Genomic DNA, 115,343 nt, shown 5'->3' with positions numbered 1-115,343 from the left:
CCTTTGATTCATCGATATTTCCAGCTTTATCTTTCAATTTTTTCAAATCCAACTGGAAATTTTTCGCTAAGAAATCATACAATGCCATGCGTTTACTCTTTCCGTAGTCATGTCCTTCTGTTGGAAAATGCACATTTTTCACGGCATCTTTTTCGCCATAAAACCCATATATTTTTTGTAGAAAAGGAAATTCTGTTTCAGGCACATGCTGTGTCCAGTCTTTGCCATCCGATAAAATTAACTGTGGTCTTGGTGCCGCCATTGAGGCTATTTCAACATTATTTGTGCCATTACCACATACATGTACGCCCATACCGCTTTCGCAAGGACAACCCCCACTATGATAAGACGATAACATCACCACAGGCACGCTTAACGTAATTCTATCATCTAAAGCGGTTATCAACATCGTTTGGCTACCCCCACCAGAACCACCCGTAATGGCTACACGACTAGCATCTGCATTACTAAAAGAAAGTAACCAGTCTAAAATTCTAATGCTATTTAAAGCCTGAACAGACATGGCTATGCTTTTTCTGTGAAACTCTGATTTGAATTGTAATGTAGATTCTCCCCAAGCAAAAAGGTCGTAACTGAAAGCAATCGCTCCCATTTTAGCTTGCATCGCACAACGATACTGGCAATCTGCCCGATAACGTCCATCTCCAAAATGTCCATCTGGATTTAAAATCACAGGGATTTTACCTTTACTTTCTAAAGGCATATACAAAGAACCGCATACATATACCCCAGGGAGCGTCTCGATTGCTACATTTTCTATGGTATAGCCGTCCATTTTACGCTTATTACTGGTGATTACCTTACTCTGTGGTTTAGCTGGCAGTGGCGAAAGCTTCAAGGCGTCCCACATACAAGCTTTTAATTCTTCTTTGCGTTTTTCCCAACTTGCTTCATCATTATACAAAGTAGATAAATAGGCTAATTGTTGTTCACCTTCCTCAGGTGTTTTCAGATGATACTGATAGCTTTGAAGTTTATATTTTTTTTCGCCTTCTTTGGCAAACGTAATATCTTGCGACGACAATACATTGTTCATCGTTTTCTCAAAATCTGGTCTGAAACGCCAATCTGCATACGTCACCCATTTATCTTTTACCAACTCTTCGGGATAACGAATTTTTACTTTGAAACGAATTTCAATCTGAGCAATCACTTCTTTCAATGGTTTTTTGAAAGAATTATCTGCTGTTTGCGCCAAAGAAAAGTAGGTCAAACAGAGCAAGCAGAGTGTTTTTAGATATTTCATGAGATTAGTCTTTAGTAATTTCTCCTCCTTTTGGTGCTTCGTATCCTTTTAGTTGTGGCCATTCTCCATTGCTGATTTTCTTCAATTTTAGCTTTGAAGGGTCAATAACAGTATGTTTTATTTTCTTGCGTCGCCAAGTATAAATTACATGCACTAAGCCATCCGACGTTTGAATAATAGATGGATATGAATATTGACTAATAGGTGAATCTTCAATAATCAAAGCTGCGTACCATTGCTTGCCATCTTTGGTTAATGATACATTCAGTGGTGTTCTCGGACCTTTGGCTAAATCTCCTGGAGGTAACACATGATTATATACCAATAAATGACGACCATCTTTCAAGGTCACAGCATCTGTTCCTGAATTATTATTAGGCAAATTGGTTTTAGCCAATGGCGTCCAAGTTTCACCATTATCGTATGACCACGATTCAATAATTGCTCTGTCTCTGCTTCTTGCTAAAATTTGTAATTTGCCTTTGCCATAGTCTAAAATACTTGGCTGGATAGCATTGAAGGTTTTTCCATCACTGATGGGGCCAACGATTCTCCATGTTTTTCCAAAATCTGGTGTTACTTCAAAATGGAGTTTCCATCCTGAGCCTTCTGTACTAGTTGGACAAAACAAATTGCCATTACTTAACAACACTGGTTTATTTTTAACAGGTCCGATATAATTTTCTGGTAAAGCTCTTGCTGCTGACCAAGTAATACCATTATCTGAAGATGTTTTTAACCACCCTTTCCATTTTGCAGGACTAGGACCAATTTTATAAAAAAGCATTAAATCGCCATTTGGGATTTGATATAATACTGGATTCCAGCACGCATAGCGTAGGGTATCATTCACAATACCATTAGCCACGTTTTGTGGGGCTAACCATTTTCCATTTTCGTTTCTGCTTACCCAAATACATACATCAGGGTTTCGCTCTTTAGTACCACCAAACCATGCTGACACTAGCCCTTTGGGTGTTTCGGCAATGGTGGCTGCATGGCTTTCAGGGAACGGAGGATTTTCTACGACAAACTCATCTAATAATATTCCCGATTTCCATTTTTGAGCATTCGTTTGCATGGTGAAAAACACACAAACTGCCATTAATACCGTAAATAAGCTTTTTCTTAACATGATAATGCGTATTGAATTTTAATATTTTTAATGCCTGCTGTCAAAACAATTAATTAACATTGAAGGAATAATTACCAGAACTTACTTCCAATATCAACTTATTGCCTTCTGCTTTTATAAACTTCACTCCTTCTACTGATGCAATTGCTTTCCCACTTTCTGTGACTTGATTAAGTGAATTAGTAGGCAGATAAACTAAAGATTTAGTATTTACTGGGACACTGATATTCCATTGAAATTTATTCCCCTCTTTTTTCCAATCAGATTTGATGATGCCATACATACAGTGATATGAAGCCTTAGCAGATGTTAACCCTGCAATCATTTCAGGTTTCATTACGATTCTCTTGAAAGCAACTGATTCTTTGGAAGATTTGATTCCCGCTACATTTTCATAGTACCAGATAATCAAATCCCCTAATAACATTACATGGTTTCCAGAATTCATTTCTGGGTTTGCCTTATCACCATTCCAAAGCTCCCAAATAGTAGTAGCACCATTTTCTGCCATATATCCCCAACTTGGATAATCTCGATTAGAAGCAATCGTATAGGCTATATCTGGACGTCCGTTGTCACTTAATCCACGCATTAGCCATTGTGTACCAATCACGCCTGTACTGATATGTCCTTTGTTTTCGATTAAAACTTTATCAACAATACTCTTCCAAACTTTTGCTTTTTCATTGGCAGGAATCATATTATACATCAAAGGCAACAGGTTTGCCGTAACCGTTCCATTACTATATTGTCCATTTTTACTATCTAAAAACTTCTTGTTAAATGCTTTGATAATTGCTTGCTTGCTTTGCTCAAATGCTTTGATATCATCAGATTTGTGGAGTAAGCGAGCAAAATTTTGTATCACATCCAACAGCTTTACATAAGTGGCTGAAGCCAATAATTCTCCATCTGTTTGACGAGCAGGGTCTTTAGCATGAATCAATTCTAAAGACTCAGGTGGCACACACCAATCACCATACTTATCTTTTGTAATTAATCCATTTACCAAGTACTTATCTTGCATATAATCTATCCATTTTTTCATAGATGGATAATGACTTTTTATCGTTTCTTGATCACCAAACTGATGATACATCATATCTGCAATAGTAATGTAAGTGCCAGGCCAAGTAACATTATCACCATAATATCGCCAAAAAGCAGGGGCTACATCAGGGATACTCCCATCTGGTTTTTGTGCTTGCTCAATATCATTCAACCACTTCGAATACAGGCGAACGTTATCAAAAATAAAGCTTTCGCCATAAGCTCCTGTGGTTCTATCTCCTAACCAAGGTTGGCGTTCATTTCTTTGTGGACAGTCAACAGGCATTCCTTTATAGTTACTTCTGATACCCCAATAGGCATTTTTATAAATTTGGTTAATGGTTTTATCTGATGTTTCGAAATCTCCAATCGTTGCCATGTCATCATAAACAACTCTTCCATCAAAGTTTTCGACAGTTGGCACAGTCGGGAAACCCGTTATTTCTACATACCTAAAGCCATGATATACAAATGAAGGCTCCCACGTTTCTTGTCTTTCTCCTTTTAACGTATACACATCTGTTACTTTGGCGTCTCTTAAATTCCTCACAAACAATTCTCCATTACTTTGCAACGTTTCAGCAAAACGAAGACCTATTTTATCTCCTTTCTTACCAGTAACACGCATTCTTAACCAACCTGCCATATTTTGCCCCATGTCCAAAATATAAGTATTGGCATTGAAGCTTTTGATAGATATAGGTTTGATGGTTTCCATTACTTTCATGTTGTCCGTCATCTGCGCTTCAAACATTCCTCCTGCTTCTTGTACTAATTGTACTTTTAGCCAATTTTTATCTTCAAATCCTACCTTGTTCCAGTTAGGCATTTCTTTGGTAGCATCATACTCTTCGCCGTCATACTCATTATTTGTTCTGATAGGACCATCCGCAGTCACTTTCCAGCTTTCATCGGTTGATATTGTCTCCTTTGTGCCATCTGTATATTCTATATCCAAATTCAACAGCATTTTAGGATACCCAAATGTCTTGATTTTGTATGGTTTATAATCTTGACGCATGGTGTAAAAACGTCCATTTCCCAACACTGTTCCAATAACATTTTTATCTGCTTGTAAGAGTTTGGTTACATCAAAGGTATTGTACTTTATCCCTTTGGTATAGTCAGTAGGAACTGGGGCTAACACTTGGTCACCTACCTTTTGCCCATTCATATACAATTCATAAAGCCCCAAGCCTACTATATAAACAGTAGCTTGCTTGATACTTTTTTGGGCTACAAATTCTTTCCTAAAATACCTTGCTGAGAGTCTGGCAAATTGGCTTTCATTATCCCATTCAAAAGAACGGTCGAGACCAATCCATCGCCCTTTCCAATCTACATAATTCAATAAGCCTATGCTCCAAAATGCTGTTTTAGACCAAGCTGATTCCCCCTTATTTGTCCAAGTTTTTATTTTCCAAAAACATCTTTTCTTGCTCTTTAATGCTATTCCTGCGTATTTTACATGAATAGATTCATCAGATAATACCTTCCCTGAGTTCCATAAATCGCCTTCGTCAGCAGCTAGTTTTTCAAGTGTAGAAGCTACCAAAATTTGATAGGCAACTTGCTGTATATTTCTTTGGGAAGCCGTAATTTCCCAACTTAATCTAGGTTTTACTACATCTATTCCTTCAGGATTTACTAGCATTTCGCAACGTAAATTTTGCACTTGGATGCCTGCATCTTGTTTATTAAAAGAAGTAAACAATACGATAGCGACAAAAAGGAAGATGTGTTTTGTAATTTTCATTCTTTTATTATCAATTGATATAAATCTTGTGGTTTTATTGACTGATTAAACTTCCTCCCCAAACAAAATCTTTGAAATCATTAGGAGATTGATGCCGTCCAACTAAATAATAAGTGTCCAATCCCAAGCTTTTAGCTCTGTTTTTTAATATTTGTTCGTCGTGTGGCGTCGGTGTTTCTTTTACTTCTATTGCTTTTTTACCCTCTAAAATAAAATCTATCTCTAACCCTGTTTTCTTCTGATAATACTGAATTGAACCTAGATGACTTAACTGTAAAGCAATTGCATTTTCAAAAACTTGTCCGCTACTTACTTGTGCCAATGCTTGTAATAAGCCCGTATCTGCTAAGTATATTTTCTCTTGTTTTGAAAACTCCTTATCCAAACTTTGCGTAAATGCTCCTACTGATTTTATAAAATATGTATGTTCCAACAAACTTATATATTCTTTTACTTTCGCACGATTTATACCCAGCACAGCACCTAATTTGCTAAAATCTAATCTACTACCTGTTCTTACAGCCAATAATCTTACTAATCGATAAAGGTCATCTGATGCCGAAAAATCTGACAATAACCTTATGTCTAACTCAATGTAGGCATTAATTACATCTCGTAAATAAGCTTTTTTATCCTCTTCGGTTTCAGCTAAAACAACTTCAGGAAATCCTCCAAAACTTAGAAAATTTTCATATAATGCCTTCCATTTAAGGTAAATACTAAGATGGAAGGGAGCTTCAGCAAACTGTTTTAAAAGTGTTGGACTTTCTCCTTGGAAAGCGACAAATTCCGCAAAATCCAAAGGATACATCTCAAAAATTCTCTTTCTGCCAGCCAAACTTTCTGAAAAATGGTTCTTCAAATAGAATGAACTAGATCCCGTAACAATGAATTTTGTACCATAAGTGTCATATAGGAATTTTATCACACTTGTACTTTGGTTTACCAACTGAATTTCATCTAGTGCAATTACAGCTGGTTTTGAAAGGTCAATCCCTTCTATTGCCAAGCCAATTTCAATATCTTTCGTATTTGTTTGATTGAGCAAATAACGGTTTTCAACCCTTTCCAAATCCAAATAAACCTTATTATTATGTGGTACTTGTGTCAATAGATATTTCAAAGCGGTTGACTTTCCAACCCTTCTCATTCCAGTTATTACTGTGGCTTGAGGCTTTGACAAATGCTCTAATAATGATGGAAATATATTTCTGCGTATCATAAATGCAACTTTTTGCTTCTAAAATTTACAAATAATCATACTTTTTGTCGAATTTCCAATCAAATTTGCATATTTAATGGTTTATTTTACAATAGACAATGCTATTATTCTACTTATTTCCCGAAAAGTCAAAGTATAAAATCAATTCTTTGGCTCTAGCTGGTTCTTTTTCGTAATCGTAATAAATATTTTTCATGCCCATCGGACCAGAATTTTCCGTTTTGTTGGTTTTTGAACCAATTCCTGCAATACCCTGTAAAAATGAAATATCCCCGTTTGGAAAATTGATTTGATAATTTTTATAAGGGTCTTGTTTGAAAGCTGGTGTGAACAAACGGAAGAAAATATCTTCATTTTCGGTAACAACAGTAAAATTTTGTTCTTTGCCTATAAATTTACACCAATACATATTTGAGTGATATCCCTTAAATTCTGGATAGATAAAAGGAATTTCTCCTGTTTCGGTAGTATTATATTCTTTTTGCCAAACCCCAAATTGATTTCCCTTCATCCTATTTTTCCACACCCTGAAAGGGCCATTTCCCATGTATTCTACTCCTTTAATGGCTGTTTCAAGAAAGGAGAAATTCACACCAAAAAAGTTAGTAAAGTAATCCCCTGGAAAATAATTGACTTTCATTTTTATCCAGCCAGATGGATAAATTGTCCACTGCAAAGTATTATAACTATTTTTCCTATCGAAAGTGGATGTAATGACTAAATTATTGTTTTCAAATTGGTAAGCGAAGTTTCTAAAATTAGTAGCCCCTTCTTGCACAATGGGACCATTATTAAAAGGAATAATGCCTTGTTTATTCTGTACTTTCTGTAAAATTCCTGTAAACTTATTAATCGATACTGCTAAATCTTTTACTGAAATGGTGTAAAGAGAATCTATTTCTACAAGCTTCGCTTTTTCATTTCCATCAGTCTTTATTATAGTTTTGGCTATTTTTTCTGGCAAAGAAATCTTGAAACTCCAAGTAAAAATTTCTTGGTTATTAAAATCCTTGGCTGTTACATACAGCACATCATAAGCTTGCCAATCTGTCGGAAGGGATAATTTAATGCTTCCTTTTTCAGATGGTTTAATATTAGAAGGAACAATAGACCCCGATTTTTCTATTAGATTTTTATTATCAAATTGTTTTAACTTCCAAGTGAAAGTACATTCATTGATATTAGAAAATGAATAGCGATTTTCAATATTCAATACACCATCAAAAGCAGGTGTAATTTCTTTAGCTTCAAACTTTATGGGACTCCATACTTCTTTGATGGTAAAATAGCTTCCTTCCTTTTCACGATAAGGTCCTACTATTCCATCTGCTGCATGATTACCGTCGGTATCCAATATGCCATTTTTGTCAGTTCTTACAATACCTTGGTCTACAAAATCCCAAAGGAAACCGCCTGCTGACAAAGGACTTACCCACATTTTTTCCCAGTAATCTTCCAAGCCTGCTCCATGACCACCATCGTACATTCCATGCAAAAACTCTGTTGGCATTACAATGTTATGCCCATTATCGTAATTCCCAATGCCATAATTATATTCACGGTAATGCTGGGTATCAAACCCTGCAAAAGCTTCCCACGCATGAATCACTGGACGCTTTTGAATATCTTCTTGTGGAAAAATTACATCTAATTCATAATTATGTCCGCCTTCATTACCATTAATCCAAAAAATAACAGCAGGATGGTTTTCATCATGCACCATTAATTCTTTCAATAATTTGGTTCCTGTTGGCGTATCATAATTGCCATGCCAACCTGCCAATTCATCCATCACATATAACCCTAAGGAATCACAAACATCTAAAAAATGGTCATCTGGTGGATAATGTGACATCCTAACGGCATTCATATTCATGTCTTTCATCAGCTTCACATCCAGTACACTGATGTCCTTGCTAGTAGTCCTACCAGAAGTAGGCCAAAAAGAGTGACGATTTACTCCTTTAAACTTAATTTTTTTTCCATTTACGTATACACCGTCTCTTTGCTTTACTAAAACTGAACGAAATCCAAATTTCTTTTCTACAGTATGAACAACTTTGTTCTGGTCAAGCAGGCTTACAATTACTTTATAACGATTCGGTTTTTCAGATGACCATACAAGAGGATTATTTACAAACGTTTTTAAGACTACTGTACCATCTCCTTTCGTAGTTTTCGCTGTTATTGGCAAGCTTACTTTCTTACCGTCGAGTGTATAAATTTGTGCTGAAACGGTTTGATTGAGCTGACTATTTTTCAAGTAAACATTTGCCTTAAAATTCCCTTGTGCATCAGCATCCAACGCTACTCTTTCGATGTGTTGTACTGGCAAAGCCTCTAAATACACTGGTCGAAAAATACCTCCAAAAATCCAAAAATCACCTTTTCTTTCCGCTTCATTGACAGAAGCATTGTTTGAGTGTTTTGATACTGTTACTTCTAAAAGATTTTCTGTTCCAACGTTTACCAACGTACTAATATCGTAGCGAAAAGCATAATAAGAACCTTCGTGAATCGCACCCGCAGATTTACCATTAATTTTCACTTCTGTATCTGTCATTGCTCCTTCAAAAACAATGTTGATACTTTTTCCCTTCCAAGTAGTAGGGACAGTAAAAGTATGTTTATAAAGCCCCTTTTCTTTTCCTCTTGAACTGTCTTTGGCAAAACCATAATTATATTTTCCAAAACCTTGCAATTCCCAGTTAGAAGGTACAGGAATAGTCGTCCATTTTCCTGAATTTCTCCCTGCCGTGCAGAAAAAATCCCAGTTAACAGTTTTATCATTTCCTGTTCCAGATAAATACAATTTCTGTGTTTCTTGTGCTTGAACAAGCCAAGAAGTCAAGCAAAAAAATATGGTTAAAAAGGTAATCTTCATTATTACTTTGTTCTAAAAGGACGGGCAGGTAAGCCTTCTTGATTAAATAAATTGGGTTGAGCAGCTTCATCCCAAGCAAAACGTACATCTACTGGCTTTGAAATACTTGATGAGGAAACCAATACTTTATTATCCTTGATGATAGCTTGTGCATCTACAAAATTTCCATCTTCACCAGCAATTTGAAAATTAGTTAAAGCTTTTCCATCTTTACTGATTAAGCCACTTCCTATTTCTTCAAAATCTAACCGAATTACGCCGTCCTTGATTTTCATTTTCTTAAATACTGGACCTGAGGCTACTATGCTTTTCATGCCATAGTCGTTATGCAAAGCGACAAGGGCTAAACGTCTTCCAATTTCCCATTTATAAGGAGGATGAATGTCTTTGATACTATCGACCAAATCTGTGGTAATAATCATTCCAGTATTGGGAACTTTCAACACATTGGTCTGAGCCTCTCTGAATTCTGGCAAAGTTTCTCTGGTTAATACCAATTTCCCTTTTGACTCCGAATAAGTATGAGGGGCAATTTGAACATAGTTAAAAGGCATTTTTTTATCTCCCCAAGCTTCCCTCCAACTATTGATTAATGTTGTTAATTTTTGAGTATATTCTGTCGTTTCCGTTAAAAAACAATTCGTTTCGCCTTGATACCACAAAAAGCCTTTTAAGGCAAATGGGATTAATGGGCGAATCATCGGTTCAAAAAATTTAGCAGGCTCGCCTTCTACTTTCTGCCCTTTAAAATACTCAGATTCAGCAAATGCTTCTTCCGAAATCCAAGGCTCTATCCTACTGCCAGGAATAGCCGAAGATATCATCCCGATTGGGACATTTAGGTTCTTATGTAATTCTTTGGCAAAGAAATAGGCAGCCGCTGAAAATGAACGTAGTGCAGAATCTTTAGCAATACTCCAACCACGATGCAATGAATCTGGCTTAATTAATTCTTTACGATTGACTGAAAAAATACGGATGAGAGGGTTTTTAGCAAAATCTAGTTCATCTACAGGATTCTCAATTGCTATGTTTGACCTTTTTACTTTGCTATTTTTTCGCATAGTATATTCCATGTTCGATTGCCCCGAACATAGCCACACTTCACCTACCAAAATATTTTGAAGTTTGATAGTATTCTTTCCAGTGATAATGAGTTCAGCAGGAGTACTTGATGCCTTCAAGGGTTTCAATACCACTGCCCACTTTCCATTTTCATCTGCAAAAGCTGTTTTATCTTGTCCTGCAAACTGAACATTTACTCTTTCTCCTACAGAAGCCTTCCCCCAGATTGTCAAGGGTTTATTTTGTTGCAAAACCATGTTATGTCCCAAAATGCGGGGCAACACAATTTGTGCTTGAGCATTGATGGTTAGCAGACAAAAAATAAAATATATAAGAATGTTTTTGAACATAACTAATAAGCACTTGTTTTGAATGATTTGATGATGAAAACTGCTTCTTTGTCTAATTCTCCTGCATTTTTCAAATCATAACTTTGGTCTGTTGGAGTATCTGAATCAGGGAAACGACGAATTTCACCCGTTCTGAATATGACTCTTTTAAATGATGCTACTGGCGCAAAAAAGAGTTTAGTTCCTTTGCTTTGTCCGTTTACAAACACGTTAAACATTCGTTTGTGTCTATCCAACTCTATTCTAATAGCATATTCTTGCCCAGCTTCATACTTCATGATACCAGAATTTCGGTAACCCACTTTGGCTTTAAAAGCACTATCAGCATCAAATATTAATCTTACTGCTGGTGTGCCTTTGGCATCTACAAAGTCTATGTGCAATAGTCCTTTATCTGATTGTTGAGGAATAATGGTAAACTCTACAGCTACTTTCTTAGATTCTGGAATGACTCTTTCAGCTTTGGCAAAATCAAATTTATCTTTATCTCTTAAAACCAATGCTTTTGAACCATCACCAATTTTTTCGATAGCCACAGGGGCATAAATAGGGCTGAAAATATTCCAATACTTTAGCTCCTCGCCATTTTTCATGGTAGCGAAAATTTCGTTAACATGGTTTTTTACTTCGTCGGTTACAGGCACTGGTACTTTACTAACCCAAAGGTCTTCTTTATTCATACTGTAGGTAAGCCACATATTTCCATCAGGCACTACGCCATCACCTTCAATGATTCCACGCACATATTGCGGTCCATAAGACTTAAAGTTTCCGCCATAACGCATCGAAGAAATCTCACCATTGACCAACAATAAATTAGTATAATTTAAGCCATCCTTGCTAGTAGAAACAGCCAAAGGCCAGCGAAATTCAGAAGGATTATACACGGTAGCATATTTACCATCCGATGTTTTTTGTCCCCAAATTTTGGCATTACTATTTACAAACCCTGGCGCTCTTAATGGATTATACTGCCAAGTTTTGCCTTCGTCCGTACTAATTGAAGTAAGGGCATGTTTCCATAACCCTACTACCCTATTATCAGGCAAATGATAATAACTAAATGCTTTGGCTTCTCTTTTCAGAGGAATCAAAGGGTCATCTCTATCGGCTTCTTCTACCCATTGTTGCATCATTAAAGGGGTAGCCAATAATTCGTCACAAGCTTCTATGAATCCTTTGTCTTTACTGGCTGTATATAAAGGATAAATAGATTTACTTTTATCCCATGAAGCATTGTTTCTAATAAAATATATTTCTCCAAATTTACCGTCTCCCAAAACCTCTCTCACTACCCTTCCAATACCTTTCCCATCATTAGGGTCATCTTTTGCATCCATCGTTATGCCATAGTAAGCTAACGTCAATAAACGTTTTTTCTTGGATACAAAAAAGCCCATTCGTTGGTGCATGACGGCATATAAATCTTTGGCAACCCCTTTATATCCTGCTTTTGTCCAACCGTCTGGGATTTTATAAGGTGGAAAAATAACCGTTGGGGTCGACCAATGATAGCCATCTTTTGAGGTTAACAATAGGGTTTGTCCCGGTGGAATGTGTTCTCCTGACGGATTGCTCAAGTATTGTAAATAAAAAGTGTTGTTCCAATATGCTAACATTGGTGCATGATTGTACGTCCAATTATTACCTCCTGCTAATACAGGATTTTCTCTATTCGCATGAAATACCTGAATATTGTGTACGCCAACCGCAGGACTTAGTTGTCCGTGATGATAATCTACATTTGAAAGTGTTTCTCCAGTATAACGCACTGTATCCTGAGCCTTCGCAATTGTAAAGCTCAAGACGATAGACAAACAACTTAGTATATATTTTAATTGATTCATATTTATCTGGCTATTGTTTGGTTGGCTGAACCTCTTTTTGTAATGATTTAAAAATGCTTTTTTTAACTTTAAAAATGGTTCCATGTTTATGTCCTTCAGGAATAGCAGTTTGTGCTGATACTTCTGTAAAATTTTTAAAGTCACTCGTTTTCATCGAACCATAGTTTTTATCGTGATACGAATCGTAATAAATTAACCAATCATTCCCTACTTTCTCTACGCTTGGTCCTTCTGTAAAATTTTTCGTAAAGGGTGCTGAAACATTGGTATAAGGTCCAATGGCACTTTCGCCAAAAGCTACTTTAATGTTTCTATTTGGACGAGTGTTGTCTTTTAAAACTAATACATAATCTTTTGCCTTCCGTTTTACAATCACCGCATCTATCACACTAAACTTTGGGTCAATTAATAATTTAGTCGGCGAGAAGTTTTTAAAATCTGTCGTAGTCGTATAATACATTCTATGATTATTATCTTCTGCTTCTTGGTCTTTTGGAAAACGAAACGGAATACACGAAGCCCAGATGATAATAAACTGTTTGGTTTCGTCATCATAAAATAATTCAGGAGCCCATACATTTACAGTAGTAGGTTCATGTTCCATGACTGGTATCATTTTTTGTTCAGACCAATGGATTAAATCCTTTGAACTAGCATAACCAAAGCCTTTATCCCCTTTCCAGCTACTCGTCCAAACTAAATGAAAAGTGCCATCTGGCCCTTGAACGATGGATGGGTCACGCATTACTTTTTGATTTCCAATAGTTGGTTTCAAAAAGACATGATTCATATCTGTCCATTTGTAACCATCTTCGCTATATAGAAATCGTAATCCATCAGTTGCTGGCTCATGAAATGAACTAAACATATATACCTCTTTCGAGCATGACCCCAAGCAAAGACTGAGCAATAATATTCCAACTATTTTTTTCATGAAAGGCCTATTTTGAATCTAATACCAATACCCAGTCATTTCCGTCTTTTGGTTCCGCTGGTGGATTAAAAGTTTGTTCTCCTTTGTTTTCGAGTACTCCTATTTCAATACTTTTCCCATCTCGTGGACTATACCAAGATGCCTTCACTTGATCGCCTGCTATTTTACCCATGCTTACTTTGAAATTTCTGCCTGTATACGTATATACTAATACCGTATTTTTCGACTTTGTGGCCAATAGATAATTATACCTTACTCCTTGATCAAGTATCAAACTTTGGTCTGGAACAAAATCAAAAAAATCTTTAGAAAGCATCAGGTTTTTTAAATGAATCATCTGGCTTGAACCTAATGCTTTCATCCCAACCGACCATTTTTCTCTTGGTCCAAAAGAAGTAGATGCTGAAAATCCTTTATGCATTTGCATCACTTCATTTTGTCCATAAGTGTATCCAAAAGCCCCCGCCAAAACTGACCAATAGCCATATCTACGTACATCGTCGGCTGTCCATCTTGTAGCCAACGAGTCGTGTAATCCGTGTGGAATACCTTCGTAAGATGGCTCACCATCAATCGTAGGTTTGGTAGGTTTTAAACGATAATCATCATTGATAAATTTCCAATTATCTTCCCCAAAATGACGTGTTTCATTCGCAGAAGTATCTTGTTCATAAGATTTATGCCCCGACTGCACCATGTTGAAGTCTAGCCATTTTTCATTATGAAACCAGTCAGACGAAGATGTTCTTCCTCTTGGGTGAAAAGTAATTAAATGTTTATCATCAATCTCATTAATAGTTTTTCCAATGGTTTTCCACACAGCCAAAGAGTCACTTCCTTTAATATCACCCCCATTCAACCAAATAATATTTGATTGATTCTTATAACGATTTGCCAAAAATGCAGCATATTTTTCGCCCTGCTTTTGTGAAACATGACCTGCTTTTACATTACCACCCCAAACAGGTACTAATGCCATATAGATACCTTTTTCCTCAGCTTTTTTGATTACAAAATCTATATGGTCCCAAAAATCATATTGTTCAGCATTCGCAAAATCATTGCCCTCTGTCACTTTAGGATTAGCTACATCTTTTTTTACCAAGGCAGAATCACCATATACATTCACAGCCTCAACAGTATGTAAAACCATTACTTGAATAACATTAAAGCCTTTTTGCTTTCTGTCTTCAAGGTACGTTTCGGTTTCTTCACGAGTCAATTTATTGAATAATAACCAGCCTGTATCTCCCAACCAAAAAAATGGTTTTTCATCTTTTGTGGCAATAAATCTTCCATTTGTAGATACTTTCAAGTCTGGCAATTGCCCCACTTCTTTCACTGGCTTGCATGAAGCCATAGCTATCAAACAACAAAAAACGATGATTAAACCTTTATGCATAGCATTGTATTTCATGATATTTTTCTGAGCCAAATCACCTCTGTTTCTGATGATTTATTTTTTAGTTGAATAAGTTTCCCTCCTTTTACTTTATCTTCTTGCTTGTTAATTTGTCCCGTTTTCGGATTAATATAACTTACTTTGAAGGTTGATTTTTGTTGAGTCAAGTCAAGTTTAATAACATTTTGTGGGTCATTATAAATGATAAAGCCTTTCTCTGGATTTCCTAATGCCCATTGACTCGCTGTTTTGTCCATTAATTCAAAAGGCTTCATTGAGCTAACATCTTGTAAAAATTGTGGATTCTCAACTACAGGGATATTTGCCAAAGAACCTCCTGCCATCAACACTGCCCAACCCATCGCATCAAAACTATCTGCTGAATATATTACAGCTTTCTCTGGAAATTTTTGTCGGTATTCATCTACAGCACGGTATACTTGTTCAAATGAGCTCTTTTTAGGATTTAGTAGTCGAGCATGTTGACGAGGTGCTAAATTTTGTCCTCCCAAGGGTGCATAAGCATTTCCATTCGCTTGAAAATGCCAATAACGTATATCTATTAAATCAACTACAGGCGCTCTTTCAACATCAGCTAGAATCGCATCTTGCACATCTTTTGTCGTACTTAACCCAACAATTACCTTTTTACCCGTCTCCTTTTCCCATTCTTTGATAACATCAATCCAGAACTGAACAAAATGTAGTGGTCCCGTATATTCAGCACCGATTAATTGAATGACACCAGTATTATCTTTGAAATTATCGAGACACTTACGTATATATGCTCTATGGATTTCTCGACGAATAGGATTTGAAACATCATAAAACTGTTCTGCCATAAAAATTCGTTTGTCGCCTGCATAAGGCACTGGTTCAGGAAAACCAGTATTATTAATATTATTAGCAGGACGCCAAGGGAAATCGGCATAATGCGCTCCTGCTTCGATGATATTGTGTTGGAAATAATTATGATGAATTAGCAACAATCCTTTCTGGTCTGCTAAATCAGCATATTGTTTTAATCTGTTCCAATACCATTTATTATATTTCGTCAAGTCATATTTGCTCAACCCATCATAAGCTGTTTCCTTTCCACTTCTAGCAAAAGGTAATTCATAAAATGGAGGCCAAACATCGCCATCAATTCTACGGATTCTCTCATGATCATCACGACGACGCTCATACCAAAGACCGTAGTTATGGTCAATAGCTTTTATGTTATTGGTTTTCATCCAATCTGTTAACTCTTCCAGATTATCCGTCAAACCTTTTCCTGTTTGTCCTGGTACAAAACGAGTAATATGGGCTTTCGCATTTTCTAATCCATAAGGTCTAGCACTCCCGGACCACCAAGGCACTTCTTGTTTTCTTCCAGTTACTACTTCTTTTCCACGCACCAGCCAACCATTGGTAATTTGTAAGGCCTCTGCTTTAGTAATTGACGTAGCTTTTTTAATACCAAGTTGGTCAATCGTTGGCACATTTGCTTGAGTAGGAATCTCCTCTCTGTCTTTTGCTTGTGTAATAAATTCTTGTAATGTTTGGGCAGGTTTCTTTGCCTGTTCGGTCAAAGACATGGCTACTTCAACTTTTGGACTACTAGATGCCTCAGATGGTATTGGTAGCAAAATAGCTCTATTGCCTAATTTGCTACCGATACGGTCTTTTAGTTGTGCATAATATAAACTTCGGGGGTTAATATGTTCGTTAGACATATCCCAATAGCCATTTCCAGTAAATTGTGACCATGTACCAAAAGCCCAGTTTTGTGCAGTAGGAGCTTGAAAACAATCGACTCTTGAAGCCGAACACTGCCATAAAACAGAATTGGCGGCAGTCCACCCTGCTCCTTGTCCATCTTGCCCACGATTAGTATAGCTTAATGCTTGTCCATCGATATTTACTACATCAAACAAAACTCCCGAAGCCCAACTATCAATTGTTCCGCTAAAACTAAAAGGTAAATGCGCTTCGCATTGTACGAAAGCATTTGGTCCTGCAGCACAAAAACCAAGGGCATAATCATGATACCCAAATTCTGAATATAATCTTTGAAAGAGCGTCTGTTGACCTGTAGTAAAAAAAGTGAAACGACGCTGCCCACCGATTTCTGAAATCGGCGCTAGTGACTGACAATCTTCAACAGTAATGCGTTTACCCGTTTCTAAAATATTCACAGCCGAACCTGCAAAATGTTTGAATACAATTTGTCTAGCCCAAGCATCAGTAACATTTTCAAATGAAATTGCCCCCCAGCGATGGTCTTCATCTTTTGGATTATTTAAATCATAGGTAGATGCTAACCTTAGATTTTCTACGCCAACCTGTGCAATTCTGCCATTCCAACTATATTTTGAAAGATAAGCACCACCATAATTAGCATCCAAGGCAGTAGTGATGGGTGCGTCTAATATAATTTCATTCTCATTAACAGCAACGATTGTTCTATCCCAGAAAATATCTCTTTGTCCAGCTTTCCATCCTAAGGCTGTTACTCCACCACCAAAATGCTCTGTTCCTAATTTTTCAATCCATTCTTTGGTAGAAGGTCTATGAACAATTACTTTATCTCCTATTTTGAAATGACCATTTGCCTCAACCTTTACTTTCGATGAATTTACAGGAACATAAGTATCTATAACTTTTACAGCGGCCTCTAATACTTTATCGTTTTTCCCTGCAACAGTAATCAACGTTTCACGAATGTCTCCTTTTCCTAGTATAGTTGTTCCCCCCTCTCCCATTCCACTTCCACGCAATACAATTCCAGAGGTATTGATTTTTAAATTACCTGCTACTTCATAAATGCCTTTTTCTAATAAAACTACTCCTCTAAAACCATCTTTATTTGGCGTTAAAGTAGCCACGTAATCAATAGCAGATTGTATCCTAACCGTCGCATTACCAGTTTTTACAGGAACAATAACTTTTATAGCTACATTGGGAATGGCTTCTTCTCCTGCCATATAACCACAATATGAAAAATCTGGAATACGATTTCCCTGTTCGTCTAGCGTGTAACCTAACTTCGCATTTGCTTCAAGGTAAACAGGTGGAAGAGGTTTAACAACTTTAGCTTTCTGAGCAGAAAGCTGGATACTGTTCAATAAAACAGTAAGGCATACAAATGTTATTTTCTTTATTAAACTCACCATATTCATTTGGTAATTTCTACCAATCAATCCTTTTAAAATTCAACTACAATTAAGCACTTAAAGTCAAGAATAATCATTTCATCCTTAAAGAATATCATTTATTTTATTTATTCTTTTGCTATTTCCATACCTCAACACAAAATTAGAAAGAATCAATCTCATGTATTTATATCATTTTCTCAAGCTATTATACAATATTATCAAATCCTTTCTTGTACAAGAACCCTATAAATCAGGTCAAAACTAAGTGTTATTACTTTCCAAGTTCATCTTATATTCACTATAATTTCTTTAAATATTTCAATATATACTGATAATCAGTGTTTTATTACGGATTTATCAATATATAGTAAGAAGCGAAAAAACATCATCTGTATACTGTATTTTTGGGTAATTTCTTATAGGATTATTAAAAAACATGAGTCATCCTGAATTTTCTAATAGAATAGTGAGTTTCATAAGATTTCAAAGATTTTTGGAGTTATACCCGTCCTTACTTTTTGCCTTGATGCAAAAAGTAACAAAAAAATCAAGAATTCCTAAACTCGCTCCGCTCAAACAGTAGGAATTCGGTGTCCATCAATCAAAAAAAGCGGTCTAAAAACTAATTTAGACCGCTTTTTTGTGATTTTAACATTCGGGATGACTCATGTTTAAAGCTTTTTTAATATTATGGTTTTACCGTTTTTAACGTAACCACGCTATTTAAATATTCTTCAATGTTTGTGTAACCATCTTTGTTTCTATCTTTGGCTGCATCAGATGCATCTTTAGGGTTTAATCCATTTTTTAGCTCCCAAGCATCTGGCATACCATCATTATCTGAATCCTTGTATGCTACTCCTTTATACTCAGGGTATCCACCCACTTGACTGATTTCAGTAATAATACCTTGCTTGTATGAGTCAATTGGTAAACGACGGTGCTTAAATTGAGTTTCTGGTAATTTAACCCCTTCAGTATACTTAATTTTTCCTGTACGAACTTGTTCAATTACACGAGTATCTACAGCATCTCTGATAGGTAGTATTGCTCCTGCATTGGCTAATACATAATCACGTGCTTGTGTTGCAGGTAAGATTGTTAGCTTAGGCATTGGTAATGGACTATTCCATTTTATATCTGGTGTATATTTGTCTGCATTCGCAAAATTCTCTACTTGAACTCCGCCGTCCCAGTTATCCTTGGTTACGCGTTCATTGCCTTCCATAATGTTACCATGCACATAAGCACGCCCGAACGTTAAATAGCCTAATTTACTTCTACCAGACTCAGGCTTTAAGATACGATATCCAATCGGCGAATCCTTTGGCGTAAGCGGTCCTGGCTTATAATAGTTATTGATAATATTATACATGGCACGATAGTCTCCTCCATCTGTCGAACGGTGTACCCAGTTGAACATTACATTGTTTACAAAATTGAAAATACCAAACCATCCGATTGAAGGATTACGACCAGCATTATCTGCCCAAAGGTTTCTCATAAACGTACAGTTTTCACCACCTAATGTACTTCCAAAAGCGTGATTCCAAGTGTCTAATGCTTCCGAGAAAATTGAGTTTTGAATGGTAATATTGACAGTAGGCAATTTGTCTTCAATTTTACCAGTACTATCATTATACATGTGACGATACATCGACATATTTTCATCCAAGCCCCAACTTGCTGAAACGTGGTCAATCATGATGTTACCAATTGGATTTCCTCCGATTGAATCATCTCTACGGCCAACATTGGTTTCTCCTCTTCTAAAACGCATAAAACGAATTACTACGTCGTGTGTATTAATCCAAACAGACTCACCCGCCACACACACACCGTCGCCCGGAGCTGTTTGACCTGCGATTGTGATGTAAGGAGCACGAATGATAAGCGGTGTTTTTAAACGAATAATACCTGACACATTGAAAACAACTGTTCTTGCACCACCTTGCTCACACGCTTCACGCAAAGAACCTGGACCATTATCTTCAAGACTTGTTACGACATATACTTTTCCGCCACGACCACCAAAAGAGTAAGCGCCACCACCTTCAGCACCTGGAAACGCAGGAATACTTGCTTGCGGTAAATCAATAGGACGAGCAGCCCAAGGAATATACGGTTTACCTTCACGCGATTCTTTCTGAATAATAGGCAAAGCCTTTTGCCAAGCAATATCAGATTGTTTTCTACTTGCATTAAGTAACGAGTCGCTTTGTTTTTGGATATCGGCTGGAATTTGAGGATACTGCGCCAAAACCGATTGCTGTAATGTTAGCATAACCAATACTACTCGGAGTATTGTTGAGAAAGAAATCTTTTTCATCTGTGATTGTTAATAAATTTAGTATTGATTATCAGCTACAAACCTCTTCATATGACTATCAAAACCAAGCATGTTGAGTTTATGAAAACTTTCGCTAAACCAATAATTATAATTAGCTAAAAAAGTATATTATTTCCAAAATTAGTACTAATTAATGATAATTATCTATAAAAAATTTTCAATTTAATGTATGATATTATCTCAATTTTATCCTGTTTTTTTATGAAATAATCAAGACAGAGCAGGACAAATATAACAAAAAATAAAGGCTTCGAATGAAGCCTTTATTTTAATATCAACAAGATTTAACCATAATTATTGTAGAGGGTCAAACGATCCTCCCCAAGTATTATTTTGAATAATCAATGGATTATTATTGATAGCTGCTTGTGGAATAGCAAAATAATAGTATTCTGGTTTCCAAGCAATCGCATTTCTAGTCATTAATGCATTTGGCGTTATTGTAACGGTAAAATAGTTGGTATAAATATCATCTAATTTTAAACCATCACGAATGGCAGCAAAATCAGCTGGTACACCTGTCGTTTTCAATGCTATCACCACTTTTGTTCCTTTAGTACCGTTCAATGTTTTTTCGATAAGTTTCCAACGTCTCAAATCCCAAAAACGTTTTCCTTCAAATGCAAATTCAATTTGTCTTTCATCTAAAATAGCTGTAAACATTTCTGCACGAGTCATATTTGCTTTCAAACCATACAAACCATCAGTACCTGCTTCAATGCCCGCTCTGGCACGAATAGCTTTCAATTGCGTATAAGCTTCATCTATTTTTCCCACGCCATTCGCAGCTTCTGCTAAGTTTAATAATACTTCTGCAAAACGAATTTCCATCCAATCTGTCCCTGAATAAATAGTGTTTGAAGCATCAAGCGTTGAACCTGCTACATCTGATGTTTGAAGGGCTTTTTTGCAATAGAAACCTGTATTACTACCGTTTGTTCCACCATTTTCGATACTCTTACCAGCTACTTGGTATGTCCATAATCTATTATTAGTTACGTTAGTCATTGGCCAAGTTGAGCCGTTATAAGCGATTGTTTTCTCAAAACGTGGGTCACGGTCTTTATAGAATAGCTGGTCTGAATAAGTATATTTTGTAGAAGCACCTGCTTTCTTACCATCTTTCATTGGGTAAGCTTTCACTAAATCCCATGAAGGAATGTTTGACCCCCCTCCTGAACCAGTAGAATATTTTGGTCTTGTACTTGCTTCCCATCCGCTATTTCTTTTTTGTTGATCTCCGTTCGACGTATTATAACCAGTTAAAAAAACTGCCTCTGTATTACCCACCTCTGTGAACCACATTTTAGCATAGTCTGCAAAAAGTTTTGAGCCACTCGCAGTTAATACATCATAAGCTTGTTTATTAACATCATAAGCTGTTTGCCATTTAGATACCACGTCGTTTGGATTAAACTGAGGGCTAGCAGCATACAATAATACTCTACCTTTCAAGGCTACTGCTGCTCCTTTAGTAACTCTACCCCAGTTAGCACTTGGTGAAGGCCAAACTGTTGGTAAATATTTCGTTGCTGAATCTAAATCTGCCGCTATTCTATTATAGCACTGTGTTGTTGTATTTCTAGGAATAAATGATGCATCACGTGCTTCTTGTCCTACGGCATCTTGAGGGGTTAATACCAAAGGCACACCACCATACAATTTAACTAGTTCAAAATAACGCCAAGCACGGAAAAAATATGCTTGAGCCAACAATCTGTTTTTGGCACCATTATCCATCAATTTATCATTTCCTAAATCGAAAAGAAAAGAATTGATTGTTCTGATTTTTCCATAGTTGTTGGTTGCATTCAATGCCGTTCCAAAATCCGAAACGTCTGCTTGTGTAAGCGTTCCTTCTAAATATTTATTTTCAGAACTTCCTTGGTTATAAGACTCTTCTGAATAAACGCTGCCCCCAAGACTACTGACTGCTGTTACTCCACCCCAGTCAGGTAAATTTTGGTTATAGACATAGTTCAATGCAATGTTGGCTAACACAGAGTCTCCTGCAATTAAATCTGGAGAGGCAGCGCCTAAATCGGTTTTATCTAACACACTTTCGCAACTCGCTAGAGCAAGCATTGAACAAAGTGCTGTATATAAAATATATTTCTTTTTCATTTTTCTGTAATAATTAAGTTTTCAATATCATTGATAAAAAATATATCAATTGTATAAGAAAAAAGGGGTAATTAATTATAGATTCAAATTTAAACCTACTGAGAATGAACGTAATACAGGGTATACATCATAAGAACCTGAATACTGCTTATAAGTATAAGGATTGTATAGGTTCAATGGGTTTGTTGATGTTAAGTATACTCTTGCTCCGTTAACATTCAATTTTCTAAGCAAGTTAGCTGGCAACTCATATGATACATTCAATGTTCTAATTGACATTTGGAATGAGCTAACAAACCAGAAATCTGAATCTAAGCTATTTTGACCTCTATAGTTTGGTGCAGGATATTTAGCATTAGGATTCTCTGGCGTCCAGTGGTCTGTTAAAATTGATGGCAAATTAGTAATTGCTGTTACTTGTGCTGAAGTTCCCCATCCTCTTGCACCAGATTCAAGAACATCTTGTCCACCAAACGAGCCACCCATTGCTAACGAGAATGAAAGACGTTTATAACTCGTTGTGAAGTTCATTCCAAAACCATAGTGGTTATCCTTTTTATTGGTTAAGTATTGTCTATCACTATCATCAATTTTTCCATCTGGTTCAGCATAAGAGTACGTACCGTCAGGATTAGCTGTTGCACTTTTTGCACCACGAACATCTTCATAATAAATCATACCAACGGCTGGTTTTGTGCCATAAATAGTATAATTAGGATATTTAGCTAAAAGTGCATCTAAATCTGCCTGAGTTCTTAACATCCCTGCACTACGAAGACCAAGGAAGCCCATGTCTGTAGATTTTCCTGTTGGGTCAAGGTATGTACCAGTAAGCCCTTTGTCATAATCCACTTTAATTTGCTTGTTATCACTCCATGAGAAGAAGCCTCTTACTTTATATGACCAATCTTTATTGATTTTACTAGCCCATCCTAATGAAATCTCTGTACCGAAACCATCAATTGTAGCGAAGTTTTCAGAAGGAAGAACCGCACCAACCGTCAAAGGAACAGACGATGCTAGCGTAACTAGCATATTGTAACGGTGATCATAAAATGCATCTAATCCTAACGAAAGTCTATTGTTCAAGAAATTAGCATCAATACCTGCATTCAATTTAGTATCGCTATCCCACTGTACATCTGGGTTAGGAATAGCATTTTTCAAACGGAAGATACCAGCACGGTCAAGGTTTCCACCAAATACAGGACCATTACCTGTCTGGATTAGGTTATAACTTTTCAACCAGTTATAAGCTTTTGTGTTATCCATACCAGTAAGACCACCTGACAAACGTAATTTCAAGAAATCAACAAAGCGTACATTGTTTTTAAAGAATGGTTCTTCTGAAATAACCCAACCTACTGAAAGAGAAGGGAAAGTACCCCAACGATTCCCTGGAGCAAAGTTGGTAGAGGCATCTCTACGAATTGCAAATTCAGCTAAATACTTACCAGCATAGGTGTAATTAACACGACCTGCAAATGATAATCTTCCTGATTCAGATTCAGATTCAGAAATAGTTCCTACACCAGCACCTGAAGCTGTTCCTCCTAAAGCATATCCAGCATTATCTTGTGCACCATCTACTAAGTTGTCTAAGTATGAAGTGATACCATCTGAATAAGTCTCTGCTTGTTCAAATAATGCTATTGCGGAAATCGTGTGTTTACCAAATGTACGGTCGTAGTTTAAATAACCATTCAACTGATATACATCAGAATAGTTTGGTGCAAAATAAATACGGTTACTGTTGCTAATTGAGGTAGTACTTTTTACACCCCCACCATAAATATGTTTGTTTGTTCCCAACATATTAAAGTTATAAAGGGTATATTTTGTACCAAATTCTTTTCCGAAGTTATTATCAAATGTTCTATTGTAAGTAGCTTTTGCTTTTAATCCTTTGATGAATGGAATGTCATATTCGATATAAGCATTGATGTTTAATCCATTATTTTTTGCTAACAAATAGTTGTTTGATTTCTGAGCTTCAAAGAAGTGAAAGTTTTCACTCGTTGAACCCCCACCCGTAGTATTCAATGGTAGGCCGTCTACATACGCAGGTCTGAAAGGTGCTGCATAAATTAAAGATTTAAAATCTTTTTCATTATCGGAACCCCCTTGTTTCAATAAATATCTTTTCTTTTCAGATAAATCACCTGATAAGCCCAAGCCAACTCTTACATTGGAAGATACTTTAACGTCTGTACTTGCTCTGAAAGTCCATCTGTTAAAATCAATTTTATCAAAATTACCATTTTGGTTGTTATATGTAATCCCCGCAAAATAGGTTGCTTTTTCTGTACCCCCACTCACATTCATTACATGACGGCTCACTGTTGAAGCTTTCCATGCATCGCTTAACCAATCTTGGCTGTGCGTTTTGAAATAATCTAATTCATCTTGTGTATAAATTACAGAGTTATTATCTGTAGCTTTTTTCCCAGCCAGTAAGTTATAGTCATTTGTGTAGGTTGCAAGCTCATAACCATTCATCATGGTAGGTAAGTTAGCATCCGATGTTCCATAAGAAGTGCTATATGAAAATCTTGGTGTACCAGTCTTTCCTCTTTTAGTCGTCACTACAACAACACCGTAAGCACCACGTGCTCCATAAATGGCTGCGGCAGCATCTTTCAAAATAGAAATGTTTTCTACTTCGGATACATCTAATACGTTAAAATCGTCTTCCGTACGAATTACGTTGTCAATAACGTATAATGGACGTAACGACCCTCCATCTTTAGACAATAATATTGGGTTTCGAATAGTAATAGAAGCATTATCTCCTGGACGACTCGTTCCTCCTGATACCCCTACTCCTGGCTGTTGACTTACTAAAGCAGCTGATAAACTTCCTACAGGTAAATCTTCAATCGCCTTCATATCAATTACTGCCACAGCTCCTGTTAAGTTTATTTTCTTTTGCTGTGCATAACCTACTACAACCACTTCATTCAATGATGAAACATCCTCTTCCATCGTTAAATTTATTTCTGAACGGCCCTTCACTTCTATTTCTTGAGGTTTAAGACCCACCGAAGTAAATACTAAAGTTTCATCCCCTTTAGGTAAATCTAAACGGTAAGCACCTGTAGCATCAGTTACTGCACCTGTTTTACTTCCTTTCACTCTTACACTTACTCCCGGAATCGCTACTCCAGAAATATCTTTCACAACTCCCTTAACAGGAGTAGTTGCTTTAGAAATTACTGAAATTGATTGTGTCGAAGAAACGACCTCTCTATGTTTTGTTGCAAAGGATGTTCCTGAGAACAAAAGTAAAGCCAAAATTGGTGAGTAAGTCATCAATGACCTCTTTACCAAATTAGGCTGTGGTTGTAAAAATAATTCCATAATTACGTTGGGATCTTAATTTTTTTAAAATGATAAGAATCACTTGATTGCTACTAAAGCGAGTGACAAACTAAATTTTATGTGGTTTTTTCACAAAATATTTATATTCAAAAAAAGGCAAAATTATAGCGCTCATGAATAAAAATATTACCCATCAAAATTAGGCTAATGAAAGCCTAATTTTGTATATAATTTTTTCAAGATATTATGAGATATTATCATGCACTATTTTTTCTATGATAATATTAAACATATTTTGCCTTTACTTAGTACTATTAATTTTGCTTTGATGCCTTTGCAGCCGCTATTCTCTGTTCCCATTCTAAGCCTGCTTTTTTCATATCTATCCCTGCAGCTGATAAATAATTGTTGATTCTACCTTTATATTTCCCAAACCAAGCATGTTTTTTTTCTGACGATTCCGCATCCATGGCATGCTCCCGAGCCTCAGTAAGATATGCTAATATCTGCGTCTTTTGTTCATTAGTCAGATTTGGAAGCATCTCTTGATAACCTTTGTAAGTAATAGGCAAAACTTTATACGTCATACCATCTTTTACCATCTCTACTTGATTAGCTGAAAGTTCTTTAGATAGTTTTTTCAGGTATTCTGCATGTAATTTATCCATTGCAACATTAGCGTCAGCTTCGGCTTGCTTTATATCGGCCTGACTTTTAACTTTATCATCTTTCGCTATTTCCTTGGCTAATTTTAGTTTTAAATTCCTAGCTTCATGTATTTGACTTAAATCACTATATTGCTGACTGATAATATCTCTTACTCTGATGCTCGCTTCTGCATTCGTTACGCCAAGGGTAGCTACAATTTTAGCAGCACGGTCAGTAATCATTTTTACGTAATTAGCATCTTTTTGTTCTTTTGTTTGTACCTCCTGAGCCCAAAGCATTGTTGATGTTGAAGTAATCAACATCATTAAAATCATCATTTTTCTTCCTATTCTTTTCATATTAATATTTGATAAAGCTGTTGTTTTCTGTACTAATTTATCATCTCGATTTCTTCAAGATAAAAATCTATCTCAAAGCAGGCTAATCTTAAAATCCCCAATTTTCTAACACTCATTCCTATTGTGCAGTAAGTATATATTCTACTTTTAATGCTTTTATACTTTACTGAGAAAATGCTACAATAAGTTTATCCTTCGTAATCATTATAATATCTTATCTTTTTTGAAAATGAGGTATTATTAGATTTGAATACAAATTTCATCAATCAAAAAGGAATTTTAGTGTAAATTTTTACCAACTTAGTATATGATATTGTCATAATTTAACTACGAATTATTATATTTGATGCATTAAAGCATAATTTCAAGGAATTTTCGTTCTTTTCTTTGTGCATTATAATAGTTCAACTCTTTATCAAAAAAATTATTTTAAATAAAATATATATTATAAATGAAGCCACTTTTTCATAAAGTTCCTGTAAAACCCGAAAGCTCATTCAGCATTCGTCATGATATAAGGCCAAACTTTGATACTATCTGGCATTATCATCCAGAAATCGAATTGCACTATATCATTAAGGGTGAGGGCGTTCGTTTTATTGGTGATAATATCAGCAACTTTTCTTATGGTGAAATAGTACTTATCGGTGAGAACCTACCTCATACATGGCGATGCAAAGAAGAATATTTTGAAAACAATCCCAATCTTGGTGTTGAGGCAATTGTCATTCATTTTTTACCAGATTGTTTAGGAAAATACTTATTGACTTTGCCAGAAGTGTACATGATTCCTAAATTATATGAGAAAGCAAAAAGCGGAATGGTGATTGGCGGTGAAGCCCGCGAGAAAGTAGCCAAGTTGATGCTAGAAGTAACCAAGGCAAGTAATCTGGAACGTATAATATTATTATTATCTATTCTGAATATTCTTGCTGAAACAGATGAATATACTACCATTGCTACTGATCATAGTTTTTATCAGTCAAACGAATCAGATACTATTCGTTTGAATAAGGTGTGTACTTATACGTTATCAAACTATAAAAAGGATATTACCCTGGAAGAAATCTCTGCTATCAGCAATCTTAGTGTTACGTCGTTCTGTCGTTATTTTAAATTGATGACTAAGAAAACTTACTATGATTTCCTTATTGAAATCAGGATAAGTCATGCCTGTAGGGCCTTAGTAGAAGATAAGCTCCCTACAGAAGTTATTTGTTTTGATTGTGGTTTTAATAATGTTTCCAACTTTTATAGACACTTCAAAAAAGTAACAGGCATCACTCCGTTGGAATACAAAAGAAAATATTTAACTCAATAAGAAAAAACAAAAAAGTAAAGCAGTTTAATAGTCTATCAATAAATACCGTTAAACTGCTTATTTATAACAACTTATATCATTTTTTTTCAAATTTAAACGCCTGAGAAGCCCATAAAAAATTAAATGAATATCTTTGTTAAAGATTTCAGCCTTATATGTGGTTTAATCGGCAATATAATCCCTGCTTTATTTTACATCTCCCTCCTACTCGGCATATTTTTCACTTCATCCCAAGCTCATTTTTCTACGAGAATTACTATTTTCAATATTTCTTTTAATTTTTAAGTAAGTTTTTATCAAAATATTTTTGGATAAAAAAAGTTATTTTTACATTTACAAAAGATAATTTTTTATCCCTTCTAACAAATGATTACACAAGAAAAAGTTGTTAAGTTTTTACGCTCAAAACAAGCACTTAACTTAACTCAAATTGAAAAAGAAGCTGGGATTCCTTCTAAAACCTTACATAAAGCACTTGCTGAACAGAAAGATATTCCGACAAAACATTTACCCGCCATCGATGAAGCCCTCAGACAATATGGTTATTCTGAAACAATGTTTGATAAAGCAACCGTTATCTCTATTGTAAATCATAAAGGTGGCGTTGGAAAAACTACTACAACTATCAATGTTGGTAAAGCGTTAAGTTTACTTGGCAATAAAGTATTGATGGTAGATATGGATTCGCAGGGTAATTTATCCCAGTGTTTTGGTATTCATGAACCCCAAAGTCAGGTAATAGACGCTTTATTGAGTAATACAGAACTACCCGTTATTCCCATTACCGAAAGTTTATTTTTAGCTCCTTCTGATATCAGAATGGCTTATAAAGAATCTGAATTAGCCAATGCTATTGGAGCAGACAGACGACTTTCTTTGAAGCTTGATGAAGTGAAAGAGTTTTTTGATTACATTTTAATTGATTGTCCCCCAAGTTTAGGCATTTGCACAACTTGTTCGTTAGTCGCGTCTAGTTATTGCGTAGTACCTATTCAACCAGAAGCTAGTGCTTATCACGGCGTAGAAAGTTTATTTAACAGGATTGCCGAAGTACGTGCTTATATCAACCCGACTCTAACGGTTAAAGGCATCGTGTTTACCATGGTGCATAAAAACCAAAGTGTGCACAAGAGTATGATGACACACATTGAAGAAAAATTTAAAAGTTTTCACATTTACAACACTATTATTGAAGGCTCAACCGTGATTAAGCAGTCGCAAGTAGCCAAAGAAGATTTATTTACTTATGCCCCCAAATCTTCCTCTTGGCTTCAATATCACAATCTAGCAACAGAAATAATGATCCTTTAATATGGCAAAAAAAGATTTTATGAATATTATGAAAGAGAAAACCAGCGACCTTCGCCCTTCTCTTTTATCATCAGAAGAAAATATAAAGAGTCAAATTGTAATACTTGATCAATTGCGTGATTTAATTCCGCCACTTACAGTGGATGAATTACACCAATTAGAACTTAACATTCTAAAACATGGCGTAAAAGATCCGTTATCAATTTGGGAAACTACAGCGGCCATTGCTCAGATTGATGATAGCAATACGCCTGTATTTGTGTTGATTGATGGACACAATAGGTATGACATTTGTAAGAAGAATCGTTTAGATTATCGTATCAATCTGTTGAAATTTGCTTCATTAGATGAAGTGAAAGATTACATGATTGATTTTCAATTAGGACGTAGGAATTTAACACCCGAACAAGCTTCCTATTTAAGAGGGCTTCGTTACCTTCAACAAAAATCAATGCGTGGTGGCGATAAGTTTGCTAATGAAGGACAGCAGGATGTATCTTTAGCACTTGCTACTGAATATGGTGTTAGTAGCAGAACGATAAAAAGAGATGGAGAATTTGCTTCTGGTTTGAATAAATTATCGACTGATTTAAAGCAAGAAATTCTGACGGGAAAACAAAAGCTACCAAAATCTACTATCAATGCTATTTCAAAGCTAGAAACTACTAGCCCTTTAGAAAGTATTGAAGAGATTAATAGCCAACTATCAAAAATTAATTCTGCTTCTCCAGAAAAGCAATTGAGCCCTAAAGTCGTTCAATTACAAACTGAAATTAGAGAAATTGCAAAAGGTAGTTTAAATAAAAGTGATTGTGAGGCTATTTTGAATAGAATTAATCAATTATTAGACATCTTATAGCAAAGTGACACGTTGTCACTTTGGTTTTTTGTCAATATCAAACCAACTAAGAAAAACCAAAGTGACAGCGTGTCACTTTGGTTTTTTTATATCAATTGTACTCCTAAACGATTGGCCACTTTATCAAATTGAGCTTTTACTGCTACAATATCTGGAAATTCAGAAGACATCGCATTCATTACGCCAGCAAAAAAAGAAGCATCATCTGAGAAATATTTTATAAAAGATTCGTTAGACAATTTTTTATCGCAATAATTCATGTAACTATTATAATTCATTTGCCCCAATAAGCTTCCCTGTAATTTATTTAACACTAGTAAGTATAACTCTGGATTGGTCTGCAAAATTTTTAAAGCAACTTCTCTTTTAGCATTTGAATAGGCAATTTTTAGTTCTTCTCTTTTAGCTTCTATTTTTTCAGCATCATCTTGCTTTTTTTGTACTTCTTTTTTCTGTTGGGTTTTCTTCAGCTCCTCAGCTTTATCTAATGTCTTCTTTTCAAATAAAGTAGGATTTCTAACCATTTGATTCAAATATCCCCCGACGTTGGTAATTGGCTTGCCTGATTTTACTTCTTTCAACACATAATCTATCCCCAATAATATTTGTTCTTCTGGCAATTCCTTAACCCACTGCTCAACTGTTTTTAGCGTAATTTCATATTCCTTGACTTTTGCAAAAATTTGCTCAATAATTGAAGACTCTTCGTTTTCAATACCATCTTCGGAATCATTGTTTTTAATGATAGAAATAGTTTGAATATCATCGTTGATGATGATATTCTTTTTGATGATAAATTCAATGCTTTCTACTTTCTTTCCATTTTTGATTTCTTGAAACTCAAAATATATTTCTGCATTTTGCGAAAGTTCTTTCCGTGCTTGTTCTATTACTTTTTTCTTAAAGTCAAAATAGTTTTTATACCTAGCCGATAGCCCTAAAGTTGCTTTCAGTTCTTCGACGTCAAACCTGAATTTACCAAATCGTTCATACTCTTTACAGAATTCATAAAACCTCATGGCATATACGCTATCGAGCCTTAAAATATTACGAATATCTAATACCGTAAAATTCTCTTTGATTTGTAAGAGGAAGGGGTGGAGTGCCTGCGGGATTTCTAAGGTAAAATATCCTTCGTCTTTATAATATACAAAGGCACTGATAAGATTGGCATCAAAGGTGATTTTATTGTTGGAGAAAAAAATACGTTTTTCTCTCATCTTCATTGCTTCTTTCTCTACGTGTGCATAAATATTGTTACTATTGATACCCGTAAGTCGCTGAAAATCTTTTACAGTTATTTTTATGATAGGGATTGAATCTTTGGCTTGATCAATACTGGCAATCATGTGCAAAAAGATTTTCATTTGAATGGCTGAAATATCAAATTTTGCATTAATAATTGGGTTACCTTTGATTATTCTATAAGGATCGTTTGATATCGCATTGATTGCTTTGTCTCTTTTATCACTTTTCTCTTTGCTCATTCGCTTTCCAACAGTTTGAGATGAAAAATAGAATACACGACTTATAACTTTGTCGAGTCGTTTTACAAAAAAAATAGATAAATTCATAAAATCAAAATAAAACGACAACAAATAAGAGATGGTCGTTTATGATGCCCCATAAAGGTCGTTATTGTAAACCCCATAAAAGTCGTGATATACCCCATAAAGGTCGTTGATACACCCCATAAAAGTCGTGATGTACCCCATAAAGGTCGTTGATGTACCCCATAAAAGTCGTTGATATGCCCCATAAAGGTCGTTTTATGGGTATTCAATAGGCTCAAATTCAAGCATTTATGAACGCTGAAAGACAAAAGAAAAGAAAGATAAAAGAAATACAACAAATAGATTTTGATGTTGAATAATACTTATTTTTTAAAATGTTAAAAAATACCAATAAGGAAAACAAACCCCATAAAAGTCGTTTTCAAATGCTAAGCTTACAGGATGTGTTTTCAAACCTCTTGTTGAATGACATTATAGTTTTTTTAAAGATAAAAATAGTACTTACCCCATAAAGGTCGTTATTATAAAATTGAATTAATTAAAAAGGTAATTTATTCATCACCCCATAAAAGTCGTTTTTTCAAAAGCCTATTTATTAATGTTAAATGCTCCTCTAGATTGTACAATTGCTAAAATGATTTATCATAAGCTAAGTTGCAATAAGGATAACATTTGAAAGGTAATAACAATTAACACCCCATAAAAGTCGTTTTTGATTATTATCTAGGTTTAGTGTGAGCTATATAAAAACGACTAGTACTTCACCCCATAAAGGTCGTTTTTAGATTTTAACAAGTTCTTTTTCAATGAATCAATACAATTTGAGTAATCTATTCTTTGAAGCCCCATAAAAGTCGTTTTAAGTAATCGATATTTTATTTTTATAATAGGATAAATCGAATAATAAGTAAATAATCACCCCATAAAGGTCGTTTTTATGAGTTATCAATATTCACTTATTGATGTGATATCAAAGATTACCCCATAAAAGTCGTTTTTAGATTTTTAATAATGATGTAGAAAACTTACCCCATAAAAGTCGTTTTTGTTTATTTGAAATGAATTAAGCATAGATAAGTAATATAATACTGTAAGCCGTATTTTTTAAAGCACAATGAATTTGATTAAATGTTTCAAAGTTTATTCAATATGTCTCAAAATAGATGTTTCCAAGTAATATTTAGATAAAACGAAGAAATGGAGCTTTCCTAAATTAGCTTTTCAACCTATCTTTACTCGATATATAAGTAATATTAAATTTATTATTATTAAAGTATAATTTGATAGGGTGATTAACTCGCTTCAATATTAGCTTTAAATAATAGGAAACCGAAACCTTTAACTTTAAAAGCACTACTGACAATAATGAATCAAATCACGGAAGAACCAAATAGGGAACAGGAACTGTGGGAGGCCTTCCAATTAGGTGATGAAGAAGCTTATACTCAACTGTATCGACTACACGTAAAAGCCATGTATAGATATGGCATGAGTCTGGTGTCAGTTTCAGAAGCTTTCGTCTTTGATTGTATTCATGATGTATTTACAGAAATATGGTTTAAAAGAAATAAACTGTCTGTCCCCGACAATGTTCGCTACTATTTACTAAAATCATTAAAGGTCAGAATTTTACATTTATTAACCCGAAAAGAACGTCCATATCAGACATTAAATGAAGATTTTGACGACTTTTTGATAGAACCATCGGCCGAAGAAATATTTACACAAAAAGAAGAAGCCAGCACTAGGCAAGAAATGATTACAAAGCTAGTCAGTCAATTATCACATCGCCAACAAGAAGCAATACGACTACGATTTGCCGAGAATATGAATTACGAACAGATTGCCGAAATAATGTTGGTAAATAGACAATCGGCACAGAATATCGTATTCAGGGCTGTAGAAAAATTGAGGACTTGGTTAGCAATAACAATTTTTGTCTTTTTTCAAGAATAATTTGATTTTAGTGAGTATGAAAATATACATTCGGTTATCTACTGTTAAAACATCATAATCTGTGAATACAAACTATAATCATTTCAGTACTTCAGACTTTGTTTCAGATGATGCTTTTTTACAGCATTATTTACGACCAACAGATTCTTCAAAAGTATTTTGGGAAAACTGGTTAACGGAACATCCTGAAAAAAAGGAAGAATGGTTAGCGGCACAACAATTAATTGAAGCAGTTCTATTAGGTTTGAGTGAATATGTTCGCACGTTTTTATCAGAAGAAGCAGAGCAACATTTATTAGATAGAATTTTGAGTACTAATGAAAGCCAAAAAGTAAATAAATCTAGTACTTTACCAATATGGAGACAATCGTGGTTTCAAGTAGTGGCAGCTTGCTTTATCCTTTTTATAGGAATGAAAGGTATTTATTTTAATAAGATTTTTACTCAGCAATCTATCTATCAAAAACAAATTGCTGTATTATCTGAGGAAACGATTATTGAAAAAAGTAATACCAAGAGTACAATTGATACCATAAAATTACCTGATGGGTCTCTGGTTTTTTTATCGCCTAATAGCAAGGTATGTTATGTTAACAACTTTAATACAGAAGCCAGAGCGGTATATTTATCGGGGAAAGCAGTTTTTGATGTTGTAAAAATGCCTTCAAAGCCTTTTTTTGTCTATGCCAACGAAATTGTTACTAAAGTACTCGGGACGAAATTTGAAGTGTTTTCATACGATAATGATAAAAGTGTAATCGTAAAAGTATTAAGTGGGAAGGTGAGCGTGTATAAAAACCCAAAGTTCGATCAGGTTAATGATGCTACGATTGAAAAAATGGGCGTACTGTTGAAGCCAAATCAGCAAGTTATATTTTCGAGAGACAAAGAATTATTTAAGAAAGCTATCGTTGAACAACCCATATTGGTTATTGCTAGTGATGTTCAGAAGCCAACGTTTATTTATGATGAAACGCCCGTTATAACCGTACTGGATGACATCGCAAAAGCCTATGGTGTTGAAATAGTTTTTAATAGAGACATAATGCAGTCGTGTCAACTAACATCATCTATGGAAGATGAATCTCTACAAGATAAGCTAAATATTATTTGTAAATCTATCGGAGCAAGTTATGAAATTATTGATGCTCAGATAGTTATTAATTCAAAAGAATGTAAACCAAATTAACTAAAATAAATAATTTCATCTTTAACTCCCTCTGTTTAACAAATGAAAACATAATTACTCCAAACTTCTAATTATTTCAAAAAAGAAAAAAGGCAACGATGTTTGCACCATCATTGCCTTGTAACTCCGCAAAGCAGCTTAAATAAATTTAGGCTGGATGGGAATTCTTTTGCTCGAAAATTAAGTCATTACGATCAAAACAATCAAAAGTATGAAACAATTTAGAATTTTACTATTCCAATGTATGAAAATATCGTTGGTTCAACTCTTCATGGCTTGTTTGTTCATTAGCGTATCTTGGGCGAGCGAATCAGCTGCTCAGGAGTTATTAAACCGCAAAATGACATTACAAGTATCAGACAAAAAGATAAAGGCTGTCTTGAAGGATATAGAAAATGTGGCAGGTGTCAGATTTTCATATAGTCCTCAAATTATTCAATCAAGTCGTTCTATTACGCTAAATCTTCCCAATGTTACTTTAGGTGAAGTGTTAGAAAGACTTCTAAAACCCCTCAATTTACAATATGATGTAGCTGGGAAACAAATAATACTGAGTACGCAAGGAAAAGCAACTCAGATACTTTTAAAGGAAGAATCCTCTAAAGAAACGCTTCAGAACGTAGAATTTACTGTAAAAGGTACTGTAACAGACGAGTCGAATGTTCCAGTGCCTGGCGTTAATGTATTGCTGAAAGGCAGTACAAATAAGGGGACATCAAGCAATAACAAGGGCGAATATGTAATTTCGTTGCCCAATGGCAATGCTACGCTTGTATTCTCGTCTATTGGCTACATTAGTCAGTCTGTTATCGTTAACAATCGTGCGGTGATAGATGTTAAATTATTACCTGATAACAAAGGACTAGAGGAAGTAGTAGTTGTAGGTTATAGCAGTCAGAAAAAAGAGTCTTTAACAGGCGCGATTTCAATCGTAACAAGCAAAGATTTAGAAAAAGTGCATGGTGGGTCTACAGTAAGTTCAGGTTTAGCAGGAAAAATTCCAGGGGTATCTTTCAGAATGGCTGATGGTCGCCCAGGGGCTAGTGCTAGTATCCAGATTCGTAACATGGGTAGTCCATTATTTGTAATTGATGGAATTCAACAAGATGCTGGTCAGTTCAATAATATTGCTCCAAATGATATAGAGAGTATTTCTGTTCTAAAAGATGCCTCAGCGGCGATTTATGGCGTTCGTGCGGCCAATGGAGTAGTGGTTGTTACTACCAAAAGAGGTAAATCGGGTAGTCCTAATACTGTAAACATTGATGCGTATACAGGCTTTCAAAATTGGTCAAGATTTCCTGACGTAGTAAACGATTCTTATCAGTGGCAATTAGGTAAAGCAGATGCTGAAATGAACCAGTTTGGAAAAACAGCCCTTACACAAGCTGAGTTAGACAAATATAGAGCAGGCACTGAGCCTGGCTATCAGACATTTAACTGGAAAGACTTTATTATTAAAGGGAATTCTCCTTTAACATCCATCAACATTAATACATCTGGAGGTTCTGATAAAATCAGTTACTATATTTCTGCTACTCGTTTAAGTCAGAATTCAGTGTTGGGTCGCGAATTTACTTTTACTAGAAGCAATATTCAAAGTAACGTAGATGCCAAGATTTCGTCAAATCTTAAAGTGGGTGTACAGATTAACGGACGTGTTGAAACGAGAGACCAACCAGGGATTCCCGGAAGTGATGATTATTGGCTACCACGTTTTGCTATTTTAAGAAACAGACCGTTTGAACGACCTTATGCTAACGATAACCCATTGTATTTGAATGATATAAAACATAATGAAACAAACTGGGCTTATAACAACAAAACGCTAGGAGGATACTGGCGTGAAGATTGGCGAGTATTACAAACCAACTTTAATGCAGAATACCAAGTACCTGGGGTAAAAGGATTAATGTTGAAAGGAATGTATTCATATTACATTGCTGACAAAGTAATGAATGGTCATGAATATACGTATCAAGCATATACTTACAATCCTGCGGATGATACTTATAAAGTGACAGGCGGTAGTACAAACCCTTGGAGAGAACGTGGTACGACCAAAATTATGAGAAATATTTATCAAGGGCAGTTAAATTATAATAACACATTTGGTAAACATACAGTGGGTGGAGTATTTGTAGCAGAAAGACAAGAACAGCGCACACAAGACCAATGGGTGCACTCTGTCCCTAAAACAAACGTGTTACCATTGATTTATTTCCCGACGGTTGATACCTACAATGATGCTGATAATCAAGAGGCACGTATAGGCTATATCGGTAGATTTAACTATAATTATTCAAATAAGTATTATTTTGAAGTTTCCGCACGAAGAGATGCTTCATGGAAATTTGCACCAGATAGAAGGTCAGGCACTTTCCCATCGGCTTCGATTGGTTGGAGAATTAGCGAAGAAGACTTTGTGAAGAATCTGATAGGAGGAAGCTCTATTTTAGATGATTTAAAAATCAGAGGTTCTTATGGTATCCTAGGAGATGATAACGTGGGGATTGGTGCTTACGACTATCTTTCAGGGTATAACTACAACGTAGGGAACGTGATTTTGAGTGGTACGCCAGTAGTAACTTCCAGAGATAAAGGACAAGTAATTAATAATATTTCTTGGTTCAAAAGTAAAATCACTGATATAGGGGCTGATTTCTCATTCTTAGGCACGAAATTGACAGGTAGTGTAGATTACTTCTACCGTTTAAGAACAGGCTTAAGAGGGCGCAAATATGATTTATTGGTGCCTAGTGAGTTAGGATATAACTTACCTGATGAAAACGTAAACAGCGACGCACAGTTTGGTGGTGAGTTTTCTTTGATTTACAATGGCAAATCTGGCGATTTTACGTATTCACTTGGAGGAAATATGTCATATTCTCGTAGCGAATTTATTTCTTCTTATAAGCCGATTTTCAATAATTCATGGGACTATTACAGAAACTCATCTGAAGGACGTTACAGTAATATTTTCTGGGGTTATGAAACCATCGGACAGTTTCAGTCAAGAAATCAAATCAATGAATATCCAGTAAACATTGATGGTCAAGGTAACAAAACCTTAAATCCTGGTGATTTGATTTATAAAGACGTAAACGGCGATGGCAAAATAGATGGTTATGACCAAAGACCAATCGGTTATACAACTACTGGTCAGCCAAATGTAAACTTCGGTTTAAACTTTATGTTAGGTTGGAAAGGCTTTACTTTCACGGCTGATTTCTCAGGCGGTGGTATGTATTCTTGGAACCAAAACTGGGAACAACGTTGGGCATATCAAAACGATGGTGCTTTGAATCAACTATTGACAGACAGATGGCACAGAGCGGATGTATTCGATGTGAATAGTGAATGGATTCCAGGCAGATTCCCTGCTTTCCGCTATAATGACGGAGGACACAGTAACTACAACAAGAACTCAACATTTTGGTTACACAACGTAAAATATCTACGTGCTAGAACCCTTGAAGTGTCTTATTCTTTGCCAAAAACATTACTCGATAAATTGAAAATTAAGAAAGCAAGAGTGTATGTGAATGGTTATAACTTGTTCTCAGTGGATAACTTAAAAGAGTATGGTGTTGATCCAGAAATTGCAGATGATAACGGTTTGCAGTATCCTCAAAACAAGTTTGTGAACATTGGAATCAATCTTTCTCTTTAAAATATAAAAATAATTTGCAATGAAAAAGATTTTATTGATAAAACTATTAGTCTTACTAACAATAAGCTGGGGATGTAATGACGAAGGATTTTTGGATAGACAACCTACCAATATTCTAACGAATGAACAAATTTGGAATAGTCAAGAGCAAATATTGTCTGTTTTAGGAGATTTGTATAATCGCTACAACGATTATTCTAGCTTAAAAAGCTGGACATCAATGGCTGACTTTAATGAAGCTTTTTGGTCGGAGGCAGGGCAATATGGTAATTTCCAAAATACTACTTATGATTATGGTGCATGGGGAATTTGGGATTATGCCTACATCCGTGACATCAATTTATTTATCCAAAAATGTGCGGCAGCGGATAAATTGGATACTGCTACTAAAGATAGATTTTTGGCAGAGGCTCGTTTCTTGCGTGCTGCCTACTATTTTGAATTGGTAAAACGCATGGGTGGTGTACCATTGATTACAGAACCTATGACCTACGATTTCAGTGGTGACCCAAGCTATTTACGCAAGGCAAGAGCCAAGGAATCAGAAGTATATGATTTTATTATCAAAGAAGTAGATGAAATCAAATCAAAACTTCCTATCAATGCTGCTGAAAAATCAAGAGCAACTGCAGGAGCAGTATTAGCCATGCAGGCTCGTGCAGCCCTTTATGCTGGGTCAATCGCTAAATATGGCAATAATACACCGCTAGTAACTTTACAAGCAGGCGAAGTAGGAATACCAGCTAGCATGGCAACTGGATACTATACCAAAGCTTTAGCTGTGGCAAAGGAAATTATTGAAGGTAAAGCAGGTGCTTATGCTTTATACAATAAAAAGCCTGATTTGTCAGAAAACTTCTCAAGCATCTTTTATGATAAAGCTAACAACCCAGAAGCCATTTTTGTAGAAGATTTTAAACTACAAAGCGGGAAAGTACACAATTTTACCATTGTAAACCAACCTAGATATGGTGCTGAGGAAGAAGAAGGAGGAAGAATAAATCCTTCATTAAACTTGGTTCAATCATTTGAAAAGTTGGATAATACTTTTGCTCCTTTTGAAACCAACAACTCGTCAGGGGGATATAATTACTATGATAACATCGGTGATATTTTTGCCAATAGAGATGCCCGTTTAGCAGGTACAGTAATGTTACCAGGCACAAAATTCAAAGGAAGAAACGTGGATATTTGGGCAGGGTTTCAGTTGGCAGATGGAAGCATTATTAGTGGTGATGACCGTGGTTCACAGAAAACATTACCGGGAAAAACAACACGTGAACAAGTAGTAGGCTTTGATGGTCCTATTGATGGCTTTGAATTTACGGCTCAATCGGGTTTTTATTTACGTAAATATTTAGACCCCGTAACAGGTTCGGGTCAGCGTGGTGTACAAAGCGAAGTGTGGTTTATCCGTTATCGTTTTTCTGAAGTATTGTTGAATGCAGCAGAAGCAGCTTTTGAATTAGGACAACCTGCACTAGCAGCTACTTATATGAACCAAGTGCGTACAAGAGCAGGGTTAATAAAACCATTGGTTAGCAGTGATATCACTTTTGATAGAATTGCCCATGAAAGAAGAGCAGAATTGGCTTTTGAGGGGCATTATTTCTATGATTTGAAACGGTGGAGAATCGCCCATTTAGTATTAGATGGAGGTGCGATTTCACCAACAGATTTAGTACAAGACATCGAAAAAGCAACCAAAAGAAGCACACAACCTTATGCTTTATGGCCTTACAAAATTTATAATCCTAGTTCAGCGAATGATGGAAAGTGGATTTTCAAGATTGTGAAACTGAGCCGTGTAACTGCTGCTGACAAATTCCAGTTTGGGAATTATTATTCAAAAATCGGAGATGATATTATTAATAACAATCCGAAAATTATTAGAAATCCAAATCAATAGATACGATAACATCTAAACGATATATATCATGAGATTATCAATTTATTCTTTATTTGTCGCTGCATTGTGTGTTTTTATGGCATCTTGCTCGATGGACAATTATGTAGCACCTAATGTCGATTTTAAAGGTCGGATTGTTTACAAAGGGGAGCCAATAAATGTTGAGTCAAACCAAGTGCGTTTCCAATTATGGGAACCCGGTTGGGGAAAGCTTGCTCCGATAGATGTAGCTATTTCACAGGAAGGCAATTATTCAGCCATACTTTTCACTGGAAAATACAAAATGATATTTCCTAAAGGGGAAGGACCATTTATGACTAATATTATTAATGCTACCGTAAAAGATACCCTTTACTTAGATATTAAAGGTAGTCAAACGACTGATTTTGAAGTGATTCCTTATTATATGCTTAGAAATGCAAGTTTTTCAAAAGGAGAGAACAAAGTAGTTGCTTCTTGTAAAATTGAAAAAATCATTACTGATGCCAATGCTAAAAATATTGAAAGGGTTTCCTTATACATCAATAAAACACAATTTGTGTCGGGTGCAAACAATATTAAAGTAGTAGATATAGCAGGGAGTGCTATTACAGACTTAAATAACATCAATCTATCGCTTGATGTACCTGCTATTTCACCCAGTCAAGATTATGTATTTGCTAGAATTGGCATAAAAATAAGTGGAGTAGAAGACATGATTTTTACACCAGTTCAGAAAGTACAATACAAGTAAGATTATCTATTATTATCCAATTTAATTTTAATAAGCCCCTTCTCTTAATACTTGAGAAGGGGCCAAGTAAACGCTTGCCTTTTTCAAAAAAAATGAGCCTGTTTACGATTATACTGAGTACACTATGGAATCAATCATCAATAAAAGAGAAGAAAATTATTCAACAGACCAAAAGGCAAACCAACATCTATTTTGGGGTTGTTTTATGGTATTGGTGGCGTCGGCATTTGGCTTTGTTTTTCGTGCTTTTTTGATGGCAGAATGGGGAACACAATTCGGGTTGAGTAAAACCCAACAAGGAGAAATTTTTGGAGTAAGTTTCTGGCCTTTTGGCATAAGCATTGTCTTTTTTAGCCTTATCATTTACCAGATAGGCTATAAGAAATCAATGATTTTTGCTTTTGTTTGCCATACCTTATCAGTCATCATCACGATTTTAGCAGATGGTTACTGGATGCTATACGTAGGAACACTTTTGTTCGCATTAGGCAATGGTGCTGCCGAAGCCGTAGTCAATCCTGTAGTGGCTACGATGTTTCCTAAAGAGAAAACAAAATGGCTGAATATTTTGCACGCTGGATGGCCAACAGGGATGGTATTCGCAGGGTTGCTAGGTATTGCTATGCTCCATCAGCAATTAAACTGGAATATTATCATCGCCTTTATTATGTTGCCAACGCTTATTTATGCTTGGTTGATTTTTAAGCAGGAATTTCCAGTAAATGAGCGCGTTAAGGCAGGCGTTAGCTATTTAGAAATGCTTGAGGAAGTTGGTATCGGTGGAGCGTTGATTATTGTTTCTTTGTGTACGTTCCAGTTAGGAAATCTATTTAACTGGTCACTGATTACAATACTTGCAGTTATCATGACGCTCATTAGTATTTTCGGTTACTTTGTCCGCACTTTAGGACGCCCCCTCTTTATTCTATTACTGCTAATCATGATTCCATTGGCTACCACCGAGTTAGGTACTGATAGCTGGATAACTGATTTAATGACCCCAGAAATGAAAAAAGTAGGTTTGCAAGGCGGTTGGGTGTTGATTTACACTTCATTAATTATGGCAATACTTAGGTTTTATTCAGGACCGATTGTACATAAATTTTCACCTTTAGGATTATTAGCCGTAAGTGCTTTAGTCGCCGCTATTGGCTTACAATTTCTATCGCTTTCTACGGGTTTTGCTATCATTATTGCTGCCACAATTTACGCGCTTGGCAAAACCTTTTTTTGGGGTACAATGCTTGGCGTCGTTTCTGAACAATTCCCTAAAGGTGGAGCTTTAGCACTAAACTTTACAGGTGCTGTTGGTCAAGTAGGAGTGGGTGTTATCGGAGCAGTCATTCTTGGTTTTGTACAAGATAAAGAATTTGATAAAAATCTTTTTGTTAATCATACAGAAATACATTCAACGTATGTGAACAAAGAAAAAACTGGTTTATTTGGTTCATATAAAGTGCTAGATTTAGATAAACTGTCAGAGGCAAATCCAGCAATAGTACAAACAATAGTACATACCCAAGAAGGAGCTAAAAAAGATGCTCTTAAAACGGTAGCACTCTTTCCCATCTTAATGTTGGTTTGCTATATAGCCCTAATTTTTTATTTCAAATTAAAAGGAGGATATAAGCCCATTTTATTGGTCGATAAAGAATAATCAAGCATTTAAACCTATTACCTCACCATCATTTTAACATTCAGTAAATATGAGAAAAAGTATTTTACTGGTACTGGTCGGATTGTTTTTCCAAACCTGTACCAATAATAAGAATTTGTCTGGAAAAAGCGTAAGCAATGATATTACCAACCAAAAAGATGCAAGACGAGCAGAAGTATTATTTTTAGGGCATAATAGCAAACATCACGACTCTGGTAAATATGCTCCTTGGCTTGCGATTAAACTTTTCAAAAGTGGTATCAACTTAACGTATACCACAACAGTAAACGATTTGAATGCTGAAAACCTAAGTAAATATGATGGATTGATTATTTACGCAAATCACGATTCGCTTTCTGCGTCGCAGGAACAAGCACTAAAGAATTTTGTTGAAGGAGGAAAAGGTCTTATCCCTTTACATTCTGCGGCAGGTTGTTTTAAAAACTCTGATTGGTATATTAAAACCATTGGCGGTCAATTCAAGTCGCATGATGTTGATACCTTCTCTGCCACTATTGTGAATGCTTCACATCCTATCATGAAAGGTATTACCAATTTTAATACTTGGGATGAAACGTATGTTCACAAAAATACTAATCCTGATAGAAAAATCCTTACTGAAAGAATTGAAAATGGGAATCATGAAGCCTATACTTGGATAAGAAACCAAGGAAAAGGCAGGGTTTTTTATACTGCTTATGGGCATAATGATAGTACGTGGACCAACAAAGGCTTTTTGGATTTAGTGAGAAACGGCGTAGTGTGGGCATTAGGCGACGACGTAAAAAAGCGCATTGAAAAATTAAACATTCCAGATGTAGATATTTATAATTCAGACTCTATTTCCAATTATGCTGTCCGTCATAATGTTCCTAAGATACAAGAAGCATTATCTCCAGAAGAATCTCAGAAACTGACACAAGTAGCTGTAGATTTTGATGTAAAACTTTTTGCCTCTGAACCCAATATTATCAACCCAATTGCCATGGCTTGGGATGAAAAAGGCCGTTTGTGGATTGTAGAATCTGTTGACTACCCTAATACTTTCAAAGAAACAGATGGGGTTGCCAACGACAGAATTAAAATTTGTGAAGATACCGATGGGGATGGGAAAGCTGACAAATTCACTGTTTTTGCCGACGATTTGAATATTCCGACGAGCATGGTTTTTGCCAATGGCGGAGTAATTGTTTCGATGGCACCCCATTTTGTTTTCTTGAAAGATACTAATGGTGACGATAAAGCAGATGTTAAAGAAATCATCATGTCGGGTTGGGGTAAAAATGATACGCATGCAGGGCCTTCAAACTTACAATATGGGTTTGATAATAAAATCTGGGGAGTGTTGGGCTTTTCAGGCTTCAATGGCGTTGTTGATGGAAAAAAACAGAATTTTGGACAAGGCGTATATCGTTTTAATCCGAACGGAAAAAACCTTGAATACTTATCCTCAACCAGTAACAATACTTGGGGCTTGGGTTTTTCAGAAGAAAACAATGTATTTATTTCAACCGCCAATAATACACATAGTGCTTATTATTCAATGCCAGCAAGGCTGAATCAGCGAACATTTCAAGGAGGAGTACAGCCTGTTCAAAAAATTGATGGTCATTATGATGTTCATGTAATGACGCCAAATTTACGTCAGGTAGACGTAGTAGGAGGGTTTACTGCCGCCGCAGGACATCATTTATATACGGCAAGAAATTTTCCGAAAGAATATTGGAATAGAATTGCTTTTGTAACAGAACCAACGGTTAGATTAATCCACAATGCTGTAATAGAGCCAGATGGAGCAGGATTTAAAGAAAAAGATGCTTGGAATTTAATGGCAAGCTCGGATGAATGGTTTGGACCAGTGCATGCCGAAGTTGGACCCGACGGTGCTGTTTGGGTAGCAGATTGGTATAACTTCATTATTCAACATAATGTGTTTGTGCCTGCGCAAGCTCCTTCAGGGACTATTTTGCCCCCTAATACTAATCAGCCTCATGGAAAAGGAAATGCTTTTTCGAGTCCATTAAGAGATACCAATCATGGACGTATATATAGAGTCGTTTATAAAAATGCCAAAAAAGAAGAACCGTTAAAATTATCTAAAGACAATATTCAAGGGTTGTTGGCTGCTTTAGAAAACGATAATATGTTCTGGAGAATGACGGCTCAGCGTTTACTAGTAGAAACCAACAATACATCTGTTGCACCTGCGTTATATGCCATCATCAACAAAACCAATGTTGACGAAATTGGCTTGAATAGCCCAGCAGTACACGCCCTTTGGACGCTCCACGGCTTAGGCTTATTAGATGGTACACATCCAGAAGCTTTGCAGGTAGTTTTCAAGGCAATGTCGCATCCAGCCTCAGGGGTTCGTAAAGCTGCTATAGAGGTTTTGCCAAAGTCACAAGAAGTTTTTGATAACATCTTGAAAAGCGGAATGCTTTTAGACCAAAATCTAAATGTTCGCAAATCAGCCCTATTAGCAATTGCGGATGCCCCTGCTTCGGAAACGCTAGGAGAGCTATTGTATACTGCCTCAAAAGATGAAAAAAATGTAAAAGACGAGTGGTTATCAAAAGCATTGTTTGCTGCCGCCATTACCCATGAAAATGGATTTATAAAGGCTTACCAAAGGAATGCAAGTGCTGAAATCCAAGAATCGGCTTTTACAAAAAGTATTATCGAGACCCTTAACAAGGAAGTATATGTGTTGGGTAGAAGAAATGTGATGCAATATTCACCAAATGTGGTAAGCAAAGAGATTATCATAAAAGCCAACATCACTAAACCGAACAATAATCGTGAATTGCAAGGAATGATTTTGGCTCAAGGTGATAAAAACAACGGTTACGCATTGTTTATTCAAGAGGGGAAAATAAAGCTAGTGTACAGTAACAATGGGAAAGTAATTCAAACAGAAAGTAACGAACCTTTGCCAGAAAAATTTGAATTAGTAGCAGAGCTTTCTGCCAATGAAGGGGCAATAATAAAAGTAGATGGTAAAACAGTCGCTAATATTAAAGGAGTTGACTTATTCGAAAGTCCACTAGTAACATCTTTGAGAACAGGGTTTGATTTTGAAGATGAAACCAAGATGGGCAACTATCAAGGAGCTTTTAACTTAAATGGAAATCTGCAAAATATTTCTTTAGAACTTAGAAAACCGAAAGTAATAGAACACCATCACGATAACCATGCTATAGCCTCATCTGAGAAGGTAGAATCAAAAACTGTGGCTACGTCATCAACTATTGATTTGAAAATTGAGAAAGAAGTAATGCAGTTTGATCAAAAATTGATTCAAGTAAAAGCAGGACAGAAGATAACCATCAATATCGAAAATCCAGATGGAATGCAACACAATTTTGTCATCATCAAACCAGGAACACTCAATAAAGTAGGAGCTGCTGCCGATGCCCTAGCTCGTGACCCTAAAGGTGCTGAAAAGAATTATGTCCCTAAAATGCCAGAGGTATTATTCGCTACAAAACTAATTAATACCGATGAAACTGTAATCCTTGAATTCACTGCACCTACGCAAGCAGAAGACTATACGTTTGTGTGTACTTTTCCCGGACATTGGCGAGGAATGAATGGTATCCTGAGAATTGTAAAATAGCGTTAATTGAACCTTTTATAAATGTATTTTTAGCATGAAAAATAACAAATCTTACTTTTTTCAAGAATTCGGATGTAGCCGTTTCCTACTGTTTTTGCTATTACTTTCAGTATGTAGCATGGGTGAAAGCATGGGCATTCAGCCAAATAGCAAGAAAAAAAATAAAGCTATCAGAGCATTAATTGTGGGTGGTGGTTCATCACATGATTTTGATAAATGGTATAAAACTACCGACGTGGCAACGTTAGAAAAAGATGGTTTGGCAAAGGTTATTTATACCGATAATCCTAAAACGATTTTAGCCACTTTACCCGAAATAGATGTACTGATATTGTGCAATAACCAACCAATAGCAGACGAAGCAACCAGAAAAGCCATTTTTGATTTTGTAGAGGCGGGTCATGGATTAATGCTATGTCATGCCGCACTTTGGTACAATTGGGCAGATTGGCCTGCTTACAATACCAATTTGGTAAGTGGTGGTACTCGTGGGCACGATCGCTATGGAGCTTTTGACGTAAACATTGTTAATCCAAAACATCCAATCACAAAGAAAACCACACCACAATTTAGTTTGAAAGATGAATTGTATCATTATCAGCTAGATACCAATGGACCTGGAATAGAAGTATTGGCAACAGGAAATATGGCAGATTCGAATAAAATATACCCTTTGCTGTTTGTTGTAAAACATCCAAAGGCGAGAATTGTAGGCTTTACATTAGGGCACGATGCCGAATCGCATAATATTTTGCCTTATCAAACACTGCTCAGAAATACACTTAAATGGGTAGCCAAAAAATAAATTAAAACATACAAAGAACAAAGAAAAATTTACAGTTATGAGTCAGAAAAAAATCACTGTGGTTATTGTAGGAATGGGTTTTGGTAAAGAGTTTATTCCTATTTATCAGAGCCATCCAAATATCAAAGCCGTTGGAATTTGTACTAGAAATCCAAAAACATTAGATGAATTGGCGACTAAATTCAACTTGGATAGAAACTTATGTTTTGAAAACTTTGAAGATGTCCCTAAAAGAGATGATGTAGATGCGATTCATATTGTAACACCTGTGCCAGAACACGCTCAGATGACACTCGCTTCATTGAATGCCAACAAACATACAGCTTGTACTATTCCGATGGCGATGACTGTTGAAGATTGCAAGGCAATCGTTGAAGCAAAACGGAAAGCAAAAAAGGTTTATATGATGATGGAAACAGCTTTGTATACACGTGAATTTTTATACGGTTTGAAATTAGCAGAAACGGGACAATTGGGCAGAATTCAATTTGTAAGAGGTTCGCACATTCAAGATATGAGCATGGAAGGTTGGGGAGAATATTGGAAAGGCTTTCCACCAATGTTAAATGGAACACATGCTATCTCGCCCTTATTGCGTATTAATAATACCAAGGCTGAATCTGTAGTTTGTCACGGTTCTGGTAAACTAAGTGAAGATTTAGCCAAACGCTATGGTTCGCCATTTGCCGTTGAAACGGCCACTTTTACCTTGAAAAACTCTGATGTAATTGCAGAAGCAACCCGTTCATTGTTTGATGTCGTGCGTCAATACCGTGAAAGCTATGATGTATATGGTGATAAAATGTCGTTTGAATGGGAACAGTTGCAAGATGAATCTCATGTGATTTTTGACGGAGGAGAAAATGCTTCAAGAATTGACGTGCCAGATACCGATGAATTATTGATTGAAGAAATTGCCCATTTTACCAAAAGAGAGAAAATAGACGACCCAAATCACGTGTCCTTTTTACAAGGTGCTGGTCATGGAGGCTCTCACCCACATTTAGTGCAAGAATTTGTGGCAGCCATTATTGAAAACAGAAACTCAGTGGTTGATGCTGATGTAGCGGCTAATTATACTTGTGCAGGAATTTGTGCGCATGAGTCGGCCATGAATGGAGGTAAAAGAGTGTTGATTCCTGATTTTGACATAGAAGAAGCTTAACAGACAAAAGGTTGAGAATTAGATTAGTTTTTACTGAACGGGAGGGTGAATTTCATTCTCCCATTTTCACCATTAAATGATAATTTAGTTATGTTGTTTGGAGCAAGTACTTTTGTTTGGACTTCACCATTTTCAACGCAAACATTTGATATTGCTCATACGATTAAAAAAATGGGCTATGATATCATTGAAGTAGCTGTAGAAGATGTCGATGCCATTGATTGGGTAAAACTCAAAGAGATTGTTAAAGAGATAGATTTGAAAGTTACCATCAGTGGTGCTTTTGGGGCAGAACGTGATATTTCGAGTACCGAGCAGGCTTTTCGTAAGCAAGGGAAAAAATACATCATTGACTGTATCAAAATTGCCCATTTTATGGAGAGTCCCATTTTTGGTGGGCCCGTCTATTCAGCAGTGGGGAAAACCCGTTTGGTAGCTGATGAACAGAAAAAACAAGAAAGAGCATGGTGTGTAGCAACGTTGCAAGAGGTAGGGAAAGTAGCCCAAGACTATGGAATAGTGGTAGGAGTAGAGCCCTTGAATCGTTTTGAAACCGATATGATAAATACAGTTGACCAAGTAATTTCACTGGTCAAAGAAGTATCGAATCCTGCAATACAAATTGTGATGGATACTTTTCATGCTAATATTGAAGAAAAGAATATTCCAAATGCCATTCGAAAAATTGGCAAGGAATTACTCTGTCATGTACAAGGTAATGAAAGTGACCGAGGAACCCCTGGGACTGGTCATATAGATTGGTTAGGTATCAAACAAGCACTTGTTGAAATAGATTATCAAGGAGCTATCGTACTCGAAACCTTTGGCGCTCCTTCCAAAGAATTGGCAAGAGCAGCCTCCATTTGGAGACCTCTGGCCAATAGTGCAGACGAATTAGCACAAGAAGGATTAAATTTCTATCAATCTGTTTTTAGATAAAGCAAAATAAGTAATTAGGAATACACCTTTCATACTTCCGATAATTGACAGCATCTCTTCCTGTTGATTATCGGATTTTTTATGTCCCTTCGAAAATTAACCAATATTTTCACTGCTGTTTCCTTATTTTATTACAATGCATAAATTGTACAATTGAGCCTTTTGTTTTAAAGATAAAATTGTATAATACATTGAGAAAATGGTACAAATATGTATTTTTGGCTATTCTTAACTTTGTATGCTGACAGAACTATTCCAAGAAATTAACATAACTTTTATTTTTTGAGATAGCCAGTCAACAAAAAAATCACATATAGCTAAATGAAGAGCAATACATTTTGTATGAAAAAAATTACGTTGATATTTTGCTGTTTACTCTCATTAAATACGATTGCTCAAACTGTGCAAATCAGTAATTTACGTTGCGAGTATCGTTTGAACCCTCTTGGCGTGCAAACTACTTCTCCAAAACTTAGTTGGCAAATACAATCTTCACAACGGAATGTTTTACAAAGTGCCTATCAGATTTTAGTGGCAGATAGCCCTGAGACATTGGCTAAAAATCAAGGCAATGTTTGGGATTCTGGTAAAATCGTTTCAGATAACTCTATTCAAGTAAATTATCAAGGAAAGCCTTTGCTGGCTACTAAAAACTATTTCTGGAAGGTGAAAATTTGGGATAACCAAGCCCATGCTACTAGTTGGAGTAAAGCTAATTTTTGGCAAATGGGCTTATTAAACAAAGCCGACTGGAAAGGTGCTCATTGGATTACCAACCAAAAGCTAGCAGATACTTTGGTAAATAGTTTACCAACAGATGGGAAAAAAGACAAAATTCAAGGAAGTAATATTTTGCCAATTTTTAGAAAAAGCTTTGCGATAACCAAGACTGTAAAAAAAGCAACGATGTTTATAGCTGGCTTAGGGCATTTTGAAATGAGTTTGAATGGCAAAAAAGTAGGAGACCATTTCTTGGATGCAGGTTGGACTAAATATGATAAGCAAGTACAATATGTAACATTTGATTTAACCCAACAGCTACAAAAAGGGGAGAATGTAGTAGGGGTAATGTTGGGAAATGGTTTTTATTATATCCCTCCTGTAAAAGACCGTTATAGAAAACTGAAAGTTTCTTTTGGTTACCCAAAAATGATTTGCCATTTAGCCTTAGAATATTCGGATGGTTCTGTCGCTACAATCGTAAGTGATAATTCGTGGAAGGTGACAGCAAGTCCTATTACTTTTTCAAGTATTTATGGAGGAGAAAACTATAATGCAAACTTAACACAAAAAGGATGGGATACGCCTGCGTTTAATGACCAAACGTGGAAATCAGCCATGGTTGTAGAGGGAGATGTTGAACTCACTTCACAAATGCAAGAACCTGTAAAAGTGTTTGGTAACTTTTTACCAAAAAGTATCAAGAAACTTCCTTCTGGTAATTGGATATACGATTTAGCCCAAAATGCTTCGGGAATTATTCAGCTAAAAGTAAAAGGGAAAATGGGCGATACTGTTCGTGTGATTCCTGCTGAGTTGATAAAGGAAGATGGTTCTGCCAATCAAAAAGCTACGGGTAGTCCTTATTATTTTGAATATATCTTAAAAGGTGATGGTATTGAAACTTGGCAACCTCGATTTTCATATTATGGGTTCAAGTACTTAGAAGTAAAAGGCGGCGTTCCCGAAGGACAAGAAAACCCTAACAATAAGCCAACAATCATTGAATTGAAAGGATTGCATATTAGAAATGCCGCCGAAACGGCAGGTGATTTTACTAGTTCAAGCGAATTGTTCAACAAGACAAATAAATTGATTGACTGGGCTATCAAGAGTAATATGGTTTCTGTTTTTACCGATTGTCCACATCGAGAAAAATTAGGCTGGTTAGAAGAACTTCATTTGATGGGAAGTTCGGTGCGATATAATTACAATATTCAAAATTTATTAAAAAAAGGCATTGAAGATATGAAAAACTCTCAGACTGCTGAGGGACTAATTCCTGCCATTGCACCAGAGTATGTAAAATTTGAATGGGGAGGTAATGATATGTTCAGAGATTCGCCAGAATGGGGGAGTAGTGGTATTATTGTTCCGTGGTATTTGTATGAATGGTATGGAGAAAAAAGCACATTAGAAGAAAATTACCCGATGATGCAACGCTATATGACTTACTTAGGAAAAAAAGCAAAAAATCATATCTTATCACAAGGGTTAGGTGATTGGTACGACCTCGGTCCAAAGCCTCCTGGGGTATCACAACTTACTCCGATGGGTGTTACGGGAACGGCTACTTATTATTATGATTTAACAATTCTGGAGAAAATAGCTACTATTTTACATAAAACGGATGACGCTCAAACATATAAAAATTTAGCCATTGAAGTAAGAAAAGCCTTTAATGATACCTTCTTCAATAAGGAAACCAAGCAGTATGCTACTGGCAGTCAGACGGCTAATGCCATGGCTGTTTATATGCAATTAGTGGATCCTGCTGACAAGGAGGCAGTAGTTGAAAACATGATTCAAGAAATCAAAGCGAGGAACAATAGTCTAAGTGCGGGCGATATTGGTTACCGCTATGTATTAAGAGTTTTAGAAGATGCAGGGCGTTCAGATGTGATTTTTGACATGAACAATCGCTCTGATGTGCCTGGATATGGCTATCAATTAGCGAAAGGAGCTACTGCTCTGACAGAATCTTGGCAAGCATTGCCTTCGGTTTCTAACAATCACTTTATGCTAGGGCATTTAATGGAATGGTTCTATAGCGGACTATTAGGCATCAAACAACCAGAAAATGGACATGCTTTTAAAAGTATTGAAATAAACCCACAAATTGTCGACGGAGTTAGTTTTGCCAAAGGGTATTACGATTCACCTTATGGTATCATTCGCTCGGAATGGAATAAAACCAATAATTCTTTTGAATTAAAGGTCAGCATCCCAGCCAATGCTTCTGCTACGATTTATGTGCCATCAAAAAATACCTCAAACATTAAAGAAACGACTTCAATGACAAGAATTGAAAAAGTTGGATTTAGTAATGGTAAAACCATCTTGAAAGTTGGCTCAGGAAATTATCATTTTGTGGTAGAGAATTAATAAAGTCTTTAAAGAATAAAAAATGAAAATTACTAATACCCTAATAGGATTGTTTGTCCTATGCGCTATTGCTACCTGTGCTCAAACAGTAAAAAACGATATTTCTGATGGTGAAATGCAAGCCATTTATCAAGCCGTGAAAACGCCTTATAAATATGGATTAGTGATGACGCCTGAAGATAACAGCCAGAAAATGGACTGTCCAACTGTCTTTAAAAAAGGGAAGAAATGGTACATGACCTACTTGATTTTTGGAGGGAAAGGGTATGAAACTTGGTTAGCCAAAAGTAATGATTTATTGAATTGGGAAAATGTAGGGAAAATCATGTCCTTTACCGATTCTACACAATGGGATGGCAGCCAAAAAGCAGGATATGTGGCTTTGCAAGATACCCAATGGGAGGGAAGCTATGCCTTAAAAAAATATGAGGGCAAATATTGGATGTCATATTTCGGAGGAAATACGCGTGGTTATGAAGCAGGTGATTTATCGGCGGGAATAGCCTTTACGACCGAAGACCCCACTACAGCACATGAATGGAAAAGAAAACCTACGCCAATTTTAACCGCAAAAGATGCTGATGTAAGATGGTGGGAAAATAGGAAACTATTTAAAAGCACTGTCATTGAGGATAAACAAAAACTTACAGGTCACCCATTTGTGATATTTTATAATGCTAATGGCGATTCTGCTAAGAACAATGTAAAAACTCGTTGGTTTGAACGTATCGGAATGGCAGTCTCTGATAATATGCTTGATTGGAAAAGGATGATTAATGAGCCAATCATTCAACACCCTGTGGGTATTACTGGTGACCCTGTTATTCAAAAAATAGGAGATACTTGGGTGATGTTTTACTTCGGAGCTTTCTGGAAAGATAGAAAAGGTGCATTCAACCGTTTTGCCGCTTCAAAAGACTTGATTCATTGGACAGATTGGAACGGTGATAATCTGGTGCAATCTTCCGAGCCTTATGATGAATTGTATGCACATAAATCTTATGTCGTTAAGCATAAAGGAGTCGTTTACCATTTTTACTGTGCTGTGAATAAAAAAGACCAACGAGGAATAGCAGTAGCTACTTCTAAAGATTTAGGGAAAAGTAAAAAGACTTTTGTGAAGTAACTGTTAGCATTTAAACCACGTCAATTTTAATGAAGAAATTCTTTTATATAATATTACTAATTGCAATCACTATTGAAGGGTTTTCCCAACAAAAAAGTAGAGAAATAACTGACTTTAACAAGTCTTGGAAATTTTCATTTGAAAATAACGAAAAGGCTATCACTAATCAGTTTAATGATGCTCACTGGAGAGTCCTGAATCTTCCTCACGACTGGAGTATTGAAGGGCAATTTAGTGCAGAACACTTGTCTACTACTCAGGGCGGTGCTTTGCCTACTGGCTTAGCATGGTATCGTAAAATTTTTTTAATGCCGTCAACAGCACAGCATAAAATAGTTTGGATTGAATTTGATGGGATTTATCGCAACAGTGAAGTTTGGATTAATGGTCATTATTTAGGCAAACGCCCAAATGGCTATGCTAGTTTTCGATATGAACTGACTAAGTTTTTGAAATTTGGGAAAGAGAAAAATGTAATTGCCGTAAAAGTTGATAATTCTGAACAACCCAATTCTCGGTGGTATTCAGGCTCAGGGATTTACAGAAATGTAAGAATAATTATCACTACCCCGATTGCTATTGATCAATGGGGCGTTTTTGCAACCACTCCTAAAATAAGTGCTGAAGAAGCGGAAGTAAGCATAGAAGTTAATCTGCTTAATAAAACTAATAAAACTCAATCGATTTCTATCACTTCAAATCTTATTGATGCGGATGGAAAAACGATAACGAGCGAAACATCGAAAAACATTTCGATAAAAGATAGTACAGGTAAACATTTTCAACAATTGAAGATTATTAAGCCTAAGCTTTGGTCAATTACCAATCCTTATTTATATAAGATAGTAACGAAGGTTTTTCAGAATAATCAAGAAATAGATGTGCATGAAATACCATTGGGAGTACGTTTTTTCAATTTTGATTCAGCAAAAGGGTTTTCACTGAACGGAGAACCGACCAAGATTCAAGGTGTTTGTATGCACCATGATTTAGGGGCATTGGGTGCTGCCGTGAATGTGAGGGCGATGGAACGTCAACTAGAATTATTAAAAGCCATGGGCTGTAATGGCATTCGTACTGCCCATAATCCGCCTGCGCCAGAATTTTTAGATTTATGCGATAAGATGGGCTTTATCGTCATGGATGAAGCTTTTGATATGTGGAAAAAAAGAAAGTCAAAGAAAGATTATTCGGCTGACTGGAATGCTTGGCATCAAAAAGATTTAGAGGATTTTATTAAAAGAGACCGCAATCACCCCGCTATTTTTATGTGGAGTATAGGCAATGAAATCAGAGAACAGTTTGATAGTACGGGTGTTACTATTACCAGAGAATTAGCAGGAATTGTAAAAAAACTAGATAATACTCGTATTGTTACGTCTGCATTGACAGAAAATGAACCCGCTAAAAACTTTATCTTTCAATCGGGGGCTTTGGATTTATTGGGATTCAATTATAAACATGAGGGCTATCCAGATTTTCTCAAGAATTTCCCTGATCAAAAATTTATTGCTTCAGAAACAGCTTCTGCCTTAGAATCGCGAGGTCACTATGAAATGCCTCAGGAAAAAATTCAGTTTTCATCACGAGAAGTAAAAACACAGGCTAGAAATGCTGATTGGACAGTTTCGGCCTATGACAATGTAGCGGCATATTGGGGAACAACCCACGAAGAAGCTTGGAAAGCTGTAAAAAATGCCCCTTTTATCGCTGGTACTTATATATGGACGGGCTTTGATTACTTAGGCGAGCCACATCCCTATCCTTGGCCAGCACGTAGTGCCTACTTTGGAATCATTGATTTAGCAGGCTTCCCCAAAGATGTTTATTATATGTATCAAAGTGAATGGACTGATAAACCCGTTTTGCATTTGTTACCACATTGGAATTGGGAAAAAGGTAAGACCATTGATGTATGGGCATATTATTCTCAAGCGGATGAAGTAGAGCTATTTTTGAATGATAAATCTTTAGGGATTAAACGAAAAGAAGCTGATGAATTCCATATAAAATGGTCGGTTAATTATGAAGCGGGGATATTAAAAGCAGTTTCAAGAAAAGCTGGGAAAATAATACTGACACAAGAAATTAAAACAGCAGGAAAAGCTTTTAAAATAAAAGCAACAGCAGACCATCAATTGATAAAAGCAGATGGCAAGGATTTGTCCTTCATAAAAATAAGTATCGTTGATGAAAATGGAAATACAGTTCCTGAAGCTAGTCATTTAGTGAATTTCAGCATAGAAGGAGAAGGGACTATTGTGGGAGTTGATAATGGTTACCAAGCAAGTTTAGAACCTTTCAAAGCCAATTATAGAAGAGTATTTAACGGTCTTTGTTTAGCCATTGTACAGGCTTCTGAAACAGCAGGAAAGATAGTTTTAAAAGCAAGTGCAGAAGGTTTACAGTCAGATACAATAATTATTGAGACTAAAAAATGAGCAGATTGAGACATATAAAATATTTATTTTTGAACGGATGCAGTATGCGGATAAATAAGAAAGGTTATCATTTATTGATATGCCTATTTATTTATTTTAGTGCAAATAATAGCTTGGGACAAGCTAAAAGTGGGTTAGCTACTATTATTCCTCAAAATCAACAAAGCATTAAAGCGGCTAAACCGTGGGTCTTTTGGTATTGGATGCAAGCAAGTGTTTCTAAAGAAGGCATTACCGCAGACTTGGAAGCCATGAAAGAAGCGGGAATAGGAGGAGCCTATTTAATGCCCATAAAAGGTGCAACAAATCCTCCTATTTTTACACCCGTAGCCGAACAATTAACACCGCTTTGGTGGGACATGGTAAAACATTCCATGAATGAGGCCGCTCGATTAAACCTAGAAATGGGAATGCACGTCAGTGACGGGTTTGCTTTAGCAGGTGGGCCGTGGATTACCCCCGAGCTTTCCATGCAAAAAGTAGTTTCTTCAAAAATGTATATAAAAGGTGGTCAACGTATAGACATACAGTTGGCAGAACCTACTAGCAACGAGCATTACTATAAAGATATTGCAATCTATGCTTTTCCTTCTTTAACAGGAGCAGAACAATCTACTAAAAATATTGTCCCTGTTGTTACTTCAAGTAAAGCTGACATCAATCCTCAATTTTTAGTAAAAAAAGGCAACAAAGAAAGTTTTAAGAGCGATGAGCCATGCTGGATTCAGTATGCTTTTGAAAATCCTTTTACTTGTAGAACTATTATTGTAAAAACGGGAGGAAACAATTATCAAGCTCAACGTTTATTGATTGAAGTGAGTGATGATGGAAAGAGTTTTAGGTCTATTGGAAGACTAGAATCTCCCAGACATGGCTGGCAAGATACAGATGCTAATATTACTCATTCCATCGTGCCAACAACGGCTAAATACTTCCGCTTTGTATATGAAAAAACAGGAAGTGAACCAGGTTCAGAAGATTTAGATGCAGCAAAGTGGAAGCCAAGTTTTAAAACTGTCGGTATTGAATTATCATCTGAACCAAGTATTCATCAGTTCGAAGGCAAGGCAGCAGAAGTATGGCGAATAAGCAAGGAAAGTTCATCAGAGCAATTGCCTGATAACCTGTGTGTTCCATTCAATAAAATCATTAATATCACTGATAAACTTACGAGAGAAGGAAGGTTAGTCTGGGATGCTCCTGCTGGTTCTTGGACTATTCTGCGTGTTGGTCATACTTCGACAGGACATACCAATGCTACTGGTGGAGCAGGTAAGGGGTTAGAATGTGATAAATTTAATCCAGTTGCTATCAAACTACAGTTTGATAATTGGTTTGGTGAAGCCCAACGTCAGCTTGGACCAGAACTGAGCAAAAAGGCTTTGAAAGTTTTTCATGTAGATAGTTGGGAATGTGGAAGTCAGAATTGGTCATCCGTTTTCAAAGAAGAATTTCAAAAAAGAAGAGGGTATGATATTTTACCATATTTGCCTATCGTAACAGGACTTCCTGTAGAAAATAATCAATTTTCAGAGCAGTTTTTATATGACTTTCGTCAGACGGTTTCAGAATTGGTGGTTGATAAATTTTATAAAACGCTGGCAGATTTAACCAAAGCAAATGGGTTGAAATTCACTGCTGAAAGTGTTGCTCCAACTATGACGAGTGATGGATTAGCACATTACAAATTAGTAGATGTGCCAATGGGCGAATTTTGGTTAAATAGTCCCACGCACGACAAACCAAACGATATGCTTGATGCCATTTCGGCAGGGCATATTTATGGTAAGCCCATCATTCAAGCGGAAGCATTTACTACTTTAAGGATGACATGGAACGAACATCCTGCGATGTTGAAAACCTTGCAAGACCGAAATTATGCTTTAGGAATTAATAAATTAGTATATCATGTTTTCATGCATAATCCTTGGATGGATAGAAAGCCCGGCATGACGTTGGATGGTGTAGGTTTATATTTTCAAAGAGACCAAACTTGGTGGAAAATGGGGAAAGCGTGGGTTGACTATGCACAACGTTGTCAGGAATTGTTACAAATAGGTGTTCCAGTTGCCGATTTAGCCGTTTTTGTAGGAGATGATATTCCAAGACGTTCGGTTTTACCAGATAGATTAGTACCAACATTAAGCGGATTATTTGGCAAAGAAGTCATTGATGCAGAAGCCAAAAGACTAGCCAATGAAGGACAACCTTTAAGACAAATTCCTACAAGCGTTACACATTCGGCTAACATGGCTGACCCTGAAAACTGGGTGAATGCGTTAAGGGGTTATGCCTATGATTCTTTTAGTCATGATGCTCTTTTAAATACTGCTAAAGTGAACAATGGGAAAGTTATATTTTGGGATGGTACTAGCTATAGTGTAATAGTATTGCCTAAAAAGCATCAAATGACACCCAATGCCAACGGTATGTCTGCCCAAACGGCTCAAAAATTATTGGCGTTGGTAAATGAAGGAGCGACATTGATTATTGGTGACAAACCAATAGTTGAATTCGGAACAAAAAGTAATGATGCTGTAGCAACATTCGCAAAACAATGTTGGGAAGGAGATTTTGAAGTAATGATAGATGGAGAAAACAAAATTTTCTATAAAACAATTGGAAAAGGGAAAGTCATAAAAAGTCCTTTTGAAGCCAATACCTTAGCTAAAATCGGCGTTCAACAAGATGTAATTGTAAAAGATGAACATGGAAATTATGCCAAAGATATTGCTTATACACATAGAAAAACAATGGATTTGGAATTGTACTTTCTTGCTAATCAAGAAAATAAGGAAAGAGTATTAGATTTTTCTTTAAGAGCAAAAGGGAAAAATATTCAATTATACGATGCTGTGAATGATAAAACTTTTTCGCCTAATGCTTGGAAAACTGAAAACGGTAGAACGAATTTGAGGTTAAAATTGGATGCAAATGCCTCAATATTTGTAATTTTTAAAGACATCTTTGTTAACTTTTCAAAAGCTGATAAAGCTATAACAAAATCTAACAAAGCTAAAAATTGGCAAGAATTCAAACCTTTTAAAACTTTAGACAAGTCTTGGGATGTTAATTTTAGCAGTACAAAAGCAAATCAAACAGTCTCAAAAACATTTGAATCTTTAAGTGATTGGTCGTTAAATGCTGATTCTTTAATTCGTTATTACGCAGGTACAGCCGACTACCATCAAAACTTTCAGATGAATAGTTTGCCAAATAAGAACCAACAAATTTGGCTAGATTTAGGAAAGGTCGCTAACCTCGCCGAAATAAAAGTAAATGGAGTTTCTTGTGGGATTGTCTGGACAGCTCCTTATCGAGTAGATATCAGCAAAGCATTGAAAGTTGGCAACAATGAATTAACGATTGACATAACGAATACGTGGGCGAATAGATTGATGGGCGATATGCTTTTACCAGAAAATAAAAGAACTACTAAAACTACTGCGCCGATGAAATATTTAGAAGGAAAGCCCTTGTATGAATCAGGTTTATTAGGCCCTGTAAAACTCTTGCAAAGTCAACCATAGGTAAATGGAATGAAAACGATTGTTCAAATTTTACTATTAGGGTGCCACTTAAGTCGCACCCTAATAGTAAGATGGTATTGATTAGGTACCTGCTCAATTAATATATCTCAAACATTTGTACATCTATTGAATGCTGAAAAATACCATTCACTTTCATGCAAACATCCTACAATATCTTGTGAAAATATTATATATAATACAGGTATATTACTATTAATTTTGATTTTTTATACAATCGCTTTTAATATGTATTCTATCCAAAAATATTCTGTTTTTACTGCAAAAGCTACATTAGCAAAACCTATCTCTGATGCTACGCACACATTGACTGAAATCTCTTTTTTAGTACTAAGAATCGAAACGCAAAACGGTATCATTGGGGAATCTTATTTATTAAGTTTTCAGTACAGTCCGAGAGCCATTGCAGGAGCCTTAAAAGACGTCGGTGAAATGTTGATTGGCGAACAGGTCTTTGATACCGTAAAAGTTTTCGAAAAGCTAAACCATGCCAATGAATATTTTGGAATGGAAGGCATAAACCGATGGGCACAAGCAGCTTTTAATATTGCGATGTGGGATGCTTGGTGTAAAATATTAAATCAGCCTATCTGGAAAGTTTTAGGTTCGTCAAGGAGTGAAGTACCTATTTATGGAAGTGGGGGTTGGATTTCTTATACTACAGATGAATTAATTGATGAGGTTAGCAATTATAAAAGCCGTGGTTTCAAGGCAGTAAAGATAAAAGTAGGAAAACCTGAGTGGAAAGAAGATTTAGAACGCTTGAAACTAGTTCGAGAAGTAGTTGGAAATGATATTAATATCATGATGGATGCTAACCAAGGGATGACAGTGCCCAATGCTTTAGCCTTGGCGAGAGCAGCCAGAGAACTGAATATTCAGTGGTTTGAAGAGCCAATCGACCATACAGATTTTGAAGGATATAAATTATTAAGAACCCAAGCTGGTATTTCTTTGGCAATGGGCGAACGAGAGTATTCTACCTTACCGCTTAGAGAGTTATTACAAAGAAATGCCATTGATATTTGGCAACCCGATATTTTAAGATTGGGTGGGGTAGAGGCTTGGCGGAATAGTGCGGCATTAGCGGGTAGCTATAATATTCCTGTTTTACCACATTATTACAAAGACTATGATATTCCATTGCTTTGTACCATTGCAAATGGAGTAGGAGCAGAATCATTCGACTGGATTGACCCTTTGATTGATTATCCTTTGGAAATAAAGAATGGCATGGCAAAACCTCATGATCGTGCTGGGTGGGGTTTTTCATTTAAAGATGAATACCTTACTGAAATCTAGTTTGCTTTTATCTTATTCATTATCAATTGTTTATTAGTATAATTAAATGAAGATGTTAAAATATTTACTTTTCTTAGGCTGTTTCATACATGTTGCAAGCTACGCTCAGTTGGTTGATAAAACACCAGCCGCTGTGCCAAATGCTCCAACGGTTTATCAGACTGAGCCTTACGAAGATCCAACAGTGAGTGGGATTAATAGGGATGCATCCAGAGCAACAGCCTATTCTTTTGATAATATTCAGCGTGCCATCTCGGGCAATCGTGAAAATAGTAATCGCTATCTTTCCTTAAATGGTAATTGGGATTTTAGCTTTGCCCTAAAACCAGCAGATGCCCCGAAAGATTTTTATAAAAGTAGAGTAAGAGGTTGGAAGACTATTCCAGTACCTTCAAATTGGGAAATGCAAGGTTATGACAAACCTATTTATAAAAGTGCGGTATATCCTTTTAGGCCAGTAAATCCGCCCTTTGTTCCTAAAGATTATAATGGAGTGGGCTGTTATCAGCGTACATTTTCAATCCCTGCTAATTGGAAAGAAAGTAATGTTACCCTACATTTCGGAGGGGTAAGTTCGGCTTATAAAGTGTGGCTAAATGGCAAGTTTGTTGGGTATGCTGAGGATAGTTTTCTTTCTTCTGAATTCAATATTACGCCTTATTTACAAGAAGGAGAAAATGTTTTATCAGTATGGGTAATTCGTTGGAGTGATGGTTCTTTTTTAGAAGACCAAGATCAATGGCGTTTGAGTGGCATCCATCGTGAAGTGTATCTTCATGCAGAACCTAAAGTAAGAATTGCTGATTTTTTCTATCAAACTAAATTAGATAAAGACTATAAAGATGCATTATTAAGCATTCGTCCAAGAATTGAAAACCTAACAGGAAAAGAGGTAGTGGGCTATCAATTGAAAGCCCAATTATACGATAAGAACAATTTACCAGTTTTTGAAAAACCTCTCGAAAAGAGTGTTGAATCTATCATCAACGAAATCTATCCACGATTAGATAATGCTAAATTTGGCGTGTTAGAAAGCAAGGTTAAAAACCCTGAAAAGTGGAGTGATGAAATCCCTAATTTATATACGTTAGTGCTTTCTTTAGAAGATAGTTTGGGACGGGTGCTAGAAGCTAAAAGCTGTAAACTAGGCTTTCGCTCAATTGAATTTTCAAATGAAAATAGCAAATTATTAATTAATGGAAAGGTAACGTATTTGTATGGCGTTAATCGCCCAGACCATCATGCTACAAAAGGGAAGGCATTATCCAGAGAAGATATTCTACAGGATATTCTTACGATTAAACGTTTCAATTTTAACTGTATTCGTGCCAGTCATTATCCAAGCGACCCGTATTTATATGATTTGTGTGATGAATATGGTATTATGGTTATTGACGAAGCCAATCTCGAAACGCATGGACTAGGCTCAAAACTAAGCAATGACGCTGCTTGGACTGGAGCATATTTGGAACGAAGTAGCAGGATGGCTTTACGAGATAAAAATCACCCATCTATTATATTTTGGAGTTTGGGAAATGAAGCTGGTCGCGGACCAAATCATGCTGCAATGGCTGCTTGGATACATGATTTTGACATTACTCGTCCTGTACATTATGAACCAGCCATGGGAAGCCCCAATATGGAAGGATATATGGACAATAAAGACCCGAAATATTTAAAACCTAATGACCATTCGCATCGTATCCAGAATCCGTTAGACCAATATTATGTAGATATTGTCAGTAGAATGTACCCAGCTATGTACACGCCTGAATTATTGGCAAATCAGCCAAATGGTGATACTAGGCCTATTTTCTTTTGTGAGTATGCCCATGCGATGGGAAATAGTGCGGGAAATTTAAAGGAGTTCTGGGACTTGTTCCGTAAAACGAAAAGAGTAATAGGAGGATGTATCTGGGAATTTAAAGACCAAGGATTATTGAAAAAAGACTCGGCTACTGGCAAAGAGTTTTATGCTTATGGGGGAGACTTTGGAGAAAAATACTTCGATAATTTTACTATTAAAGGTGTTGTTGCTTCAGATGGCAGACCTAAAGCAGCGATGTATGAATGTAAAAGAGTATTCCAAGGCGTGGAATCGGTATTAGAAAATGCGGAGAAAGGAATTATAAAAATAACAAACCGCCATGCTACTAAATCTTTGAGTGATTATACGGTTTTATTATCAGTAATGGAAGATGGCAAAGTGCTTTTTACCAAAGAATTGCCTAAAATGAACGTTTCAGCAGGAAGTGATACACTGGTTAATATCCTACTGTATTTACCTAAATTCAAGGCAAACACAGAATACTTTGCAACATTACACATTACCTTATCCAAAAAAGAAGCATGGGCAGACAAAGGTTTTGAAGTAGCTTCTAACCAATTTGCCTTAACTGAATTAATTGCACATCAATCAGAGAAGAAAACCATTGCAACTGTCGATTTACAAGAAACAGATAATGCTTTTTTATTGATTGGAAAAAGTTTTCAAATCAAAATTGATAAGAAAAATGGCGCTTTAGCATCCTATTTATTCAAAGGCAAAGAACAGATTTTTACGCCATTATTACCAAAATTTAGTCGTCCACTGACTGATAACGACCGTCGTGGTTGGAAGGCTCAACGCAAGTTAAAACAATGGTATAATGTAGCATTAAAAACAAAAAGCTGTACCGTGAAGATGAGTTCTAAAAACGCTGTCATAATTACTAGCTACTATACCTTAGTAAATGATAGTGCCTCTGTCCAAGTAAATTATACGATTAATGGCGATGGCGTTGTAAAAGTAAATTATGACTTTAAAGCGTCTCCTGCGTTACCTAACATTCCTAAAATCGGGATGCAGTGTGGGATTGAAAGAACTTTTGAAAACATAACATGGTATGGCAGAGGAGCATTAGAAAATTATATTGACCGTCGTTACGGGTTTGATGTAGGGATTTATCAGCAAAATATTCAAGATTTTATGGAGCCTTATGCCGTTCCTCAAGAGAATGGCAATAGAACAGATGTTCGCTGGATGTATTTAGCAAACAAAAAGCAAGAAGGATTATTAGTGGTAGCGGATAGTTTGTTAAGCATGAGTGCCAGACCTTATACTGACCAAAATATCGAAACAGCTAAGCATACTTTTAACTTAAATGATGCTGGTTTTATCAACCTGAACATAGATTTAATACAAATGGGCGTAGGAGGGAATGATAGTTGGAGTGATGTGGCAGCACCTTTAGAGCAGTATCAAATAAAGGCAAATCCTTATCAATATACGTTTTTCATCATGCCATTTAATGCTGTAAAGGAATCGGTAGGATTAAAAGCAAAAGACCTGAGGTTTTAGTTGAGAAATTTTCAATGATTAAAGAAATATGAACAGAATAATCAAGAAAGTAGGAACATTACTCATAGTGATGATTTCTTTCTATCATTTGCAAGCACAAAACAAAGGATTAGTGAATACCTCTAAAAGTCCAAATGCTAAATTACAAAGCATTGATTTTGGCGATGTAACGTGGACTTCTGGTTTTTGGGCAGATCGCTTTGCCGTTTGTCGTTCGGCTATGGTGCCAACTTTATGGAAAAATTATACGGATGCTAACCTAAGTCATTCTTTCAAAAACTTTGAAATAGCCGCAGGGCTAGAGAATGGCGTTTTTAAAGGACCATCGTTTCATGACGGTGATTTTTATAAAACACTTGAAGCAGTAGCCAGCATGTATGCCACAACGAAAGATAAGAAATTGGATGAGTTGATGGATCACGCCATTGAGGTGATTGGTAAAGCCCAAATGCCAGATGGATATATTTACACTAAGGCGATTATTCAACAAAAGAAAACAGGGGAGCAAAAGATGTTTGATGACAAACTGAGCTTTGAAGCCTACAATTTCGGACATTTAATGACTGCCGCTTGTGTACATTATAGGGTAACAGGCAAAACAACTTTATTAAATATTGCCAAAAAAGCGACAGACTTTTTAATTGGGTTTTATAATAATGCTAGTCCTGAACAAGCAAGAAATGCCATTTGTCCTTCGCATTATATGGGGATTATTGAAATGTACAGAACTACAGGTGAGCAAAAATATTTAACGCTTGCTAAAAAGCTTATTAATATCCGTGGACTTTCGGAAGGAACTGACGACAACTCAGACAGAGTACCGTTCAGACAAATGAAAAAAGTAGTTGGACATGCGGTAAGAGCGAATTATTTGTTTGCAGGAGCGGCTGATATTTTTGCAGAAACAGGAGATAGTACTTTATTATCAACCTTAGATTTGATGTGGGACGATGTTATTAACCATAAAATGTATATTACGGGTGGCTGTGGTGCTTTATACGATGGTGTTTCGCCAGAGGGGACATCTTATAAGCCTGATACAGTGCAGAAAGTACACCAATCTTATGGCAAATCGTATCAATTACCCAACCATTCAGCACACAATGAAACTTGTGCCAACATTGGAAATTTATTATGGAATTGGCGAATGCTTCAAATTACGAGCGAAGCCAAGTATGCTGATGTAATGGAGTTGGCTTTGTATAATAGTATTTTGTCGGGTATTAGTCTAGATGGAGATAAGTTTTTTTATACCAATCCTTTAAGTGCCTCAGATGCTTATCCTTATCAATTGCGTTGGATGGGTGGTAGACAAAAATATATCAGTAAGTCAAACTGCTGTCCACCAAATACGGTAAGAACTATTGCTCAAATAAATAACTATGCCTACAGTGTCTCTGAAAAAGGATTATGGTTGAATCTGTATGGTGCGAATACACTTTCTACTTCTTTGAAAAATGGTTCAAAAATTAGCCTGACACAAGAGACTAATTATCCTTGGGATGGAAATATTAATATATCCTTGAAAGAAGTGCCACAAAATGCCTTTTCAGTTTTCGTAAGAATTCCAGAATGGAGCAAAGGTGCGACGATTAAGATTAATGGAAAGCCTTTTACAGGAAAAATTGAAGTAGGAAGTTATGTTGAAGTGAATAGAAAATGGGCAGTTGCTGATAAGATAGAAATTGTTTTACCGATGACGGTAAAATTAATTGAAGCTAATCCATTGGCAGAAGAAATTAGAAACCAAGTGGCAGTAAAAAGAGGGCCAATTGTATATTGTTTAGAGTCAGTTGATAACAGTCAATTAAAGTTAAATACCCTTGCCATTTCACCGAAAAGCAAATGGAAAACAACCTCAATGATGATTGAAAATAGCCCAATCACCGCATTAGAAGGTGAAGCTAAAATTATTGATGGTTCAGATACGTGGACTAATAAATTATACAGAGAAGTTTCTGAACAAGTTCCCGTTTCAGCCAAGGTACGCTTAATCCCCTATTATGCTTGGAGTAACCGTGGGCATTCTGAAATGGAAGTATGGATTCCAATAAGTAGATAAAATTTTTATGGAAAGAATAACGGCAACATATTTTATAGAAACACCTTTTGCACCAGAAGCCGCCGCTGCAGTGTTAGCAGGCGAACAATCGTCTGGCACTTTTACAGCAGTACCGGGTGAAACCGAAGAATTAAAACAAAGATTTGCTGCAAGGGTAGAATCTGTTGAGTTTTTAGAAACGGTTTCTACGCCTGCTATTCCTGGGGCTGAAAGTACCACTAATCAATATCATCGTGCTATCGTTAAGGTTTCTTGGTCGATAGAAAATTTTCGGTATAACCTTCCCGTATTGATTTCGTCATTACAAGGTAATTTATACGAGATTCGCCAATTTACAGGGTTGAAACTGATGGATATTGATATTCCAGCAAGTTATGCTACCCACTTTTCAGGACCTAAATTTGGCATAGAAGGCTGTAGAAAATTGACTGGGGTTCAAAATCGCCCATTAATTGGAACCATCATTAAGCCTAGTATTGGCTTGACGCCTCAGCAAACGGCAACTTTAGTAGAAAGCCTCGCCGATGCGGGTATTGATTTTATCAAAGATGATGAATTGCTTTCTTCAACAGCCAATTCGCCTTTTAATGAACGAGTTGACGAGGTAATGAAAGTAATCAACAAGCACGCTGATAAAACGGGCAAGAAAATTATGTACGCTTTCAATATCAGTGGAGAAATAGATGAAATGCTAGCACGCTATGAAAAAGTAGTCAATGCAGGAGGAACCTGTGCGATGATTAGCATCAACAGCGTGGGCTTAGCAGGAACTAAAAAGATATGCGACCAAGGTGCTTTGGCGATTCATGGACATAGAAATGGTTGGGGAATGCTGACCAGACATCCATTGTTAGGAATAGACTTTACTGCCTATCAAAAGCTTTGGCGTTTGGCTGGCGTTGACCAACTGCATGTAAATGGGATTCAGAATAAATTTTGGGAGAGCGATGATTCAGTTGTCCAATCGATAAAAGCTTGTTTAAAACCTTTGTTAGGAGGATATTCTGTTTTACCAGTAGTTTCGTCTGGACAATGGGGTGGACAAGCTTCAGAAACTTATCGTCGTACACAAACTACCGATTTGCTATACATGGCGGGCGGTGGCATTTTAGCTCACCCTATGGGACCAGCTGCTGGTGTAACAGCACTACAACAAGCTTGGCAAGCCGCAGTAGATGGTTTAGGGATTAAAGATGCGGCTAAAATATATCCCGAATTTGCTAAATCAGTAGAAAAATTTGGTACAAAATAAGATGGTCAATCATAATTTACTTTTAGCATATTACGGTGATGACTTTACAGGCTCGACTGATGCACTAGAATTTTTGAGTAAAGCAGGAGCAAAAACGGCACTATTTATTGATGCGCCAACAGCTACTCAATTAGCCGCTTATACTGATTTGAATGCTATCGGCGTGGCGGGATTGTCGCGGTCTATGTCGCCTAGCCAAATGGAAGCAACCCTTTTACCAACATTTTCTGCCTTAAAGCAATTAGGAGTAAAGCACGTACATTATAAAGTTTGTTCTACGTTTGATTCCTCTCCTGAAACGGGAAGCATTGGTAAAGCCATTGACGTAGGAATAGTCGTTTTACAAAATACCTGTGTGCCGTTATTAGTAGCGGCACCCTCATTAGGGCGATATTGTGCTTTTGGTAATTTATTTGCTAGAATGGGCATTGGTAGTACTGGGCAAATTTACAGACTCGACCGTCACCCTGCTATGATCAAACACCCTGTAACGCCTGCTGACGAAAGCGATTTGAGGTTACATTTAGCCAAGCAGACTGACAAAAAAATAGGATTGTTGGATATTCTTCAAGTAGCTAAACCTTTTCAAGAACTATCAGAAAGTTTAGCAAAACTGATAGATCAAGAAGCCAAGGTGGTATTGATTGATGCCATGTATGAAGACCAATTTTTGAATATCGGTCGACTAATAGATGAATTAGCTGATAAAGAACAGCCGTTATTTTCAGTAGGTTCTTCTGGCGTAGAAATGGCTTTGGGTAAGTATTGGAATGAAACTCAAACGTTGAAAGCTGTTACTTCATGGCAGGCATTAGAAAAAGCTGACCCACTATTAGTAATTGCAGGAAGTTGTTCGCCTGTTACATCCAGACAAATTTCTTGGGCTTTAGAACATGGGTTTAAAGAGATTATCATTGATGCTCAGTCCATTTGTAATGGTGAAATCGATGCTTTACGAATTGAAGAATATATTAAAAGAGCAATAGATGTCGCTCAACAAGGACAACATCTTATTGTGCATACGAATGGAAGTAAAGAGAATATAATTACAACATTGTCTTCAGAAAAATTAGGGAAAGCCTTAGGCTTAATTGCCAAAAAAGTAGTGGAATCTACTAATGTCAGGAGAGTAGTAGTTGCAGGAGGAGATACTTCTAGCTACGCAGCCAGAGCCATGGAAATAGAAGCGGTAGAAATGATTGCTCCTTTAGTCGCGGGAGCACCCTTATGCAAAGCTCGTTCTACAAATCCTTTGATTAATGATATAGAAGTCAACTTTAAGGGAGGGCAAGTAGGTGATGAACGATACTTCGGTATTTTGTTAGAGGGTAAATTATCATGAATAGCTAATTATAAAATAATATAAAAATGCAAACAAAAACATTAAGTCTTATTCATACTTCGGCAACCTTAGTGCCTATTTTTCAACAACTTTGTAATGAATACTTGCCCGATATTCAGGTATTTAATATTGTAGATGATAGCTTAATTAAAAATGTGATTAAACATGGGGAACTCAGACCAGATGTTGCTAGGAGAGTGGTCGACTATGTAGGTTCGGCTGAAGCATCAGGGGCAGATTTTATCATGGTTACTTGTTCTTCCATTGGTTCTGCGGTTGAAGCTTCTGCTGCCTTGACGGGTATTCCAGTATTGAGAGTTGACCAACCAATGGCTGATTTGGCGGTTCAAACTGGGAAGAAAATAGGCGTAATAGCTACGTTACCAACTACATTAGGGCCAACTAGTGATTTAGTAGTGCGTCGTGCTCAAAAAGCAGGAAAGGAAATAGAATTAGTTTCAATATTATGTGAAGGAGCTTTTGAAGCATTGATGAGCGGAGATGCAACAAAGCACGACGAGATTGTTGCGAAAGCCTTGAAAGAGTTAGTTACGCAAGTAGATGTTATTTTGCTAGCGCAAGCTTCAATGGCAAGGGTTGTAGACACTTTGGACGAAGCAGACAAAAAAGTGCCCATCTTGGCAAGTCCAATCATTGCTGTTCAACACCTTGCCAATATCCTTTGATAATGAAAAATATCCAGCAATTTCTTTTAGGAATCAGTGCCATTGCTCTGTTGGTTTTGGTATATACGTTTATACAAGAAAATTCAGCAATCAGCAAAGTAGCCCTTGTAGTGGCTGTGCTATGTTTTACACTAGGAATGGGAAGCATTTCCGCTTTGAAAAATTATCAGTACACGGCATGGATTATTGTCGCAGTAGTAGCGGGTATGGTTTATCCTGCTGCCTTTACAAATTGGGGAACAATAGATTTAAGAAACAAATGGCTTATACTTATCATCATTCAATTTGTAATGTTTGGCATGGGCATTCAGATGAGTATTCGTGATTTTTCTGGATTGGCTTCTACTGGCAAAGGCGTGGCGATTGGTTTACTTTGTCATTTTTCCATTATGCCCTTTATGGGTTGGTTACTTACTAAGGTCTTTGACTTTGAACCAGAAATTGCTGCTGGAATTATTTTAATTGGGTCATGTTCAAGTGGGTTAGCATCCAATGTGATGGTTTATTTAGCCAAAGCAAATTTGGTTTTGTCAGTGGTAGTAACGGCAATGGCAACTTTGGCTGCTCCGTTTTTGACGCCCTTAATTATGAAACTATTAGCAGGAACTCTAATAGAAATTCATTTTATCAATATGATGATGGAAATCATCAAAATCGTTATTGTCCCTATCAGTGCGGCTTTATTACATGATTACTTAAAAACGGCTTCACCTCAAGGGAAGAAAAATGTAAATATCCTTGTGGTAATTGCCTCACTTTGGTTAATTGCTTTACCCTTTGGACTATGGCATTTTTTAGTATCCTCACAGTTTTCTCCTGAAATTCTTCAATCTTTAGAAGTGCTAAGTTTCTTGTTGGCGGCGATATTAGTCGGAGTCTTGTATCATCAAGCGGCTAATTATTTTCCAAAGCTTGATACCATAATGCCTTATATTTCTATGTTTGGCATTATTTATTTTACGACAGTAACTACGGCAGCAGGGAGAGAAAACCTGATGAAAGTAGGAATCTTACTTTTTATCAGTTCCGTGATTCATAATGCTTCTGGGTATTTCTTTGGCTATTGGCTGAGTCGCTTGTTTGGCTTAGATAAGAATTCATCAAGGACAATTGCTTTTGAAGTAGGTTTACAAAATGGTGGAATGGCCTCTGGCTTAGCTGGTGGTATGGGCAAACTTGGCACTGTTGGCTTGCCAGCAGCCGTTTTTAGTCCGTGGATGAATATATCAGGCTCAATTTTAGCTAATTACTGGCGAAAGAAAAGTGTAGAGAATGAACAGGGATAAAAAAACAAAATTCCTTAAAATATTTTAAGGAATTTTGTTTGCTAACTATCTCCAAAAATTTCTTTTGAAAGCTTGGCATCCAAGCCATACAAATCTTTTCTAAAATTGATTTGTCCAGTATTATCTACCCACGAAGTAAAGTAAACAATATAAACAGGAACCATCGGGCTGACTTTAATACCATATTCCTTATCGGTTTTCAATATCTTATCCACTCTCTCTTTATTCCAAGCCTTATCATTTCTTAATAAATAAAGAGCTAATCTATTCGGCTGTGATACACGAATACAACCATGGCTAAACGCTCTTTTAGGTTGATTGAATAATCCTTTTGAAGGAGTATCATGCAAATAGATATTAAAATTGTTAGGGAATAAAAATTTTATTTTACCAAGGGCATTATCATCTCCAGGTAGTTGTCTGAAATTAAAAGGAACGTTTCCTTCATAACTTCGCCAATTGATTGAATTGGGATTAACTACCTTATTGCCAGAAAGTACTTCTATATGATTTCTGGATAAATACGAGGTATTTTGCTTTAACTTAGGCAAGATTTCATTACGAACGATGCTAGTCGGGACCCCCCAATAAGGATTTAATACAATTTGGGATAAATTACCTTTAAAAATACTGGTTTGGCTAGCTGTTTTACCTACCACGACATTCATCTCCCAAACTTGTTTGCCTTTTTCAATAACATGGAGTTTATATTCTGGAATATTAATCAACAAATTATCACTTTCAATTTCTACAGGCACCCATCTTAGGCGTTCCATATTAATCATGATTTGTCTGATTCTAACATCAATGCTTTGGTTGAGTTCTTTAATGGTAGCAAGGTCTGCTTTGGCTGTTATCGGCAATCCCATTCTGCGCTGAAATCTTTTTACAGCATACGCCAAGGAATCCGTATATAATGTGGTTTTATCATTTGCTCTTAAGTCGCCTGTCAGAAATAAATGCTCTTTGATATTTACAACACAAGAGTCACTATCACCTACCGCTATTTTCTTTTTGTTAGTAACGACGCTTTTCCAACCACCATTTTTTTGAATTACCCTATATTGTTTAAGTTTATCTTTCAAACGTAAATAATATTGATTCACAGGTTCTTGAATTGTTTCACCTTTAGCAAGCGAAACCAATGAGTCAAGCAATACTTGATAGTTTTTCTTTTTTCTAGGGATAAACCATTCAAGGTCGTATGGACTTTTATTGATACCTCCATAAGCCTTTTCGGCAAACCTAAAAAAAGTGGACGTTAGTAATAACTCTAGCTGTTGGACTTGATTTTTCTGAGCAAGGAACGCTTTTTCATCAGCTTGAAAGGCCAATATTAGCTCTTCCATCTGTCTGTTATCAAGACTATTATCCGCAAAATCTTTTTGGTAATTCTGTAATTGATTATAAAAGGTAGAGACTGAATGCGACAAGCCGTTATTATTAATCCATGCTAATTGGTAATTACGTCGTGCATAAAATTCATTAATCTCCTCTTTGATGGTATCTGATACAGAAAATGTTTTGAGGAATGCTGTAATGGAAGCAGAATCTAATAATAAATCATTATAGTTCTGTGACTGGTAAATGCTTGAATCTGGTAGAAGACCTCTATTTTTCTTTTTTCTTTTATTACATCCTTCCATTATGACAAGGAATAATAAAGTACCAAACAAGACTAAAAATAACAGATATGTAATTTTAGTTTTTTGCATAGGAGTATAAGATTAGAGGTTGATGAATAGTAGATTGCTAACCAGTTAGCAATCTACTATTTATAAATATGAACAAACTTGTTAACTATGTATGTATAGTAAACTTCCATTTGCCAATACTGGCACCACCTTAGGGATTAAATCGTTTGGCAATGCTGGACAGCCGAAGCTTCGTCCCAGACGACCAAATTGATGAACAAATGAAGGACTTACGTACGATGCTCCATGAATAATAATTTCTCTTCTTCGTGCATTATCGTTGATTCCTTTTTGTAAACCATGTAATAACAATGCCATACCATGTTTTGGACTAGTAATTCTACTGCCAACCAAATAAAAGCCTAAACTACTTTGATGGGAGTCTATTTTATTTGAAAATAAATGAGCAATGTTATCACCTGATTTTTTCCCGTGTGCTACTAAGGAAGAAAAAAGTAATTTCTTTTTTGCTAAGTCAATCACAAAAAAGCGTTCCACATTGGATGGTAGAGAAAAATCTACAATGGTAACGATGGGTTTTGAAGGGTGAAAAGTATGGACGCCTTCAACGGATTCTTTAAAAGCATTGTAGCTAACAACACCATTAAGCTGGCAATCAAGATATAGGGTTTGGGTTTCATCTACTACTGCGATAGCTTTCGCTTTGTGCTCTGAAGGAGTTGCTAAACAAAGGTTTAGCAGAAGAGCAATTACTTGAAAAGTGAATGTCATATTGATAATTTCCTTGAGTTTTGTTTTTTATATTAACAACAAATGCACCATTAACATTGCAAATTTTCTAAATATTTTTAAAAAAAGTCATTACTAACCACTTGAATACGAAGGATTTGTACAGATACATTAATTAGTGCAAATTAATCATAAAATGATTCAAAAATTATATTTTTATTAACAAACAGATATTATTATAATTATTTTCAGGTTAAACAGCCAATGTACTTTTGTAACATAAAAGTGCTCCAGAAAGATGACATTTTTCAATAACACCTTCCGACGTTAAGTGTGCAACGCTTTAAACAGTATGCCTTGCAGAAGACAACTTCATTAATAATACTATTATCTAAAACTTAAATAAGTAGTCTCTTTTTCGGAAGAAATACTTATTTATATAAATATCAAATTGATGAAAAAAATATACAGTTTAGTCTTTTTTGGACTATTATTTTGTAGCGTTCATGCATTAAAAGCCCAAAATGCGCAAGCAAATTATACGTTGATGCATGGAAAAAGCTTTGTTCAATCAAAAAATTATTACCTCTTAACACTTTTCCAAAATCTTCCTGAGGTAAAACAATTGTTGAGTAATGATGCTACTTTACAGAAAATCGCTCAGCAAAAGCTAAATGCTTTGAGTGAAGCTTCTAAGCAATGCCAAAATAAATTCCTTTGCTTGAGCGAAAGTATGAAATTAAGTGAAGCTGATATTCAGGAAGTTAGTAACCGTTTAGGCGTATTGTATAATGATAATAACGCTTTGGGGAAGTTGGTGTTCAATCATTTAATTCCTTCGGGTACTTATATTTTATCACAAAAGCTTTCTGCTAAAGAACAACTTATTAAGGCGTGGGAGCAAGATGCACATGGCATCAATTTTACAATTGGAGTTTACGTAGAAGGACAAAAGCCAAACTATCCAGCGATTGATTCTATCAGTTTTAAGATTAGCCATAAAAGCTATCCTCAATTAGTTGGCGATTTCCACACAACTGTTCAAGAAGAAAGTAAAAAAGCAAGTTTGTTTTTCGAGCCTTCTTTAACAGCCGCTTTACTTGCTTTAGAAATTAATGGACGTGAGCAAGTGGCAGATTATGAACCAATGGCTTCTACGGTAAATAAATTAGCAGATGAGCGTATCAAGACAATTAACTGGAAAGCGTATCAATATGCATTAATTCTAGTACCTGGCGCAGGCCCCGAAGAACCCAAAGTTGCTTTGAGTGCTGAGGGAATGTTGCGTTGTAGAGTAGCGGCTTTGCGTTATTTTGAAGGATTAGCACCCTTGATTGTCGTTTCTGGGGGTAATGTTCACCCTTATAAAACTCCTTATAACGAAGCCATAGAAATGAGAAAGTTTATGGTTGAGAAGCTCCATGTTCCAGCCAATGCCGTGATTGTAGAGCCTCATGCACGCCATACTACCACCAATATGCGTAATACAGCTCGTTTGATTTTCCGTTATGGCATTCCTTTCGATAAAGCTTGTATTACTTCTACCTCAAAATCACAAAGTATGTATATCCAAGAATTGAATTTGGATAAACGTTGCGAAAAAGAATTAAATCATGTGCCTTATCGAAAAGGCAAACGTCTGTCAGAAACAGAAGCTGAATTTTACCCGCTTATCGAAGCCTTACAAATTAATCCATTAGAACCCCTTGACCCATAGAATAATGAGTGATTGATTGAGTTGTGATTGAGTGAATGGGTTAAAAAGTACCATTTTATTTAATCACTAAATCACAAATCACTCATTCACAATTCACTAACTCACAATTACTATCACATCATGAAAAGAAAGAAAACCATCATTGAAATGAGTGGGCTGATACTGTCTGGCATTTTAAGCTTTTGTTTTTTATCACTCAAAACTTTGCCTAAAGATATTCAGCTAACATTATCAAAAGAGTTTACGGTAGATTCACTTGGTGCTGGACAAGGAATCAGCATACAAAATGAGAAAGCATTTATTTATGGCGACCGTGAAGTAGGGATGATTCGTGAATATGTATTAAAAAATGATTCACTGGCTTATACAGGCAAAGAAATAAAATTGAGTTTAGCAGGCAAAGATGTCATCAATCATCCTACAGGCATCGCTTTTCATAAAGACCAGCCAACTTTTATTGGCAATAGCATTAGAATGAATCCAGAAGGGACGCTCTGGAAGGCTGTAATTTATTTAGTGGATTGGGAAGGCTTGCAAAAAACAAAAACATTGGATGGTAATCTATTAAATACCATTGATGATGATACTTGTATTCAAGGAACTCGACCAGAATATGTGCAATACAAAAACAAATGGTTTGTAGCTACAGCCGATTATGGCAACAAAAAAAACGAGGTACGTTTATACAATCCGTTAGCGCTGAAATCTGCTAAAAAGACCTCAGAAGAAGGTGTCCTTTATAAGAAATTTACCTGTAGCCCTTTTGTTCAAAACTTGCTGTGGGTACCCGAAAAAAAGGTGTTGGTATTAATTCAAAATCAAATAGAAGGTCGTCGTTGGAGATTTACTTTCTTGGACTTCGAGAAATCTTTAGAAAGTGGTCATGAAGTTGTATTAAAAGTAATAGATGTAGATAAAGCTGATGAGCTAGAAGGCTTTTCGTTGACTAAAAATCTCCAAAAGGGGATAGCTGTTACTTCTTCTCGTAAAGCAAATGTGCATCTGACAAGTTTAAAATGGTAAGAATATAATCCTAGTTTCCAATTAATAATCAATTTAAAATGCAAAAACAACTACAAAAGCAGATGTGGCTAAGAGTCCTGCTGTTAATTGTAATGGCTGGTTCTCAAGTAATTGGGGCGGTAAAAGCAAATGCTTTTACACAGCAAAAACAAATGACGGTACCTGTAACAGGAACCGTGACGAATGAAATAGGGCAAGCGATGCCAGGCGTAAACGTTTTTGATAAAACGGCAAAAAAAGGAACAGTTACAGATGCTAATGGTAAATATTCAATTACAGCGAACGAAGGAACAACGTTGGTATTCTCTTTTGTAGGCTACGAATCAAAAGAAATACTTGTTGGAAAATCGGCTGTAATCAATGTTAAGTTGACCGAGAATTCACAAGAGTTACAAGAAGTAGTAGCCATTGGTTATTCAACAGTGCGTAAAGGTGACGTAACAGGAGCAATTTCTAGCGTAAAGGCTAAAGAATTAAACCTTAGTACGCCAACTGTTGGTCAGGCTTTAGTAGGGAAAGTAGCAGGGGTACAAGTATCACAAGTGAGCGGTGCACCGTATGTAAGCACCAAAATTCGTGTCCGTGGGGTAGGGTCAATCAATGCGAGTTCTGACCCCCTTTATGTAGTAGATGGCTATCCTGTAGGAAATGACTTATTCATCAATCCAAACGATATCGAGTCAATCGACATTTTAAAAGATGCTGCTTCTGCTGCGATTTATGGTTCAAGAGCTTCAGGCGGTGTAGTGCTGATTACTACCAAAAGAGGAAAAGAAGGCACAGGTCAGTTTCAGTATGATGTACAGTATGGTCTGAATCAGTTAAGTAAAAAAGTAGATTTGTTGAACTCAGAACAATTTGCACAATTATTAATTGATGGTCATAATAATACTTATCGTGATTTAATCGTGAACTCAGGAAAAGTATGGTCAGATGCGATGTTCTCTGATGATAATGCTACTAGAGTTGCTAAGGTCGGAAATGCTTCTTCGGTAAGTATTCCTGAAGAATTCTACAATTTTGGTACACAAACATTGATTAAACCAAAGATTGATACTGATTGGCAAAATGAGCTTTATCAGACATCGCTAGCACAACGTCATAATCTATCTTTCTCGGGCGGAAATAGTTCAACACGTTATGCCATCAGTGGTGGTTATCTAAATCAGCCTGGTATTATTAAAAGTACCAAGCAGGAACGTATTAATTTCCGTGCCAATATTGACGGACAAGTAAGCAAAAAATTAAGAGTAGCTGGAAATTTAGCCGTTACTTCAAATGAAAACCGAGAGGTACAAGAGGGGCGATTTAACCAAGGTCCTATTCTTGGAGCATTAATTTATATGCCATTTTTTGCTGCTTATAACGAAGATGGTAGCTTAAAGAAAAATGAAGCGGCGGCTAAATCTGCATTGTATGCTTACCAATCGGTTGAAAACCCTGTAGCATTGGCAACCGAAACCCATATTTCTCGTAAAGGTGTTCGTGGTACTTTTAGTGGAAATGCTACGTATGAAATTGTACCAAGCTTATTTGCTAAAGTAAATGTAGGCTTACAGACTTATAATGAAAAATATGAATTCTATTTGCCGACCTCTTTGAGTAATGGTGCTAATGCGCCAGGGTCTCCGCAATCTATTGCTGCTGCTAACGCTGTTGCTCAGACTAGATCTGAAATGGATAAATTGGCGGAATTTACCTTGAATTATAATGGTAAATTCGGAAATCATACTATTAATGCTTTGGCTGGTTATACTGCCCAAGAGCTTGATATTGATGTAATTAGCGTAACTGCTAAAGGTTTTCAGAATGATAGAATTGAAGAGATTACAGGAAAAGGGGCTGATGCTACCTTATTTACCTTGAATAGTAACACAGGTAAATCAACAGCTACTTTACTTTCTTACTTAGCACGTGTTGCTTATAATTATAAAGATAGATATTTCTTAACGGCTTCTTTTAGACGTGACGCTTCTTCTCGTTTTGGTCCTTTGAATCGTTGGGGTAATTTCCCTTCTGTTTCTGCTAGCTGGAATCTTTCTCAAGAACCATTCTATGCGGATAGATTCGGAGAGCAAACTTCTGTGAAAGTACGTGCAAGCTGGGGATTAAGTGGTAACAATAATATTGGTAACTATAATTATTTACAGACGATGTCTAGCCCCACAGGAGTCGTTTTTGGCAATGGAACGATACAGTCTGCTGTTTATGCAAATACGATTCGCGACCAACGCTTAGGGTGGGAATCTACTTCTCAGTTCAACTTTGGTACAGACATCGGTTTATTCAATAATCGTGTTTTTGTAATGGCTAACTATTATATCAGCCAGTCATCAGATTTATTGTTTAATCAACCCGTTTCTGCGATTTCTGGTGCTGCAACGATGTTAACAAACCTAAGAAACTCTAAAGTACAGAATAAAGGGTTAGACTTGCAGATTGACACACGTATCATACAGAACAGCGATTTAAGAGTTAATTTAAGCGGTAATATCTCAATTAACCGTAATGAGGTATTAGACCTTGGTGGTGCTAACACGATTATTACTAATGGTGCTGAGCGTTCGTATTTAACACACATCACTATGCAAGGACAGCCAATAGGAATGTTTTATGGGTTTAAAGTAAAAGGAATGGTTCGCCAGTCGGACATGGATAATTTAGCGGCTGATAACTTAGTGTATAATACGGCTACACAGTCTTTCCCAGCAGGGTATAAAATCAAAGGTCCTGCTCGCTCAACTGCATCCAGCAATACTTTAAAGCCAGGGGATATTTATTTTGAAGATGTAAATGGTGATGGAGTAGTAAACGATTTAGATAAAACGGTTATTGGTACGCCTTACGCCAAATTTACTTATGGCTTTGCGTTATCTGCAACCTATAAAAACTTTGATTTAAGTTCATCTTTCAATGGGTCTTATGGTAACCAAGTATTAGATGGACAAGATTACTATGTTTATAACATGGAAGGTTCTGGTAATCAATATGCTTCGGTAGCAAATCGTTATCGTTCAGAAACAGAACCTGGAGATGGTTCGGTATATCGTGCTTCTCGTGGTGGTACACAAAGTAATAGTACTCGTCTTTCAAGTTTCTATTTACAAGATGGCTCTTTCTTGCGTTGTACTAACCTTACCTTAGGATTTACTTTGCCAACCCAATGGTTAGGAAAACAAAAATCAGTATCGAATGCTAGAATTTATGTAGGAGTGGATAATGCATTTACCATTACTAAATACAAAGGTTATAACCCAGAAGTTGATTATAACGACGGAGCGAACCTTACACCTGGTGTTGATTACGGAAAATATCCTTTGATGAGAGCTTATAATATAGGTGCAAAATTGACATTCTAAATTGATTTTCAAGGGAAAGTAATCTCTTGTGATTCTTTCTTGAAAATCACCTTAACGATATTAAAACAATGATAAAGAAACTAATAGTATTACTTGTAATGGCGACAGCCCTTGCAAGTTGTAGTGATGATTTTGTCCTACAAACAGACCCTAACTCTGTAGCGGCTTCTGATTATTTTCGTACAGAAAATGATGTGCTTCAAGCAGTCAATGGTGTGTACCAATCGCTTCGTAGCTCAAATAACATTGGTGAAAACAGCGGACTTTATACCGACGAACGTTCGGATGATGCTGGTAGAAATGATAATCAGTCGAACGCAGGGGAGCCTTTTCAGTTCAATGATTTTTCTATTTTGCCAAGTAACACGTATTTAAAAAGCCACTGGCTGTCGTTATATCAAACAATTGTACGTTGTAATCAGGTTACTTCAAATATTGATAAAGTAACTTTTACTACTGTTGCCAATAAAGATATTTATAATGCAGAAGTAAAGTTTGTTCGTGCGATGATTTACTTTCATTTAGTAAGAAAATGGGGTGATGTACCTTTGGTTACTAAAGAACTAAATTCTGAAGAGATTGTTGCTAATACTTTCCGTGAGAAAAAAGAAAAAGTATATGAACAAATTGTTGCAGATTTGAAAGAAGCTGTAGCAAGTGGATTGCCTAATCAACAGCCACTTACGGGTAAAGGAAGAGTATCAAAAGCAGCAGCGAACGCTTTATTGGGGCAGGTGTACTTAACAATGGCTACCACTTTAGACCAAGCTAACCGTGCTAGTAATTTAGCCAATGCAAAAACGTATTTATCGGCCGCTTATAACATGAGAGCCTTTACGGATTTAAAGGAAATACCTTATGTTGATGTTTTTGATGTAAATAAAAAATCAACTAATCCAGAAATCATTTTCCAGATTGTTTATAAGCAAGGTGACGTAACATATTCGTCATCTATTGCGGCAAATAATCAAGCAAAAGGGGAAACAATTAATTCGTTGAAATCAAGTAGCGGTGTAGGTGGAAATGTAAAACTTGATTTAGTAAAAGAATACGAAACCAATGATTTACGAAAGGATTTTTCAATCAAATATGCTAATGATGCTACTGTAAAAGATTGGTATATTACTAAATTCAGAGATGCTAGTGCGGCAGCTACGGCCAACGGCTATGGCGGAAACGACTGGCCAATTATCAGGTATGCGGATGTAATTTTAATGTTATCAGAAGTAAGTATGTATTTAGGAGAAGAAGCCAATGCGATTAAATACTTAAACCAAGTACGCGAAAGAGCCAAAATGCCAACGTATGAAGTAATGAAAAACGATGCTGATTACGTTAAGAGATTCCCGACGTTAAAATTGGCAATTCTTCACGAACGTCGTGTTGAATTAGCGTTTGAACATCATCGTTGGTTTGATTTACTTCGTTTCTTTACAGCGACCGAATTGGTTTCCTATATCCAAAGCAAAGCTCAAGCAGACTATGGAACGGCTAAAGTGTCTAACTTTGGTTTGAAGGATTATTTATTCCCAATTCCTGCTGACGAATACAAATTAAATCCAGTGAAAATGTATCAGAATACTGGTTATTAGATAATAACAAAATAGCTCAGCCACATGGCTGAGCTGTTTTGTTTAAATACAAATCGTAAATGCTACTTATTTCCAACCACCACCTAACGACCTATATAAATCTACATCTGCTTCTAATCTGGCTTTTTTCAATGAAACCAATTCTAATTCACTTTGTAGTAAATTACTTTGAGCAGTAATTACTTCTAAATAATTAGCCATGCCACTTTTAAACAACATATCTGCATTGCCGATGGCTTCTTGTAATGTTTTTACTCTTAATGAAAGCTTGGTATTTTGCTCTTCTATTTTTTGTATTTTAATCAACGCATCCGAAACTTCTTCGGTGGCAACTAAAACAGATTGACGGAAACCAATCACTGCTTTTTCTCGTTGAACTTTCGCAATTTCATACTGCGTACTCAATTTTTTGCCATTTAATAAAGGTTGGGTAATTCCCCCAGCCACCACTCCGAACAGTGAAGTAGGAAGTGAAAACCAATTACTTGCTTCAAAGGCATTCAAACCACCAGTGGCAGTAATCGTGAGTGACGGATATAAGCTTGCCTTTGTGATACCAACTTTAGCATTTGCTTCCTGCAATATCAATTCTGCATTTTTTACATCTGGTCTTCTTCCAACCAAGGCAGACGGCACACCTACTGAAAGTTGATTTTTAGATTCAATCGCACTCAACATCACTTTGCGTTCAACGGCTTTTGGAAAGCCTCCCGTTAATACACTCAACGCATTTTCTTGAATAACGATGTTCTGTTCTAACAAAGGAATCAATTGTGCAGCCACTAGTCTTTGAGCTTCGGCTTGTTGTTTGGCTAATAATGAAACGTGTCCTGATTCAAACTGCAGATTAATCATAAAAAAAGTTTTATCACTTAATTCCAGATTTTTTCTAGCAATCTCTACCTGCGCATCCAACATCAACAAAGTATAAAAACCCTTTGAAACAGCGGCTACGATAGTGGTTTGCAAAGCCTTTTTGGCTTCCTCTGACTGAGCATATTGTGCGAGAGTGGTTTTCGTTTGATTACGAATTTTGCCCCAGATGTCTGCTTCCCAAGATAAACTTGCAGCCGCAGTAAAGTCTTCGATATGTTCCTTTTTCAAAAACTGATTCAAACTAATGCCATTCAAACTATTGTTGGAAGGATTGGTAGAATTTGAAGTAATCTGAAGGTTCAGATTAGGAATATTATTAAACTTAGACTGCTTTAGTTGTAATTGAGCGATATCAATATTTTTCTGAGCGACCAATAAATCATTATTACGATGAATGGCACTATCAATTAGTTTTTGTAAGGTATTTTCTGTAAAAAATGTTCTCCAATTTAAATCTGCCACGCTAGTAGTACTATCTTGAATACTTACATCTCTGAAAGTAACAGGAATTGCGTCTTCGGGAATTTTAACATCTTTTGAAACCTTGCAGGAAATTATACTTGTCGATAATAACATTATCGACAAGATTTTTATATGATTTTTCATTGTATGCTTAATTATAAGCAGCGACTAAATCTTCATGAATGATAGAGTTAATCTCTGGTTTTTTGCTTGAAATTTTTTCGTGTAAGTATTGAAATATTACAAATAACACTGGAATGATAAACAAGCCTAAGACTACGCCAGAGACCATTCCACCTGCTGCACCAATACTGATAGAGTGATTACCTTGTGCCGAAGGTCCTTTGGCATCCATCATCGGAATTAAACCCACAACAAAAGCGAGGGAGGTCATGATAATAGGTCTTAAACGGAGCTTTGCTGCTTCTATTGATGCAGAAACTAACGTCTTTCCTGCTTTTCTGCGTTGTAAGGCGAACTCTATAATCAGAATCGCATTTTTAGCCAACAGACCAATCAACATAACCAAGGCTACTTGTACATAAATATTATTTTCTATTCCTTTCAAACCAATCGCAACAAATACTCCGAATATTCCTGTGGGAATGGATAGAATAACGGCAAACGGTAAGATGTAGCTTTCGTATTGAGCAGCCAATAAGAAATAGATAAATAATAACGAAAGCATAAAGATGACAGTAGATTGTCCACCTGAAGAAAGTTCTTCTTTGGTCATCCCTGAAAATTCAAAAGAATACCCTGTTGGTAAGTGTTGTTTCGCAACTTCTTCTACTGCCAGAATTGCATCTCCAGAACTATAACCTGGTTTGGCAATGGCATTTACACCAATAGAATTGAAAAGATTATAACGAGAAGCCGTTTCTGGACCGTAAACACGTTTCAATTTTACTAAGGTATTGATAGGAACCATGTTACCTAATCTGTTCTTTACAAAAATGCCGTCCATTGATGATATTTCTGTACGAGCAGATTTTTCTGCCTGAACCATTACCCTGTAGTATTTCCCAAATCTATTAAAGTCTGATGCTTGAGCACTACCAAAATACGCTTGCATTGTTTGAAGAATATCCTTTACGCTTACGCCTAATTGTTCAGCTTTTACATCATCCACTTCCATATCGTATTGTGGATAGTCGGCTTTGAAAGCAGTAAACGCAAAAGCGATTTCTGGTCGTTTCATTAATTCACCAAGGAATTTATTGCCGACCTCACTAAATTTAACTAGGCTACCGCCCGTTTTGTCCTGTAGTACTAAATCCAAACCATCAACATTGCTAAAACCTGGGACAGTTGGAAAAGTAAAGACAAAGAAATTAGCTCCTTTGATACCACCAAGCTTTTGTCTTACTTCATTCATAATTGCATTAATGTCTGTTACGGCTCCTCTTTCTTTAGCAGGTTTCAACAATACAAAAGCAACACCCGACGAAGGACTTGAAGATTGAGTAAGAATATTAAAGCCCGATAGACCCATCAATGTTTTTTTAGACTCCATACTGCCTAATACGGTTTCCGCTTGATGAATTACATTCGTAGTTCTTTCTAAAGATGCACCCGCAGGCATAGAAAGCGATATGGCTATAAATCCTTGGTCTTCAGAAGGAATAAAGCCTGTCGGAGTTCTTTTTACCATAACGACTGTCGCTATGATAACTACTACCAATCCGCTAATACTTAACCATCTGTGTCTTACTAAAAAGTATAAACTTTTCACATAATTATTAGTAAGCTTATCAAAACCTTTGTTAAAACCGATAAAAAACTTCTCTTTAAAACTAGTTTTTTCATGACCGTTTGTATGGTGTGAATGATTAGCTTTTAAAAATAAGGCTGCTAACGCAGGACTCAATGTCAAGGCATTGATGGCGGAAATAACAATCGCAATAGCCAAGGTAAAAGCAAACTGACGGTAGAAAACCCCTGTTGAGCCACTCATAAAACCAACAGGTAAAAATACGGCCGACATGACTAATGTAATTGAAATAATCGCTCCCGTAATTTCACTCATGGCCGAAGCAGTAGCGACTTTTGGTGAAAGCTGTCGATGTTCCATTTTAGCATGAACTGCTTCAACCACCACAATGGCATCATCCACTACAATACCAATCGCTAATACTAGCGCAAATAAAGTAAGTAGGTTAATAGAGAAACCAAAAAGCGACATAAAGAAGAATGTCCCTAAAATAGCCACTGGCACTGCGATAGCAGGAATAAGCGTTGACCGAAAGTCCTGTAAGAAAATAAATACTACAATAAACACCAAGATAAATGCTTCTATCAGCGTAGAGATTACCTGATTGATAGATTGGTCTAAAGAATCTTTGGTATTGTATAAGATAAGATGTTTTACACCTTTAGGGAAGTCTTTTGATGCCTTCTCCATCAACTTTGCAATGGCAATCTGGATTTCATTGGCATTTGAACCTGCCAATTGCATGGTGGCAATATTGATACCTTGCTTGCCATTTACCCTTGTAAAGTTTCCATACGTATAGGCTCCAAATTCAATTTTGGCAACATCTTTTAAGCGTAATACCGAACCGTCTGCATTAGAGCGAATTACGATGTTTTCATATTCAGCAGGTTTATTGAGTTTACCCTTGTATTTAATTACATATTCAAAAGACTCCTTGCTACTTTCCCCAAATTTACCAGGAGCAGCCTCTAGGTTTTTGTCCTGAATAGCTGCCATTACTTCCTTAGGTGTTAGGTTATAGCTAGTCATTTGGGCAGGATTGAGCCACACACGCATTGAATAGTCTTTATTTCCTCCAAAAATCAATGATTGTCCAACCCCAGGAATCCTTTTAATTTCAGGAATAATATTAATCTGAGCATAGTTGGCTAGAAAAGTCTGGTCGTAGGTCTTCTCATCTTCAGAATACATATCAACTACCATCATCAAACTATTTTGTTGTTTGGCAGTAGTGATACCTGCTTGTACAACTTCAGCAGGGAGCTGACTAGTAGCTTGTGCTACACGGTTTTGTACATTGACGGCAGCTTGGTCAGGATTGGTGCCTAATTTAAAGAATACCGTGATGACTAATGAACCATCATTACTGGCGGTAGAACTCATGTAACTCATGTTTTCTACCCCATTGATTGATTCTTCAAGGGAAGGAGCTACCGAACGCAATACTGTTTCGGCATTAGCACCTGGATACATTGCCATTACCTGTACCGCTGGCGGAGCAATATCAGGAAATTGTTGTAATGGTAATTTAGCAAGGCCTAAAACACCTACTATTACCAATAGGATGGATATGACAGTTGCCAATACTGGCCTGTCTATAAATTTCTTAAACATAATGGATATTGAATAACTTGTGAATTAGTTTTTTGCAACTTCTTTATCAGTATTTTCAGGCGCAATGATGGTGCCTTCTTGCAAATTTTCGAAACCTTTGAATACAATTCTATTCCCGTCTTTTATGCCATCTTTCACTAAATAATTGTTACCACTTTTCCCAGCAATAGTGATGGGCTGTTTGGTTACTTTATTGCTTTTATCAACCGTAAAAACAAATATTTTATCCTGAATTTCGATCGTAGCTTCTTGAGGAATCAATAAGGCATTTTCATGCTGAACGCTCAAATTTACTTTGCCTGTATTACCCGAACGGAGCAATCCTTTTGCATTGGGGAAGGTGGCTCGCAAAGTAATGGCACCTGTATTTTTATCAAATTGTCCATCTACCATATCGATTTTTCCTTTTTCTGAATACACAGAATTGTCAGGCAATATCAAAGAAACTGGCGGAAGGTTTTTGATTTTATCACTGATTGAAAAACCCTCATATTGTGATTTAAAAGCGATAAAATCACTTTCCCCTAAAGAGAAATACACATGAACTTCATGAACATCCGAAAGTTGTGTCAAGGCTTCAATGTCGGCAGATGATACCAAACTACCTTGTTTTTTAGGAAGTCTTCCGATAAAACCACTTACTGGCGCTTTTATTAACGTATAGCCTACATTGATTTCAGCAGTATTAACCATGGCTTTGGCTTGGGCAATATTCGCTAAGGCTGTTTTATAATTAGCTTGAGCCGTTTTTAATTGATATTCAGAAACAACTTTGTTTTGTACCAGTGGAGTTAATTTATCTACTTCTAATTGGGCATTGATTGCAGCCGACTCTGCGGCATGAAGACTAGCAATGGCACTATTTAGTTGGGCACGGAATGGTAAATCATTGATTTTAAAAAGTGATTGACCTTTGCTTACGTATACCCCTTCATCGACAAATACTTTTTCTAAATTTCCACTTATTTGTGGGCGAATCTCAACGTTTACTGCTCCTTGAATGGAAGCTGGATATTCAGAACTAGTTAGTGCTGATGTACTGTTAATGTTGATAACAGGTAATGAAGGAGCGGTAACGGTCTGGGCTATAGGTTTCTTTTCTGAACAAGCAGATAATGTATAAATGATTAATACACTTAAGAATATATTCTTCATGACTAATTTGATTTGTTAAAACTTGATTGACTTAATGGAATTAAAAACAATGTTAGAATTGATTGTTCGCAGTGCATTTACCTTGAAATACATTACTGCTGTGTTTAGGATGTTTATTCATAAGGATTATTTAGTTTAAAATTTGAGAATATTTAATATTGATTAACTATTTAACAGTGTTAAGTAATTGCTCAAAATTTTTGTCTTTACATGGCCTACTAAAATGCTTTGCGATGCTTAACTATGCTGAATAAATAATTTAACACTGTTAAATGATGATATAAAAAAATATTGCTCCTTACTATATAAAATCAATATTGAATATTTTTAGTTCATTAATGAGAATAAATTATTTAACAGTGTTAAATAAAAATACTCTTTTATAGGATAAATACCCTTTATTGAGCTCATATATTCTATCAAAAATTAATTTAAAGATCTTGTGATACCCGTTATTGCATCTTTCAATATCTGAAGATTAATGTCATTTGGCAAACCATTACCTACGAGATTAATTGAAATTAATCCATGTACTACTGAGTAATAAGTATAATATTTCTGACAAATAATATCCTCGTCTGGATTTTTATCGCCCATTACTTCCAAAATCGTTTCAGTAAAAAGGTGATAAGGCGTTTGTACTTCTGGAAAAGCTACCATGTGGCAGGTTGTCATTTCAACGCCAAACATTAGCTGATACATTTCTTTATTTTCAAAGGCAAACTTCCAGTAAGCCAGCCACATAGCCTCTAATTGTTCTGCTGGATTATCTTTACTTTTCTTTGCTTGAATCAAATCTTTATTCAATACTAAATATCCTTTCTTAGTTAATTCTTGAAGGATAGCTTCTTTATTAGCAAAATATTCATAAATAATTGGAGCGGTATATTCTATGGCATCGGCAATTTTACGCAAACTTAACCCTTGCCATCCTTCTTCCTTCACAATCGTGCATGCTGCATCTAATATATTATTTCGGGTCTCTTCCTTCAACCTTAATATCCTGTCCTTACTTGCCATTTTAATAAAATAAACTATTTAACACTGTTAGATAATATTAAACTACGTTTTGTTTAGAGCAATAAATAAAATCAGATTTTATACAGTATGATGTATAAACTTATAAAATCTAAAAAAAGTTTATAAAGATAGCAAAATAACAAAACTTAGGTGAGAACTAAATATTTGTTACCTACAATTCCCACCACAGAAGTCTCAATACTTTTCTAAATTGCTTGCCATTACTGCACAGTAAATAATACTTACCTCATCCTTTTATCCAATGAATCGTTAATAATCCAATATGTTATATTTTACAAGAACTCAAAAACATCTCTTTTTTCTAATACTCCTTACTTTACTACCATTTTTTGGAATGACGCAAGGTATCATTAAAGGGCAAGTAAAAGATGCCCAAACGGCTACCCCATTAAGTTTTTCAACCATAAGGATTTATAATGATGCCGACCAAAAGCTAGTTGGAGGCAATATTGCTAGTGATGCTGGCGAATTTTCTATTGCCAATCCTTATGGTACATATTACGCCTTGGTAGAATTTATTGGGTATAAAGCCTTTAAGTCGCCCGTTTTTAGCATAACAAAAGATAAGAAAACAATAGATTTAGGCTTGATACAGTTAAGCTCGTCGAGCAGTACTTTAGAAGAAGTAGTAGTACAAGCTGAAAAAAGTACGATGGAATTGGCTTTGGATAAAAAGATATTTAATGTGGGCAAAGATTTATCGAATGCTGGAGGGTCAGCTTCTGATATTCTTAGCAATATTCCTTCTATTTCAGTTGATGCCGAAGGTGGTGTAAAATTGCGTGGAAGTGATAATGTCAGAATTTTGATTGATGGCAAACCGTCGGGTTTGGTAAGTTTTAAAGGTGGAGCAGGTTTACAGCAATTACAAGGGAGTTTGATAGAAAGAGTTGAAATTATTACCAATCCTTCGGCTCGTTATGAAGCAGAAGGTATGTCAGGTATTATTAATATCATTTTGAAAAAAGAGCAGAAGCAAGGTTTTAATGGCTCTTTTGAATTAATATCGGGAACACCAGCCAACTATGGCGTTTCAGCCAATGTGAATTACCGTCATAGAAAGGTGAATTTCTTTATTAATTATGGTATTTCGTATCGTGATTTAAGAGGGAATGGGAAATTATTTCAAAACGTTTTTTCTAATGATACGATTTTTACCCTCAACCAAACCAATAGCGGAAGTGTAAAGGGTTTGAACAATAATATAAAAGGGGGCTTAGATTTTTTCTTAACTGATAAAGATATTTTTACGGCTTCGTATTTATTCAGAAGGAGTGATGTGAGACGTATTACAGATTTCACTTATGATGATTCAAATAATAGAACGGAAACGTTACATACGCTTACCTATCGTCAACAAGATGAAACAGAGACAGAACCCAATTCAGAATATTCGATAACCTATAAGAAGAATTTTGACAAAAAAGGGCAAGAATTAATTGCAGACGTTCGCTATTTAGATTATTGGGAACGTTCTGACCAAACATTTAAACAAAATGGCTTTTGGGCAGATGGCAAACCGAATCCAGCGAATACCAAACTACAAAAAGCACTTAATGATGAGGCCGAAAAACAAATATTACTACAAGTAGATTATATTCAACCGATTAGTAAGGAAGGTAAAGTTGAGACTGGATTAAGAACTAGTTTCAGAGACATGACTAATGATTATACCGTAACCCAGCAAAATGCTACGGGTGGGTTTGAGTCGCTTCCTGGGCTTACTAATAATTTTGTATATGATGAGAATATTTCGGCTGTTTATGGTATCATTGGCAATAAAGGCAAACTCTTTTCATATCAAGTAGGGCTACGTGCGGAACTTACAAACGTAACGACAACCTTGAAACAAACCAATGAGGTAAATCCACGAAAATATGCTAATCTCTTTCCTAGTACACATTTCACTTTGAACCTACCAAACGAAAATGCCTTACAAATTTCATATTCAAGAAGAGTTCGACGACCAACGTATAATGATTTAAGTCCTTTCGTTACTTTCTCTGACCAAAGAAATTATTTTAGTGGAAACCCTAATTTGAACCCTGAGTTTACCAATGCCTTTGAATTAGGTCATGTGAAATATTTTGAAAAGGGCTCACTTTCTTCATCGGTTTATTACCGACAAACTGATGGCAAAATAGAATCCATCCGTTCGGTAAATAGTGCAGGTATTTCTACGACTTTACCTTTGAATTTAGTTGGACAAAACTCTTTTGGGGCTGAGTTTGCTACGACCTATTCTCTTGAAAAATGGTGGAAATTAGATTTGAGTTGGAGTTTCTTCAGGGCTATAACTGATGGTTCAAATGTTTCAGGGAATTATAAGAGCGATACTTACAGTTGGTTTGCCCGACAAACTTCCAAATTCAATTTACCTCGTGGCATAGATTTACAAGTACGTGCCAATTATGAAGCACCGCAACAATTACCGCAGGGTAGGAGAGGATACCTATTTTATACCGACTTGGCTGTGAATAAAGATGTACTAAAAGGTAAAGGAACATTAACATTGAATATTCTTGATGTATTCAATAGTCGACGAATTAGAACAGTTATCGAAGGCATTAATTTTTATTCAAATAGAGATTTTTTACCTCGACAAAGACAAATCAATTTAACTTTGAGTTATCGACTAAACCAAGCCAAATCTGCTTCAAAACCTAAAATGGAAGAATGATTTAATGATTTTTTTACCCGCAGATTTACAGAGATTTTTTCGCTGATTTACGCAGAAAATAACATCTGAGGAAATCAGCGGTTTAAATCTGCAAAATCTGCGGGTAAAAATTTTAGAAGAATACATTTACTTAGCTTATCTTTTCCATTAGAAAATAGTTATGATTCCTCTCTATATCAGACAAACAGAATTTATCACTCCTCATTCAAAACTCCTCACTCAAAAAACTTTCCTTATCTTTGTATTTCATAATAAAATAAAATGATTTCAATAGATAACGTAGCGGTAGAGTTCGGTGGAAGAGCTCTTTTTAGTGATGTCACTTTCAACATCAACGACAAAGATAAAGTAGCCCTGATGGGGAAAAATGGAGCGGGAAAATCTACCCTCCTAAAAATAATAGCTGGTGTTGATAAACCTACCAAAGGAAAAATATCTGCTCCTAATGATGCAGTAATTGCTTATTTACCTCAGCATTTATTGACAGAAGATAAAAACACTGTTTTTGAAGAAACCTCAAAAGCTTTCTCTACGGTGTTGAATATGAAAGCAGAGATAGATGAATTAAATACTCAACTAGAAACACGTACTGATTATGAATCAGACGAGTATATGCAGATTATCGAAAAAGTATCTGAATTGAGTGAAAAATATTATTCTATTGAAGAAATTAATTTTGATGCAGAAGTAGAAAAAACTTTGTTGGGTTTAGGGTTTTTACGTTCAGATTTTACGCGTCAAACTAGTGAATTTAGTGGGGGATGGCGTATGAGAATAGAATTGGCGAAAATCTTATTACAAAATCCAGACTTGATATTACTAGATGAGCCAACCAACCACATGGACATAGAGTCGATTCAGTGGTTAGAAGATTTCTTAATTAATAATGCCAAAGCTGTAATTGTTATTTCACACGATAGAGCTTTTGTGGATAATATTACCAACCGTACTATTGAGTTGACAATGGGACGTATTTATGACTACAAAGTAAATTATTCTCAATATTTACAACTCCGAAAAGAGCGTCAGGAACAGCAACAAAAGCAATTCAATGACCAGCAAAAAATGATTGCTGAAACCCAAGAGTTTATCGACCGCTTCAAAGGAACGTATTCGAAAACACTACAGGTACAATCAAGGGTAAAAATGTTGGAGAAGATTGAGATTGTAGAAGTAGACGAAATTGATACTTCAGCACTAAATCTTAAGTTTCCACCAGCACCCCGTTCAGGAAATTATCCTGTCATTGTGGATAATGTAAGTAAAAGTTATGGTGACCATGTAGTATTTAAAGATACTTCAATAACGATTGAAAGAGGAGAGAAAATAGCTTTTGTTGGAAAGAACGGTGAAGGTAAATCAACGATGGTAAAAGCCATTATGGGCGAAATACCTTTTGAAGGAGACTTAAAATTGGGACATAATTCAATGATTGGCTATTTCGCACAGAATCAGGCTTCATTATTGGATGAAGATTTAACCGTTTTTCAAACCATTGATAATATTGCGGTAGGTGAAGTACGTACTAAAATCAAAGATATTCTCGGTGCCTTTATGTTTGGGGGCGATAGTGTCAATAAAAAAGTAAGAGTATTATCTGGGGGAGAAAAAACACGTTTGGCAATGGTGAAACTTTTATTAGAGCCTGTAAACCTCTTGATTCTGGATGAACCTACTAACCACTTGGATTTAAAAACGAAAGATATTCTAAAAGATGCTTTAAAGAGTTTTGAAGGAACAATCATCTTGATTTCTCACGATAGGGATTTCTTAGATGGACTTGCCACCAAAGTGTTTGAATTTGGAAACAAACGAGTAAAAGAACATTTTGAAGATATTACGGGCTTTCTTAGAAATAAAAAATTAGAAAACCTTAGAGAGATTGAGCGTAAAGACAAGTAAATAATAGATATACAAAAAGGGCTTGATTTTTAAAAACAAGCCCTTTTTGCATATCATTACTTTGCATTTTTTCTAATCTGTATCACATTTACCAAGAATGAAAACGCCATTGAGAAATAGATATATTGTTTAGGAATATGGAAGTTTAAACCTTCTGCTATCAACGTAACGCCAATCATCATCAAGAAGCAAAGGGCTAATATTTTTAAAGATGGATGTTTACTAATAAAGGCGCTAATCGTCCCAGCGACCATCATCATAATTGAAATAGAAACTATTACGGCTGCATACATCACCCATAGTTCATCAACCAACCCTACGGCCGTGATGATACTGTCGATAGAAAATACTAAATCTAGGATAATAATTTGCCCAATAATTTTTGAAAAAGACGTATAAACAAAGGGTTTGTCTTCGTGTTCATCTTCGGTTTTTTCAAAGATTTCTTTGTTACTCTTGTACAATAGAAATAAGCCTCCTACAATCAGGATTAAATCTTTTCCAGAAATATCAATTCCAGAAATTACAAAAAGCGTTTTGTCAAGTTTCATAATCCAGCTAATCCCTGCAAGCAATATTAAACGGGTAATTAATGCCAAGCTTAAACCAACCAAACGCGCTTTTTTACGTTTATCAACGGGTAGTTTATCAGATAGGATAGAAATAAAGATGATATTATCGATACCTAATACAATTTCAAGAACGATAAGTGTAATGAGAGAGATAAGAATTTCTGTTGTCATTTTTGATAGATACTTAATTGAGTTGTTTCATTGTAACAGCCAATATATCAAAAATATTGTAGAGATAATCACTTTAATTATGGAAAAAAATCTAAGTGTAGAACTATTTTATTAGTCTATTTTTCTTAATTCTTGTGTAATAAAATCTATATCTTCAAAAAAACTTTCTTCTTGAAGAGAATATATAATAGTATAATCTGAGTAACTGTAATAGCACAAGCTGTAAAGACAGGTTGCCAAATATCAGGCGTGTAAGAAATGAGTCCACCGAATAAAAAATTAGCAGTATAGCCAAAATTGATAATGCCTTCAGATGCCATATAAATCAAAATGGAATTAGAGCCAATCCAAACGAAAGGTAACGCCCATTTTTGCCATTTCCAGAGGTCAATTATCAAATAAAACAACGTAAAAAGTAAGATAGAACATCCCCCAACGAAACATACAAATGAACTTGACCAAAGGCGTTTATTAATAGGAAAAGAATAATCCCATAATAGGCCTATGCCTATTAATATAAGTGCACCTGTCACCATCACTAATACCTTTTGATAAGCTGAAAAAGTATTTTTTGCTTTTAAAAATGTTGCTGTGAATACTCCTAACATTGCCGTTCCGATGGCAGGAATGGTTGACAAAATTCCCTCAGGGTCATGTACTTTGCTATGTAATCGTCCTGGTAATAAAATTCTATCAATATACGATTCCAACGAACCTTCTTTGGTGAGTACACCTGCACCAAAACCCGGTACGGGTACAAACTTCATGATTAACCAATAACTTACTAGAATAAAAATAAACCAATAAATTTGTTTCAATGTATTGTTATTCAAGTAGATAATTCCTGCAAAAAACCAAGCCAAGCCAATTCTTCCTAATACACTAGCAATGCGTGTTTGTTCGTAACCATTCCACTTAAAAAGTCCGTTCACTATTATGCCTAAAAATATCAATATTACCGTTCGTTTTATCATCGCAACGTATAGTGATCTTTTTACTACATTCGGTAATTCATAGGCAGACTCAACAGAAGCTTCATTCACTTTCTTCTGCATCGAAAAGGGCATAGATGCCCCAGCAATGAAAAGAAAAAGCGGGAAAATCATATCATAAAAAGTAATCCCATTCCAAGCAGCATGATGTAACTGTTCAGACATCCATTCAAACAGTGGAATATGTGTTGTTTCTGCTAAAGCGTGAATAATGTGTTCGCCACTCATTATCCAAAACATATCGAAACCCCTGAGTGCATCTAGGGAAACGAGTCTTATACTTTTTGGATTGTTATTCATAGTTTTGGTAGTTTGTTGTTGAATGCTTTGGTAAGTAGTAGAATGTATGACTACCTCAAGGATAAGCTACTGCTAAGGCATCACGGTATTTTTTATGCATTTTCAACGCCAATGAATGACTATTTCCTTTTGGTACAACAGGATAATCTTTATGTGCTTTTACCCAATTCCATTCCCATTCGCGAATAGTATTTCCAAAATTTGTTAAATCAGGCTCTTTCTTCGTAGCTAAAGCTTGATTTAGTTCAACAAAAAACATTTGCCATCTTGGCTTATAAAAATCATTCAATAGACCACTCCATTGACGGTTAGCATATTCATGTAAAGGACTGTTGGCATCACCCCAGAGCGTGATAATATCCCTAGCATTTTGTTCATACAAGGCTTTTTCCTCACTAGTATTTCCCCAACTTCTAGCTGAACTAATCCACGGGCCGAGCATAAAATCTTTTCTGGTAGCCAATAGCTCATCCATATCTGCAATCAAATCAATAAATGCCTGAGCATCCTTTTTGAACTGAGCTTCATCTTTTGCTTTGTAAGAATTCTTCCATTTTTTCTGCAAAACTAGCGCATAGTTTGCCAACACTTGTCGTGTAATATCTACAAGGTCATACTGAAAACCATCTGAATCTACACCATTTTTAGAGGCCTGTACAAATAAATCCCAAGCCTTCAAAAAGTCTTTCGGAGGATAATTGAGCTTTGTCCTTGTCCAAATAGTAGTAGAATCAAACGTAGGGCGACCTGTAACAATTGACTCTGCACCATCTCTGATGTCTTTTCCGTTATAAGCCGTTTGTCTTAATACCTGCCAAGCATCTACCAAGGTTTTATCATCTGTTTTATAACGATTCTTTACATATTTGACCAACCAATCATTTAGCTCAACGGGCGTATCTTGCCAAGTATGTTGCATCATCAATTCATAAATCACAGGATTTTGTTCTATTGCCTCCATCGTTAGCCCTATTCCTTGTAAGTTTTTCGAATTAGGGTCTTTCAAAGCCACCGCAGGGCCACTTGCTACACCATCCATGCGTCCAAAAAGATTAACGTTTCCGCCAAAATTATTGAGCATATTCCAAATCCAAGGCTTACCATGAAAAGCATTTGTTCTTTTCCAAACAGGTTCTATTTCGGTAGCCAAGTCTAACAAAAGCATCTTATCGTCTGGCACAGCATTTAATAAAGCTTCTATCTGTGGAGCTTTCCAAAATTTTCTATCACTATAAAACAACCATCCCTGCATTACCCAAATAGCTTCAGGGTCAGCTTGCTTCATGCCATCATAGATTTTAGCTGTGAGCTTTGATAAAAAAGCTGGTTCGTCAGTCGGAGGTTCGTTTTCATTAAAAGTATCAGCCGAGTACAAATGATTTGTACCAAATAACTGTGTTTGTTTTTTGATAAACTTTTTGCCAAGTTCTGCAAAAAGAGGGTCTTCTGCATCAAGAATATAAGTGTCTCCAAAACCGTTTGTCCAGTTGGTTGCTTTCAGTTTCGCTTGTGGATATTTCTTTTTGAAAGCAGAAGGTACGTGTCCAGTAAAAGCAGGCAAAACTGGTTTCATACCCAAAGCACGTTCTCTTGCTAAGATTTTTACTTGTAAATCTTTATGAGATTTCATCCAACTGAGTGGAAGTGGACCACCCCAACCATCAAGATTTCCCATCCAAAACCACGAGAAATAAGCAGGACCACTGAAGAAATCTTTTAGGTCTGTATCCGAAAATCCCATTTCATTATATACTTCTCGCCAAGTATATTCTTCGCCCGTAATGGCTAAAGGCATATTGATACCATGCATGGCCATCCAGTCTATTTCCTTTTGCCATCTTTCCCAATTCCACCAAGACATACTATAGTTGAAAGTACAATAGTTGAGGTAATAGCGATATTGATACGGTGTTTTTTTAGTGATTTTAGCGGAAAGCTTGGGTAAAGTTGTTGGTAAATCCAGATTTGTACCATTCCACGTAATCTGGCAATGACAATATTCTGTTAAGTAATAATAGAGAGCAGAAGCTACAGCTACGCCATTGTTTCCACTCAAAACGATTTTTTGGTTCTTGCTTTCTATTTCAAAAAGGTCTTTTGGGGCAGTACTTGGTAATGACTTTACTTCAAAATTATGGGCTTGTTTAGGAATAACCCTGCTAATAAGTGCTAAAGCTTCTTGTTTATTAAGCTGAGCAGTGGCATAATGGCCACTTAAAATCACCATAATGACCAATAAGTAAATTTGGTGTGTTAGTCTAGTCATGAGTAAGTATCTGTTTGTAAGTTATACGCTAAGCTCTGGCGGGAGTTAGCGCATAACTAGGAATAAAATTGGGTAATAATATCATTTCACAATCGAACTATTGATAATATACGTTTGTGAATATTATAAAGAAAAAACGTCAAAACAATCTACTTGATTAATAACCTGTATTTTGTTTCAATGCAGGATTTAGTTGTAACGCCACTCGTGGAATAGGGAAAATTCTATGGTTAACGTTAGCATCTGTTTTGAAACCCCATTTGCCTTCGAATTTCTCAAAACGAATCATATCATTTCTACGCCATCCTTCCCATGCAAACTCACGGGTTCTTTCAGCATATAGTCCTTCAAGCGTGATGGTTGATAATGCAGAAGAAGTAGTTCGTTCATTTCTTACCTGATTTACCAATGACAGAGCTGTATGACCTAAGGTAGCCGTTCCACCTCTCAAAATTGCTTCGGCTTTCATTAAAATAATATCCGAATAACGGAATACAGGAATATCATTATTCTGATTTCTATTCAATGAAGTAGCATCGGGATAAAACTTGATATTACGATACCCCATGTTCCAAGCTATTTCATCATTTCCAACATCAAAAGAGGCTGCATCCTGACGTAACACAATATTAGGAGTTAGGTTTACATGAAATGTTACTGCTGCCGAAGGATTACTGCCTTTATAAAATTGGTCGTAACCAATATTGGTTGTTGATACTGTAATAGGCGTTACTCCATCATTCATATATTGCAAACCCGTAAGCCATTGTCCATTTCTAACATCATTGGCATCGTTGAAGAAAGCATAATATTCAGGCAAAGTACTTGCAGCACCAGCTGGTGTAAACGGCAAGCTAAACTTTTTAGTTTCGCTTCTTGGCACATCAAAACGAGCATGAATGTTTACCGATCTAAAAGGAAAGCTATTTGCTGCGGCAGGGTCGTATGGTATCGCAAAAATGAATTCTTTCATTGATGGACCATTTGTTGGATAAAACATTTTTAGATAGCTACTTCTAGGCTCAATAGCATACAAACCTGAACTAATTACTTTATCACAAGCAGCAATACAATCGTCGTATCTTTTTGTACCAGTATAATATTCTGCATTAAGATACATCTTTGCTAACAAAGCATGAGCAGTCCATTTATTGGCTCTTCCATAAGTAGCTGTACCCGACACTTCACTTAAATAAGGTAAAGCCGCTTTAATTTCTTTTTCAATAAAATTAAATACCTCTACTCTTGGAGAATTTGTACGGGGAGTAAAATCACCATAAACTGTATCAATAGGCACATTTCCATAACTATCCATCATCAGATAATAGGCAAATGCCCTAACCATTTTCATTTCAGCTAGATTCGTTTGCTTTGTTGAGTTTTCAGATGGCGCCGCAGATAAAATTGATAACGACTGGTTTGCTACCCCAATAATTGTTGACAACCATGTCCAGTTTCCATTAAGGTAGCTATTATCTTGTGTCCAAGTATGATAATGCATCGTTTGGTTTTGTCCTCCGTCATACCAGTTTCCGCCTCTTGCAGGCATGATGCCTTCGTCTGTACTAAAAGACTGTTGGAAGAAATGTTCTACGCCATAATTCCCTCTCAAGGCTACATAAGCTGGTCCTGAAGCAGAGATAATTTGTTCTGGAGTAGTTGGAAAAACATCTGGCGTAAGTTCGGTAGTTACAGGAACGTACAAGTCATGGCAGGAAACCATCATACTCGTTAGTAACACTGAAAGGAATATATTTATATATGATTTTTTCATGATTTCGAAATGTTAAAAATTAGAATGATACATTTACACCTAATAAGAATGTACGAGTTTTTGGATAGAAGTTATTATAATCTACCCCTGGAGCAATGCCCCCTTGGTTCACCTCTGGGTCAACTCCTGTATATTTCGTAATGACAAATAGGTTGTTACCTGATGTATATATTCTGAGATTTTTGATAGCGCCTACCTTTTTGAACGTATAGCCTAAAGTAGCATTGTCCAATCTGATAAAGCTTCCATCTTCAATGAAACGAGATGAATAAAAATATGCATTGATGTCTGAAGCAGACTCATTAGCAGCATCAGCAAGGATATTGGCATATTGGGCTGTATTAGGTCTGAATAAATCTGCACGAGTGGCATTGAAGATTTTATTACCGAATACTCCTCTGAAAAACACATTCAAATCAAAGTTTTTATATTTAAAGGTATTGCTCCAACCCAATAATAATTTTGGCTGTGAACTTCCTAAATAATGATAGTCTTTACCCTCAGTTGGCGTTGTGGTAAGTGAGCCATCAGCAGAAACAAACTGAGAAACACCATTGGCATTTTTACCAGCATATTCTAAGGCAAAGAATTGTCCTAGTGGCTTACCAGCTTTCAAGATTTGTAATGAACGACCCGACTGTCCACCACCTTCAGGGCGAGACAAAAGAATTGAGTCTCCACCAGCGAACAATGGATTAGATAAACTTGTGATTACGTTGCTATTGTGTGCTAAGTTGATGCTGGTCGACCAGTTAAAATTACCTTTAGTAATCAATTTCGCATTTACACTTAACTCAATCCCTTTGTTATTGATACTTCCTCCGTTGGCAACAATACTTCCTGTAGGTACCAAAATTGGGTCGACGGTATAAGAGTAAATCATGCCCGTCGTGTTTTTATCATACAATTCTAATGACCCACTTATTTTATTATTAGCAGTAGTGAAGTCTAAACCTATGTTAGTTGTCGCTGTTTTCTCCCATTGTAAGTTCGGATTTGCCGCTTTTGTTGGGCCATAAGCACCTGTCAAAGCACCATTATAATAATATGTTCCTAAGCTTCCTGATATAAACTGAGCGGTATAAGCATTAAAACCAGATGCATTACCTGTTACGCCATAACTAGCTCTCAATTTTAAATCACTCAATAGCGTTTGGTTTTCCATGAAGTTTTCTTGACTGATTCTCCAAGCACCACCTACAGAAGGAAAATATCCCCACTGATTATTTACCCCAAATACCGAACTTCCGTCTCTTCTGATTGACCCCTGTAATAAGTATTTGCTTTTGTAGTTATAGTTAAATCTTGCAAAGTCTGAAATTAACTGTGTTTCTTGGTAAATACCATCTGGTCCAAAGCTGATTTGATAGCCTGAAACGCCATAAGGATTACTTAATGCTAAGTTATTATAGCTGATATTATCTACAGGTAAATTACTGGTTGTTACCTGAAAGCCTTCGCCAATTTTATTGTTTTGCCAAGAATAACCAATTACTGCATTGATTGAATGGTCACCAAATTCCTTATTCCAAGTCAGATACGTTTCTAAAATCTTGTTGGTACTTTGGTATGAGCTTCTGCTCGCCTGTCCATTTTTACCAAAAGATTGCTGTGAGTGAAAGCCTAACCCCGGATCAGGGTTATCGTACATATTGTTGTAGTTAGTCGTAAAGTATTTGTTATAATATGAGCCTTGTAAAGAGTTTGAATTCATGTAAGAAAGATCCAGATTATAAGTTAATCCGAAAGGCAATTCTAATTGTGTTTTAAAACTTCCGATTAGGTTACTGTATTTGGTATTCATCTGGCTATTATTAATCATCGCTACTGGATTATAATAGTTGGTATTGGTCGGGTTTTCGAAATATGTTCCATCAGCATTTTTAATAGGAGACACTGGCAAATAAGAAGTCGATTGTAACAAAACAGTATTGCGATAGGGAATATCATCCGCATCACTCGTTGAATTAGTAATTGAAAAGCTAAACTTCAATTTATCTTTCAGGGCAAGTTGTTCGATAGATAAGCGTGCAATTACTCTTTCTAGGGAGCTATTCAATAAAATCCCTTCTTTTTTTACATAATTCAAACTAGCACTATAAGTAGTATGTTCTGTTCCTCCGTTGAATGATAAGTTATGATTAGTAGAAGTTGCCGAACTTCTTTGGATAGCAGATTGCCAGTCGGTATTAGCATTTTGGTCATCTCTTGGTGCGAACCCAACATTGATTTTTTGTAAGAAAGCCCTTAATTGGTCGGCAGTCATCATATCTAACTTATTAGATACTTTTTCCATACCAATAAATGCACTGTATGATACCTGCATTTGACCCGCCTTTCCTTTTTTGGTCGTTACCATAATTACGCCATTAGCCGCACGGTTTCCATAAATAGCTGTTGCCGCAGCATCTTTTAAGACATCGATAGAAGCAATATCATCTGGAGCAATCGTTGAAATATCAGCCCCCGGAACACCATCAATTACATAAAATGGATTTTGAGCACTATTAATCGTCGAAGCACCACGCATAATTACTGCGGCAGGTTTGTTAGGGTCACCACTGGCTGTGATATTTAAGCCCGGCACCTTTCCTTGTAACAATTGACCTACGTCAGTAATCGCTCCTTTGTTGAGTTCTTCTGTTTTAACCGTACTTACCGCACTTGAAAGGTTTTTACGTGACTGTTTACCATAACCCACTACTGCAATTTCTGTCAGAGAAGTAGATGTTTCTTGTAAACTCACCGAAATAAATGTCTGGTTACCCACCAATACCTCTTTAGATTTATAACCAATATAGGAGAATACGAGGGTTTCATTAGGATTAGCATTCAGTGTAAACTCTCCGTTGGCATCAGTAGTTGTTCCTCTGCTAGTTCCTTTAATGGCAATATTTACACCTACAAGTGGCTTTGAATCAGTGGTTGAAATGACTTTTCCTTTTGTAGTTTGAACCAATAACTCTGCTGGAGCTACTAATTTGGGAATTACTTTTTTAGGCTTTATAACAATTGTTTTATCAACAATTAGATAATCGAGGGGTTGATTGGCAAAACAATTCTCAAGGACTTCTTCAAGCTTCGCATTTTTAAGGTTGATAGATACCTTATCCGCATTTAACAACAAATCTGTTTTATACCAAAAAGTATAATCGCTTTGTTTTTCAATCTCTTTGAATACTTTATTGATAGCGGTATTTTTAAGGTTTAAATTAAACCTTTGCGAAAATCCAACAGCGCTTACCTGTAAATATATCGTCAATGATAAAATAAAGGTTAGTTTCATGACCCTGAAAAATTTAGTGGAAAATTGTTGTCCACGACAGGACGCCGAATTGCACGGCAAACCCAGCCTAATTTGGAAAATAGGATTGCGATTCATACTTTTGTTTTGGGGTTAAATGAGATACTTGGAAAAATTATTTTAATCAAACTCCGATTTAGAGCGAAAACGTTGCCGCGTTTTCGCTTTTTCGTTATTTAATGCCTGCTTGTGGATTGAGTGCCACTTTCACTGAAATGTGTTTAACAATTTTTTATTTATACTCAGTATTTTTAAGCTTCCCAAACTATGGTGTTATCACTATTTTTTTGCCCTCTATCTTAAATTGGACTTCGCTCATGGATAATATTTTCAATACGTTCGACAAATTAGTATTTCGTTGAAGTTTACCAGTAAAATGTTCATCAGGTATTTTACCAATATATTGAATGTCAACATCGTACCAACGTTCTATCTGACGCATAATCACCTCTAAACTAGCATTGTTGAATTGGAAATATCCATTTTTCCAAGCAAGTTCTTCTTCCAGACTAACATCATTTATCGTTCTGAAAATATTATTATTAAAGCCCACTTTTACTTGTTGACCAGGCTCTAGTATCGTTGAATGGTCATCTTTACTAACTTTTACTGAACCTTCTAATAAGGTAGTCTTAATGGCTTTTTCGTTAAGGTAAGCCATTATATTAAAGTGCGTTCCTAATACTTCAACTTCTTGCCCATTACTCATGACTTTAAATGGCTTTTTCGCATTTTTTGCTACTTCAAAATATACCTCGCCAGTCATCTCTACTTTCCGTTCATTGCCTGCAAAAACTAACGGAAATCTTAGACTAGAGGCTGCATTCAGCCATACCTTAGTGCCATCTGATAACACCACCTGATACTGTCCACCTTTTGGAGTCGTGACGGTATTATACATTGGTTGGGCGATAGCGTTTTTGGCAGATTGATATACTAACTGTCCTTTTTCTGGCTTAAGGATGTTGGTTTCTCCTTGTTTCCCTAGACTTCCATTTTTTGAATTATCCAATATTACTTCAGAGCCATCATCAAAGGTTAGAATCGCTTTATCGCTACCGGGCAATACATCATTTTTTTCAAATTCTTTTACTTGAACTATTCTATTTTCAGTCCTTTTATCAACCGTGTTGTATTGAAACCATGCAAATAAACCAACTGAAATAATAACGGCAATAGAGGCTGCTATGCTGTAATTGTTACGCCAAAAACTAAAGTTTGGTTTATCTTCTTCCTCTGGATATTCATCGTCTTCATCAGCAACTTGATTTTGTGCAAATATCCTAGACATTATCCTGTCAGACATTTCTGTAGGCATCTCCAGATTTGATTCATGGTTTTGCCATGAGCTATGCAAAATTTCTTCAAGTTCAGTTTCAGAAGCCGCATTTGCCCATTTCATTAGCTCATGCTTTTCTGCTTCAGTACAAGTATTACTGAAATATTTTTCAACTAAAAAACTGATTCTCTCTGAAGGCATATCACATCAATGGGATTTTGTCCCTTTTAGATTATAATATTGATAAGTCAACCATCAATAAAACTGCTGTTTTTGATGTTAACTACATAGAAGACAATTCTGGAAAAGGATAGGACTAGTTGATGTTAAATAATTTTTAAATTATTTTTTTATGGCAATCCAAAACATATAGAAAAGATAGAAAGCTGCTTGATATTTAAGCTTATGTTTTATCGTATTGAGGGCTTGGATGATGTGATTTTTTACCGTAGAGGGGGACAGATTGAGCATATCTGCAATTTCATCGTGTTTTAAATGTTGCTCACGACTTAATTTAAAGATAATTTTTTGTTGGGGAGGGAGATTTTCAATAATTTGCTTCAGCAGTTTTTGTGTTTCATCAAATTGAATAATATTATCAGTTGAATACACCTCAATGTTTTGGGTATCTAAATACTCAGCATACAAAAGAGTCTGCCTTGCCATACTTTTAAAGGCATTCAAGGCTTGATTTTTTGCCATTCTAAATAAATAAGCATCAAACTGAACGATATTGATTAGCTCATTTTTATCTTTCCAAAGCTTCAAAAAAAGCTCTTGGATTATATCTTCTGTTATCTCGTTAGAGTCCGTCAGTCGATACAAATAGCCATATAACTTATTTTTATAAGCATGAAAAAGCATCGTAAAAGCTTGTTCATTTCCAGATGATGCAAGCGTTAACAGTTCCTTTTCATTATATAAAAGCTTTGTGGTCATTCAGTCAAAATAATTGCGTTTTCAATAAAAAAAGACACTTAATTTTTAAATATACTTGATTTTTTTAACAAAATATGCTGATTTCTTAACTCGCTTTTTAAATAATTGTTTTTTGTGGGAATAATAAGGCTTAGAAAGTTTTGATAAAATAGCCCTTTTTTGAGACTATTTTACGCTAAAATTATGGGTAAAAACATTCTCTTAATAGAAGCTTTTACACACTTATTCAAACCAAATTTTTCGTCCTTTTATCTTTAATTTTTTTTGCTCTTGCATTAGTTTAATCGTTCTGATGACGGTTTCTACCCTTAATCCTGTTAAATCTGCCAGATTTTGTCGAGTCAGATTGACTTCAAAAACCCCTTTAATGCCTTCTTTTTTCTTTAAGTAACTAAGCATCGAAACGATGCGGTGCTCAGCATCCTGCGTACTCATATCTTTCATAATCATCGCTTTGTATTGTAGCCTATTCGAAAGGATATGGCTGAGCTTTAAATGAATATCAAAATTATCTTTTAATAAAGCTATCATTGCCTGATAGGATAACTTATATACTTCGGTAGTCGTAGAAGCGATGGCCGTAGCAGGGTAGGGAAAACGTCCTAATAAGGGAGGTTCGCCTAACCCTTGACCATCCGAGAAAATACCTTGAATGAACTCCTTTCCATCTTCCGACCAGTTCAATACTTTAATCTCGCCACTGATAATTTGATAATAGAAATGTGCGTCAGCTCCTTCTTCAAAAAGCACTTGCGTTTTCACTAATATTTTACGTATGGCACCAAATTTTTCTAAAATAGCTGGAGGAATCATCGCATACAAAATTTTTAAAACAAAGATAATGATGGAACATAAAATTACTCATTGTTTGTAAAACGATATTGACCTTCCATCCTCAGCATTATTTTTTACAATATGATTTAGGTCATAAACTGGAGTGACAGGCTACTTGCAAATTTGTATCATAATCAAACACAAAATAATTATGAATGCTCTAACAAATCAATGTGCTATTTTTTTCGAACAACAAGAAAATAATCGTGCTCTTTGGAATGGATTTTCTTTGATGATTCAAGCAAATATTCTGACTCCCCTTACTTTAGTAAGTATGAATGCCTATCATGGTGGCGACTGGCAATTAGCAGCATGTGTACTTTGTTTTTTTAGTGTACTTATCCCTATACTTTCGGCTCAACCAGTCAAAATTGGCGTAACCATTTTCTGGATTAGTGCGATAGTACATAGTTTTATTATTGGCTTCAACATATTGAGCTAGCATATAAAACCCAAATTTATTAAGACAAGGTTGTTAAGAATAACCTATTACTATTAGGGTGTGACTTAAGTCAAACCCTAATAGTAATTCAAATATCGTCACTACTAGTAATAGCAATAATGTCATGGAAATCGGAAGTTTATTAGGAGGATAATACCCACTTGTTGAGAAAAAAATGCAAGTACTCCAAGAAATAGCAGGGGCAAAAATTATATATAAGTCCTTTGAAAAAGGAGAGGAAATGCCATCGCATAGCAACCCAACAGATGTATTGGTAATAGTACAAACAGGAAAAATGAAGATTAAGCTTGAAGGAGTAGCGGATATTTTTCAAGCGGGCGATTTTATTCATTTTCCAGGGAAAGCACTGCATGAATTATTATGCCTAGAAAATGCTAAGATTTTGATTATTAAATAACTTGTATTTGTTTATCCTTCATGGGAATGAAGGATAAACTTTTGTAAAAGGTTAAACAGTTTACTATTCTTTTATTGTAAAGCCAGCTTTTTGCACAGCCTCAATTACCTCTTGACTCGTCAGTTCGTCTTCACCTGATACTTTAAGGATTTTATCAGGGTTTTCGATATCCACTTGCCAATTTTCTATATTCTCTACTTGATTGAGAAAAGGTTTTACTTTAGCTACGCAATTGTTACAATTGATATTGGTTTTGAATGTTAAAGTTGCCATCTTGAATTATGATTTAATGATGATACTAATCATCTATATTTTAAACGAATACTATTACTTACTACTGAAACTGAACTGAGAGCCATTGCCGCTCCTGCTATCATTGGATTGAGCAAAAAGCCATTGAATGGGAATAATACGCCTGCTGCTAATGGAATACCTATCAAATTATAAATAAATGCCCAGAACAAATTCTGATGGATAGTTGATACTGTTTGCTTAGAAAGCTTTAAGGCATTTGGGATTTTTAATAAATCAGAAGATATTAAAGTCATTTTAGCTACATCCATCGCAATATCCGAGCCTTTGCCCATGGCAATACTAATATCTGCTTGGGCTAACGCTTGCGAATCGTTGATACCATCACCAACCATCGCCACTACTTTGCCTTCTTTTTGTAGTTGCTTAATAAACAGTGCTTTATCATTGGGTAGTAAGCCCGCCTGTACATTTGTAATACCTACTTGGCTTGCTACTTTTTCTGCTGTTAAAGCATTATCACCTGTCAGCATATATACGTCAATGCCTTGTTTTTGTAATTGTTGAATGGCTTCAGCAGAAGTACTTTTAATTTTATCAGTTATGGCAATGATGGATATTACCTGAGCCTCATTTGCAAAAAGAACTACCGTTTTTCCTGACTTTTCTAAAGCAATAACCGCTTCATTATCAATAGTTTTTGCGATACTTTCTATCCATTTTGGACTACCGACAAAATACTTTTTAGTTTCAAATGTAGCCTGTATTCCTTTGCCGACTATATTTTCAAAATCAATGAGAGATAAAGGTTTTGTCCCTTCTGATTTTAAATAGTGAGTCACCGCTTCTGCTAAAGGATGTGTAGAAAGACTCTCAAGGGAAAGTAAAACACTTTTAAAAGTTTCGTTATTAGGTTCATTTACCCATATTAAATCACTTACAGAAGGTCTGCCTTCGGTTATTGTGCCTGTTTTATCTAAAATAATGGCATTAACTCTGTGGGCAATTTCCAAACTTTCAGCATCTTTTATCAAAATTCCGTTTTCGGCACCTTTCCCTACACCAACCATAATAGCGGTAGGCGTAGCCAAGCCTAAAGCACAGGGACAGGCAATGACTAACACTGAAACTGAAGTTAATAAAGCATGCGTCAAAGCATTTTCTCCTCCGAAAATTATCCAAACGATAAAAGTTACCACCGCAATGCCTAAAACGATAGGGACGAAAATACTAGCAATTTTATCGACTAATTTTTGTACGGGAGCTTTACTGCCTTGGGCTTCTTGTACCAATTGAATAATCTGCGCTAAGAAAGTTTCATCGCCTACTTTTTCAGCAATGAACTTGAAACTACCTTGCTGATTTACAGTACCAGAATATACTTTTGAACCCTTACTTTTTTCTACAGGCAAAGGCTCACCACTCATCATGCTTTCATCTACGAATGAATTTCCTGAAAGTACTTTCCCATCTACAGGTATTTTATCGCCTGGACGAATCAAAATTCTATCACTTACTTGTACGTCAGCAATGGGTATTTCTTTTTCTACGCCATTATCAATTATTAAAACTGTTTTAGGCTGTAAACCCATTAACTTTTTGATGGCGGTAGAGGTATTGGCTTTGGCATTTTCTTCTAATAATTTCCCCAACATAATAAATACAATTACCACAGCAGCAGCTTCGTAATATACATGAGCGTGCAAACCTCTATGGTGCCAAAATTCAGGGAACAGCGTATTGTATAAACTGAAGAGAAAAGCAATACCTGTACTTAAAGCCACAAGCGTATCCATATTAGCACTACCAGCACGGGTCTGTTTAAGCGCATTAACAAAGAATTGTCGCCCAAACCAGAGAAGAACAGGTGTAGTAAGTACCAACTCTACCCAATTAGCATAAGGCATATCCATCAAAAACATCCCAATGATTATCACGGGGAGCGTAAGAATACTCGCCCAGATTAAGTTTTGTTTGAGTGTCTTATAATGGTTTTGTTTAATAATAGCCTGTTGTTCTTTGGCTTTTTCGGGTGTTCCTAAAATTAAGCCGTAGCCGATAGCTTGGAGTTTTCCCTGTAAAAATTCTGGAGAAGTAAGATTGGTATCAAATTGAATTTTAGCCGATTCGCTTGCAAAGTTTACACTTGATGCTAATACACCATTTTGCTTATGAAGGATATTCTCAACACTGCTAGCACAAGCAGCACAAGTCATCCCCGTTACGGGGATAACCAAGGTTTTTATGCTATGTTGAACACCTAATTCGCTTTCCATGATTTGTGAGATATTTTAATAACACAAAATTATGGGAAAGTATTAGCAGACATATTATATAATTATGGGTAAAACTTACATAATTAATCGGTCACAGGCTTTTTCCTTCTTTTCAATACAAGACTATCCGCTGGATAAGTAGCCTTTAACGTGTCCATCTGAGCTTTTGCCCAATCAATAAGTACTTTCTTTTGCGCTTCTGTCAGATGAGCTTCTTTGTGTAAACCTAAATAAGTATATGAAGGTAAAGGCATTTCTCCCTTTTCTATTTGTTCAACCGTTTCTTTTAATTTATGGTTTTGTACTGCGATGGGAAGTTTGGTGAAAATTGAAAAATTAAGTTCTTCTTTCCCTTCTTCTACATGATTATTAAGCCAAAAAGCAACTGGCTGAATATTGGCATACCACGGATATGCTGTTTTATTACTATGGCAATCGTTGCAGGCTACCTTTAAAATATCCTTCACCTCGTCTGTTACTACATATTTAGTAGAAATATTATAGGTTTGGTCGTCGGAAAGATTCCTTTCTGGGCGGATAAATTGGATTAATACTAATACAATTACTAATGCGAATAAGATTTTGTTTTTCATGGTTAATGAGAGTGTCGTTTATAACTGATGATATAAATGCAATAGTAATTAAAATTCATTTAATAGCAAATGATAGGAATCAGTATTAGGAGAAAACTACTCCATGGTAGTATAGTGGTAATATAAGGCAGAAATATTAAGTTAATAAGAATAAGTTCCGAGTAGTCTATTATGTTTCTGTAGAGCTTACTTAAGAGATTTAAGGTATTTTCTACCGTCCATAACGTGAATTTTACAACTTTTGCGTGGTCGTTGGAAAAGTCACTTTACCTAATGTTTATTACTTTCAAGTCTCTGTTAAACAATATTTTTAACTTATTTTAAAAGCATTTGTGAAACCTTCTGTCGGTTTAATAGCCATCCTCTAATTCAATTTCAAAAGTAGATACCTCATCATAATGGTCGAATTTATAATTTTTATCACTATCCTTGACAGCAGTTAGGATTACTGTATTTATGCTATTGATATATTTTCAATAATTGAGATGATATTCTTTAGGCGATATTTCCCTGAAATGATACCTACCATTTGCATTTCGTGTTTCCTCTATGCACAATGGAAACATCAAAATACCAGAACTGCCTATTCCGTAAAATAGATTGGTTTGTATATTCAAACTCTTTTAGGGTCGTTCTATTTGGCAAGGCTATCCGAAAGTGAGGAGTCGTTCGCCTGTTGCTGTAGTTCACTATTTTGGGTACATGCTGTACAGAAAATAGCGATTAAATAGAAGGATACAATAAGTCTAAGCATTATTGTCTGTTGATAAGAGTACAGGATATGTGTAGTTATTGAAAATGTTTTAATATTTCATCTTCATTAGATTTTTTTACAAATGAATTAGCACTAGTAAAGATTCTACTTAAAGAATAATGTTTGGGTAACAATGGTAATGCAACCACTTATATTGAAATTTAATAAAATAAAAATAAAAATGTTGAATTAGGTCTTTCGGAATCAATTTGAAAGAGGTATCTGTTGATTATAAATTTTACTTTCAAATTTTTCTTTTTATAAATTCAATAATTTGTTGTCCTACAGATTGTTTCACTTCAATTTGTATAAACTGTTTATATATTTCAACATCCATAGGCTCAATAATTATTTTTCTTTTCGTAGAGTCCGAGGCTTTGTCTCCTGATTTAGTTAAAATAATATTGTGTTCGACTTGCTCAGCATTAAGTTTTATTGGCTGACCTTTGTCTTTTTTGATTATTATTGTATTTGTCATACTTCTTTTTTATAAAGATTAAATTTTATGAAATCGTATAGCCCATCAGAAACACCTTGCAATAAAGGCAAATCATAATATGAATTAAAAACTTCTTTTTTTTCCAATTCGCAGTCAACACAAAGGAAGCCAATAATAGGATATTGTGTTTTTGTTTCTTTTTCCAAAGGTGTAATGCTAACAACCAATTCACTACGGTATTTTAATGGCCATTTACTTCTTCTTATAAATTCGTTTTCTCTTGCCAAAGTGTCATATTCTGGATACAGTAAGAAACTAGAGTTTTCATAATCTTGTAATGCGATAAGGTCGTTGCATAAAAATACATTTCATTATGTTTATCAGAAAAGAACTTACTTATAATTCTTTGATAACAAGTATTGTTGGCTATTTTATGCTCTATTGCGTCATAATCAGAATCATATCTTTTTTTACAATTACTGTCTCTACATAGATTTACTACTCTTGTATCAAAACTTATACCATTGTCACCCTCTTTTAAGTCAATAATTGTTTTAATAGACACAGAACATTTAGATTTTGTTTTGAATTCATAAATTTCCCTTATTCTGTCACAAAAATCTACAAGAATAGATTTTACTTCATCTAACGGGATTTCCTTATTTCTATTTTTATGAATTTTAGAATATCCTTTACTAAGTAAGACAATAGCATTGCCATAAACACTTTCTCTTTTTATTAAAATCCACGTCCTCCAAGCTTGAATAAAAAACTGCTTAATTTGATAATATATGAAAAGTAAAATTAAAACAATTGTTATGAATAAAGCTGCTTTAATCACAGGAAACCCTTTTACATAGTTTGTAAATCCATTATCAATGTCATTTACAAATTTGTCCTTTGTTGAATAAAATGCTCCAATTGAGCCAAACAAATACGTTTTTATTTTCCGAAATGAGTTAAAAAAGTCTTTAACTCCGTCAACAACTGATTCTTTAAAAATATTTCTTAAGTGTTTGTAAATATTCTCGTTCATTTATGATTATATAGTCTTATTACTTTTAAATAGATGTAATCTTCTCTTATAAAGGTAATGGTTATTTAAAATACTAAAGTATTACTTTATTTTTTAATAAAAAACTAGTGTAATAAGTTTATTGAAAATATATCTTAGATTTAGTACGAATAGAAAGATATCATTAGTTTAGATATAGATTTTCACGTCTTTAATAAAGTTTTTTACTAATTTACTTTAACAACGAGTCTATTTGATTTTTAGAGTTAAGAGAATATCTGGATAATCAGTCAGTATGATATTATGCAAGAGTTGTTGGAGGAAACTTGAATAATAAAAATGTCCAAATTTTTCAAAAATTTGGACATTTTACTTTATACTAACTTAAAAATCCTATCCATTAAAAGCCACTTTTCGCCCTCTTTGGCAATGGGTAAGGCTGATTGATATTTCCACATTAGTTTTTCCCATTCTTGTACTTTTGGATTATTGGCATCCATTTCTCCTTTCTTATCAAACGAAAAATCGTCTTCCGTTTCCATAATCATAAATAATCTATTCATGATTCGATAGATTTCCATATCTATTATGCCAGCGTTTAATATACTCGCCTTTATTTCTTCCCAGATATGTTGATGATAGGCTTCATATTCAGCGATGAGCTGTGGGTTGTCAACTAAATCAAGGGCAAGACAAAATCTTTTCATTTTATTATGTTATATTTTTTGAGTGATATACCCAAAAGGCAAAAGTAAGTTCGAATACTCTTTTTTGATAAATACAATATTATTCATTCCAAGCATTACCTACTTTATCCAAGGGCATACAGGCAATAAATTCTCCGGGGATTGGATCATACGAAAGTATTTCTTTACCCACTTTTTCAGAAGTATAATAGCCCAATAATGTCAAGCTTTTGAGCCTCCTGAAAAATGAAATAGGCGCTGGGTTTGCTACTAAAGTAATGCCCCACGCACTAGGAGGAAGCTTGCCGCCTTCTTTATCTGCTTTTAATAAAAAGGCTTCTCTTTCAGCCTGAGTACATTCAATAAAGGGCTTTTTGTAGGCTTCTTCGCAACTTTTATCAAACTTTCCTAAATCTTCTACAAAGGCTTTCTGGTCTTCTTCTGAAAGTAAATCTTTTAACATTTTATCAATAAACTGAGGTACACCAAGCTCTTTTGCTCCGGGTGTTTCTGTTTTTGGTAAAATTGTTTCTGTGATTTCTGCAATTAGGTTAGCCTGATTGTTTGAAAGAAATACAGGTTTCCAATTTAATTGGGCTTCTTTCTGACAAGCAATAAAAAGTTCAGACAAGGCACCAGCTGATAAACTGTAACCTATAAATAAGGATGTATTTTTAAGGACTTCTCTGCGATTCATGATGTTACAAATTTTTGCGGTTTAACTCATTTACAGCAAAATCAACAGCGCGTGCTGTAAGTGCCATATAAGTAATAGAGGGATTAACACAAGAAGCGGATGTCATACAAGCCCCATCTGTTACAAAAACATTAGGCACTGAATGAATTTGATTATTGCCATTCAATACCGAAGTCTTAGGGTCTTTTCCCATTCTAGCAGTTCCCATTTCGTGTACACCTACGCCCAGTCCACCTGCATTATCAAAAGTTTTTACATTTTTAAAGCCTGCATTTTCCAACATTTCGGCAGCATCTATCCTGATTTGCTCACGCATTTTCATTTCATTTTCTTTCAATCCAGCATCAAAAACTAGTTGTGGAATACCCCATTTGTCGGTTTTTTCAGCGTCTAAGCTTACCATATTGTCGTGGTATGGTAATACTTCCCCAAAACCCATCAATGCCATTCCCCAGCCTCCTGGCTTAAATAAAGATTCTTTAAAGGCTGCACCGATGCCTTCTTCACTTACGCCTCTTCCCCAGTTGCCTCTGCCAGCACCTGCGCCTTGATAATCATAACCACGAATGAAGTTTGGGTTTTTAGAAGCGTCGTTCAAATTTACATACCTTGGAATAAACAAGCCTGTTGGTTTGCGACCTTTGTAATATTGGTCTTCAAAGCCATCATAAGAACCCATCGCTCCTGTTCTATAGTGATGGTCCATTAAATTATGTCCTAATTCACCACTATCATTCCCCATTCCATTCGGGAAACGGCTTGATTTGGAATTTAATAAAATCTGCGTGGTGGCTAAGGTAGAAGCACAGCTAAAAATGATTTTGGCTTTGAAAATAATCTCTTCTTTAGTTTCGCTATCAATTACTCTCACGCCTGTGGCACGTTGTGTTTTTTCGTCGTAAATGATAGAATGAACAATAGAGTTTGGACGAATAGAAAAGTTGCCAGTATTGTTTGCAGCGGGTAAGGTAGCAGCATTACTACTAAAGTATGCCCCAAACGGACAGCCCCTTGAACAGCGGTTGCGGTTTTGGCATTTCCCTCTACCCAAAGCTAAGTGTTGTGGCTGTGGTTCAGTTAGATGTGCTACACGTCCAGTAGTTACTGGGCGACCATTGAATTTTTTAGCTACCTCTGTTTTAAAATGTTTTTCTAAGCAATTTAATTCAAACGGAGGAAGGAATTCTCCGTCAGGTAAATGGTCAAGGCCTAATTTTTCGCCACTTACGCCCACAAATTTCTCAACATAAGAATACCAAGGAGCCAAATCTTTGTAACGTATAGGCCAATCAATGGCAATGCCATCTTTTGCATTGGCTTCAAAATCTAAATCGCTCCAACGATATACATGTTTTCCCCAAGTAAGAGAACGTCCTCCAACATGATTACCTCGAATCCAGTCGAAACGTTGTTTTTCCTGATAGGGATTATCAATATCATTCGTAAAAAAATGTTTGACTGACTCCCCCACAAACCCACTTCTTATCTGAATATGTTGCTTTTGTTGGTCTTCATACGAAAGTCCACCACGATGTTCAAGTTCCCAATGATCCAACATCATAGTAGGATAATCTTCCACATGGTTTACCATTCTTCCCTTTTCAAGTACTAATGTCTTTAGACCTTTCTCACAAAGTTCTTTAGCAGCCCAACCGCCACTCATTCCAGAGCCAATCACGATGGCATCGTAGGTATTATCTTTATTGATTTTTACGTTCAGATTTGGCATAAATTAATTATTAAATTGCATTCCTCTAAGGTCGAGGATATTTTTTGAAAATGCAATTTTTAATCAAAGCTAATCTTTTGAAAACAGACTTGATTCTCTTATAATCAATTCAGAGCGTAAAGTAATCGTAGTAGTAGTATCCAGATTCAAATTGCCTTTTAAGTGATTTATCATGCTTTTTACTGCCATTTCTCCCATTTCTTTGGCAGGGTAATGAATGGTAGTGAGTTTTGGTGAAATCACTTGTGAAACAGGGTCATTATTAAAGCCTACTACCGAAATATCGTTAGGGATATCTATATTCAAATCTTTCAAAGTAGCAATACAACTTACTGCACATAAATCACTAGCAATAAAAAGCGCATCAGGCTTGTGGGTTAAAGCCTTTATCCGATGAGCAACCTCTCTTCCTGCCTCTAGGCTAAGTGCTGTTACCCACACATTATCTTGATTCAGAGGAATACCTTGTTCTATAAGTGCTTGTTGATATCCTTTAAGGCGGTCGGAATAAACATTCCTTTTTAAATTACCTGTAATATGTACAATATTGCTTCTACCTTGCTCAATCAGGTGTTTGGTAGCTTCATAGCCCGCCTTGGCATTATCAATGACGATATCGGGACAATCACTATTTTCAAAAATACGGTCGAAAAAAATTAAAGGAATTTTCTTTTTCAGAAAAGGCTGAAAATGTTCAAAGGAATCGGTATCGAAAGCCACAGAAGCCAGTAAGCCATCTACCCGACTGCTAAACATTGTTTTGGCGTTGGCGATTTCTTTTTTTTGTGATTCTAGCGATTGGCTGATAATCAAATTAAAACCTTCTTCATTTGCCACTTTCTCCATCCCTGCAATGACAGTAGACATGATGTAGCTATTTAGCCTAGGCACAATCACACCGATAGTATTCGTTTTTTGTCTACGAAGATTGCTTGCAAATTTATTAGAACGATAGCCTAATTCGGTGGCTCTGGTATTGACTAATAACTTAGTTTTTTCATTGATAGCAGGATGATCATTTAAAGCCCTGCTCACGGTTGCGGGGGATAACTTTAATTGACTTGCGATGTCGTAAATAGTTATTTCTTTACTCAT

Annotated in this window: 71 protein-coding genes (1 of these 71 running past the window's edge); 32 read left to right on the top strand and 39 right to left on the bottom strand. The window is 35.9% G+C overall.

Translation table 11 applies throughout. The annotated features are described in order from the left end of the window. The 14 genes from AC1RNE_RS20840 to AC1RNE_RS20775 form a co-directional block, all read right to left on the bottom strand. Positions 1-1,267, bottom strand: the 5' portion of a protein-coding gene (locus tag AC1RNE_RS20840; protein WP_492803826.1) for an alpha/beta hydrolase. 122 nt of this gene lie to the left of the window's left edge; 1,267 of the gene's 1,389 nt are visible here — the first part of the coding sequence; its start codon is at positions 1,265-1,267; its stop codon lies off the left edge, out of view. Positions 1,268-1,271: 4 nt separating this feature from the next. Then, positions 1,272-2,402 carry a sialidase family protein gene (locus AC1RNE_RS20835; RefSeq protein ID WP_492803824.1) on the bottom strand — a complete coding sequence of 377 codons (1,131 nt, stop codon included), beginning with the start codon at positions 2,400-2,402 and terminating at the stop codon, positions 1,272-1,274. A gap of 49 nt (positions 2,403-2,451) precedes the next feature. Continuing rightward, a complete protein-coding gene (locus AC1RNE_RS20830; protein WP_492803823.1) occupies positions 2,452-5,208 on the bottom strand; it encodes an alpha-L-rhamnosidase in 2,757 nt (918 codons plus the stop codon). A gap of 34 nt (positions 5,209-5,242) precedes the next feature. Then, on the bottom strand, positions 5,243-6,430 hold the full coding sequence (locus AC1RNE_RS20825; RefSeq protein WP_492803821.1) for an ATP-binding protein: 1,188 nt from the start codon (positions 6,428-6,430) through the stop codon (positions 5,243-5,245). Positions 6,431-6,539: 109 nt separating this feature from the next. Further along, complete coding sequence (locus AC1RNE_RS20820; protein ID WP_492803819.1) at positions 6,540-9,314, bottom strand: glycoside hydrolase family 2 protein; 2,775 nt, start codon at positions 9,312-9,314, stop codon at positions 6,540-6,542. 2 nt (positions 9,315-9,316) lie between these two features. Continuing rightward, on the bottom strand, positions 9,317-10,729 hold the full coding sequence (locus AC1RNE_RS20815; protein WP_492803818.1) for a sialate O-acetylesterase: 1,413 nt from the start codon (positions 10,727-10,729) through the stop codon (positions 9,317-9,319). 2 nt (positions 10,730-10,731) lie between these two features. Continuing rightward, positions 10,732-12,576, bottom strand: coding sequence for an exo-alpha-sialidase (locus AC1RNE_RS20810; protein ID WP_492803817.1), 1,845 nt, complete (start codon positions 12,574-12,576; stop codon positions 10,732-10,734). A gap of 10 nt (positions 12,577-12,586) precedes the next feature. Beyond that, complete coding sequence (locus tag AC1RNE_RS20805; protein ID WP_492803815.1) at positions 12,587-13,510, bottom strand: glycoside hydrolase family 43 protein; 924 nt, start codon at positions 13,508-13,510, stop codon at positions 12,587-12,589. 7 nt (positions 13,511-13,517) lie between these two features. Then, positions 13,518-14,927, bottom strand: coding sequence for a glycoside hydrolase family 140 protein (locus AC1RNE_RS20800; protein ID WP_492803814.1), 1,410 nt, complete (start codon positions 14,925-14,927; stop codon positions 13,518-13,520). Further along, positions 14,924-18,070 (bottom strand): DUF6298 domain-containing protein, encoded by a 3,147-nt coding sequence (locus AC1RNE_RS20795; protein WP_492803812.1) that lies wholly within the window; start codon positions 18,068-18,070, stop codon positions 14,924-14,926. Before AC1RNE_RS20795 ends, AC1RNE_RS20800 begins: the two co-directional genes overlap by 4 nt. A gap of 670 nt (positions 18,071-18,740) precedes the next feature. Further along, on the bottom strand, positions 18,741-20,381 hold the full coding sequence (locus AC1RNE_RS20790) for a polysaccharide lyase (RefSeq protein WP_492803811.1): 1,641 nt from the start codon (positions 20,379-20,381) through the stop codon (positions 18,741-18,743). 315 nt (positions 20,382-20,696) lie between these two features. After that, the gene (locus AC1RNE_RS20785) at positions 20,697-22,526 is read right to left on the bottom strand and encodes a RagB/SusD family nutrient uptake outer membrane protein (RefSeq protein WP_492803810.1); all 1,830 of its coding nucleotides are present in this window, start codon (positions 22,524-22,526) and stop codon (positions 20,697-20,699) included. 75 nt (positions 22,527-22,601) lie between these two features. Then, the gene (locus AC1RNE_RS20780; RefSeq protein ID WP_492803808.1) at positions 22,602-25,886 is read right to left on the bottom strand and encodes a SusC/RagA family TonB-linked outer membrane protein; all 3,285 of its coding nucleotides are present in this window, start codon (positions 25,884-25,886) and stop codon (positions 22,602-22,604) included. 275 nt (positions 25,887-26,161) lie between these two features. Beyond that, the gene (locus AC1RNE_RS20775) at positions 26,162-26,854 is read right to left on the bottom strand and encodes a DUF3826 domain-containing protein (RefSeq protein ID WP_492803807.1); all 693 of its coding nucleotides are present in this window, start codon (positions 26,852-26,854) and stop codon (positions 26,162-26,164) included. A 451-nt stretch (positions 26,855-27,305) separates the two neighbouring features. Between AC1RNE_RS20775 and AC1RNE_RS20770 the strand changes: the two genes are divergently transcribed. From AC1RNE_RS20770 to AC1RNE_RS20760, 3 genes are all read left to right on the top strand, one after another. Then, a complete protein-coding gene (locus tag AC1RNE_RS20770) occupies positions 27,306-28,175 on the top strand; it encodes an AraC family transcriptional regulator (protein ID WP_492803805.1) in 870 nt (289 codons plus the stop codon). A 366-nt stretch (positions 28,176-28,541) separates the two neighbouring features. Further along, positions 28,542-29,486 carry a ParA family protein gene (locus AC1RNE_RS20765; RefSeq protein ID WP_492803804.1) on the top strand — a complete coding sequence of 315 codons (945 nt, stop codon included), beginning with the start codon at positions 28,542-28,544 and terminating at the stop codon, positions 29,484-29,486. Between the two features lies 1 nt (position 29,487). Further along, positions 29,488-30,345, top strand: a complete 858-nt coding sequence (locus AC1RNE_RS20760) for a hypothetical protein (protein WP_492803803.1) — start codon at positions 29,488-29,490, stop codon at positions 30,343-30,345. Between the two features lie 86 nt (positions 30,346-30,431). Here the strand turns inward: AC1RNE_RS20760 and AC1RNE_RS20755 are convergent, their stop codons facing one another. Then, the gene (locus tag AC1RNE_RS20755) at positions 30,432-31,832 is read right to left on the bottom strand and encodes a replication initiation protein (protein WP_492803802.1); all 1,401 of its coding nucleotides are present in this window, start codon (positions 31,830-31,832) and stop codon (positions 30,432-30,434) included. A 1,392-nt stretch (positions 31,833-33,224) separates the two neighbouring features. Between AC1RNE_RS20755 and AC1RNE_RS20750 the strand changes: the two genes are divergently transcribed. The 21 genes from AC1RNE_RS20750 to AC1RNE_RS20650 all read left to right on the top strand — a co-directional run bounded on the left by AC1RNE_RS20750 (position 33,225) and on the right by AC1RNE_RS20650 (position 70,994). Continuing rightward, complete coding sequence (locus AC1RNE_RS20750) at positions 33,225-33,815, top strand: RNA polymerase sigma factor (RefSeq protein ID WP_492803800.1); 591 nt, start codon at positions 33,225-33,227, stop codon at positions 33,813-33,815. Positions 33,816-33,876: 61 nt separating this feature from the next. Beyond that, positions 33,877-35,004, top strand: a complete 1,128-nt coding sequence (locus tag AC1RNE_RS20745; protein WP_492803798.1) for a FecR family protein — start codon at positions 33,877-33,879, stop codon at positions 35,002-35,004. A gap of 211 nt (positions 35,005-35,215) precedes the next feature. Further along, positions 35,216-38,677 carry a TonB-dependent receptor gene (locus AC1RNE_RS20740; RefSeq protein WP_492803796.1) on the top strand — a complete coding sequence of 1,154 codons (3,462 nt, stop codon included), beginning with the start codon at positions 35,216-35,218 and terminating at the stop codon, positions 38,675-38,677. 19 nt (positions 38,678-38,696) lie between these two features. After that, positions 38,697-40,586, top strand: coding sequence for a RagB/SusD family nutrient uptake outer membrane protein (locus tag AC1RNE_RS20735; RefSeq protein ID WP_492803794.1), 1,890 nt, complete (start codon positions 38,697-38,699; stop codon positions 40,584-40,586). Between the two features lie 28 nt (positions 40,587-40,614). Further along, positions 40,615-41,319 (top strand): DUF3823 domain-containing protein, encoded by a 705-nt coding sequence (locus AC1RNE_RS20730; protein WP_492803793.1) that lies wholly within the window; start codon positions 40,615-40,617, stop codon positions 41,317-41,319. Between the two features lie 124 nt (positions 41,320-41,443). Further along, positions 41,444-42,976, top strand: coding sequence for an MFS transporter (locus AC1RNE_RS20725; protein ID WP_492803792.1), 1,533 nt, complete (start codon positions 41,444-41,446; stop codon positions 42,974-42,976). Between the two features lie 49 nt (positions 42,977-43,025). Further along, positions 43,026-46,595: a PVC-type heme-binding CxxCH protein gene (locus AC1RNE_RS20720; protein ID WP_492803790.1), complete on the top strand. Its 3,570-nt coding sequence runs from the start codon at positions 43,026-43,028 to the stop codon at positions 46,593-46,595. Positions 46,596-46,629: 34 nt separating this feature from the next. Next, positions 46,630-47,400 carry a ThuA domain-containing protein gene (locus tag AC1RNE_RS20715; protein WP_492803788.1) on the top strand — a complete coding sequence of 257 codons (771 nt, stop codon included), beginning with the start codon at positions 46,630-46,632 and terminating at the stop codon, positions 47,398-47,400. A gap of 37 nt (positions 47,401-47,437) precedes the next feature. Beyond that, positions 47,438-48,565 carry a Gfo/Idh/MocA family protein gene (locus tag AC1RNE_RS20710; protein ID WP_492803786.1) on the top strand — a complete coding sequence of 376 codons (1,128 nt, stop codon included), beginning with the start codon at positions 47,438-47,440 and terminating at the stop codon, positions 48,563-48,565. Between the two features lie 45 nt (positions 48,566-48,610). Continuing rightward, positions 48,611-49,504 carry a sugar phosphate isomerase/epimerase family protein gene (locus AC1RNE_RS20705; protein ID WP_492803784.1) on the top strand — a complete coding sequence of 298 codons (894 nt, stop codon included), beginning with the start codon at positions 48,611-48,613 and terminating at the stop codon, positions 49,502-49,504. A 342-nt stretch (positions 49,505-49,846) separates the two neighbouring features. Continuing rightward, entirely contained in the window at positions 49,847-52,609 is a 2,763-nt protein-coding gene (locus tag AC1RNE_RS20700) for a family 78 glycoside hydrolase catalytic domain (RefSeq protein WP_492803783.1), read from the top strand. Positions 52,610-52,631: 22 nt separating this feature from the next. Then, on the top strand, positions 52,632-53,735 hold the full coding sequence (locus tag AC1RNE_RS20695; protein WP_492803781.1) for a glycoside hydrolase family protein: 1,104 nt from the start codon (positions 52,632-52,634) through the stop codon (positions 53,733-53,735). A 29-nt stretch (positions 53,736-53,764) separates the two neighbouring features. Continuing rightward, positions 53,765-56,176: a beta-galactosidase GalB gene (gene galB / locus AC1RNE_RS20690; protein ID WP_492803779.1), complete on the top strand. Its 2,412-nt coding sequence runs from the start codon at positions 53,765-53,767 to the stop codon at positions 56,174-56,176. A gap of 44 nt (positions 56,177-56,220) precedes the next feature. After that, on the top strand, positions 56,221-59,706 hold the full coding sequence (locus AC1RNE_RS20685) for a glycosyl hydrolase (protein ID WP_492803778.1): 3,486 nt from the start codon (positions 56,221-56,223) through the stop codon (positions 59,704-59,706). 246 nt (positions 59,707-59,952) lie between these two features. After that, the gene (locus AC1RNE_RS20680; RefSeq protein ID WP_492803776.1) at positions 59,953-61,026 is read left to right on the top strand and encodes a mandelate racemase/muconate lactonizing enzyme family protein; all 1,074 of its coding nucleotides are present in this window, start codon (positions 59,953-59,955) and stop codon (positions 61,024-61,026) included. A gap of 52 nt (positions 61,027-61,078) precedes the next feature. Beyond that, the gene (locus AC1RNE_RS20675; RefSeq protein ID WP_492803774.1) at positions 61,079-64,366 is read left to right on the top strand and encodes a glycoside hydrolase family 2 TIM barrel-domain containing protein; all 3,288 of its coding nucleotides are present in this window, start codon (positions 61,079-61,081) and stop codon (positions 64,364-64,366) included. Between the two features lie 28 nt (positions 64,367-64,394). After that, positions 64,395-66,428: an aceric acid hydrolase gene (locus tag AC1RNE_RS20670; protein WP_492803773.1), complete on the top strand. Its 2,034-nt coding sequence runs from the start codon at positions 64,395-64,397 to the stop codon at positions 66,426-66,428. A gap of 7 nt (positions 66,429-66,435) precedes the next feature. Beyond that, positions 66,436-67,680 (top strand): ribulose-bisphosphate carboxylase large subunit family protein, encoded by a 1,245-nt coding sequence (locus tag AC1RNE_RS20665; protein WP_492803771.1) that lies wholly within the window; start codon positions 66,436-66,438, stop codon positions 67,678-67,680. A gap of 1 nt (position 67,681) precedes the next feature. Then, positions 67,682-69,022: a four-carbon acid sugar kinase family protein gene (locus tag AC1RNE_RS20660; protein ID WP_492803769.1), complete on the top strand. Its 1,341-nt coding sequence runs from the start codon at positions 67,682-67,684 to the stop codon at positions 69,020-69,022. A gap of 26 nt (positions 69,023-69,048) precedes the next feature. After that, positions 69,049-69,708: an aspartate/glutamate racemase family protein gene (locus AC1RNE_RS20655; protein WP_492803767.1), complete on the top strand. Its 660-nt coding sequence runs from the start codon at positions 69,049-69,051 to the stop codon at positions 69,706-69,708. Between the two features lie 2 nt (positions 69,709-69,710). Continuing rightward, a complete protein-coding gene (locus tag AC1RNE_RS20650; protein ID WP_492803765.1) occupies positions 69,711-70,994 on the top strand; it encodes a bile acid:sodium symporter family protein in 1,284 nt (427 codons plus the stop codon). 41 nt (positions 70,995-71,035) lie between these two features. Here AC1RNE_RS20650 and AC1RNE_RS20645 read toward each other — a convergent pair whose 3' ends face one another. Together AC1RNE_RS20645 and AC1RNE_RS20640 are read right to left on the bottom strand one after the other, a co-directional pair. Continuing rightward, positions 71,036-72,709 carry a L,D-transpeptidase family protein gene (locus AC1RNE_RS20645; protein ID WP_492803763.1) on the bottom strand — a complete coding sequence of 558 codons (1,674 nt, stop codon included), beginning with the start codon at positions 72,707-72,709 and terminating at the stop codon, positions 71,036-71,038. 81 nt (positions 72,710-72,790) lie between these two features. After that, positions 72,791-73,420: a murein L,D-transpeptidase catalytic domain family protein gene (locus tag AC1RNE_RS20640; protein ID WP_492803761.1), complete on the bottom strand. Its 630-nt coding sequence runs from the start codon at positions 73,418-73,420 to the stop codon at positions 72,791-72,793. Between the two features lie 412 nt (positions 73,421-73,832). Between AC1RNE_RS20640 and AC1RNE_RS20635 the strand changes: the two genes are divergently transcribed. The 4 genes from AC1RNE_RS20635 to AC1RNE_RS20620 all read left to right on the top strand — a co-directional run bounded on the left by AC1RNE_RS20635 (position 73,833) and on the right by AC1RNE_RS20620 (position 81,069). Continuing rightward, positions 73,833-75,095: a YdcF family protein gene (locus AC1RNE_RS20635; RefSeq protein ID WP_492803760.1), complete on the top strand. Its 1,263-nt coding sequence runs from the start codon at positions 73,833-73,835 to the stop codon at positions 75,093-75,095. A gap of 120 nt (positions 75,096-75,215) precedes the next feature. Continuing rightward, on the top strand, positions 75,216-76,118 hold the full coding sequence (locus AC1RNE_RS20630; RefSeq protein ID WP_492803758.1) for a hypothetical protein: 903 nt from the start codon (positions 75,216-75,218) through the stop codon (positions 76,116-76,118). 38 nt (positions 76,119-76,156) lie between these two features. Continuing rightward, complete coding sequence (locus AC1RNE_RS20625; RefSeq protein WP_492803756.1) at positions 76,157-79,477, top strand: SusC/RagA family TonB-linked outer membrane protein; 3,321 nt, start codon at positions 76,157-76,159, stop codon at positions 79,475-79,477. 68 nt (positions 79,478-79,545) lie between these two features. Continuing rightward, positions 79,546-81,069, top strand: a complete 1,524-nt coding sequence (locus tag AC1RNE_RS20620; RefSeq protein WP_492803755.1) for a RagB/SusD family nutrient uptake outer membrane protein — start codon at positions 79,546-79,548, stop codon at positions 81,067-81,069. A 66-nt stretch (positions 81,070-81,135) separates the two neighbouring features. Here AC1RNE_RS20620 and AC1RNE_RS20615 read toward each other — a convergent pair whose 3' ends face one another. The 4 genes from AC1RNE_RS20615 to AC1RNE_RS20600 form a co-directional block, all read right to left on the bottom strand. Next, positions 81,136-82,551: an efflux transporter outer membrane subunit gene (locus AC1RNE_RS20615; RefSeq protein ID WP_492803754.1), complete on the bottom strand. Its 1,416-nt coding sequence runs from the start codon at positions 82,549-82,551 to the stop codon at positions 81,136-81,138. Positions 82,552-82,558: 7 nt separating this feature from the next. After that, positions 82,559-85,738, bottom strand: a complete 3,180-nt coding sequence (locus tag AC1RNE_RS20610; protein WP_492803752.1) for an efflux RND transporter permease subunit — start codon at positions 85,736-85,738, stop codon at positions 82,559-82,561. Positions 85,739-85,762: 24 nt separating this feature from the next. After that, positions 85,763-86,893, bottom strand: a complete 1,131-nt coding sequence (locus AC1RNE_RS20605) for an efflux RND transporter periplasmic adaptor subunit (protein ID WP_492803750.1) — start codon at positions 86,891-86,893, stop codon at positions 85,763-85,765. 426 nt (positions 86,894-87,319) lie between these two features. Continuing rightward, positions 87,320-87,913 carry a TetR/AcrR family transcriptional regulator gene (locus tag AC1RNE_RS20600; protein ID WP_492803749.1) on the bottom strand — a complete coding sequence of 198 codons (594 nt, stop codon included), beginning with the start codon at positions 87,911-87,913 and terminating at the stop codon, positions 87,320-87,322. A gap of 355 nt (positions 87,914-88,268) precedes the next feature. Here AC1RNE_RS20600 and AC1RNE_RS20595 point away from each other — a divergent pair, with 355 nt between their 5' ends. Together AC1RNE_RS20595 and AC1RNE_RS20590 are read left to right on the top strand one after the other, a co-directional pair. Beyond that, the gene (locus tag AC1RNE_RS20595; protein WP_492803747.1) at positions 88,269-90,614 is read left to right on the top strand and encodes a TonB-dependent receptor; all 2,346 of its coding nucleotides are present in this window, start codon (positions 88,269-88,271) and stop codon (positions 90,612-90,614) included. Between the two features lie 261 nt (positions 90,615-90,875). After that, positions 90,876-92,516: an ABC-F family ATP-binding cassette domain-containing protein gene (locus AC1RNE_RS20590; RefSeq protein WP_492803745.1), complete on the top strand. Its 1,641-nt coding sequence runs from the start codon at positions 90,876-90,878 to the stop codon at positions 92,514-92,516. A gap of 56 nt (positions 92,517-92,572) precedes the next feature. Here the strand turns inward: AC1RNE_RS20590 and AC1RNE_RS20585 are convergent, their stop codons facing one another. From AC1RNE_RS20585 to AC1RNE_RS20550, 8 genes are all read right to left on the bottom strand, one after another. Beyond that, a complete protein-coding gene (locus tag AC1RNE_RS20585; protein WP_492803743.1) occupies positions 92,573-93,259 on the bottom strand; it encodes a TerC family protein in 687 nt (228 codons plus the stop codon). Positions 93,260-93,405: 146 nt separating this feature from the next. Continuing rightward, positions 93,406-94,551 carry an acyltransferase family protein gene (locus AC1RNE_RS20580; protein ID WP_492803742.1) on the bottom strand — a complete coding sequence of 382 codons (1,146 nt, stop codon included), beginning with the start codon at positions 94,549-94,551 and terminating at the stop codon, positions 93,406-93,408. Positions 94,552-94,606: 55 nt separating this feature from the next. Next, complete coding sequence (locus AC1RNE_RS20575) at positions 94,607-96,817, bottom strand: alpha-N-acetylglucosaminidase (protein ID WP_492803740.1); 2,211 nt, start codon at positions 96,815-96,817, stop codon at positions 94,607-94,609. 157 nt (positions 96,818-96,974) lie between these two features. Beyond that, positions 96,975-98,591: a RagB/SusD family nutrient uptake outer membrane protein gene (locus AC1RNE_RS20570; RefSeq protein WP_492803739.1), complete on the bottom strand. Its 1,617-nt coding sequence runs from the start codon at positions 98,589-98,591 to the stop codon at positions 96,975-96,977. 19 nt (positions 98,592-98,610) lie between these two features. Continuing rightward, positions 98,611-101,877 carry a TonB-dependent receptor gene (locus AC1RNE_RS20565; protein ID WP_492803737.1) on the bottom strand — a complete coding sequence of 1,089 codons (3,267 nt, stop codon included), beginning with the start codon at positions 101,875-101,877 and terminating at the stop codon, positions 98,611-98,613. Positions 101,878-102,160: 283 nt separating this feature from the next. Next, entirely contained in the window at positions 102,161-103,375 is a 1,215-nt protein-coding gene (locus AC1RNE_RS20560) for a FecR family protein (protein WP_492803735.1), read from the bottom strand. Between the two features lie 141 nt (positions 103,376-103,516). Then, a complete protein-coding gene (locus tag AC1RNE_RS20555; protein ID WP_492803733.1) occupies positions 103,517-104,113 on the bottom strand; it encodes an RNA polymerase sigma factor in 597 nt (198 codons plus the stop codon). Positions 104,114-104,335: 222 nt separating this feature from the next. Further along, a complete protein-coding gene (locus tag AC1RNE_RS20550) occupies positions 104,336-104,926 on the bottom strand; it encodes a Crp/Fnr family transcriptional regulator (protein ID WP_492803731.1) in 591 nt (196 codons plus the stop codon). A 172-nt stretch (positions 104,927-105,098) separates the two neighbouring features. Between AC1RNE_RS20550 and AC1RNE_RS20545 the strand changes: the two genes are divergently transcribed. Continuing rightward, positions 105,099-105,389 (top strand): hypothetical protein, encoded by a 291-nt coding sequence (locus tag AC1RNE_RS20545; protein ID WP_492803729.1) that lies wholly within the window; start codon positions 105,099-105,101, stop codon positions 105,387-105,389. A gap of 175 nt (positions 105,390-105,564) precedes the next feature. Continuing rightward, positions 105,565-105,807: a cupin domain-containing protein gene (locus tag AC1RNE_RS20540; RefSeq protein WP_492803727.1), complete on the top strand. Its 243-nt coding sequence runs from the start codon at positions 105,565-105,567 to the stop codon at positions 105,805-105,807. Positions 105,808-105,870: 63 nt separating this feature from the next. On the opposite strand, the gene AC1RNE_RS20535 is transcribed toward AC1RNE_RS20540, so the two are convergent. The 10 genes from AC1RNE_RS20535 to AC1RNE_RS20490 all read right to left on the bottom strand — a co-directional run. Next, positions 105,871-106,080, bottom strand: a complete 210-nt coding sequence (locus AC1RNE_RS20535; protein ID WP_492803725.1) for a heavy-metal-associated domain-containing protein — start codon at positions 106,078-106,080, stop codon at positions 105,871-105,873. 29 nt (positions 106,081-106,109) lie between these two features. Then, a complete protein-coding gene (locus tag AC1RNE_RS20530; protein ID WP_492803723.1) occupies positions 106,110-108,335 on the bottom strand; it encodes a heavy metal translocating P-type ATPase in 2,226 nt (741 codons plus the stop codon). A gap of 83 nt (positions 108,336-108,418) precedes the next feature. Further along, positions 108,419-108,928, bottom strand: coding sequence for a heme-binding domain-containing protein (locus AC1RNE_RS20525; RefSeq protein WP_492803721.1), 510 nt, complete (start codon positions 108,926-108,928; stop codon positions 108,419-108,421). A gap of 998 nt (positions 108,929-109,926) precedes the next feature. Continuing rightward, the gene (locus AC1RNE_RS20520) at positions 109,927-110,160 is read right to left on the bottom strand and encodes a hypothetical protein (RefSeq protein WP_492803720.1); all 234 of its coding nucleotides are present in this window, start codon (positions 110,158-110,160) and stop codon (positions 109,927-109,929) included. Beyond that, positions 110,157-110,408 (bottom strand): hypothetical protein, encoded by a 252-nt coding sequence (locus AC1RNE_RS20515; RefSeq protein WP_492803718.1) that lies wholly within the window; start codon positions 110,406-110,408, stop codon positions 110,157-110,159. The genes AC1RNE_RS20520 and AC1RNE_RS20515 overlap by 4 nt, the downstream gene beginning before the upstream one ends. Next, on the bottom strand, positions 110,384-111,157 hold the full coding sequence (locus tag AC1RNE_RS20510) for a hypothetical protein (protein WP_492803716.1): 774 nt from the start codon (positions 111,155-111,157) through the stop codon (positions 110,384-110,386). Before AC1RNE_RS20510 ends, AC1RNE_RS20515 begins: the two co-directional genes overlap by 25 nt. Before the next feature lie 353 nt (positions 111,158-111,510). Then, positions 111,511-111,843, bottom strand: a complete 333-nt coding sequence (locus AC1RNE_RS20505) for an L-rhamnose mutarotase (RefSeq protein ID WP_492803715.1) — start codon at positions 111,841-111,843, stop codon at positions 111,511-111,513. A gap of 79 nt (positions 111,844-111,922) precedes the next feature. Then, positions 111,923-112,519, bottom strand: a complete 597-nt coding sequence (locus AC1RNE_RS20500; protein WP_492803713.1) for a gluconate 2-dehydrogenase subunit 3 family protein — start codon at positions 112,517-112,519, stop codon at positions 111,923-111,925. Positions 112,520-112,523: 4 nt separating this feature from the next. Then, entirely contained in the window at positions 112,524-114,248 is a 1,725-nt protein-coding gene (locus tag AC1RNE_RS20495) for a GMC oxidoreductase (protein ID WP_492803711.1), read from the bottom strand. A 69-nt stretch (positions 114,249-114,317) separates the two neighbouring features. Next, the coding region (locus tag AC1RNE_RS20490) for a LacI family DNA-binding transcriptional regulator (protein ID WP_492803709.1) at positions 114,318-115,343 on the bottom strand (1,026 nt) is incomplete at its 5' end.

It is taken from the genome of Arcicella sp. GW822-FHT02H01 (genome assembly GCF_058802005.1).
This window is presented reverse-complemented; position numbering and strand designations above follow the sequence as displayed.

What these genes read in the sequence shown, in the direction of transcription:
- AC1RNE_RS20835 (WP_492803824.1), bottom strand. Translation starts at nt 2,402, where the DNA reads ATGTTAAGAAAAAGCTTATTTACGGTATTAATGGCAGTTTGTGTGTTT.
- AC1RNE_RS20830 (WP_492803823.1), bottom strand. Translation starts at nt 5,208, where the DNA reads ATGAAAATTACAAAACACATCTTCCTTTTTGTCGCTATCGTATTGTTT.
- AC1RNE_RS20825 (WP_492803821.1), bottom strand. Translation starts at nt 6,430, where the DNA reads ATGATACGCAGAAATATATTTCCATCATTATTAGAGCATTTGTCAAAG.
- AC1RNE_RS20820 (WP_492803819.1), bottom strand. Translation starts at nt 9,314, where the DNA reads ATGAAGATTACCTTTTTAACCATATTTTTTTGCTTGACTTCTTGGCTT.
- AC1RNE_RS20815 (WP_492803818.1), bottom strand. Translation starts at nt 10,729, where the DNA reads ATGTTCAAAAACATTCTTATATATTTTATTTTTTGTCTGCTAACCATC.
- AC1RNE_RS20810 (WP_492803817.1), bottom strand. Translation starts at nt 12,576, where the DNA reads ATGAATCAATTAAAATATATACTAAGTTGTTTGTCTATCGTCTTGAGC.
- AC1RNE_RS20805 (WP_492803815.1), bottom strand. Translation starts at nt 13,510, where the DNA reads ATGAAAAAAATAGTTGGAATATTATTGCTCAGTCTTTGCTTGGGGTCA.
- AC1RNE_RS20800 (WP_492803814.1), bottom strand. Translation starts at nt 14,927, where the DNA reads ATGAAATACAATGCTATGCATAAAGGTTTAATCATCGTTTTTTGTTGT.
- AC1RNE_RS20795 (WP_492803812.1), bottom strand. Translation starts at nt 18,070, where the DNA reads ATGGTGAGTTTAATAAAGAAAATAACATTTGTATGCCTTACTGTTTTA.
- AC1RNE_RS20790 (WP_492803811.1), bottom strand. Translation starts at nt 20,381, where the DNA reads ATGAAAAAGATTTCTTTCTCAACAATACTCCGAGTAGTATTGGTTATG.
- AC1RNE_RS20785 (WP_492803810.1), bottom strand. Translation starts at nt 22,526, where the DNA reads ATGAAAAAGAAATATATTTTATATACAGCACTTTGTTCAATGCTTGCT.
- AC1RNE_RS20780 (WP_492803808.1), bottom strand. Translation starts at nt 25,886, where the DNA reads ATGGAATTATTTTTACAACCACAGCCTAATTTGGTAAAGAGGTCATTG.
- AC1RNE_RS20775 (WP_492803807.1), bottom strand. Translation starts at nt 26,854, where the DNA reads ATGAAAAGAATAGGAAGAAAAATGATGATTTTAATGATGTTGATTACT.
- AC1RNE_RS20770 (WP_492803805.1), top strand. Translation starts at nt 27,306, where the DNA reads ATGAAGCCACTTTTTCATAAAGTTCCTGTAAAACCCGAAAGCTCATTC.
- AC1RNE_RS20765 (WP_492803804.1), top strand. Translation starts at nt 28,542, where the DNA reads ATGATTACACAAGAAAAAGTTGTTAAGTTTTTACGCTCAAAACAAGCA.
- AC1RNE_RS20760 (WP_492803803.1), top strand. Translation starts at nt 29,488, where the DNA reads ATGGCAAAAAAAGATTTTATGAATATTATGAAAGAGAAAACCAGCGAC.
- AC1RNE_RS20755 (WP_492803802.1), bottom strand. Translation starts at nt 31,832, where the DNA reads ATGAGCAAAGAGAAAAGTGATAAAAGAGACAAAGCAATCAATGCGATA.
- AC1RNE_RS20750 (WP_492803800.1), top strand. Translation starts at nt 33,225, where the DNA reads ATGAATCAAATCACGGAAGAACCAAATAGGGAACAGGAACTGTGGGAG.
- AC1RNE_RS20740 (WP_492803796.1), top strand. Translation starts at nt 35,216, where the DNA reads ATGAAACAATTTAGAATTTTACTATTCCAATGTATGAAAATATCGTTG.
- AC1RNE_RS20735 (WP_492803794.1), top strand. Translation starts at nt 38,697, where the DNA reads ATGAAAAAGATTTTATTGATAAAACTATTAGTCTTACTAACAATAAGC.
- AC1RNE_RS20730 (WP_492803793.1), top strand. Translation starts at nt 40,615, where the DNA reads ATGAGATTATCAATTTATTCTTTATTTGTCGCTGCATTGTGTGTTTTT.
- AC1RNE_RS20725 (WP_492803792.1), top strand. Translation starts at nt 41,444, where the DNA reads ATGGAATCAATCATCAATAAAAGAGAAGAAAATTATTCAACAGACCAA.
- AC1RNE_RS20720 (WP_492803790.1), top strand. Translation starts at nt 43,026, where the DNA reads ATGAGAAAAAGTATTTTACTGGTACTGGTCGGATTGTTTTTCCAAACC.
- AC1RNE_RS20715 (WP_492803788.1), top strand. Translation starts at nt 46,630, where the DNA reads ATGAAAAATAACAAATCTTACTTTTTTCAAGAATTCGGATGTAGCCGT.
- AC1RNE_RS20710 (WP_492803786.1), top strand. Translation starts at nt 47,438, where the DNA reads ATGAGTCAGAAAAAAATCACTGTGGTTATTGTAGGAATGGGTTTTGGT.
- AC1RNE_RS20700 (WP_492803783.1), top strand. Translation starts at nt 49,847, where the DNA reads ATGAAAAAAATTACGTTGATATTTTGCTGTTTACTCTCATTAAATACG.
- AC1RNE_RS20695 (WP_492803781.1), top strand. Translation starts at nt 52,632, where the DNA reads ATGAAAATTACTAATACCCTAATAGGATTGTTTGTCCTATGCGCTATT.
- galB (WP_492803779.1), top strand. Translation starts at nt 53,765, where the DNA reads ATGAAGAAATTCTTTTATATAATATTACTAATTGCAATCACTATTGAA.
- AC1RNE_RS20685 (WP_492803778.1), top strand. Translation starts at nt 56,221, where the DNA reads ATGCGGATAAATAAGAAAGGTTATCATTTATTGATATGCCTATTTATT.
- AC1RNE_RS20680 (WP_492803776.1), top strand. Translation starts at nt 59,953, where the DNA reads ATGTATTCTATCCAAAAATATTCTGTTTTTACTGCAAAAGCTACATTA.
- AC1RNE_RS20675 (WP_492803774.1), top strand. Translation starts at nt 61,079, where the DNA reads ATGTTAAAATATTTACTTTTCTTAGGCTGTTTCATACATGTTGCAAGC.
- AC1RNE_RS20670 (WP_492803773.1), top strand. Translation starts at nt 64,395, where the DNA reads ATGAACAGAATAATCAAGAAAGTAGGAACATTACTCATAGTGATGATT.
- AC1RNE_RS20665 (WP_492803771.1), top strand. Translation starts at nt 66,436, where the DNA reads ATGGAAAGAATAACGGCAACATATTTTATAGAAACACCTTTTGCACCA.
- AC1RNE_RS20660 (WP_492803769.1), top strand. Translation starts at nt 67,682, where the DNA reads ATGGTCAATCATAATTTACTTTTAGCATATTACGGTGATGACTTTACA.
- AC1RNE_RS20655 (WP_492803767.1), top strand. Translation starts at nt 69,049, where the DNA reads ATGCAAACAAAAACATTAAGTCTTATTCATACTTCGGCAACCTTAGTG.
- AC1RNE_RS20650 (WP_492803765.1), top strand. Translation starts at nt 69,711, where the DNA reads ATGAAAAATATCCAGCAATTTCTTTTAGGAATCAGTGCCATTGCTCTG.
- AC1RNE_RS20645 (WP_492803763.1), bottom strand. Translation starts at nt 72,709, where the DNA reads ATGCAAAAAACTAAAATTACATATCTGTTATTTTTAGTCTTGTTTGGT.
- AC1RNE_RS20640 (WP_492803761.1), bottom strand. Translation starts at nt 73,420, where the DNA reads ATGACATTCACTTTTCAAGTAATTGCTCTTCTGCTAAACCTTTGTTTA.
- AC1RNE_RS20635 (WP_492803760.1), top strand. Translation starts at nt 73,833, where the DNA reads ATGAAAAAAATATACAGTTTAGTCTTTTTTGGACTATTATTTTGTAGC.
- AC1RNE_RS20630 (WP_492803758.1), top strand. Translation starts at nt 75,216, where the DNA reads ATGAAAAGAAAGAAAACCATCATTGAAATGAGTGGGCTGATACTGTCT.
- AC1RNE_RS20625 (WP_492803756.1), top strand. Translation starts at nt 76,157, where the DNA reads ATGCAAAAACAACTACAAAAGCAGATGTGGCTAAGAGTCCTGCTGTTA.
- AC1RNE_RS20620 (WP_492803755.1), top strand. Translation starts at nt 79,546, where the DNA reads ATGATAAAGAAACTAATAGTATTACTTGTAATGGCGACAGCCCTTGCA.
- AC1RNE_RS20615 (WP_492803754.1), bottom strand. Translation starts at nt 82,551, where the DNA reads ATGAAAAATCATATAAAAATCTTGTCGATAATGTTATTATCGACAAGT.
- AC1RNE_RS20610 (WP_492803752.1), bottom strand. Translation starts at nt 85,738, where the DNA reads ATGTTTAAGAAATTTATAGACAGGCCAGTATTGGCAACTGTCATATCC.
- AC1RNE_RS20605 (WP_492803750.1), bottom strand. Translation starts at nt 86,893, where the DNA reads ATGAAGAATATATTCTTAAGTGTATTAATCATTTATACATTATCTGCT.
- AC1RNE_RS20600 (WP_492803749.1), bottom strand. Translation starts at nt 87,913, where the DNA reads ATGGCAAGTAAGGACAGGATATTAAGGTTGAAGGAAGAGACCCGAAAT.
- AC1RNE_RS20595 (WP_492803747.1), top strand. Translation starts at nt 88,269, where the DNA reads ATGACGCAAGGTATCATTAAAGGGCAAGTAAAAGATGCCCAAACGGCT.
- AC1RNE_RS20590 (WP_492803745.1), top strand. Translation starts at nt 90,876, where the DNA reads ATGATTTCAATAGATAACGTAGCGGTAGAGTTCGGTGGAAGAGCTCTT.
- AC1RNE_RS20585 (WP_492803743.1), bottom strand. Translation starts at nt 93,259, where the DNA reads ATGACAACAGAAATTCTTATCTCTCTCATTACACTTATCGTTCTTGAA.
- AC1RNE_RS20580 (WP_492803742.1), bottom strand. Translation starts at nt 94,551, where the DNA reads ATGAATAACAATCCAAAAAGTATAAGACTCGTTTCCCTAGATGCACTC.
- AC1RNE_RS20575 (WP_492803740.1), bottom strand. Translation starts at nt 96,817, where the DNA reads ATGACTAGACTAACACACCAAATTTACTTATTGGTCATTATGGTGATT.
- AC1RNE_RS20570 (WP_492803739.1), bottom strand. Translation starts at nt 98,591, where the DNA reads ATGAAAAAATCATATATAAATATATTCCTTTCAGTGTTACTAACGAGT.
- AC1RNE_RS20565 (WP_492803737.1), bottom strand. Translation starts at nt 101,877, where the DNA reads ATGAAACTAACCTTTATTTTATCATTGACGATATATTTACAGGTAAGC.
- AC1RNE_RS20560 (WP_492803735.1), bottom strand. Translation starts at nt 103,375, where the DNA reads ATGCCTTCAGAGAGAATCAGTTTTTTAGTTGAAAAATATTTCAGTAAT.
- AC1RNE_RS20555 (WP_492803733.1), bottom strand. Translation starts at nt 104,113, where the DNA reads ATGACCACAAAGCTTTTATATAATGAAAAGGAACTGTTAACGCTTGCA.
- AC1RNE_RS20550 (WP_492803731.1), bottom strand. Translation starts at nt 104,926, where the DNA reads ATGATTCCTCCAGCTATTTTAGAAAAATTTGGTGCCATACGTAAAATA.
- AC1RNE_RS20545 (WP_492803729.1), top strand. Translation starts at nt 105,099, where the DNA reads ATGAATGCTCTAACAAATCAATGTGCTATTTTTTTCGAACAACAAGAA.
- AC1RNE_RS20540 (WP_492803727.1), top strand. Translation starts at nt 105,565, where the DNA reads ATGCAAGTACTCCAAGAAATAGCAGGGGCAAAAATTATATATAAGTCC.
- AC1RNE_RS20535 (WP_492803725.1), bottom strand. Translation starts at nt 106,080, where the DNA reads ATGGCAACTTTAACATTCAAAACCAATATCAATTGTAACAATTGCGTA.
- AC1RNE_RS20530 (WP_492803723.1), bottom strand. Translation starts at nt 108,335, where the DNA reads ATGGAAAGCGAATTAGGTGTTCAACATAGCATAAAAACCTTGGTTATC.
- AC1RNE_RS20525 (WP_492803721.1), bottom strand. Translation starts at nt 108,928, where the DNA reads ATGAAAAACAAAATCTTATTCGCATTAGTAATTGTATTAGTATTAATC.
- AC1RNE_RS20520 (WP_492803720.1), bottom strand. Translation starts at nt 110,160, where the DNA reads ATGACAAATACAATAATAATCAAAAAAGACAAAGGTCAGCCAATAAAA.
- AC1RNE_RS20510 (WP_492803716.1), bottom strand. Translation starts at nt 111,157, where the DNA reads ATGAACGAGAATATTTACAAACACTTAAGAAATATTTTTAAAGAATCA.
- AC1RNE_RS20505 (WP_492803715.1), bottom strand. Translation starts at nt 111,843, where the DNA reads ATGAAAAGATTTTGTCTTGCCCTTGATTTAGTTGACAACCCACAGCTC.
- AC1RNE_RS20500 (WP_492803713.1), bottom strand. Translation starts at nt 112,519, where the DNA reads ATGAATCGCAGAGAAGTCCTTAAAAATACATCCTTATTTATAGGTTAC.
- AC1RNE_RS20495 (WP_492803711.1), bottom strand. Translation starts at nt 114,248, where the DNA reads ATGCCAAATCTGAACGTAAAAATCAATAAAGATAATACCTACGATGCC.